Raw genomic sequence first — 115343 nt, 5'->3', positions numbered from 1 at the left:
CGATGGTGACGCTGTCACCGAGGTCGCTCAGCTCACGCCGCGGATCCACCGGTGCCAGCACGGTCGGCTCGGCACCCCGAAGTGCATCGGTCCAGCTCCTGATCGACGTGGCTGCGTCCTGCCCGGCGAGCCAGGCCAGATAGGAACGGTACGGACGCACCCTCGGCAGGACGGCGGTGTCCCCGTTCGTCGCGTAGAGGGTCAGCAGATCTGCAAGCAGCAGCGGCATGGACCAGCCGTCGAGCAAGATGTGGTGGTTGGTGACGACGAGCACGGATTCGGTCGTGGTCAGCCGTACCAGCACGAAGCGAATCAACGGCGGCGTAGCGACGTCGAAGCGGGTGGTTCGCTCCTGCGTCGACAACGTTGCCAGGGCGTCGTCGCGCTGCGCCGGATCGAGATCGGAAAGATCGGCCTCACGCCACGGCACGGCGACCGGGTCGAGGACAAGTTGCACCGGCGTGCCACTGTCGGTTGTGACGAAAGCTGTTCGCAGTGTTGGATACCGGTCGAGCACACCCTGTGCCGCAGACCGCAATCGCGGTGCGTCGACCGTGCCGCTCAGCTGGAGTGCAGCTTGGATCGAGTAGGCATCGACCGAGGTTGCGGCGAGCATCGCGTGGAACAACAACCCCGACTGCAGTGGTGCCAACGGCCACACGTCGACGACGCCCTCGTAGCGGGCTTCGAATCGTTCGAGATCGGCCTGGTCCACCGCGACGAGAGGTACGTCCGACGGAGTCAGACCGCCCGCGCCGGGCGTCCGGCAGTGGTGTGCCACACCGCGTAGCGCTTCGATCCACAATTCAGCGAGACGCTCGACGTCGTTGTGCGACAGCAGCTTCGATGCGTAGGTGAAGGTGGCGGACAGCACGGTGCCCGACGGGGAGTCGGACACGCTTGCGTCGATGTCGATCGTTTTGCCTGCAGGCATGTCCGAGTCGCCGTGAGCTTCGGCGGCGCCGAGCACATCCGTCGGCGTCCATGGCGCAGCGGTGCTGTCCGTCGATTTCGTCTGCGACACGTGGGGCAGAAAGTTGAAACTGACTTGCCCATCGGGCAATTGGGCCAGCTCGGTCGCCGTGTCGGTATTGCAGTAGCGCAGCAGACCGTAGCCGAGGCCCTTGTCGGGGACTGCAAGCAACGTTTCCTTGACCACCTTGATGGCCCGGCCAACCGCGAGTCCGCCGCGCAGCGCATCGTCGACATCGACGGTCGACAGATCGAAGGCAACGGGAAAAGCTGTCGTGCAGGGTCCTACGGTCCGTGCGAGGTCTGCGCCGGGCACTACCTGCTCTTCACGACCATGGCCTTCGAGCTGAATCAGCGCCGATCGCTCGTGCACCCCGCGTTCTGCACGCCACGCCGCCAACGCGATTGCCAGCGCAGCGAGCAGACCGTCGTTGACGCCCCCACCGAAAATTGTGGGTGCCACCTTCAGCACGGCGTCGGTGATGTCTGCGGGAGCCGCGACCTCGAGCCGTGCGACGGCAGCGGCGACGTCGATGCTCTGGTCGAAGCTGCGAGGTCCGAGGAGCGGATCCGGTACCGCGAGTGCCGAACGCCACCAGGCCGATTCCGCGACGCGAGCAGGTGTCAGCGCGTCGTCGGCCAGGGCGTGGGCCCACCGTCGCATCGACGTTGGTACGGGCTCGAGGGTCGGTCGGCGGCGTGCTGCCACGTGTTCGGCGGCAACAGCCAAGTCCGGCAGCACAATTCGCCACGACACACCATCGATGATCAAGTCGTGCGCAACAATGGCGAGCTGGCCGGATCGGTCGGTACCGCCGTCGAACCAGACGAACTGGACCATCGGCCCCGATGTCGGATCGAGTCGGTCTGCGGCAGCACGGATTTCGGCCGAAGCGACTTCGGTCGAAACAGCCTGCGTCGCCTGTACCCGGGTGACGAGTCCAGCCACAGCGATGGTTCCAGGTGCGGCGGTCTGCAGTCCCCAGCCACGAGCATCGTCTCGAACCAACACCGACCGGAACATGTCGTGCCGGTCGACGACAGCGGCCAATATCGTCGTCAGATCCGCGGACGTGATGCCGAGCGGCAACTCGACCACGACGGATTGGCTGTAAGGCGACAGATCGTCCCCGGCCACGAGTGCTGCAGCGCTCGGCGGCAATGGCAGCCACCCGATGCCACCACCGGAAAGCTCCTCGAGGACGAGGACATCGGACGACTCGGGTCGGGTTGCAACCTCGATCAATCCGGCAACCGTCTTGTGTTCGAACACGTCTTTCGGTGTGAAGTGCAGTCCGCGAGCCTTGGCGCGCGACACCAATTGGATGGAGACGATCGAATCGCCGCCGAGGGCGAAGAAGGAGTCGTCGAGGCCGACCTTGTCGACCCCGAGCACATCCGCGAACACCTCTGCGAGGAGTTGCTCGACATCGCTCTCGGCAGCGCGATATTCGACTTCACTTGCGAATACAGGCGCAGGCAACGCTTTTCGGTCCACCTTGCCGTTCGCCGTCAGCGGTAGCGTCGCCAACGGCACCACGATGTCGGGAACCATGTACGCAGGCAGGAACGTCGCCGCAGCGGACAGCACCGAATCCTGGTCGAGCACACTGTCTGCCGCCGCGACCGCGTAGGCGACGAGGCTTTGTCGGCCGCCACTGTCGGAGTGGGCGACAACCACAGCCTGCGCTATGGATTCGTCGGCGAGCAGTGTCCGTTCGATCTCGCCGAGTTCGATCCGCTGACCACGAATCTTGACCTGAAAGTCGCTGCGCCCCAGGTACTCCAGATTCCCGTCCGAGTTCTGCCGCACCAGGTCGCCCGTGCGATACAGGCGCGAGCCCGCCGTTGCGAGATCCTCCCCTGCCGTGGCAAACGGATTGGCGACGAATCGTTCGGAGGTCAAGGCCGGCCTGCCCTGATATCCACGGGCAAGTTGGGGTCCACCCAAATAGAGCTCGCCGACCACACCGGCAGGAACCGGCCGAAGTCGGCGATCCAGGACGAGTCCGACGACACCGGGTATCGGCATGCCGATCGTGATCGGTGCACCGACCGCGATCGGTGCACTTCGCACCGCCAGAATGGTGGCTTCGGTCGGTCCGTAGCCGTTGAAGAACGAGCGCCCCGGTGCCCATCTGGCTACCAGATCCGGGCCGAACGTGTCACCGACTGCGACGACCGCCATGAGGTCGTCCAGTCCGTCGGGTGACACCGTCGCCAGGGCGCCGGGAGTGATGAGCAGATGGGTCACCGCTTCGGTCGCGAGCAGTTCCGCCAGTTCGTCGCCGCCGAACGCCGTCGAAGGAGCGATCACCAACGCCGCACCGGAGGTGAACGCCAGCAGAAGTTCCAGTACCGAGACGTCGAAGGTCGGTGCGCAGACGTGCAGTACCCGCGACGCCGACGTGACGCCGTAGTGCGCAAGTTCGGCCGACACCAATCCGGCAAGTCCGGTATGGGTGACAACCACACCCTTCGGCCTGCCGGTCGATCCGGAAGTGAAGATCACGTAGGCGGGGTCGTCGACCCGCGCCGGACGCAGTCGCTCCCGATTGGACACCGGATGGCCGGGCGCTGCGGCGATGCGGGCTGCGTCCGACTCGTCGTCGAGGGTTATCCACACCGCGGCGCCGGGCAGGTAGTTCCGGTGCGCGGCGACGGTGATGCCTAGTTCGATCGAGGAATCCTGCAGAAGGAACTGGACCCGAGACTGCGGCGCGTGTGGATCGACAGGGACGAACGCTGCACCGGACTTCGCAATTGCCCACACCGCAACGACGTACTCCACCGATCGCGTCAGACCGACCGCGACGAGGTCGCCTGGTCCGACGCCGTGTTCGATGAGGACGCGGGCGAGTCGAGACGAGCGGTCGTCGATATCGCCGTAAGTGAAGATTCGGCCGTCGAAAACGACGGCGATGTTGCCGTGTGACGATTCGACAGCCGTCGTCAGTAGCTGCGGAAGTGTCTTCACACCGCGACCGGTGCGACTGCGAACTCTGTCCCGCGCGCCCTTGGGGGGCCGTTGAGCGCGCCGCGAATCTCCGTTGCTCATAACCTACTTCTTCTCAGTGTCGCGAACCCGCACACCTGATCCGCGCCGGTCAGCAGACACCCCCGCCTACTGCCCGACCAAGATCAGCCGCGCTCCGGTCACGACCGAACAGGGCACCGAGTATGGCAGCCTCGTGTGCGAGTTACCACACGAGGCCGACCGGCAGCCGGTACGTCACAGCACACTCGACGAGCATGCGATCTGCGCGGCGCGGTGTCAGCCGAACAGAGGATCTCACAAGATGCTGGTCACACGACCATTGGAAGGAAACGCGACATGCCACGTCCTCTCGAAGGGGTCCGAATTCTCGCGATCGAACAGTTCGGCGCAGGACCGTTCGGGTCGTTGCATCTCGCTGATCTCGGTGCGGAAGTAATCAAGATCGAAGACCCGAAGACCGGCGGTGACGTGTCGAGAACAGTGCCGCCCTATGTCGTCGACGGCGACTCGCTCTATTTCGAGAGCTTCAACCGAAACAAGAAGTCGATCGCACTCGATCTGGCCGTACCGGCAGGCAGGGCCGTCTTCTCGGACCTCGTTGTCGGTGCCGACGCCATCTACTCCAATCTCAGGGGCGACGTGCCTGCCGCCCTCGGCCTGCGCTACGCCGATGTTGCCCACCTCAATCCAGCTATCGTCTGCTGTTCGCTGTCGGGTTTCGGGATGAGCGGACCACGGATGCGTGAGCCCGGATACGACTACATCGTGCAAGGTATGGCCGGCTGGATGGACGTGACGGGCGAACCGGACGGACCGCCGACGAAGTCCGGTCTCTCACTCGTCGATTTCTCGACGGGCTACGTCGCTGCGTTGGCCTTGACGTCGGGTCTGCTTGCTGCCCGGCGCGACGGTGTCGGCATGGACTGTGACGTCAGCCTTTTCGATACGGCGATCAGCATGCTGAGCTACCTCGGCGTCTGGCACCTCAACGAGGGCTACCAACCGCAACGCATCAGCCGTTCGGCACATCCGTCGCTCGTCCCGTTCGGCACGTTCGAAGCCGCCGACGGCTGGCTCGTCATCGCGTGTCCGAAGGACAAATTCTGGCACCGCCTCGCGGGGGCACTCGGTCGTCCGGACCTGGCAGCCGATGACAGGTTCCGAACCTTCGCCGATCGCCATAGGAATGCGAACGAACTCAGCACGATCATCGACTCGATCTTGCGGACCCGACAGCGCGCGGATTGGCTGACCTTGTTACGGGATGCAGGTGTACCCGTCGGCGAGGTCAATTCGGTCGAACAGGCGCTGGCGGATCCGCAGACCGTTGCACGCGGAATGATCGTCGAGACAGAGCATCCAACATTCGGAACGATGTCAACCATCGCGTCGCCGGTACGAGTCGGTTCGACGCCACCCGATGTGCGCCGGGCACCGTTCCTCGGCGAGCACACCGAGGCTTTGCTCACCGAGTTGCTGAACTACGACCGGAACCGGATCGACGAAGCTGCGCGTGGCGGTGCCTTCGGTGCCGTGTCGACGGCTTGAGGTCGGGTGGCAGACTCGGCGTTCGTGCCGGATGACACTGCGTCGACCATCAAGCGGTCTCAGCCGATCAGCGCGGGCATAGTCACAGCGCTCGTCGGGTTCACCAGTTCGTTCGCCGTGGTCCTCGCGGGTCTGCGGTCGGTCGGTGCGACGCCCGCTCAGGCGGCGTCCGGCCTCTTCGCGATGTCGCTGGTGATGGCCGTGGGAATCGTGTTCCTCGCGTACCGCTACCGAATGCCGATCACACTCGCGTGGTCGACTCCGGGCGCGGCGCTGCTCGCAGGCACGGGCGTTGTCGCGGGCGGTTGGCCTGCCGCAATCGGTGCGTTCGTCGTCACCGGTCTTGCCATCGTGGCGACCGGAATCTGGTCCAAGCTCGGTTCCTTGATCGCGTCCATTCCGGTGTCGTTGGCACAGGCGATGCTTGCCGGGGTGATCCTGCCGCTGTGTGTCGAACCGGTGACCGCGTTCGCCGACAATCCTGCTGTCATCGCACCCGTCGTTGTGGTTTGGCTGCTGATTACGCGTTTCTCTCCCCGCTGGGCCGTTCCTGCGGCGTTCGGCGCCGCCGCAGTCGTGATCGGCATAAGCATCATCACCGGCGATTCCGACGTCGACACGTCACGCCTCGGGCCCTCGATCGTCCTCACGACACCGCAGTGGACGTGGCAGGCGACGATCGGTATCGCGCTGCCGCTCTACATCGTCACCATGGCGTCGCAGAACATTCCTGGCAGCGCTGTGCTGGCCTCCTACGGCTATACGGTTCCGTGGCGGTCGTCGATGGCGGTCACCGGCATCGGCACTGCCGTCACCGCGCCTGCCGGTGTGCACGCTGTCAATCTTGCGGCCATCAGCGCAGCACTCGCGGCGGCACCTGCCGCACACCCCGATCCGAAGAAGCGGTGGATTGCCGCCGTTTCGGCCGGTCTGACCTACTTCGTCCTCGGACTAGGGTCCGCGGCGCTCGTCACGATGGTCGGCGCAGCGCCGACCGGAATCGTGGAAACCGTCGCCGGCCTTGCCCTGCTCGGCGTGCTCGCGTCCTCGTTGGCGGCATGTCTGCGCGACGAGCGAGGCCGCGAAGCCGCTGCCGTCACCTTCGTGATCGCCGCGTCGGGCGTCACCATCGCTGGTATCGGCTCGGCGTTCTGGGCACTGGTGATGGGGTTGATCACGCGGGCCACCCTGCTGACGAGGTCGTAAACGTCGACCCGATTCAGGCGTCCCCGCGGGGACGTGTCGGGCCGGTTTCGACGTCCCCGCGGGGACGTTTCGGCGATCAGTTTCTGTCGGTGGGTCGCGGTAGGTTTGTCGAACATCAGTTCTATCGAAACGGGGAGATTCGATGAACACCACAGCACAACCACCGATCTGATGGCGACAGCGGCTTAGGTGGACGAGCTAGTCATCGGTCGACACCTTTCGGCGCTCCCGATGGCATGAACCCGAACAGATAGCCGGCAATGCGCCGCATCTGAATTTCCTCGGCGCCCTCGGTGATGCGGTATCGGCGATGATGCCGATAGATGTGCTCGAACGGTTTGTGACGGGAGTAGCCGAGTCCGCCGTGAATCTGCATGGCGCGGTCGGCCGCCTCGCAGCACAACCGATTCGACCAGAAATTGCACATCGACACCTGCGCCGACTGCGAGAACGGTCCATCACGATCCATCAGCCATGCCGTTTTGTGGATGAGGGTGCGCAGCATCTCGCATTGGGTTCGGAGCTCGACGATCGGGAACTGGATCGCCTGGTTGGCGGCCAGGGGTTTGCCGAAAGGCTTGCGCTGCTTCGCGTATTCGATCGACCGATCGATGCAGTACTCGGCCGCTCCGAGACTGGATGCAGCTTGACGAATGCGGTTCTCGTTGAAGAAGTGCTGCACGACCGCAAGTCCACGTCCCTCGCCGCCGAAGATCGCCTCGTGCGGCACCCGCACGTCCGTGAGGGAGACCCGAGCATGGTCGGTCGGCATGTTGAACGTCCACAGGTATTCCTCGACCACGAAGCCGGACGTCGTCATCGGAACCAGAAAGGCCGTAATTCCGACCGCATCGCCCGGTCGGCCGCTCGTTCGCGCGAAGACGAGGTCTGCGGCGGCGACGTGCACGCCCGTATTCCAGGTCTTCTCGCCGTTGATGATCCACTCGTCACCGTCGCGAACTGCGTTGGTCTCCATGTGTGTCGCATCGGAACCGTGTTCGGGTTCGGTGATGCCGAACGCGAAACCGGCAGTGCCGGAGGCCAATCGGTCGATCCACTCGGACTTCTGCTGCGGGGACCCGTATTCGAGCATCAGCATCAATCCGACGTTGTTGCCCACGATTGCATGCTCGTTCTGCAGGTCGCAGTGCAACCCGAGTCCACGCCGGGCGAGATGCTCACGGATGACCGCCATGTCGAGGTTCGTTCCGTCTCTGCCGCCGAACTCGGCCGGGAACGGATAGCGGAGGTGTCCGGCGGCATCGGCGCGCCTGCGAGCTTCCGCGAGCAACGCCTCCCACTCGACTGTCGGCAAACCACCTCGCTCCCAGTCGGTTCGGGCATCTTCGCGGCGATGGTCGAAGAAGCGTATGTTGTCGTCGGATTGTTCGAGGGGAACGATCTCGCGCTCGATGAAGTCGTCCAGTTCGGCGAGATAGGCGACGAGGTCGCTCGGCAGGTCGAGGTCCATGTCCGATGTGCTCCGATCAGGGTTTGGTGAGCATCAACAGATCCCACTCGATTTCCGGCACACGTCGACCACTCGCGGCCATCACGATGTCGCGGACGGTACCGTCGAGATGTGCCGCGGCCTGACTGGCCAATCCGACGCCCCACCACAACGTGCACAACACCTTCCACCAATGAAATCGATCGGAATCGAAGAGCCCGCCGACGGATTCGTAGCCGGCGACGAAATCGAGCGATCTGCGAAACCACCGATTTCGCGGGTGTCCTCCCGAAAACGCCACATCCGCAAGGCTGCCCACGCAGCGTCGCGCATTGGGTCCCCCAGCAACGCGCGCCTTCCCAATCGAGAACGGCTCGAAGACCGTCGGGCCCGACAATGAGGTTGCCGTTGCGAATGTCGTTGTGAACAACCGTCCGGCGTGGTGGTGGTCCGGGGAGGTTCCGCTCGAGCCAACGCAGGGCGAAAGCGAACACAGGCCTGTCGGCGAGCAGCAGGTCGACGGCCGAATCGAGTTCGGCCAGTGCGGCCGAGGCAGGATCGGCGTCTTCGTCGCCGGGAAGAAAGCCTGCGACCGCTGGATCGATACAGTGCAGCCGACCCATCGCGACGCCGAGTTGCTCCGCGATCCGGTTGCCGATTCCCTCGGCTTCGACGAGCCGCAGCACGCGGCGCGGGACAGTCTCGCCATCGACGCGTTCGGACAGTAGGAACGACGCTCCGACGTAGGTCGGGTCTGTGCAGACCGCGTGGATTCGGGGCACCGGGACACCGTTGTCGCGCGCAAGTTCTCGGATCCCGGCTTCCGCTGTGATGGGAACCAGCTCGATGTTCGTCGGCACGATCGTAGCGACCAGCCGGAGGTGCTCACCTGCTGTGACCGCATCCAGAACGACGTTGCGCCTGCGCGCGCCCGCTGAGACCGGAACGAGGTTCGACACCGTCCACGTCCCACCGAACTGGTCTCCGAGGAAACGTTCGATACCTGCGACGGTGTCGTGAGCTGCCTCGGTCCCGCTCTGGCTCACTCGCCCTCCCACCCGTCGTAACCAGGCTTGGCGATGGCCAGATCGGCTCTCGCTACGTCGACCAACGCGTGCCAGGCGTCGCGTTCGAGGTCGCCGTCGGTATTGCCTCTGAGCAGCACACCGAGCTCTACGGCAAGTTCGGCTGCCGAGCCGTCGTGACCGAGGAGTGCGCCGTAACGAGTTCGCGCCTGCTGATCGGCATCGGGTGAAAGCCGTTGTTCGCGTTCGAGAATCCGAACGACGTTTGCCGCGACCCTGGCGCGATGCTGCAGCGAACTGGGCAGCGCAGGCAGGAGGACGTCGTCGAGGAGGTCGGCCAGTGTTGTCAGCAATTCTGCCGAGTCCGGTCGGTATTGCACTCTCACCTCCAGGGTCGCCTCACACGTTAACCGGTTTCCACCCCTATTGGCGTCAGGTCAACATTGGCCGGCGGAACGAGCTTGCGGAGCGTGCCGTCGAACGCGGTGACATACAGCGCCCAGCCGTCACCATCCGCCGCGATGCGCACCGAAGTCGGGCCGTCGGGTGGAATCCGAATCGGGCTCGGCTTCGTCAGCCCTGTGACAATGCTGCACGACTCCCCCGTGGCGAGATCGACTTGATACACCGCGCCTGCCAAGTGGTCGGCTACGAACAGCTTGCCGTCGGCAGTTGCCTGCATATCGTCGGGCAGCGCTATCAAATTCGGAATGGTCGACACCACCGTGGACGTGTCCGGTGCGTCGAAAGGTATTCGGATGATCGTCGAAGTGACGTCACCGGTGTAGAACGAGTTTCCGTCCGGGGAGAGCGCAAGGCCGTTGGAACGCTGAACTTTCGACCACGACGGTGTGACGGCACCGGTTGCGGGTCGGTAGCGTGTGATGCCGGTTGGTGGACCGAAAATATCGAGTCGCGAGATGAGCAGATCGCCATCCGGCAGAAGAAGTAGACCATTGGGGCCGAACAACCCTTCGAGCAGGACAGTAAGCTCACCGGTGCTCAGATCGAGACGTTGCAAGGTGCCGTCGGCAACTGTCCGGGTCGGATCGTCGCCAGTGACGAAATACAGCAGATCGCCGATCAAACGGATCCCTGCGGGCTTGTCGAGCCCACGCAACAGTGTTGAGACCTGTCGCTCCGAATTCACGTGATAGATCTCGCCGTTGTCGGCGCCGGTGAGATAGAAGCCGCCCTTGCCGTCGGATTCCAGGTTCTCGATCCAACCCAGACCCGACGCCAGGGTCGTGGCTTCCCAACCGGCCGCACACGACGTCGGAACCGCATTCGCGACAGTCGGTCCACCTGCGGCGAGACACGTCGCGGCCACCGCAGCGAGTACCGCGGTTACCTTGGATGCACCAACCCGCGACCTCGTGTTTCGAAATCGAATCATCTCCCCGATTGCCATGACACGCAACACTACTGGAGCGGGGTTAGATCGCCGCCGTGTGTCAGCTCTTGCCGTCGACGAAGCCGGTGAAGCCGTATTTGTCGTGCGGACCGATCACGCCGACCTCGAAGAGACCGGTCCCGATGTGGGTCTGCCCGCCCTCGAGTAGTTCGAACCGCGCCAGGTGGTCGACCGGACAGAACATCCGCAATGCGGGGTCTATCTCGGAGACTGTCTTGCGGAGCCCTTGGACGACGAGATCGCCCTGCCACATGCCGTGTCGCCAGTCTGCGTCCAGTCCGTAGCCGGTGCCGATTCCGATGTAGTTGGCGAGCAACAGGTCACATCGCACGGTGATCGGCTCCCCCACCGGTGGCACGAACTTCAGCACGGCGCCGGTCACATCCCTTGTTCCAGTGGCGAACTCGAGTTCGTGCTCCGGACGGCCGAGCCATTCGGGCTCTCGATCCGGCCAGACCCGGGTGGCGTCTTCGACGATTCGTCTGCCCCGCTCGTCCTCCTGCACGAAGGTGAACACCGAGTAGTCGTCGAATGCCATCACGGAGTAGATCCAGAAGAAATTCTGCACGCCGTCGACAGCGCGCCGTCCTGCCGGTTCGGGTTCACCGACCGGTCGCACACCCCACGACCGGTCCCGGTTGCCGCGCCAGGTCTCGGGCGATACCGCCAACCTGTCGTCGCCGATCGTCAATTCTCCTGTCCACGTCCCTGTCTGGACGAAACGCGCGGTGTCGAAGGTGACGCGCTCGAGTTGGCGGCGAAAGTGCCGCGGCTCTTCGAACGCGGGAACGTCGGCGTCGAAGGTCAAGTCGAAGGCGATGTCTGCGGCGGTACCCGCTTCGAGCACGACCCGAAGTCGTTGCAAGCCTTCGAGAACCTCGATTCGGAGCGGACCGACCGTTGTGTCGGACCGATCTGCACCGAGGGCTTTCGAAGCTCGGAAGACGATGTGATCGTCACCGCGCCGGAGTACCGCAAACCCGTCGACGACGCCGAGATTGGGGTACTGCCCGAACCCGACGATGAGAAACAGCTCTCCCCCGACGGGATAGCAGTTGAAATAGTAGCGGTCGTAGAAGTTCCGGTCGGAGGTTGCCACCTGTCGAATCGGTTGCGCTACTTGATGTATCGGGAAGTCGTCCATCGGCGACAGCATCAGGCGATACCCGTCCAGTAGGTTCCAGCGAGCATCTTTTCCAGCGTCGCGTGGTGCAGGATCATCTCGTCCGGATTGTCGGGCACGACGGCTTGGCCGAAATGAATGGCTCGGCTCTGCACACGGAACATGATCGTTGCCTGCCGCACCGCGGCGAAGAAGACATAGAAGTCCAGGTCGTGGGGTGTGTGTCCGGACAGTTCGCGGTACGTGCGAGCAACGTCGTCACGCCGAAGGAAACGTGGCAGTCCCGGCATACCTGCGAGCGTTGTCAGATCTTCGAAGAATCGGTGCAGGAAAATCAGCCATCCGAGATCGAGTTCGCGGGGGCCGAACGATGCCATTTCCCAATCCAGTACGGCGACAGGCTCGAAGTTCCGGTACATGACGTTCCCGATTCGCGCGTCGCCCCACGAGAAGACGGTAGGCGAGGCGTCGGTCGGGCAGGTGCGGGACAGTTCGTCGAGACACCGCTCGATCAGCGGTGAGCGGGGTCCGGTTGTGGTCGCCCATTCGTAGTAAGTGCGTTGTGCGGCAATGTGATCACGCATGGCTGTTTCGGCGACCGACGGCGGTGATCCGAGGAAGTCGAAGTGCGACAGGTCGATTGCATGCAGATCCGCAAGCACGCCGACGGTGTTGCGTTGCAGCCGTGCACGTTCGTCGTCGGTTGCTTCGGTGACCCAGGACCCGAAGTTGTACGGCATCACGTCCGGTGGAACCAGACCTTCGATCCGCTGCATGACGAAGAACGGTCCGCCCAACGCTGCTGGATCGGACTCCGACCAATACGTGGCCGGAACCGGCACCGACGAATTGTCGGCGACGGCGCGCATCGTTCGAAACTGGGCAGCCATGTCGTAGGCCGGAAAGATCGGCATCGTCGTTTCACCAGGAGCGACCCGCGCAACCAATGGATGGAGCTGCCGCTCGCCGTCCTCGAGCCAGGTGGCGTCGAAGACGATCGTTTCGCTCGACATGCCGTTGGCAGCTGGGATGACCACATTGTCGACCATCGGATCCGCAGCCGTGCCGAGGCGATCCGTGAGCCAGTCCTGCAGTTCGCTTCGGAGCAGGCCGACCTCACGTATCGAGGAGGTCGGCCGGGCGAGCTCGGCCTGATGTTCTGCCTCTGTCTGCTCCAACGCCATCTGTAACACGTTACAGAAATGCCTGCGGTTCCGATACCGTGAATCAGCGCCCCGACTCGCCTACGCTGCCCTCATGGACAAGCAGGTGGCCGGTCGGCTGGCGGACGAGCAACTCGATGCGTGGCAGCGTGGGACGACCTACGCCGAACTGGCGTATGCCGACGACAATTCGTCGACGACGACTCGAGAGCTGGTCGCCGACAGCGTCACCTATGCGATCACGTCGACGGTGTACCGCGAGCAGGGTCAACAGGCCTACACGATGTCGGTTCGTGTCACGGTCGCAGGCAAGAAGTCCCTCTTCGGATCAGCGGTTTCACGCCATGGACGGATGTTTCCTGATGGCAGGTTCGCCCCGGGCGCATGATCATGGCCCCGATTGGGTACCGCTCTCTACGCGACCCGGCGCTGCCGCTGGAACGCAAACTTGCATAGGAGAGTGGAATGGCTCGACACAGGGCTCGATCGACCGCGGCAATCATCGTCGGCGGAGGACTTGTCACCGCTGCTGCCGCCTTGGCAATCCCGACGACCGCTGCGGCCGCTCCGACCGGATGTCAGTCAGCCGGGGCAGGCTTGGTCACGAACAGCTCGAATGTCTCCGGTTGTTCTGCGACGGCCGTGCCAGGTAGCGCCGCGGCCGCATACGGCACCGATGGCGTGGCGACCTCGGCTGCCGGATCGTCAGGACTGGCCCTCGCAATCGCAACCGCAGGCGGTACCGCATCCGCACTTGCGCAGAACCTGTCCGGCCCCGCAGCGATCGCGATGGGTCCGGGCGCCGAGGTCACAGCCCTCGGAGTTCGGCCCGGCCTTTCGCTCGGTATCGCAGGTCCAGGCGCCAAGGTCGCCATCAACGGCGTAACCGGGCCGACCTGTACCGGCGGCCCCGGCGTCGCCGCCGACTTCCAGACTCTGCAGAGTTGCCTGTCGCTCCAGTAGCGTCACCTCGCCTGGCCGACGGTCTTCACCGGCGGCGTCACGAAAACGTGCTTCATCCGAAGTCGCGGTTGGCACAATAGCTTTCCGCCTGCTCGGAGCCATTCGCCGACCACGCGTGGAGCGTCGCGCGCGGGGTTGTAGACGTCTTCCTGCACCGAGAACAGGCCGTCGCCCGCGTACGTCATCCGGGAAACGTTGATAAAGCCGAACTCGACGCCCGGCTCGGTCGGGTGGTCGAGCACGTTGTCGATTCCGACGACGATGGCGCCGTTTTCCTCGTCGTACGCCTCCCACGCGTGTGTGAGTCGCATCTGAGGGAACGGTGCCATCACGTCGACGATCCAGGACCGAACGGCTTCCCGGCCGTGCAGGATGCCGTATGCGTGCTCGATGTATTCGACGTCGACGGTGAACAGATCCGCGAACGGGCGCCAATCCCCCGATGCGGAACATCGATCGACGCGCGCACCGTAGTGGTGGAGTGCGTCACTCAACTCGGCTCGGCTGAATCGGCCCACTGTTCTGCCCTCCGCACTTTCGACGTAGAGAACAATTAGAACACGTGTCAGTTTACGGGTAGGTCGAACCGCAGCGGGTCCATGTTCTGGCGCTTCACCACAGACATCGGTGTGTATCTGATTCCGAAGTTTCGCAGTGTCGACGCGACCGGATTGTCGATCTGCTCGATGCGGCTCAGGCGACGCGAATTCGCGACGAGGGTCCGGGTCCGCTCTCGACGGGCGTCCTCGTAGCGTCGCAGCGCGAGCGTCGGGTCGGCCGTGGCAGCAAGGCAGTGCGCCAGCACGTAGCCGTCTTCGATCGCCGAACCCGCACCTTGGGCAAGACTGGTCAGCATGGGATGGGCCGCGTCGCCGACCAGCGTCACCGGCCCCTCGCCCCAGGTGTCGACGAAACTCCGGTCCTGCGCAGGCACCGCCACCACCGCCGAGTCGGGCGTCGCGGCAATCACGTCGGTGACCTCGCTTGCCCAACCGTCGTATGCAGCAAGTACGTCGGCGGTGCTGCCCTGCCACGACCTGGAGCCGACGATCCCCAGATTCTTGGTACCCCACCAGTAGGCGTTGCCGCCACCTATGTCGATCAACCCGAAGCGCTGGCCGCGCCCCCAATAGTGACCGGCGTAGCCAGTCGTCAGGTGTTCGTGTTCGAAGGGGATCGTGGCCAGCCAGCAGACGTAGCCGTACTCGTTGATCGCCTCGCCACCTGCACGTTGCGCTCGGACGACCGAACGAATGCCGTCAGCGCCGATGAGCACATCCGCGCTCGCCGTACGGCCGTCCGCACAGGTGACGCTCACGCCGTCGACGGTGACGTCGTAGCGTTCGACCGCCGCGCCGAAGGTGATCGCGACATCGCCTGCCGCCGCCCGCAGAACGGCGATCAGCTCGTTGCGGTGCAGATTGACGAACGGAGCGCCGAGCTCGGTCACTATGTCCCGGATCGGCAACTGCCGCATAAGCTTTCCCTTGTCGGTACGCAGCTCGAACTGCTCGAGCACCTGCCCGACCGAACCATCTGCCAGGTCGATCCCGAGCGCTGCCAGCACCGCGACTGCGTTCGGGCCGAGCCCTAACCCGGTGCCCGTCGTCCGCAATTGTGGTGCGGCTTCGAGTATCTCGACGCCTATCCCTCGTTCGCGCAGTGCAATCGCGGTCGTCAGACCGCCGATACCGGCGCCGATCACAATGGCCTTCATCCGCCCGCCTTCTCTGTTTCGATCGGGGTTTCGATGCTCTGGTGTCTGCCCTCGCGCCATGGCAGAAAGACAAGCACTGCAATTGCTCCGACCCCGGTCACTGCTGTAGCCGTCCACGAGGTGGCGCCCATGCCGTCGAGAAAGGCCTCGCGGACCGCGGTGTACGCGCGCGCCTGCAGTTCTGGCACGGGTATTCGCGCCGCGACTTCGAGACCACCGAACACCGACGAGATCGCCAGGTCCGCAGCATCTTTCGGCAGTGCGGTGCCGTCGAGTTGCGGCCTGATCGCACCCGAATACACCGAGGAGAGCATCGAACCCAACACCGCGACACCCAACGCCCCACCGACCTCACGAGTGGTGTCGTTGACCGCCGCGCCGACCCCCATGTCTTCCTCGGCAAGGTTGGACATCAGCAGTTCGGTCGCAGGACCCTGAACGAACGCGAGGCCTGCACCCATGACGATCGTCGCCGGGAGGATCACGGTTGGATATGCGGTGAGCTCGTCGGCGCTGCTGGCGACGGCGAAGCCGACACACATGAAGCCCAGACCGAGCGCGACGGGAAGTGCAGTCCCGATTCTGCGGCCGATCGTCATGGCAATCGGAGCAGCCAGCGCGATACCGACTGCGTACGGCAGCGCGCGAACACCGGTCTCCAACGTCGAATAGCCACGGATGGCCTGGAAGTACACCGTGAAGAAGAAGATGAAGCCGAACAGGGAGAAGAAGCCGACCGAGATGGCCGCCGCCGGAACCCAGAATCGCCGGATTCGGAACAAGCGGACATCGAGGAGCGGATCCACTGTCCGCAACTGCCGAACGACGAACGCCAGCAGACCGATCGTGGCTGCGAGAGCTGCGACAGCGGTCTGCCACGACGCCCAGCCATGACGCGGTGCCTCGATGATCGCCCACACCAGCAACGAAACGCCGGCGATCGACAACAACAGCCCAGGCACATCGAGCCGATGCGGCACAGCAACTTTGACTTCGGGGACCCACAGCCAGGTGCCTAGAAGGGCGATGAGGGCAACAGGAACGTTCACCCAGAACACCGAATGCCAACTGAAATGGGCGAGTAACCACCCGCTGACGACCGGGCCGCCCACGATTGCGATGCCTGCGACACCCGCCCAGATACCGACCGCGATCGAACGCTGGCGTGGTTCGGTGAAGATTGCCACGACCAACGCCAGCGTCGCCGGAAAGACCGCCGCCGCAAAGACACCCATCACTGCGCGAGCGCTGACGAGTTCACCGAGCGTGTCCGTGTTGGCTGCAAGTGCCGACCCGGCACCGAACCCGACGATGCCGATGTAGAGCACGAGGCGGCGACCGTAACGATCGCCGAGGTTGCCTGCCGCGAGCAGGAATCCGGCGAAGGTCAGCGTGTAGGCATCGACCGACCATTGCAGTCCGCTGACACCGGTACGCAATTCCCGCCCGAGTGTGGGTAACGCGATGTTGATGATCGTGTTGTCGATGACGACCAGCAACTCGGCGAGGCACAGGACGACGAGAGCTGCAATCGCTCGGCCCCGAGTCAGCGGCAGCGAATTCCTAGTCGACGGCGGCAAAATGCTTCTCGCCGGCCGAGATTCCCGCTGCCATCACGAAGTCGAGCACCCGATCCGGCAGCACCCGCGACGCGATGGTCGACGCCCACGAATCGATGCCGACCCGATAGCGAGCCTTCGGACGATTGGCTGTGAGCGCATGCTCGATCGCCTTTGCCACATCGGCGGGCTTGGTCCGGCTCGCGTTTGCACGTTCTTCGTTTGCGGTGACGAAGCTGGTGAAGCGGTTGCGGTACAGATCCGCAACGTCGGGCTTCGCCTCGCCGAGGATTCGGTCGGCAGTGTCGGAGAGTTTGCCCCAAATCGGTGTCAGGATCGCACCAGGCTCGATCAGCGACACGCTGACGGCGAGCGGGGCCAGTTCGCGGCGCAGCGAGTCCGACACACCTTCCTTGCCGAACTGCGATGCGGCATAGGCGCCCAGAAACGGTGCTGCGAGCCGGCCGACCCCCGAGCTGACGTTGACGATCCGACCAGCGAGCTTGCCAGACGGGTCCGCCGGGAACGCGCGGAGCAACGGCAGGAACTGTCGCGTCATAGCAACGGTTCCGACGAGATTCACTTCGAGCTCGGCTCGAAAGTCCTCGATGGACACACACTCGAGTGGCGCCGATACACAGATGCCGGCGTTGTTGACCACTCCGACCAGGCCACCCGGATCGATCTCTGCTGCGATGCGGTCGTGTGCGCGCCGAATCGACTCTGCCGACGTCACGTCGAGCAGAAGCGGACGAAGTTCGGATCCTGGAAACTCGTGCTGCAGCTCCGCTGCGCTTTCCTCACGCCTGACGCCTGCATAGACGACAAAACCGGAGCGGGCCAGCGCGAGTGCGGTCTCTCGACCGAGCCCCGACGACGCCCCGGTCACTACTACCGCGCCACGATCTTCAGACATTCGATTGCCTCTTCTCTTTGCTACGCCAGGTCTTGGCTGCACTGTTCGGGCTGATCCGGTGTGGTCGAGCGCGCCGAGTAGGGTCCGCACACAATCGTCGGCCAGCCGATCGGCACGGTCCTCGGACACCGCTTTGTCGATGTAGGTGAAGTTCAGATGCAGCGTGTCGTGGCTGGTATTGACCGTCACGACAAAGAATCCACTGATCGAGACTCCCGCGATGAACTGGGCACCCGACAGCGTCCACGGGCCGATCCGGTCCGCGAAATCGTAACGTCCGATGTTGGAGATGCAGACGTTTCCTGGACCACGACTGTCGACCAACGCGACAGTTCGCTCGCTCGCACCGACCGACTTCGGCGCAACAAGTTTCAGGGTTGCAATCAAGGCGAGGTGTTGTCGAAACCGTTTGCGGCGGTTGAGTTCTCGGTTGACCCCACCTGCGGTGGCCCAGAAGTCGACGTCGCTGCCGACGTCGACGTAGGTCGGTACGGTTGCCACGTACGCGCCGGCAGCGTCAGCAGGCACCGGCGGCTCGAGTTCGCCGCGGAAGTCGATCGGCGAACCGATGCACACCTTGCCGCCGTCCTGTGCCACGATGCGACCCACCGCCGCCGCCACCGCCGCGCTCAGGGCGCCGTGAACGGTGACGCCCTCGCTACGGCATCGATCGAGCAGGACGGCGACCTGCTCGGCGGTAAGCGATCGCCGGGTCAGGCGGGTGATCCGCTCCTGAGCAGGCACCGGGACTTCCGGTTGCAGGCGGTTCGCGCGGGCCGCTGCAGCGACAGCCTGGTCGACGACGCCTGCGCCGACAACGCGCGCAAACCCTGGTGCACCAACGAACTTTCGAGGCAACATCCCCTCGGGAGAGGGCAACGCGGGTCGTGGCCGCGCAACCGACTCTACTGTCCGGTCGTCGTCAGCGCCGAGCAGAGCCGCCAACTCGACAACGCGCTGCAGCAGGGCCAAAGCTGTTGTGCCGTCGGCGATGATGTGCGAAATTGTCAACACCAGGTCGTGCGATTCGTCTGCGGAGCCACGCTCTCCCGACACGACATCGACTATTCGAGCCAGCGGCCCCGTCCGCCAGTTCACCGACGTCGCCAGTTCGAACCGGTCGACCTCACGTTCCCATGCGGCGGTATCGGACCCGTCGACGCGACGAATCGGCAGGCGCCCCTCGGTCGCTGCGACGAACTCCGGGTCGCTGCCGTCGTCGGCGGCCGCGATTGCAACGCGCAACAAGGGATGTTCCAGAACGAGGGCCGCTGCCGCGTCGGCCAACAGTCCCGGAGCCATCGCACCGCTGACCTGAACGCGCGCAATCACATTGAGAGGCGAGATCTGATCACACACCCAATACCAACGTTCGACGGGGCTCAGTGGTCGACGGATCTCGCTGTTCGGTGCTGTACTGCCAGTGGCGGTCATCGGCTTCCCTTTTCTGTGGCGGCCAGCCCGCTGTCGGATCGATCGAGAATGCTGTCCAACTCGGCAGCGACTGCCGTGACGTGCGGCTGCGACAACATCGTGAGGTGATCGCCGGGAATGTCGACGATCTCCAATCCACGTGCTGCCCAACGATCCCAGCCGTTCGTCGGACTTGCGAACATACTTCCCACGCGGCGATGCGCGCGTCCGACGTCGGGTGGCAACTCGTCGCGCGCCCGCAGCAGGACGATGTCGCATTCGAGTGGTTCGAGACGATAGTGCAGCGTCGCTTGATAATTGGCGTGGAAGATGGCGTACAGGCGTCGGATCAGTTGTGGCGAACTGTCTTCGGGGACGATTCCCAAATCGATCGAGCGGGTCAGGATCGAGTCGAACAGGCCCTCGGCACTATCGGCGCTGACGGACTTGTCGAGGGACGGGTCGAGCTCGGACTCGACCGCTGCAGCACCCTGGCTGTACCAGAGCAACTCTGCGAAGAACCAGGCAATCAGGTCACGTTCGTCGATTGCAGGCCGCGGTCCGTCGTCGAGTGAGATCGTATCGAGGAGAACGACCTGGGAAATCTCGTCGGCAGACAGCTGTCGCGCGATCTCGAGTGCGACATACCCTCCGAACGACCAACCCGCGACGTGGTACGGACCATGTGGTTGGACGCGTCGCATCGCCGCGATGTAGGACGCCGCGATGTCTGGCATGGCAGTCAAAGGCTGCGAACCAGGCTCCGAACCTGCCGCCTGCAACGCATAGACGGGCCGGTCGGCGTCCAGGTGCTTCGCCAACTCGACATAACAGATCACGTTGCCGCCGATCGGATGCACAAGGAAGAGCGGCGGGCCCGTGCCGGATTGCCGAAGTGGTACAACAGGATCGAACGCACGATTCGTGCCGCCGGCTCGAACGAGCTGCGCCAGCTCGGCAGCCGTCGGTGCCGCGACGAACGCCTCGAGTGGAATCTCGACTCCCCATCGGCGAGTGATGGTCATCGCCACCCGCATAGCCCCGATCGACGTACCGCCTGCGGCGAAGAAGTCTGCGTCAGGTCCCAGTTCGGCCAACCCGGCGAATTCGGCCATGATCTCGGCGATGGCGCGTTCGTACTCGTCCGCCGGTGCGCCTTCGGCTGTGGATACGTCGGATCCTCCTTGCGTCGTTGCGGTTTCGCGTGCGAGGACGCGGAGTGCGGCATCGTCGCGCTTTCCGCTCGGAGTCATGGGAAGCTCGCCGACAACGTGGTAGCGGGTCGGCACCATCGCCGAAGGGAGTTGCCGACGCAGTTCTGCCTGGATGGCCGCCGTATCGAGGGAGACCGCACCGTCGACACGATCGCGAACTACGAACGCCTCCAGCGTCGAATCGGCACCGCCGAGGCTGGTGGCGATCACGGCGACCCGTGCCGACCCGGATGCCGCAGCGAGGGCGATCTCGACTTCAGCACACTCGACTCGGTTGCCACGCACCTTCACCTGGCTGTCCGTTCGACCGAGCCAGACGACGTCGCCGGACGCGACGGCGACGCCGACGTCACCGGTCCGGTATCGGACTCGGCCGCCCAGATCGGCAACGAAGCGTTCGGCCGTGAGCCCCGGCATAGCCTCGTAGCCTTGGGCGACAACCGATCCGCCGAGATAGATCTCGCCGCGGGTGCCCTGCGGGACCGGCCGGAGCCGGGAGTCGAGCAAGGTGACGGTCGCACCGCTGATCGCGCTACCGATCGGCGGTAGCGTTGGGAACGAGTCCGGACCACCGGTCATCGAATGCCGCAGCGCCACATGTGTTTCCGTCGGACCGTACTGATTCTCGACCACCAGCCCCGGATTGGCTGCACACAAGGCACGGATCTCCGGTGTCATTCGCAACTGCTCGCCGGACGAGACGAGCGAGGTCAACGTCGTCGGGTACTCCCCCGTCACCTGCGCTGCCTCGGCGACTCCCTGCAGAGCGACGTACGGCAGGTAGACCCGCTCGACACCGGACCGCACGATGGCGCGGACCAGCGCAACGGGGTCCTTGCGTTCGGCTTCCTCGACCAGATACAGCGTCGCGCCTACGGCCAAGGTCGCGAAGATCTCCTGGAACGACACGTCGAAGCTGATCGGAGCGAATTGCATTGTCGAACAACCGAAGCGAGGCCCGGCGTGCCGCTGCCATTCGATCAGATTCGCGAGCCCCCGATGCGGCATGACGACGCCCTTCGGTGCTCCCGTCGAGCCGGACGTGAACAACACGTAGGCCGCAAGGTCGGGGTGCAGCGCTGGAAGTGGCGTGGCATCGACGTGCTCGGTGTCGAACAGCGCCGCTGGGTCGACGAGGTCGATGCCGCCAAGGTCGGGCACGTCGTCAGCATCCGGGGCAACGATCACGACACGCGGTCGGCAGCGCTCGAGCATGGCCACACGACGGTGGTGCGGGTAGTCGATGTCGATCGGCACGACAGCAGCGCCCGCTTTCAGCACGCCGATCACAACAGCGATCAACTCGATTGACCGGGGCATGGAGACGGCGACACGTGCGCCTACGGGGAGCCCACGCGCGATCAGCGTGCACGCGACAGTGTCTGCTGCCCGGCCCAATTGCCGATAGGTCCACTCCATTGTGGTGCTGCGAAGTGCGATCGCATCGGGAGCAAGGCTCGCCGCTGCATCGACCAGGTCGACGACCGTCGCCGCGCGCAGTGTCGTGAGATCGACGTCGCTTTCGGGTGTTCGGACGATCGTCGTCAATGCGCCGACGAACGTGCGAGCGAACTCTTCACGTTGCGTCGAGGTCAGCGAACCCTCTCTCGCGCTTACCCGTACGGCTATCTCGTCGCTGCGTGGATCGATCGCCGCCGTCACCAGCAGCGTGAAGTTCGTTTCCTCCCGAGCGTCGAATTCGATGAGCTCGACATCGGCGCTGCTGAACAGGTCGTCGAACAGGTGATAGTTGACGAAGTTGAACGCAGTGTCGAAAGCCGGACCCCCGTTGTCCGCGATGACCGAACGCAACGGATACCGCCGGTGCGGATGACTCGCTCGCTCTCGTCGAACCACTTGTGAAATGGCCTCCAGCCAGGTATTGCGCGTCCCGTCGAGTCGCATCGCGATCGTGTTGAGGAACAGCCCCGCAGAGGTCTCTGCACCCGCGCGGCCAGGGCGCGCGTGGGAAACGAGCCCCGTCGTGACGTCGTCTGTCCCCGACATCGCCTTCAGCGTCAGGAGGTGGGCGGTGAGCAGCACGTTCTTCAGCGGGACGCGTTGCGCCACTGCAAACGCTCGGAGACTGCGTCCGAGCCAATCGGGAAGCGTCGCAACCGTATCCCGCACAATGTCGCGCTGCGTGGGCTCGTACGCCCGCGTCGACTCGATCGTTGTCGCAGTCGCGCCTGCGAGTGCATCGATCCAGTATTGCCGCGACGCCGGATCGTCCTGCGCCAGCCGTTCGGACCGAACGTAGGAGGCCAGATCGGTCGTCGAATGGGGTTGCCGGTCCACCGGCGGATGATCGTATCCGGCCCGAGACAGATAGTCCTGCAACAGTTCCCGAACGATATTCGCAACGCTCCAGCCGTCGAGGATGGCGTGATGGAAGCTGAAGACGAGGTCGACCCACGAGTCGCCGGGAAAGACGCGGAGCTGGTACAGCGGTGCCACGTCGAGTTGATAGTCGAAGGTCCGCCGTTCGTCGACGTAGTCCGAAAGGTCATTGCCCTCGTGTGCAATGGACAGCGCGCTCGGGACCTCCCTGCGCACAACCTGGACCGGCAGCGACAGCCCTGTTATCGCGAACGCTGATCGCAACGCGGGGTGCCTGCGCACGAGTTCGTCGAATGCGGCGCGAAACTGCTGCTCGTTCCAGACCATCCCGAGTCGATAACGAAAAACATCCTTGTACAGCGTGGAGTTGGCACGTTCGAGGCTGTGGAACAGCATGCCCAACTGCAGCGATGTGGCGGGAAAGGCATCCTCGGCGTCGCTGACACCGGCGCGATCGATCATCGGAACAAGCTCGAACGGAGTTGTCACCGAGTTTTCGGCGCCACCGGACCCGATTCTGGATTCGATGCTCGCGGCCAACTCGGCGATCGTCGGCCGCGCGAAGAAATCGTCGATATCGAAGGCAAGACCACGACGCTCGGCCGCCGTACGCAAGGTCAATGCCAGGATGGAATCGCCGCCGACAGTGAAGAAGTCGTCGTGTCTGCCCGGCGTCGCGGTGCCGAGTACATCCGCCCACGCTGCTGCTAAAGCCACCTCGACGTCGGTGCGTGGCAGCTCGGATTCACCGAGAGCACGCTCGGGTCGCGGCAGGCCACGACGGTCGAGCTTCCCGCTCGGCGTCAGCGGAAGCGTCTGCAGCGCAACGAACTCCGACGGCACCATAAACGCAGGCAGCCGATCCGCGAGGTGGGACGCAATGGAATCGCCGGTGACAGTCACGTCGTCGCGAACGAAGTAGGCGATCAGATGCGTGGGCCTTCCGGGCGCCTGCTCGTCGACGACGACGCCTGCACGTACACCTGGGCACTGCACGAGGTGATTCTCGATTTCACCGAGCGTGACGCGGTTGCCACGCACCTTCACCTGGTCGTCGCGGCGGCCGAGGTACTCGAGATTGCCGTCGGCGAGGCGGCGCACGATGTCGCCGGTGCGATATCGACGCCCGCCCACGACCGCAGCGTCGACGACGAACGACTCCGCTGTCTGGCTCGGGTCACCGTAGTAACCGCGGCCGACGCCGACTCCGGCGATGTTCAGTTCGCCTGGCACGCCGAGTGGACTGCGCCGCCCGGCGGCATCGAGCACGAGCAACGCGATGTTGTCGATCGGCCTGCCGATAGGAACCCGATCTATCCGGTCGTCGCCGCCCGGGATGTCGAAGTACGACACGTCCACGGTCGCCTCGGTCGGACCGTAGAGGTTGACCAGGCGAGTAGCTGGCGTGCTCGCGAAGAGCTGCCGAAATCGTGTTGCCAGTGCGGGTGTCAGCGCTTCGCCGCTGCAGAACACCAATCGCAAAGAACGAACCGATGCCAAGGCTGCCGGCTGCATTGTCAGTTGATCGAGGAATGGTCCGAGCATCGACGGAACGAAGTGCGCGACTGTGACTCCATCCCGTGCGATCGACTCGATGATCCGGCGAGGGTCACGTTCGGCGCCTGCAGGCAGAACCGTCAGCGACGCGCCTGCGAACGACCACCAGAACAGTTCCCACACCGACACATCGAAGGTCGCGGGTGTCTTCTGCAGCACAACGTCCGTGGCGGTGAGTGGATATCGACGCTGCATCCAGGCGAGCCGGTTGACGACGGAGCGATGCTCGATCATCACGCCCTTCGGCACCCCGGTGGAACCGGACGTGTAGATGACATAGGCGAGGTCGGTCGGTCTCGTTGTCGACATCTCCGGTCGGCTGATGGTCGGCTGCGCTGTGGCTGGTAGTGCCGTGATGCCGAGGTCGGCGAGCATGGCGGTGAAGCTGTCCTCCGCCACGGCAATCCGCGCGCGCGTCGCTGCGAGGATCGTGCGTACACGCGCCTCCGGGTACTCGGGATCGACCGGAACGTACGCGCCGCCTGCTGCGACGATCGCATGGACGGCAACGACGAGGTCGACCGATCGCGGCAACAGCACCGGCACACACTCTTCCGGTCGCAGCCCGTGCTCGCGCAGCGCTCCGGCAAGCGCCCACACCCGGACTCCGAAGTCCGCGTACGACATCGAACTATCGACCGCTACGACAGCGCGCTGGTCCGGAACCCTTGCCGCCGCGGCAGCGACGACGCCGTCGATGGTCGCGTACTCGTCGAACGCGACAAGCGCCGGACCTTCTGCCGCGGCGATGTCCGCACGATCACGGGCGGACAGGATCTCGAGGTCACCGACACCGACGTTCGGCGCAGCGAGACCTCCCTCGATCAGCGCGAAAACCTGCCGCATAGCCGTGGCGAAGGGATAGTCGTCGTCGAACACGTCGTCGGCGTAGAACACGTCGACGTCCAACGACCCGTCGCGTGCGTAGTCGCGAACCACGATGTTGACAGCGTCCAGGGAGTACCCCGATGAGAGCAGAGCCGAGTCCGTACCAAGAAACGCCGTTTGCTCGGTGTCGGGTATCGGAACATAGGAATAGGTGACATCGAAGAGGTTCTGCGTCTCGGACCGCTCCTCACGCAACGCGGTCTGCAATGCGCCGAACGAAAAGCGCTGCCGCGCTTGCAGATCCCACACCGCGGACCCGACACTGTCGGCGACCTCACCCAACGTTGCAGTCTCGTCGACGTCGACACGCAACGGCAGAATGTTGACCAGGTCGCCGACGGTCAGCAACTCGACCGGCGTTCGCCTGTTCAGCAGCGGCACTCCGAGCACGATGTCGCCGTCTCGATGCACCCGTCGTAGGTACGCCGCGATCGCGGCAACCGTGTACGCGAAGATCGATCGCCCGGTCTCACGGATACGTTGTGCGGCAGCGTGATCGATATGAATCGTGCGCTGGCTGCGGTGGTGGGTCCGCACGGAGGCCTTGCGGGGGAACAGCGCAGGCGAGACATCGCGAAACTGCTCGAGCAGATGCGCGCGATCCGCAGTCCAGTCCGGGGAATTTCGATAGCGCTGGTCTTCGTCGACGATGTCGAGGTAGCTCGGTGCCGGCAAGTTGTCGGGCGAATCACCGCGCTCGGCAGCGAGGTAGTCCGCACACAGCTGTGCGAGCGTGAGGTTCATCCCCCAGCCGTCGCCGACCGCGTGGTGGAAGCGGCAGTAGACGATGAACGAATCGGTGCCGTCGAGCAGGATGGCGCTCTGCGCGAGCGGACCGTTCAGCGGCATCACCTCGTCGGTACGTTCGCGCATCCATGCCAGGCTCGCAGCTGTCGGATCGGTGGCAGTACCGAAGTCGACAACCTCTGCGGGGGCGATCTCGGAATCCACGTACTGGACGACGTCACGATCGCGGAACTCGAAACGTAGCCGGAGCGCATCGTTTCGGAGATAGCCGCGCCGAATCGATCCTCGAATCCGGTCGATGTTCACCTGGCCGGACAGTCGGACGTAGCCAGCCGCTTGTACCAATGGCAATTCGGGATAACGCGAACCGACGGCGATCACGTCGCGCTGGTAGTCGGTCAGCGGCCAATACGAACGGCGTGACGCCGTGGGTACGACGTCGTCGGTTCGGACCTCGGTGCGGTCCACTGCCTCGGTGAGCGGTTCCTCGGCGCGGACATCGCCGATGCCGTCGATCAGAGCGAACAGGTCGTCGTCGGCAGCGTCGCCGAATCGTGCTGGCGCACTGTTCGGTGCAAGCTTGTGAACCAACGCCGCCAGCTTCTCGGAGAGTTTCACCGCGTCCGGCTGGTCTGGTTCGACGCCGTCGCAACTGTCGGCGAGAGCCTCGATCTGCGCGAGGATCTCGTCGACCGGATCTACTGCCGCAGGAGCGATCTCGCGACAGATATGGCCTGCAAGAGCGATCGGCGTCGCGTAGTCGAATACGACGGTTGTCGCCAGCGCCAGGCCCGTTGCCGTCTTGAGTTGGTTGCGGAACTCGACTGCACCGAGCGAATCGAACCCGAGATCCTTGAAGGGCTGGTCAGGGCCGATAGCATCGGGACTGTTGTGCCCGAGCACCGCAGCGGCAACACTGCGCACGAGCGAGAGTACGGTCTGCTGCTGTTCGGTTGCAGTCAGGCCACCGAGACGTTGCGCAAGTCCGGTCGAGCCTGCGTTCGTTGCGGTGCCTGCCGCGCGCCTACCGGTCCGAACCAAGCCACGGAACACCGCAGGCAGGTCCTGGCCTCCCGAACGAATTGCGGCAGTGTCGATTCGCGCAGGCAGCGCAAGCGGTCGACCGAGGGTCACGGCCGCGTCGAACAATGCCAGGCCCTCCTGCGAGGACATTGCGACGAAACCGCCACGACTGAGCCGCGCGCGATCGCGCTCGTCCAGATGTCCGGTCATGCCCGTTGCCTGTGCCCACCATCCCCACGCCAGCGAGGTCGCCGCGAGACCGCTGTGCAGACGGTGGTGCGAAAGCGCGTCGAGGAATACGTTCGCCGCGGCGTAGTTGGCCTGCCCCGGAGATCCGAATGTTCCTGCTGCGGAGGAAAACTGAACAAAAAGCGCGAGATCGGCGCTCCGCGTCGCCTCATGGAGGTGCCACGCCGAAACGATCTTGGATCTGAGAACCGAATCGAGTTGCTCCGGCGTCATCGCGGCGAACAAAGCGTCGTCGAGGATGCCCGCCGCATGGATGACCGCCGTGAGCGGATGTTCCGACGGTATCGTCCGCAGCACGGCGTCCAGCGAATCTCGTTCGGCAGCATCACATGCCACGATCTGCACCGTTGCGCCGAGTTCGGCCAGTTCGGCTTCGAGTTCTGCTGCACCGGCGGCCGCGCGGCCACTGCGGCTCAGAAGAACCAGGTGTCGCACGCCGTATGCAGTGACGAGGTGGCGCGCGAAGAGGGCGCCGAGCACACCGGTACCACCGGTGATCAGTGCGGTGCCGTCCTTGTCGACGGGGGTCGGCAGCGTGAGGACAAGCTTGCCGGTGTGTTTGGCCTGGCTCAGGTGCCGCAACGCTTCCGGTGCCCGGCGGACGTCGAACACCGTAACCGGTAGCGGCTGTAGGACACCGGCGTCGAAGAGCTCGACGAGTTCGGTGAGCATCTGCTGGATGCGATCAGGTCCGGCTTCGAACAGGTCGAAGGCACGGTATCGCACGCCTGGATACTGTGCGGCGATCGTGTCGGCATCGCGAATATCCGTCTTGCCCATCTCCATGAACCGTCCGCCCCGCGGCAGCAGGCGAAGCGATGCGTCCACGAAATCCTCTGCGAGCGAATCGAGTACCACGTCGACACCGGCACCATCGGTCGCGTCGAGGAACTTTTTCTCGAAGTCGAGGGTCCGCGAATTGCCGAGGTGTGTGTCGTCGAAGCCGAGCTCGACGAGCAAGCGGCGCTTCGGTGTACTGCAGGTTGCGAAAACTTCGACGCCCCAGTGTCGAGCCAACTGAATCGTCGCCATTCCGACGCCGCCTGTCGCGGCGTGCAGGAGCAATCGTTCACCCCGCTGGATTCCTGCAAGGTCGGTGAGTCCGTAATACGCGGTCATGAACACAGCTGATGTCGCTGCGGCCTGCTCGTAGGTCCACCCCTGCGGCATCCTCGCGACGAAACGGGCATCCGTAATGGCTTTCGGGCGGATTCCTTCGAAGATGCCCATCACGCGATCGCCTGGCGAAAGACTGGTGACGTCCGGCGCGACCTCGATGACAACCCCCGCGCCCTCGCCGCCGATCCCGGCACGTGGGTCGGCGTACAGCCCGAGCGCAATCATGATGTCGCGGAAATTGACTCCGGTCGCACGGATCGATACGCGGACCTCACCCGCCTCGAGCGCTCGTTCGCTTTCGGGCGACGGCACAACGGCAAGGTTGGCTCTGTCGAGCGTGCCGAGCCCAAGTGTCTGCAGCCGCCAGTCGCCCGATCCGGCCAGCTCTGCACCGGTGACCGTATCCAGCTGACCGCGCACCAATCGTGGCGCCGATGCAACACCTCGCCGGATTGCCAGTTGGGGTTCGTCTCCGGCGAGTGCTGTTGCAACAGCGGTGTCGAGCTGCGACCAGTCCTCGACGTCGACGAGGAGGATCCGACGCGGATTCTCGGTCTGCGCGGTCCGCAACAGACCCCACACCGGCGCGTGGACAAGGTCGAGGACGTCCTCGGCACCGCCGGCAGCGATCGCTCTGCTGGTGACGACGACGAGTCGTCCTTTCCGAAAACGCTCGTCGGTCAACCACTCCTGGACCTGAGCGAGAACCAATGGCAGCCTGGCTCGAATCTCGTCGGTGAGGTCGGTGCCTGCTGCCTGTGGCGCGATGCACCGCAGCACAGCCGATGCACTCGACCTGACCTCGCCTTCGACCGGCCATTCGACCCAGTCCTGTTTCGCAGGAGTGTCTTTGGGCTCGGCGACGCTGAACCAATCGAGTCCGAACAATGCGCCCTCGACGTCGTCGTTGGCTGAGGTCAGCTGGTCCCGCGAGATCGCACGCAGGGTCAACGAATCCACCGAGCAGACAACGCCGCCGGCGACATCGGTCATCGTGACGGAGGCTCGGTCGTCTGAGATCGCTGTGATGTGTACCCGCAGAACCGAAGCGCCGGTTGCTCGTAGCGACACGCCTTCCCAGGCGAACGGCAGTCGAATCGAACCGGAACCTGCATCGGATGCCGACAGACTCACCGCCATAGCGTGCAGTGCCGCGTCGAGCAAGGCGGGGTGCAGACCGAAACGGTTTGCGTCGCCTGCCTTTTCCGGCAACTCGACCTCCGCGAACATGTCGTCGCCACGTCGCCATGCCGCGCGAAGACCTTGGAACGCCGGACCGTACTGGTAGCCGTGGTCGGCGAGTGCGTCGTAGCTGCCCACGATGTCGGATCGCTCGGCACCTGCCGGAGGCCATTTGGCAAGGCCCGTCGAACGCAATGGCTCTTCGGCTGCCAGAACGCCGTCAGCGTTGCGTGTCCACGCAGATTCGCCCTCGAGCGAATCGCTCTTGACGGGACGAGAATAGACGCGGACGGTGCGGTCGGCGGAATCGTCGACCGACCCGACGACAACCTGAAGTTCCACCGCCCCGCGGTCGGGAACCACAAGCGGCGCTTGCAGTATCAGTTCTTCGATGCGCGGAGTGCCGACACGATCGCCGACATAGAGCGCAAGCTCGGCCATCGCGGCACCCGGCAGCAGGACGACGCCGTGCACGGCGTGATCGGCGAGCCACGCATGGGTCGCGAGCGACAGTCGGCCGGTGAAGACGACTCCGTCGGACTCGGGCTGTGCCACCATGGCGCCGAGCAGAGGATGGTCGGCGTCGGCAAGGCCGAGACTCGCGACATCGCCGGTCCCCGATCCTGATGCAGACATCCAAAATCGTTTGCGTGCAAAGGAATAGGTAGGTAGTTGAATCCGACGACCACCGAAGTCGGTGAGATAGGTAGCCAAGTCGGGGGCGAGTCCGCAGACCTGGGCTTGGGCCACCGACGTCAGGAATCGGCGTAGACCGCCGTCGTCGCGTCGCAACGTCCCGACCACGACGGCGCTCTCCCCCGCACCGAGTGCGTCCAGGTTCTCCTCGATACCGACTGTCAGCACGGGATGCGGGCTCACTTCGACGAAGGAGCCGTAGCCGAGCTCGCGAGCGACGCGGATCGTGTCGTCGAAATGTACTGTGCGGCGGAGATTTTCGTACCAGTAGTCGGAGTCGAGCACACTGCCGTCGACCGCAGCACCTGTGACTGTCGAGATGAAGGTGATGCTGCACGATCGGGGCTTCAGGCCAGTGATGGCGGACGTGATCGGACCGTGCAGCGAGTCGACCTGTGCCGAGTGCGAGGCGTAGTCGACCGGTATCTTCCGCGCGCGGATCTCCCGCTCCTCGCACCGCTCGAGGAGTTCAGCGATCGCCGCGGCCTCTCCTGACACGACGGTTGTGTTGGGCCCGTTGACTGCGGCGATCCCGATTCGGCCGTGCCACTCGGCAACAAGTCCGGTCGTCTCCTCCGGCGGGAGTGGGACCGACACCATTCCCCCTGTGCCGGCGATGCCGACCAACGCGCGGCTGCGCAAGGTCACGATTCGAGCTGCCGCGCGGAGCGTCAGCGCACCAGCAATGTGGGCCGCGGCGATTTCACCCTGGGAGTGCCCGATGACAGCATCCGGCCGGACGCCGACCGACTCCCACAGCTTCGCGAGCGACACCATCATCGCGAACAGCGCAGGCTGGACGACGTCTACTCGGTCGAGGTCGGGTGCGCCTGATGCGCCTCGGAGGACATCGGTCAACGACCAGTCGACGAACTCGCCGAATACCTGCTCGCACTCCTCGATTGCGGCTGCGAAGACCGGCGAAGTGTCGAGAAGTTCGGTTCCCATTCCTGCCCATTGCGAGCCCTGTCCTGGAAAGACGAACACCGTTCCCCCGACGGCGGTCGCTCGGCCTTGGACGAGGGCGGTGGAGGGTTCTCCCGCAGCAAGGGCGGTGAGGCCGAGCCGCAGTTCCCGCAGACCACGGCCGATCACCGCTGCTCGGTGCGCGAACGCGGGTCGGGTCGTCGTCAGCGAATACGCGATATCGACGGGGTCGAGGTGAGGATGGCGGTCGATGTGGGTCAGTAGTCGAGTTGCCTGCTCCGGCAGCGAGTCTGCGGACTTCGCGGACAGCAGGAACGGCACGATGGGATCGTCCGTTCGCACGTGATCAGTAGCGGCGGCGGCCTGTGCAGGCGCCTGTTCGACGATGACGTGGGCATTCGTACCGCTGATGCCGAAGGACGAAATTCCGGCTCGGCGCGGCGACCGGGCTCCTGTCGCCGACACGGGCCAGTCAGTTGGGGCGGTGACGACTTCGACTGTGCCGGAGGACCAATCGACCTCGGGTGACAACGCATCGACGTGCAGCGTCGGCGGGACCGTCCCGTGCCGCATCGCCTCGACCATCTTGATGATGCCTGCAACGCCGGCCGCTGCCTGGGAGTGGCCGATGTTCGACTTCATGGACCCGAGCAGCAGCGGTGCGTCCGCTTTTCGTGCGGCGCCGTAGGTTGCGAGGAGCGCGGTCACTTCGATCGGATCGCCCAGCCTGGTTCCGGTGCCGTGTGCCTCCACGACGTCGACGTCGGCCGCTGTGAGTTTCGCGTCGGCGAGCGCATCGCGAATGACACGTTGCTGCGCCGGTCCGTTGGGAGCCGATAGCCCGTTGGATGCTCCGTCCTGCCCGATCGCCGAGCCCCGAAGGATCGCGACGACAGGGTGGCCGAGCCTGGTGGCGTCGGACAACCGCTCCAGAACGAGAACTCCGACACCCTCGGCCACACCGAATCCGTCCGCACTCCGGGAGAACGGCTTGCACTGTCCATCGGGTGAAAGCGCCTGCAGGCGTGAGAAACTGACGAAGATGCTCGGCGAGCACACCACCGTTGCGCCGCCCGCGAGTGCGAGCGAACAGTCGCCCGAGCGTAATGCCTGCGCCGCAAGGTGCACTGCGACGAGCGACGACGAGCACGCGGTGTCGACCGTCACCGCAGGTCCCTCCAGCCCGAGCGCATAGGCTACGCGGCCCGACGCCACACTGACGGTGGTTCCGGTCGCAAGCTGGGCCGCGAACCCGTCGCGCTCGGAATAGATCCGCGGTCCGTACTCCTGCCCGACTATGCCGGTGTAGACACCGGTTTTGCTGCCGTGCAACGACGTCGGGTCGATACCAGCGCGTTCGATCGCTTCCCACGATGTTTCCAGAAGGAGTCGCTGCTGAGGATCCATCGCGAGCGCTTCGCGTGGACTGATGCCGAAGAAGGATGCGTCGAATTCGGCGACGCCGTCGAGAAATCCGCCGCGACGGGTAATCGACGATCCTGCGCTACCGAACTCGGATTCGGTGAGTGCCGCTAGATCCCAGCCCCTATCGACGGGGAATTCCGCTGTCGCACTTCGCCCCTCCGACACGAAGCTCCACAGTTCGTCGGGTGAGGTGATTCCGCCTGGAAACCGACAGCCCATGGCGACGATCGCGATCGGCTCCGATTGCGCGGCTTCGATCTGCTCGAGCTTGCGCCGGGTGTCGTGCAACTCGGCCGCGGCCTTCTCGAGATAGGAACGTAGCTTGGCGTCGGAAGCCATCAGTCATCCTTCGGGTTCGATGCGGCGTCGGAGATAGGCGTTTCGCGACACTGCGACCACCCCTGGCAACTGTTAGACGACAGCGTCTCACAAATTGGACGTTCGTTGCGACTACCCATTCCGCGGTCGGTACCGACGCAGATCGTCATCGGAATCGAGGGAGAGGAGTTCAGCGCGCGACTGTATTCCTGTGCCCGACACGAAACACAGAGTGCCACGTTTGGTACCGACGGGCACGCTAATGCGGCGCTTCGTGGACTCGACCTGTTGCGAACTGCTCGTGAGGCGACGGATGATTGTCCGCGTCAGTCCCGCCGCGCAGCAAGGACGTGTGTTATGGCCGTATCGGGCAAACGAATCACGGCCCTCGCCGCCGCTGCCGTACTGGCCGCGACCGTGACGGCATGCAGCGACGACGTCGACCCGTCGTCGGACACCCTCGATATTCCCAGCGAAATCCTTGCCATCATGGACGGTCCGCGGTACTCCGACGCCACGTGGAGTCTGCTCGTCACCGATGTAGCGACAGGCGAAACGTTCTACGACCTCAATGCTGATCGTCTGTCGCTCACCGGCAGTACCCGAAAGCTGTTCTCGGTCGGGTTGGCACTCGACACACTCGGCTCCGATCATCGAGAACAAACACCCGTCTATCGCACCGGCGACGTCGATCCGGCGGGTTCGCTCGACGGTGACCTCGTGTTGGTCGGCAGCGGCGATCTCACTTTCGGCGGTCGGCGGATCGATGCAAACACGGTGCAGTACACGGACTTCGACCACAACGACGCCAACGCGCTCGGATCGGCAATCCTGACCCCGCAAGATCCCCTCTACGCGCTCGACGACCTCGCGCGTCAGGTCGCGGCGAGTGGCATCAAGACGGTGACGGGCGATGTCGTCGTCGACGATCGTCTGTTCGAGCCGTACCGGGTGCCGAACGGCAACTTGCTCATCACTCCGATGGTCGTCAACGAGAACATGGTCGATGTCACGGCGACGCCGACCGAGCCGGGTCGCCGAGCGGCGTTCGAGTATCGACCGAGGACGGGGGCCTTCACTGTCGACAGCACCGTCGATACAGGTAGTGCGGGATCGGCCGCCGATGTCGACCTTTCGGGCGGCGGGCTGATCGAGTGTGTCGGCACGCCAGGATGTGCGGGCACGGTGACGGGAACGTTGCCCGTCGGCTACGACGCGCCGCTGACCCACAGCGGTTCGTTCGTCGGCACCTTCCGGGTCGACGATCCGTCGTCGTTCGCCCGGATCGCGTTCATCGAGGCGCTGCAGCGCAACGGGGTGGCGGTGACCGCTCCCGCTGTCGGCGTCAACCCTTCGGGTTTGCTCGGCGCTGCTCCCTATCCCGACGAAACACGCGTCGCGGCCTACGATTCCGCGCCGCTAGGTCAGCAGGCGAATCTTGTATTGAAGGTGAGCCTGAACCTCGGCGCGAATCTGTGCCTCAGCCTGTTCGGACTCGACAGTGGTGCTCGCACGATCGATACCGCATTGGCAGCGGAGCGCAAGACCTTGATGGACAAGTTCGGGATTGCCGGTGCCGACTTCGATTTCCCGACCAACGGCAGCGGCACGCCCGACAGTCAGGCGACGCCGAGGGCGCTGGTACAACTCCTCGACAAGATGGCCGACAGCCCCGTCTCGTCGACCTTCCGAGCGGCGTTGCCTGTGCTCGGCGAGAACGGGTCCCTCGCGACGAGTGGCACCACGTTGCCAGGAAAGGGTCACGTTTCGGCGAAACCGGGAACGACGATCATGGCGGGCGAGGACGGCAAGACGCTCGAGTTGAAGGCTCAGAATCTGGCCGGCTACATCGAGACGAAGAGCGGACGGACGCTCGCGTACGCGTTGATGCTCAACGACGCGGGACCGGTAACGGACATCGCGGCCGACGTCGGCGCTGTATTCGAAGACGAGGCTCGGATCTCGAGCATCATCTACGAGAAATTCTGAGAAAGGCGACTCCGTCGCTCGTGAGTCTTTTCGGAGGGCGGACCCTCCGAAAAGACTCACGAGGCGCGTAGCGCCCTATCTGTTCGTGCACGAACTATTCGTGTATGCTCTAGTTCATGGCCACCGCAGACGTCGATCCACTCGCCCTCGAACGGCAGGTCTGCTTCGCGCTTGCGGTTGCGAACAGATCCGTCCTCGGCGTTTACCGACCGTTGCTCGAACCGTTGGGGCTGACGCATCCGCAGTACCTCGTCATGTTGGCGCTGTGGGGCCGCTCCCCCATGTCCGTTCGCGAAATCGGCGAGGCGATACAACTCGATTCGCCGACGCTGTCGCCGCTGCTGAAACGGCTCGAAGCTGCCGACCTGATCACCCGCAGGCGCAGCGAGACCGACGAACGCACGCTCGTCGTCGAACTGACAACTGCGGGCGCCGAGCTTCGTACCGAAGCGCTCGATATTCCGCCCGCTGTCGTCGCCCGACTCGGTGTCACGCTCACCGATCTCGCGGAGCTACACAACGTACTCACCCGCGTCAACGCCGCCGCTCGACGCGCTGAAAGTGCCACCACGCGAGAGAATTCGAGGAGCTGACGATGTCCGACACCCGCCCGAACCCGATGCAATGGATCGGCTACGCCTTCGGCCGACGTCTCCCGGCGACAATGCAGGACTGGGTTGCGAACGACCTCACCGGCGACCACGCGTTCCGTCGCCACCTCATCAGAGGCATGGTGCCGTTCGTTCCGATCTTCGTGCTGTTCACGCTGTTGCCGGGACCCGCGTGGCTGCGCGGAGCGACACTATTGCTCGGTTTGCTGCTGGCACTGTTCTACTGCGCTGCGTACATGGGGCAGAACCGCGCCCGACGGTTGCACGTTCACGGTCTACCGACCGACCTGATCAGCCCGCGCAATCGGGCAAAGCGTGCCGAGGAGCGCGCGGCCTACGAAGCAACGTATCGAGCGGCCTGAGTCGAGCTACAGCTCGGGAACAAGCTCCTCGTCGTGGCGAAACACCAACTGACCGGTGTCGAGGGCAATCGACCACCGTTTCGTGCGCGCCCAATCGCGACCGTAGTGATCGTGTGCCGTGAGTACCTCGCCGAAATCGTCGACTATCACACCCGAGACGAATTCAGCCGTCTGCGGGTGCGCGTCGCCGTCGTCGTGGGATGTCGTCGTCCGCACCCGGGACCCGACGGTCAGATGAAAGTTGGCGAGCTGCTGATCGGAGTGCGCTGAGCGGTCCAAGATCGAGTCGTTCATCGCGCTCCCTAGGTAGGCCGGCATTTCGGCTCGTTTACCCGAACCTACTCGCCGGTAAACCTGCCGAGAACGATCAATCTTCGATGACGAACTTCGCAAGGTTCGGGTTGTGCAACGCAGAAAGCCACACCACACCGTCGCGCTCGGCGACTGCGGTCACGAAACCGAAGTCGGGGTGCTTCGTCTCGCAATCGTGTACCAAAGTGCCGGTCAGGTCGTACGCCTGCACCCAGACGACATCGGCCGGCTGCGGCTGCAGGCCCTCGGGAATCAGCATCAGCGCACGTCGGAGCCACGGATTGCGCGGCAGCAGGAAGTCGAGGACCGGTTGCCGCGGTGCTGGTAGCGAAACCCACAGCAAGCCGTCGCTACCGATGCTGATGTTGTCGGGAAAACCTGGCAGTCCGTCGACGAAGTAGTCCCACTTTCCGGCGCGAGGTCCGGTCAGCCAGTACCGACTGATTCGGTACGACAGGGTCTCCGCGACCAGAACGAACGATTCGTCGGGAGCCAGCGCCACACCGTTGGCGAAGGCGAGGTCGTCACGCAGCACCGTCACCGCGTTGTCGGACGGATTCAATCGATAGAACCCACCCCGCGTGACGTGCGCGACGGCGTCTTCGCGATATCCGTCGACACTGGCGCTCGGCGAGGACGACGAAAAGTAGGTCGTCCCATCGGCAAGAACCACTGCATTGCTGCAGAAGTGCAGATGTTCCCCAGCAATGTCGCCGACTACAACCGCTGTGTCACCGGACGCCGGATCGAACCTGACAAGGCCGAGGTCGTGATCGCAGATCAGGAACGTTCCGTCGGGCAACTGCTCGATCCCGAGCGGACGACCACCGGTATTGCCGAGTACTCGGAACCGCCCGTCCTCGAGTCGGACGACGTCGCCGTTGGCAAGACCGGTGACAACCTGCCCCGCCGCTGTGATGAGCACATCCTCGCCACCGCCCGGAGCGGGTAGTTCGACGATGGTCAGGTCAGGCGCTACGACGCGGCCGCGCGACCGCGTCGCCGATGGTGTCCAGCGCTGGATTTGTGCCATTTGTATCGACGCTCTCTGCTCGGTCCTGCTTCCGCGGCAAGCATATGTAACGGATCGACGAGTCCACTCCACTGTTGATCGGAATCGACACACCGACAAAGGAGACGTCATGACGATCGACAACGCGCCCTCGACACCGAAAGTTCTCGAAAACACCGATCTGGCACGCAAGGTCGAGACTGCCGGCAACCTGATCGCCCGCTTCGGGTTGATCGTGACCTTGTTCTGGATCGGCGCCATGAAGTTCACAGTGGCCGAAGCGATGGGTATCGAACCGCTGGTTCAGGAAAGTCCTTTGCTCGCATGGCTACTCGACATCGTCGAGCTGCGGACGCTGTCGAATACGTTCGGCGTCATAGAGATCGTGACTGCCGTCCTGCTCGGCCTCGGCCTGGTTCGACCGATCTTCGGCGTGATCGGTGGCCTGCTCGCGATTGGAACCTTCCTGATCACCCTCTCGTTCCTGTTCACGTCGACGACCTACGAGCACACGATCCCGTTCTTCTCCCCCGGTGGCTCGTTCATCGTGAAAGATATTGTGCTGCTTGGCGTATCAGTAGCAATCTTTGCCCAATCGTGGTCGCGGTTGCTGGCTGCACGCGTGCGGTAGCCACCCTGCGTCGTCGAATTTCGCGCCCAAGGGTGGCCGGATCACCCCCACACGGTGCCTACTTCGATCGCGCGACTGCAGCGAGGATTGGCTGCAGAGGCCGCACCTGCGGCGATGAAGGAGATTCGCATCGTGCCTACCGACGAACCTGCAGACTTCGTTTCACACCTACGCGCTCAGGTCGCGACGTACGGGGACTCCCGCGAGTACGTCTACAGCAGGCAGGTCGGTCGGGAACTGGTCGAAGAGACGCACACATACGCTGAAATCGATCGGAACGCGCGCGCATTCGCGGTCTGGTTGGGGACCCAGCCGACCGCGAAGCATCCCGTCCTCCTTCTCTACATCGACGGCATCGACTTTCTCGTCGCATATCTCGGCTGCCTCTACGCTGGCGTCGTTGCGGTGCCGGCTCCCGTCCCGCACGATGCTCGCGCGATGGCTCGTGTCGGTGCCATGTTCGCCGACGCCGATATCCGTCTCGTTCTCACGACATCCGTTGTGGCAGGCCCGCTGTCGAGCTGGACGGAACAATCGGGTCTCGACGTCGCGATAATCGCGACGGATGTGACGGAAATGCCTGATCCGGATTTGTGGGTGATGCCGCCGATCGCCGGCGATTCACTCGCGTTCCTGCAGTACACATCCGGTTCGACAAGCGAGCCGAAGGGCGTCATGGTGACGCACGCAAACCTGCTGCACAACTGCGAATCGATGCGCATCGCGAACGGCGGCGACGACTCGCTGGTCGGGGTCGGGTGGCTGCCGCACTTCCACGACATGGGCCTCATCGGCATGCTGCTCATGCCTATGTACATGGGCGGAAACCTTGTCTTCATGTCGCCGATGGCGTTTCTCAAGCGACCGGTCCGCTGGTTGCAGCTGATCGACCGGTATCGCGCGAATATGACTATCGCACCGAACTTCGCGTACGACCTGATCGCCCGCCGAATCACCGACGATCAACTCGCCGGCCTGGATCTCTCGTCGCTACGTGTTGTCCTCAATGGTGCCGAGCCGATTCGACCCCGCACTCTCGAAGCTGTCATCGACAAGCTCGGTCCTTACGGATTCCGCGCCGACGCGTTCTTCACCGCGTACGGCATGGCCGAGATGACGCTTCTCGCCACTGCAAGCACCGTCGGGACCGCCCCCGTCCAGCTCGACGTCGATCCACTTGCGTTGGAGCGCAACCAACTTGCGCCGATGTCCGGTGGTACCAGACTCGTCAGCAGCGGCAAGGCGATCGGCTGTGACATTCGGATGGTCGACCCGAACACCTGCGCAGAAGTAGCCGACGGTCAGGTCGGAGAGATCTGGATCCGCGGCGGCAGTGTCGCGGCAGGATATTGGAATCGTCCCGCAGAAACCGCCGAGAAGTTCGGCGCAACTATCGACGGCGCAGGCCCGTTCCTGCGGACCGGAGACCTTGGCGTACGGCACGAAGGCGAAATATTCGTCACCGGGCGGTTGAAAGATCTGCTGATCGTCAACGGCCGCAACCTCTATCCACAGGACATCGAAGAAGCGGTTCGCGAAATGCACCCTGCCTTGCAGGGCGCCGCCGGTGTCGTTCTCGCGATCGACACCGGCAGGCACGAGCGTCTGGTCGTGATTCACGAGGTCAAGACCGCGCTCGTCGATATTGTGTACCAGGACCTCGCAAAACAGCTCAAGCTGGCCGTTGCGCGGACCTTCGACGTGCCGGCTCCCAGCATCGTCCTTGTCGATCGCCACGGTGTGCACCGCACCACGAGCGGCAAAGTACAACGCAAGTCGATGCACGCGTCGTTCCTGTCCGATCTGGTCGATTCGGTCCTGTACGAGGACATCGATCCGGTCGTCGCGTCGCTGCGGGACAACACCTTTCAGTCCGCCGTCGCTTGATCGTCACCAGCCCTTCTGCTCGAGGAGTACTCATGATGGATACCGATATGCGCACGATCGAACCGATCGTCGACTGGCTCGTCGAAAGAGTGGCATTCTATGTTGAGCTGCCGGCGCGGGAGATCGATCCCGATGTCCCACTCGCCGAGCTAGGGATCGAATCGGTGGTAGCGGTGAGCCTGTGCGGAGAGATCGAAGACCGGTGGGAGCTCGACCTCGACCCCACCGTCGTCTTCGACTATCCGACCATCGCTGACATGGCGTCGTTCATTGCCGAAGAGGACGCAGCCCAGCACCAGAAGGTCTGATGACCGATATCGCCATCGTCGGGATAGATTGCCGATTTCCGCAGGCTCCCAACGTGAACGCACTGTGGGATCTGCTGTTGGCGGGTGGTGACGGAATCGCCACGGTACCTTCGCAACGCTGGCGGGCACGCGACTTCTACGACGACGCCGGCGCGCCAGGCACCGTCAACAACGACACCGGCGGATTTATCGCCGACGCCGACGCATTCGATCTGGAGTTCTTCGGGATAGCGCCGCGCGAGGCACAGGCTATGGATCCGCAGCAGCGATTGCTCCTTCAGACGGCATGGCGCGCTTTCGAAGACGCGACGCTCGACCCGAAGTCGCAGGCGGGTTCGAACACCGGCGTGTATGTCGGGGTGATGGCCAACGAGTGGAACCTGCAGATGAGCGACCTCGCTCGGATCACGCCCCAACTCGGCAGCGGCAACGGCTACTTCATGACAGCCAACCGTGTTTCCTACGCGCTGGATCTGAAGGGACCCAGCATCGCAGTCGACACGGCCTGCTCGTCGTCGCTCGTCTCGATCCATCTCGCGTGTTCGGCTCTACGGGCAGGCGAATGCGACCAAGCTTTGGCCGGCGGGGTCAACGTCGTGATCACTCCCGCGCTCAACGTCTTCTACAACCAAGCCGGACTCTCGGCGCCCGACGGCCGCTGTAAACCGTTCAGCGGCAACGCCGACGGGATCGGACGCGGCGAGGGGGTCGCCCTGCTCGTTCTTCGTCGGCTCGACGACGCCATCGCCGACGGTTTGCCGATCCACGCCGTGATCAAGGCGAGCGCGATCAACAACGACGGCCGCAGCAACGGCATCACAGCGCCGAGTCGGTGGGCTCAGCAGACCGTCATAGGCGAGGCCTACCGACGGGCCGGCGTCGATCCAGCCCGGATCGCGTTTGTGGAAGCACACGGAACAGGAACCGTCCTCGGCGACATGATCGAGGTCAAAGCGCTCGGAAACTTCCATGCGACAACACGTTCGGAGCCGTGCGGACTCGGCTCGATCAAAGGCAATCTCGGGCACACCGAGGGCGCCGCGGGTGTCGCAGGCGTGATCAAGGCAGCGTTGGCCGTGCAGCACAGAATGGTTCCGCCGAGTCGCTTCGCAGCGGAGGAGAATCCGCGACTGCGGTTGGCGAGCAACGGTCTTCGCATCGTCGACGAGCCCATGCCGTTACCGGAGGGTGAGGTTTTCGGAGCGGTCAGCAGCTTCGGGCTCGGCGGAACCAATGCTCACCTCGTCCTTGCGAGTCCCCCGGCGGTCCCGGACACCCAACCCGGATCTACTTTCGGCGTCGTCACGTTGTCGTCGAACGACCGAGAAGGATTGCACCGTAATGCGATCGACCTGGCGGCCGACTTCGAAGGCGCAGACGCAGCCGGCCTCGGACAACTCTGCTGGTCTACGAACCTGGTCAAATCCTCGGGTCGGCACCGGCTGGCATTCGTCGCCACCGATCGTGCGGAGGCCGTCGCGGCATTGCGTGCTGTCGATCGACTCGACGACTCGATCGCTGTCGCGCAGCGCGTGAAAGTGGGGTGGGTCTACACCGGACAGGGCTCGCAGTATCCGGGCATGGCACGCCGACTAGCCGAGCGGCACAGTGTATTCCGCTGCGCTCTGACCGAAGTCGACCAACACATGTCACCTCATCTCGGTCGTTCGCTACTCGAGCTACTGGCCCACGCGGGTCACGACATCGACCGGACCGAGTTTGCCCAGCCCGCCATCTTTGCCGTGGAATACGCCCTCACTCGCGCACTGTCCGAGCTGGGAATCGAACCTGCTTGGCTGCTCGGGCACAGCATCGGTGAGTACGCGGTTGCAACCCGTGCCGGCGTGCTCGAACTCGATGACGCGTGCCGACTCGTTGCGGCCCGAGGGCGGCTGATGCAACAACTCCCCCTGACCGGTTCGATGCTCGCAGTTCGGGCAAGTCGCGAGGAAGTCGACGCCTTTCTTGCCGACGAGCCGACCGTGGCGTGCGCAGCGGTCAACGGTCCCGGCGATGTCGTGCTGTCCGGCGAATCGGCGGCGGTGCGCAGACTCGCCGTCGCGTTGGCGGCCACAGGTCACAGATCGCGAGCACTCACCGTGTCTCATGCCTTTCATTCGCCTCTGATGGAACCGATGCAGGCCGAGTTCAATGCAATTGCCTCCGGGTGTGCGTTCGATCTGCCGCGCATTCCGGTGTACTCGACGCTCCGGGGTCGAATGCTGGTTCCGGACGAACCGATGGACGCCGGGTACTGGACCGAGCACATCCGCGAACCCGTGTTGTTCGTCGATGCCGTCGCCGCTGCGGTGGCCACCGCACCGACCCACCTGCTCGAGGTCGGGCCGAAGCGTGTGCTGCTACCTATGATTCGACGATCCTTTCCGGATAGTGCTGCTGCGCAACTCGTTCCGTGTCCCGGACCTGGCGCCGATGGGACCGAGCTCGCCGCCACCGTCGCTGCGTTGTACCGCGACGGGCTCGATCCCCACTGGGATGCACTCTACGACGCGCCCTCACGGGTACGAACGAGGTTGAGCGGCTACAACTTCGCGACGTCGAACCGGTTCTGGATGCAGACCGACTACTCGGAACAGCGCATGGCTACCGAGCCCGAACCATCGGCACACCAGGTCAGCCTCACCACCGACTCCCGTACCGACATCGAGGAATCCACCATGGACCAGCTCATCGCACTCTTCCGCGAGCAAACCGCGGTGCTGGCCGCTGCTGCCCAGAACCGTAGTGTCGCTACAGATTCCGAGGCGACCCAGCACATCCCGCGACCGCAGGTCCAGCGCGACGAGATCGCGACCGCGGTCCGCACGGCGGCAGCCCGAGTCAGCGGGTTCCCGGTTGCGTCGCTGATCACGGACAAACCGCTGATCGAGGAACTCGGCTTCGATTCGATCATGGTGACCGACCTGCTCGGCGGGTTGCGACGGACCTTCCCAGGATTGGGTTTCGAGCCCGGCTGGCTGACACCGGGCCGGTCCCTCGACGATGTGATCGCCTACGTCTCCGACCAACTCGACGGATCGTCCCGGCACGAGGTCTCAGCGCCAGCGCCAGTCGTCGCACCGCCGGCCCGAACCGTGGCGCCGGAGTCGGCGATCGGTGAGTTCGCCGAGGTGAAAGCACTCGCCGACAGATTGACGATGGGCGAGGCGATCGGCGTCAGCAATCCGTACTTTCTGATCAACGACGGTGTCACCCGCGATACCTCCGTGATCGGTGGGGAGACGGTGATCAACTTCTCCAGCTACAACTACATCGGGATGTCCGGCCACCCTGTCGTCGTCGCTGCGGTGCAGGACGCGGTTGTGCGTTACGGCAGCTCGGTATCGGCGAGTCGGCTGCTCTCCGGCGACAAGCCCGTCCACCGCGAGTTGGAGGAAGCACTGTCGGGGCTACTCGGTACCGAGGACGCGATCACACTCGTCGGTGGCCATTCCACCAACGTCACTGTGATCGGTCATCTCGTCGGCGAGGACGATCTCGTCGTACACGACGCGCTCGCGCACGACAGCATTCTGCAGGGCTGCAAACTCTCCGGAGCGACTCGTCGGCCGTTCCCGCACAACGACGTCGCCGCGCTCGACGCTATGTTGACCGAACTTCGCTCCCGCTATCGCCGTGTGCTGATCCTCATCGAGGGCATCTACAGCCAGGACGGCGATATTCCGGATCTGCCGTCGTTCGTCGCTCTCAAGAAGAAGCATCAGGCGATGCTGATGATCGACGAGGCACACAGCATCGGCGTCCTCGGCCCGACCGGCGGGGGAATCGGTGAGCACTTCGCAATCGATCGATCCGACGTCGAGTTGTGGTCGGGAACATTGTCGAAGGCACTCGCCGGATGCGGCGGATACGTCTGCGGCAGTGCCGAACTCGTGCGGTTTCTCAAGTACACGACGCCCGGCTTCGTCTACAGCGTCGGCATGACGCCGATGAACGCGGCAGCGTCGCTCGCGGCGATTCGGCAACTTCGTGAAGAACCCGAGGTGCTCACCGTGCTTCGACAGAACTCGCAGCTCTTTCTCCGCCTTGCGAAGGAAGCGGGTATCGATACGGGCGACACCCTCGACACTCCCGTCATCCCGTGCATCGTCGGAGATTCGCTGAAGACACTGCGGTTGTCGAACCGGCTGTTGGAGCGAGGCATCAACGTCAACCCGATCCTCTATCCCGCTGTCCCCGAGGACCTGGCGAGACTACGCTTCTTCGTGACGTCGTGCCATACCGAAGAACAGATCACCTACACCGTTGCGACGTTGGCCGAGGAACTCGCTGCTCTGTGATTGGCCGGAATCGCGACGGACTAGCTTGGAGCTGCATGCCGACGATGTAGGTAGGAGTGTCACTCATGGTCAGTCCGGGCGAATACCAGCAGCAATACCAGGCGAGTGTGGACGACCCGGAGCGGTTCTGGCTCGACGCGGCAGCGGCAATCGATTGGGACTCGCCACCCTCACGCGCACTCGACGATTCCACGGCTCCGATCTATCGCTGGTTCCCCGATGCGACGCTGAACACGTGCGCCAATGCACTCGACCGGCACGTCGCCACCGGGCGCGGTGACCAGGCCGCGCTGATCTACGACTCGGCGATGCTCGGCAAGCAGCGCACCTACACCTATTCGGAACTGCTGGAACAGGTCGCGCTGTTCGCGGGAGTACTTGCAGCACATGGGGTCTCGAAAGGCGATCGGGTGATCGTCTACCTGCCCATGATCCCCGAAGCTGCGATCGCCATGCTCGCCTGCGCACGTCTCGGTGCGGTGCATTCCGTGGTGTTCGGCGGCTTCGCAGCCAAAGAACTCGCGGCCAGGATCGAGGACGCCGAGCCGAAACTGATCGTCACCGCGTCGGGTGGACTCGAGCCCGGTCGGACAGTCGCGTATCTGCCGATCGTCGCGAAGGCGCTCGAGCTCGCGCAAACAGATTCGGCCACAACCGTTCTGGTGAAGCAGCGGGAATCGATACCTGGGTCCGCGGCGGACTACACCGACCCGGCGATAGCGTGGATCGACTGGGACGAAGCACTCGCCGTAGCCGAACCCGCTGTGCCGGTATCGGTTTCGGCCACCGACCCGCTCTACATTCTCTACACGTCGGGCACCACCGGCAAACCGAAGGGCGTGGTCCGCGACAACGGCGGCCATGCTGTCGCGCTGACCTGGTCGATGTGCAACATCTACGACATCGGACCAGGTCAGGTCATGTGGACCGCATCCGATGTCGGCTGGGTGGTCGGGCACTCCTACATCGTCTACGCACCGCTGCTCGTGGGTGCAACGACGGTGCTCTACGAGGGCAAGCCGGTCGGGACACCCGACGCGGGCGCCTTCTGGCGAGTGGTCAGCGAGCACAAGGTGCGTGCACTCTTCACCGCACCGACTGCGTTGCGCGCGATTCGCAAAGTCGACCCGGAGGCGAAAGAGCTCGCGAAATACGATGTTTCGTCGCTGCAAACGTTGTTCGTCGCGGGTGAGCGACTCGATCCGAGTACCTACGAATGGGCGTCGACCGCGTTGGCCGTGCCTGTCGTCGACCATTGGTGGCAGACCGAGACCGGCTGGCCGATCTGCGCGAATCTTCGCGGCCTCGAACCTATGCCGATCAAGCCGGGGTCGCCCACCGTGCCGGTGCCCGGCTATCAGCTCGACGTACTGGGCGACACCGGATCCTCCGTCGGCGCCAACGCCGAGGGCAACATCGTGTTGGCACTACCGCTTCCACCAGGCACGCTCGTCGGTCTGTGGCGCGACGACGACCGTTTCGTCCGGTCGTACCTGTCGACGTACGACGGCTACTACCTCACCGGCGACTCCGGCTACACCGACGACGACGGCTACGTCTATGTGCTCGGGCGCAGCGACGACGTCATCAACGTTGCCGGGCATCGCCTCTCGACCGGTGGCATGGAAGCTGTGCTTGCGGGCCATCCGGCCATAGCCGAGTGCGCTGTCATCGGCATTCACGACGACATCAAAGGGCAGCGGCCCAGCGGCTACGTTGTGCTCAAGGCCGGCGTCGACATCGAGCCGGACACGCTGCGGGCGGAGTTGGTACAGCGAGTTCGTGACGAGATCGGTGCGGTTGCGACCTTCCGGGACGTCACGGTCGTCACGGCACTGCCGAAGACCCGCTCAGGCAAGATTCTACGAAAGACGATGCGTCAGATCGTCGGCGGCGAGGACTACACGGTGCCGTCGACGATCGAAGATCCAGCCGTCCTCGACGTTCTCGAGCAGACGATAGGGCCTTCGGCCTAACCCCAGCTTGCGTCGGGGAGCATCGCGGGGCAGACGCCGCCCGGGATGGTGGCTAGTTCGAAGTGCCACCACTCGTTCTCGTACATCCGGCACAGACCCCAGCGATTGCCGTTCGCCTGCAACCACTGCGCGCCCGAGATCGGTCCGACGTCGATAGCGTCTCCCGCAACGTGCGAGGACTCGTTCGGCGGCAGCACCCAGCGGCGCGCATTGTCAGGGCCGCCGTAGGTATTGATCCCGTTGATCCAGAGTTGTTCCTGCTCTTCGTACGTGCGGTAACCCGACGTGATCGACAGCGGGACTCCGACGTTGTGTGCTTCGGTTTCGGCGAGTGTGTATGCCAACGCGAGCGCCGGATTCAGTCCGCCGGTACCCAACGCGGATTCCGTGCTGCCCAGCGGAACCGCGGAACCGGTCGCGGGGGCGAGCAATGATGCCGACAGCACCGCCGCGCTGGCGATCAACGTGCTGACTGCTCCAGCACGGACGCGTAGCGTCGCCCTGTTCTGCTTCGACCCCGTTCGGTCCGACATGCCCACTCGCTCTCCGCAGGGCGCCGTTCGCCTCCCGCTCGAACAACGACCTTACCGTCGCGAACGAGTTCGATCGATGTAGGCACGGCGGCGCGCGCATAGTGGACCATAAGTGCGTGTCAACCAACACCGTCCTCAGTGTCGCGCTCGTGCTGATCGTCGCGTCCGCAATTTTCGTGTCGCTGCGGATCAGACGTGTGGTCACCACCCCGGCCGAGCGGGCGGTGCACGCGGCGTTGTCGACGGCTTCGCTTGCCGCTCGCGCGCTGCGGGGCGGTCTCACAGAGGAATCGGCCGAGCAGGCGGCACCGCACCTGCACGCACTGATCGGGTGCGCTGCAGTCGGGATCGCCGACACGGACGGCAGGGTGCTGGCATGGACCGGGCCACACACCGAACTTGCGGGACCGTTCGAGGCAGCCGCACGCCAGGCCGTCGACGGTGGCCGCCGCGTCCTCGTGTCCGACACCAGTGGCTCGGACGCTCAGGTGCTTGTCATCGTCGCGCAGCCGCTGATCGTCGAGGATTCGGGCACCGCAGGAGTGCTCGGTGTCGTGACGACGTCCAAACCGGGCCCTGGTCTGCTCGGGGCGGTGGCCGAGGTCGCGAGATACGTCTCCGGGCAGCTCGAGCTTGCCGAACTGGACGCGTCGAGGGCTCGTCTCGACCGTGCGGAAGTGCTGGCACTCCGGGCGCAGATCAGCCCACATTTCATTTACAACGCGCTCAACACGATCGCGTCGTTCGTCCGGACGGATCCGGAACGTGCGCGTGAGTTGGTGCTCGAGTTCGCCGACTTCACCCGCTACTCGTTCAGGTCGGCGGGAGAATTCACGGTGCTGTCCGAGGAACTGCACAACATCGACCGCTACCTGACCCTGGAGCGAGCCAGATTCGGCGACTCTCTACAGGTCAAATTGCAGGTTGCCCCCGAGGTCCTCAACGTCGTCCTGCCGTTTCTGGCATTGCAGCCCCTGGTCGAGAATGCGGTCCGTCACGGTCTCGCGCCCAACGTTGCGGGTGGCACGATCACCATCGTCGCCGCCGACGAAGGTACGGACTGCGTGATCACGATCGAGGACGACGGCGTCGGCATGGATCCCGACCTGCTTCGGTTCGGTGCGCTCGACGCCGTCGAACGGAGTGGTGGGGGTGCGACGATCGAGGTCGCTCATGTCGGGCTCGCGAACGTCGACGACCGACTTCGGGCGGCATTCGGCAACGACTACGGCCTTGTAGTCGAGACGGCGCCGGGCTCGGGAACGAAAGTCTTCGTTCGAGTTCCGAAATTTCGGCCGGGTATCGAGGTATGAACGTGGCAAGGTTGATGCACTGTGTCAGATAACCCATCGCGGTCCGATGGTTCGCCGCCAACCGGCGATCGCCTCGTCGTGCTCGCCGTCGACGACGAACGACCCGCACTGGACGAGCTGTGTTACCTGCTCGACGGGCAGGACAGCATCGAGCGGGTCCATGCCGCGCGGGACGCGACGACGGCGTTGCGGGTGTTGCGCGCCCACTCGATCGACGCCGTCTTCCTCGACATCAACATGCCTGGGCTAGACGGTCTGGAGCTGGCGGGAATCTTCACAGAATTCGCGGCTCCCCCTGCAGTCGTGTTCGTCACCGCACACGACGATCGGGCTGTCGCCGCGTTCGACCTCGGCGCCGTCGACTATCTCCTGAAGCCGATCCGGGTTGCGCGATTGACCGAATCGGTGCAGCGGATCGTCGCGCAGAGGTCGCGTCCGGCTCAGGAACCGACTCGCGCGACGGAGAACACCGAGTCGATTCCCGTCGAACTCGGGGGGATGACGACAATCGTGCCGCGGTCATCGATCGGCTGGGTCGAGGCGGAAGGCGACTACACCCGCCTGCACTCCGCCAAAGGTAGTCATATCGTGCGTATTCCGATCTCGTCGCTCGAGACCCGTTGGGCCGACGCCGGATTCGTCAGGGTGCACCGCTCCTACCTTGTATCGCTCCCCCTGGTCACCGGCATTCGGAGCCAAGGGACCGGCTACGTCGTCGTCGTTCGTGCGAACGGCTCGTCACCCGAAGCGCAGTTGCCCGTAAGCCGAAGGCACGTCAAGGAACTCAAGGATCGACTGATCAGGGACCCGATGCAGAAGTGGTCGGGCCGATGAGCAGCCCGACTGGCCGCGAGCCCCGGCAGCGGGTTGTCCTGGCGGATCGGCGTGGGGCTCGTATGGTCCGGACCCGCGTCGAGGTGCAGGAACAGACTGCGATCGGTGACGCTCTCGTTCGCGGACTCGTCAGGGCGCAGCTGGGCCTGGCAATCAGACTTGCGCTGGTCGTCGTCTGCACACTCGGTCTGATTCCGTTGCTTGGCGCGGCTTTTCCTGCAATGGCGACCACGTCGATCGCAGGTATCCGGGTGACGTGGCTCGCGCTCGGTGTGGTCGCATATCCGCTGCTGTGGGTTATCGGCCACCGCTACGTCCGCCTCGCAGAGCGCAACGAGCAGGATTTCGCCGACCTGGTCGAGGATTGACGTGGCGACCCAAGCTCCCGTGCTCACCGCCGTCGCACTGCTCTTCGCTGCCGTCGCTACGGTGGCGATCGGGGTGTACGGCGTCCGACTTGCCCGCACCACCTCGGACTTCCTCGTCGCGTCGCGCAGTGTCGGTCCGAAGTGGAACGCCGCTGCCATCTCCGGTGAATATCTCTCCGCAGCATCGTTTCTCGGCGTCGCGGGCCTGATCGCAAAGTACGGCGCCGACGCGATGTGGTATCCGGTCGGCTTCACAGCGGGCTATCTCGGGCTGCTGCTCTTCGTGGCCGCGCCACTGCGACGCTCGGGCGCCTACACGGTCCCTGACTTCGCACAGTTTCGGCTCGGCTCGGAAAAGATTCGACGCCTTGCCATGATCGTCGTTGTCATCGTCTGCATCCTGTACCTGGTCCCCCAATTCCAGGGTGCGGGTTTGACATTGAACATTCTGCTCGGTGTGCCGAGCTGGCTCGGCGCCGCAGCGGTGTGCGCGATCGTGATCGCCAACGTTGCCGGCGGCGGCATGCGGTCGATCACGTTCGTGCAGGCATTCCAGTTCTGGCTCAAGCTCACTGCGATCGCCATACCGGCGTTGGTGCTGTGCGTCCACTTTCTCGACGACCGACGGGACCTGGGTTCGCCCGCGCCGCCGATTCTGAGCCAGGAGACGACGGTCGACATCACGACGGATGTCGTTGTCGTCGTGAGCGAAGCGGAACGCGCAGCGGTCGACGGCGTGCTGGACGGCAGGACGACGAGCGGCCCGATCACCCTGCTCCCCGGCGAGCACGAACTGAGTGCTGGTTCCACGTTGACGCTCGCGGCGGGCGCGACCGTGCCGGTCGTCGCCGGTGCACCGACCAACGGAGCGGACTGGCTACGTCCTGGCGGCGGCTTCGGCGGTCCGCACGCACTCTTCCAGGTCTACTCCCTCATTCTTGCGACCTTTCTCGGCACCATGGGCTTGCCGCACGTGCTCGTCAGGTTCTATACCAACCCTGACGGTAAGGCAGCCAGGACAACCGCTTTGGCGGTCATCGCGCTGCTCGGCGTGTTCTACGTGTTTCCGACACTGCTCGGCGTGTTCGCCCGGCTCTACGTGCCGCAGCTACTGATAACGGGAACGTCGGACGCCGCCGTGTTGCTGCTCCCGGGGTCTGTCCTCGTTGGTTTGCCGGGCCAGTTGCTCGGCGCTCTAGTCGCTGCCGGTGCACTCGCGGCGTTTCTCTCCACCTCGTCGGGTCTACTCGTCAGCGTTGCGGGTGTTTTGAGCACCGACGTCCTTCGCGGCCGGATCAGGGACTTCCGCATCGCGGCGATACTTGCAGGCGGCGTGCCGCTGGCGCTCTCGCTTGCCGTTGCGTCGCTTGATCTTTCGCGGACCGTCGGCCTCGTTTTCGCCGTTGCCGCGTCGACGCTGTGTCCTCTGTTGGTGCTCGGCATCTGGTGGCGGCGGCTTACGACTGCCGGGGCCGCAGCTGGGTTGATCGTAGGCGGTGTGACTGCGGTCGGGGCTGCAACGGCGTCTGCACTCGGCGGAGCGCCCGAAGAAATGTGGGGCGGCTGGCTGGCCGCCGTACTCGGATCACCTGCCGCAGTGAGTGTTCCGCTCGCGTTCGCATCGATGGTCGTCGTGAGCCTGTGCACGCCACGTCGGCTGCCCGCCGATGTGAACAGGATTTTCACACGTATGCATGCGCCGGAACGACTCGGCATGGGGATCGATCGTCTGCACGATCTCCGTGACTGAGCTTGCGCAATGCCCAGGCGGTAGGCATCGACTAGGCTATGCACGCGTTGGAGAGCAGGAGTTCCATGACAGACCACATCGATCGCTCGCCACCGGCCGAGTCTGCACCCCCCGAAGCGGTGCTGCGTTACTCGTGCGAAAACGGACCCGAGCAGACACTGGCGCTTTCCCCCCACGATCCACCCGTTGTGATCGGACGCTCGCCCGACGCCACAGTCGCACTGGTGACCGATGCCCAGGCGTCGCGGTTGCATGCGGTGATCGAGTGGATCGGCACGCAATGGACCATCTCCGACAACGGCATGTCGACGAACGGCACGTTCGTCAACGGAACACGCCTCACGGGCCGCAAGCGCCTCGATCCGGGCGACCGCATCTTCGTCGGGAACTCGACCTTGACGTTCTACGTGAGCCGGCAGCACGAGCCCTCGGACGCGGCATCGTCGGAGGGCTTGCCGACCCGGGTCGGCGGCCAGGCGGCACCGACCCTCACCCGAGCGCAACTGTCGGTGGTCTTCGCCCTGTGCAAGCCCTACAAGGACAACCCGAAGTTCGCCAACCCAGCGTCGAATCAGCAGATCGCGGACCAACTCGGCATCGGCGTAGAGACCGTCAAACGGCACCTGCAGGCAGCGTTCGCGATCTTCGGCCTCGGCGACCTGCCGCAGAACCAGAAACGCGCAACGTTGGTGCGACGGGTGCTCGACGGTGGGCTGATAGAGCTGTAGGCGGCTTCGCCGCTCGTGAGTCTTTTCGGTGGTCAGGACCACCGAAAGGACTCACGAGGCCGAAGGCCCTCACTGCCGTTCGTCGCACGAAATCGACCGCTCGTCGCACAGATCGACACCCTGGCGAGTGTCCTCCTTTATGCCCTACTGCTGTGACCTCCATCTCACTAGCGTCTGACACATCAGACCTAGACCGAGGAGTGCTCCATGGCCACCATCCCTCTCAGCGCGAACGGACCGGACCAAGTCCGGATAGCCTCCGCTGCGGAGTTCACCGCAATGCAGGCAAGTCCTGAATTTCAGGACCTGCGGAAGCGATTGCGCAACTTCGTCTTTCCGATGACAGCCTTTTTCTTGATCTGGTACGTCGTGTACGTACTGCTCGCCGCGTACGCGCACGACTTCATGGCGACCAAGCTCTTCGGCAACATCAATGTCGGCCTGGTCCTCGGTCTTGCTCAATTCGTCACCACGTTCGCCATCACGGGCATCTACGTTCGCTTCGCCAACAAACAGCTCGATCCGCGCGCCGCGGCCATCCGCGCCGAACTCGAAGGACCCCGGTCATGAGCATTCTTGCCGCACCAGCGGAGACGGTAGGTAGTCCGCTCGCCAACATGGCCATCTTCGCGGCTTTCGTGACTGTCACGATGGTCGTCGTCATCCGCGCCGGACGTAACAACAAGACCGCATCCGACTTCTACACCGGCGGACGCGGATTCTCCGGGCCGCAGAACGGCGTTGCGATCGCAGGTGACTACCTCTCGGCCGCAAGCTTCCTCGGAATCGCCGGCGCCATCGCCGTTTACGGCTACGACGGCTTCCTGTACTCGATCGGCTTTCTCGTCGCCTGGCTCGTAGCTTTGCTGCTCGTTGCCGAAATGCTCAGGAACACCGGCAAATTCACCATGGCCGACGTGCTGAGCTTCAGGCTCAAGCAGGGACCGGTGCGGACCGCCGCAGCACTGTCGACACTCACCGTCTCACTGTTCTACTTGCTCGCGCAGATGGCAGGCGCAGGCGGTCTCGTTGCACTGCTGCTCGACATCTCCGACCGCACAGGGCAATCCATCGTCATCGCCGTCGTCGGAATCTTGATGATCGTCTACGTCTTGGTCGGTGGCATGAAGGGCACCACCTGGGTGCAGATCATCAAGGCTGTTCTGCTCATTGCAGGCGCCGCATTTATGACCGTCCTCGTGTTCGCGAAATTCGGTTTCAACCTGTCGGAGATCCTCGGATCGGCACAGGAGAAGGTGTCCGGATCGGCCGCCGAAGCTGTTGCTGCGCGTGACGTTCTCGCTCCCGGTGCCCAGTACGGCGGAAGCGAGATGTCGAAGTTGAACTTCCTGTCACTCGGCCTCGCGCTCGTGCTCGGTACAGCGGGTCTCCCCCACGTTCTGATGCGCTTCTACACGGTCCCGACAGCGAAGGAAGCTCGTCGTTCGGTCGTGTGGGCAATCGCGCTCATCGGTGCGTTCTACCTGTTCACACTGGTTCTCGGCTACGGCGCAGCCGCAATCGTCGGACCCGACCGCATCCTCGCCGCTGCCGGTGGCCAGAACTCCGCGGCTCCTCTGCTCGCCTTCGAACTCGGCGGCGTGATCCTGCTCGGCATCATCTCGGCGGTCGCATTCGCAACCATTCTTGCCGTCGTTGCCGGCCTGACCATCACTGCGTCGGCGTCGTTCGCCCACGACATCTATGCAAGTGTCATCCGCAAGGGTGAGGCCACCAACGACGAGCAGGTCAGGGTATCTCGCATCACTGCTGTCGTAATCGGTGTTCTCGCAATCGGTCTCGGCATCCTGGCAAACGGACAGAACATCGCGTTCCTGGTCGCCCTCGCATTCGCCGTCGCAGCAGCAGCCAACCTGCCGACGATCCTGTACTCGCTGTTCTGGAAGCGCTTCAACACCCGCGGTGCGCTGTGGAGCATGTACGGCGGCCTGATCTCGACCATCGTGCTCATCGTGTTCTCCCCCGCGGTGTCCGGCAACAAAACCGCGATGATCCCGGGCTCCGACTTCGACTACTTCCCACTGTCGAACCCCGGAATCGTCTCCATCCCACTCGCATTCATCCTCGGCATCGTCGGGACGTTGACGTCGAGCACGAAGGAGAGCGAAGCGAAGCAGGCCGAGATGGAGGTCCGCTCCATCACCGGTGTCGGCGCCGAAAAGGCCACCGCACACTGACCTCGGCACCACCCCAACCTACTTGCAACGTCTACCTGAGAGATTGACAGCTATGACCTCGAGCCTCGAAACCGAACCGGTCTCCTATCCCCCAGCGGAGGAGTTCGCAGCCACTGCGAACGCAGGGTCCGAACTGCAGGAGGCAGCCGATGCCGACCGGCTTGCCTTCTGGGCGACGCAAGCCAACCGCTTGCACTGGCACGAGCAGTGGACCGAAGTACTGGATTGGAAGGGTGCTGACTCCGACTACATCGCGAAGTGGTTTGTCGGCGGCAAGCTGAACGTCGCCTACAACTGCGTCGACCGCCACGTCATCGACGGTTACGGCGACCAGGTAGCGATTCACTGGGAAGGCGAGCCCGGCGACTCTCGGGAGCTCACCTACGCACAGCTTCTAGCCGAAGTGAGCAGGGCTGCAAACTATTTCACCGAAATCGGGCTTACCGCCGGCGATCGGGTCGCGATCTACATGCCGATGATTCCCGAGGCCATCGTCACGATGCTGGCGTGCGCTCGACTCGGTTTGATCCATTCGGTTGTGTTCGCAGGCTTCTCCTCGAGCGCGCTGCGGCAGCGGGTCGACGACGCCGAGGCTCGGTTGGTCGTGACAACGGACGGTCAGTGGCGTCGCGGCAAGCCGGCGCCACTGAAAGCAGCCGTCGACGAGGCGCTGGCGAAGGGTGAGCATTCCGTCGAACACGTCCTCGTCGTTCGGCGCACCGAAAGCGAAGTCGTGTGGACCGAGAATCGTGATGTCTGGTGGCACGACACGGTCGCGAACGCGTCCGATCAGCACGAGGCCCAGCCGTTCGACTCCGAGCACCCACTCTTCGTGCTCTACACATCGGGCACGACCGGTAAACCGAAGGGCATCGTTCACACTTCGGGTGGCTACCTGACCCAGACGTCGTACACCCACCACTACGTCTTCGACCACAAGCCGGGCAAAGACGTCTACTGGTGCACCGCCGACATCGGCTGGGTCACCGGCCACAGCTACATCGTCTACGGACCACTGTCCAACCGCGTCACCCAGGTCGTCTACGAGGGCACGCCCAACTCCCCCGACGAGCACCGACACTGGAACATCGTCGAAAAGTACGGCGTGTCAATCTATTACACGGCACCGACGCTGGTTCGCACGTTTATGAAGTGGGGTCGCCAGATCCCGCAGGCGCACGACCTCTCCTCGATCCGCCTGCTCGGCTCGGTCGGCGAACCCATCAACCCGGAAGCGTGGCGCTGGTACCGCGAGGTGATCGGCGGCAACAAAGCACCCATCGTCGACACCTGGTGGCAGACCGAAACCGGCGCGATCATGATGTCGCCACTGCCGGGAGTGACTTCGACCAAGCCGGGCGCAGCGATGGGTCCGTTGCCGGGGATCTCGGCGAAGGTCGTCGACGAGAACGGTGTGGAAGTCGTTCTCGGTGAGACGGAAGCAAACGGCTACCTCGTCCTCGACGAACCGTGGCCAGCCATGCTTCGCGGCATCTGGGGTGACACCGAACGCTACAAGTCCACCTACTGGGACCGTTACGCCGAGCAGGGCTGGTACTTCGCAGGCGACGGCGCCAGGATCGACGTCGACGGTGCCTACTGGATCCTCGGCCGCGTCGACGACGTGATGAACGTATCCGGACATCGCATCTCGACGGCCGAAGTCGAGTCGGCACTCGTCGGACACCACAGCGTTGCGGAAGCCGCTGTCGTCGGAGCGACCGACGCGACCACCGGGCAGAGCATCGTCGCGTTCGTCATCCTCAAGGCAAGCAGCGAAGCCAACGACGAGCTGACGAGCGAACTGGTTGCGCACGTCGCTCGCGACATCGGACCGATCGCGAAGCCGAAGGCAATTCATATCGTGCCGGAACTGCCCAAGACTCGAAGCGGCAAAATCATGCGACGGCTACTCCGCGACATCGCCGAAGGCCGCGACCTGGGCGACACCTCGACGCTCGTGGACCCGTCGGTATTCGAATCGATTCGCGAGAAGTCCGCGAACTGATCGCATGACGTGCCGCCGCCGAACGGGCCGATGAGGGACCGTTCGGCGGCGGGCAGGCGCTAGCGCGCCGCTGCGACCCGCGCTCGGTGCAGCAAAGCGATTGCGGCGGTGGTGATCACCAGCAACACCACCATCGTGACGATCACCCAACCGAAGGCATCCGCGTAGGCATCGGGATGCCCGAACCTGCCTGCCGCTGCGTCTTGCGCTGCGACGGGGTCGGCAATGGAGCGACCGATCAGCCAGGCGAGCAATGCCGAATAGCCTGCTACGACGATCGCCTCGCTACCGATTCGAACGAAATTCAGTACACCAGCGGCTGTTCCGCTGCTGTCGGCAGGAACCGCGGCGAGCGCCTCGCTGTCGACGAGACCCACCGGCAACCCGAAGCCGAAGCCGAGCAACACCATCGGCAGAATCAGCCAACCGAGCGGGATCGTCGGTGTCAGCGCAAGCATGCCGACACTGCCGAGGATCAGCGAGGCAAGCGCAGCGTAGATGATCGACATCGACGTTGCCCCCGTGGTTCGAACGAGTCGGGCTGCGAGCAGTGGTCCGATCAGCACCGGGATCGTCATCGGCAACATCACCAGACCCGCTGTGCCTGCGGACAAGTCCGCAATCCCACTCAGCGCCACCGGCAGATAGGTCAGCAGCGTCACGAAGCCGATGGCACCCGAAACGGGGACGAGGCACAGAGCCAGGAAATGCGGGTTGCGAAGCAGACCGAAGTCGACGACCTTGCGGCCGGGCTCTCGACGATGCCGAATATGCGGCAGCACAACGGTTCCGACAAGTGCAACCAGCAAAACGAGAGCGTGCGCGACGAACACACCACGCCAGTCGATCCACGAAATCAACGCGCCGGACAGGGTCGGTCCTACGGCAAGTCCGAGACCGACCACGGTCCCGAAGATCGCGAACGCCCTGCCACGTGCTGCGCCATCGAACGCGTTCGACAACAGGGCCGATCCGCCCGTGAGTACTGCGGCACCACCGACGCCCGCGACGGCACGTGCGATATCGAGGACAACCAGCGACGGCGTCGCGGCGCTGGCCAGACCGGCTGCCAGCGAGAGTGCGATGCCGAGCCGGAAGGTCGCGCGATAGCCGATTCGGTCCGAAAGCACTCCCCAGGCCAGGGTCGACAGGGCGAACGAAACGTTGAAGCCGTTGACAACCCACTGCAGCAAGCCGGGTGCGGACCCGAGATCGTCTGCGATACGTGGCAACGCTATTGCGGTTCCGGAGATGCCCATCGGCAGGACGAATACGGCGAGCAGCACGACCGGGAGAAACAGTCGAGATGGTGCGGTCGCTGTGCTGCGAGCTACGTGGTCTGTCGGCAATGTCAGTTGATCGGTCACTCGCTACCCCTTACTGGCCCCCGAGGGAGGTACGATGTTCTTGGTACCTGACCAGTGGAACAGAGAAAGAGGTACGATGCAACTCGTACCTAATGGGGTGATCGAACGTGCCGGATCAGCTGGGGCATCCAGACCGCGACGAGATGGAGTTGGGCAAAGTTCTTGCCGCGCTTGCGGACCCGCACCGCCGAAAGGTGGTGACCGACTTTCTTGCCGGGCCGGACGACGCCGAACGGACCTGCACGTCGTTCAACCTTCCTGTATCCAAATCGACACTGACGCACCACTTTCGGATCCTCCGCGAAGCGGGACTCGTACTGGACGCCGACTACGGAAATCGGCGCGGCATCACACTGCGCCGCGCCGACCTCGATGAGCGATTTCCGGGACTGATGGCTTTGCTCGAAAATGAAGCCCGGCATTTCGCCGAGTAGGCACTTATCGCTGAGGCCACCTCGCGTTTTGTGCGGGTAGGTGCCTTGTCGACGAGTTGGGTCGAAGATGTTGTAGTGCAGCACTTTTGCTTCGAAACCTGTCGGTGGGTGGCGCTACGATTAGCACATGCTTTCGAACCCGACACCGCAAGCCACCACCCGGGTGGAAGCGGCGATGCGGGTCTACGAAGCCGGAATCCAAGCCCTCCGCGACGCCGGGTTCGACGAACTGTCGAAGAACCCCGACTGCATCGACCTCGTCCACCGCTTCGAAACCGGGTCACGCACCACCAGCGGTTTCCAGACCACCCTTATCGCCAAAATGCAGGAACAATGGATCCCCGGCGAACTCGGCGACTACCGCCTCGCCGACGTTCTCGCCGACACCCTGCGCATCTACCCCAGCGAAGCCAAAGCCCGCCGCCGCATCGCCGAAGACCTCGGACCCCGCACCGGATTCTCCGGCGCACCCCTGGACCCGATCTACCCGAACACCGCCACCGCCCACCGCGACGGGGCGATCGACCGTGCCCACATCACCGTGATCCGCGAATTCTTCGCCCAGGTGCCCAGCTACATCGACGCCGAGACCCGCGAGCAGGCCGAAGCGAAACTGGCCGAGCAAGCCCGGATCCTGCGGCCCGATCAACTTCGCCGCGCCGCCAACCGGATCCTGGCCTACCTCAATCCCGACGGCAACGCACCAGAGGTGGACCGCGACCGCAAACGGACTTTCATCCTCGGCAAACAAGGCACCGACCTGATGACCAAAGGCAGTTTCTGCGTCGACCCCGAACTGCGGTCCTACCTCGAGGCGCTGTTCGCGAAATACGCGAAACCCGGGGTCGGAAATCCGCACGACGCCGACTCGACGGTCGATGCCGAACCCGCCGACGAGGTCGCGCACCGTGACGAACGATCGGTCGGGCAACGTCAACACGACGGGTTGACAATGGTGCTCCGCGACGCTCTCGCCTCCGGCACCCTCGGCCAGCACCGCGGACTCCCGGTCACCGTGGTCGCGACCATGACCGTCAAAGAACTCGACGAGGCATCCGGACAAGCCATCACCGGCGGCGGATCGTTACTTCCGATCCGAGATGTCGTCAGGATGGCGGCTCATGCGCATCATTACCTCGCGTTGTTCGACGATGATGGCCGCCCCATCTACCTCGGCAGATCCAAACGGATCGCTCAAGGTGATCAACGCCTGGTCCGCTACGCCCGGGACAAAGGCTGCACCTTCCCAGGATGTTGGCGACCAGCCAATTGCTGTCAGTGTCATCATTGCCGGGAATGGGTGGCCGAACTCGGGCTCACCGATGTGGATCAGCTTGCGCTGGTGTGTGATTCGCATCATCGGTTAGCCGGGGTCAAAGACACCGACTGGCACACCATCGTCGCCGGCGCCGACCACAAATATCCTGGCCGGATTCTGTGGGTCCCGCCGAAACATGTCGACCCGACCCGAAAACCGAGGATCAATCACTACTTCCATCCCCACGAATACTGGGATCTCGACTGACAGATCGATACGCAGGTCGTATGCGACTGCCCGTTCGCGAGGTCGGGCAGTTACCGACCCGCGCCGGCGCGGTTCGACAGAAACGGCAGCACGATCTCGGCAAGCCCCGCCGGATCGTCGAGCTGTGGGCAATGCCCGGATTTCGGCATCACCACCAATTCGCTGTTCGGAATCAACGCGTGCAGCATACGACTCGACGCGACTGGGATGATCACGTCCTTCGCACCGTGGACGATCAGGGTCGGACACTCGATCGTCATGCCCGAGTATCCCGTTCGGGTTTCACGGGCGACCGCAATCGCGCCGTTCGCGAGTCCGGCGAGGGCACGCGAATCAGGTACCGACTCGACCCAACGTGCGATCACGGCTGGATCCGCTGCGGAAGGCTCGCTGTACAGCAATCGCTTGAAGACGAGTTCGACCGAGTACTCGAGGGGTCGGCGCGGGACCCGAGCTCCCGCCAGCAGCAGGCTCGGCAATCTCGGCGCACGTCGCCGACGGACATAACGCGCTACCCAGTGATCGGCCAGGATCGGCTCGTCGACGGTGATCACCGCCTCGACACGGTTCGGACGCCGAGCGGCGGCACGCACCGAGACACACGCACCCAGCGAGTTTCCCATCAGCACCAGTGGCCGATCGGACTCTTCGAGCAGTGCGTCTATGAACGAATCCAACTGCGGCAGAATCGGTCCAGCTGCTCGACGATCGGCCTTGCCGAATCCCGGCAGGTCCACAGCGATTGCCGCTCGGCCTGCGTTGTCGAACAGCGCAAGCAGCGCTCGCCAGGTATCCGCACTGTCGGCGTAACCATGCAGCAGAACGACAGGCGTGCCGTCCCCCTGCACGGAGAGAACCCGGGTATGCACGCCGCCGTGGCACACCCGGGTTTCCGTGATCATCTACTCAGGAGTCCCTTCGCGATGTGGGTCACCTGAATTTCGTTGCTGCCCGCATAGATCATGAGCGACTTCGCATCTCGGGCCAATTGCTCGACGCGGTACTCGGTCATGTAGCCGTTGCCGCCGAACAGCTGGACCGCCTCCATCGCCACCTCGGTCGCTGCTTCCGAGCTGTACAGCTTCATCGCGGACGCCTCGGCCAGCGACGGCATCTTGCCTGCCTTCAACCCTTCGACGGCCTGGAACACCATGTTCTGCACATTGATTCGCGCTACTTCCATCTTCGCCAGCTTGAGCTGGATGAGTTGGAAGTTGCCGATCTCCTGACCCCACAGCGTTCGACTCTTCGCATAGTCGACCGACAGCCGGTGACATTCGTTGATGATGCCGAGCGCCAACACGGCTACACCGACCCGTTCTGCGGTGAAACTCGAACGCGCGCTTTCGCGTCCGTCGCCGCCCGTGTGTTCCTCGGTCTCCCCGAGCAGGCGATCCTTGCCGAGGCGGACATTGGAGAAGAACAGCTCACCGGTCGGCGAGGAGTGCATACCCATCTTCTTGAACGGCTTACCTTGTGTGAAGCCCTCCATGCCCGAATCGAGCACAAACGTCAACACCTTGCGGTTCCGTTTGTCGGCGTTGTCACCCTCGTCGAGCTTGGCGTACACGACGACCGTGTCGGCAAACGGGCCGTTGGTGATGAAGGTCTTCTGACCGTTGAGAATGTAGTCGTCGCCGTCACGCTTGACGTAGGTCTTCATACCTCCGAACGCGTCCGAACCCGAGTCGGGTTCGGTGATCGCCCACGCTGCAACCTTTTCCAGCGTCAGGATGTCGGTAAGCCACCGCTCCTTCTGAGCGAGGGTGCCTCGCGACATGATCGTTGCGGCGCCGAGGCCGAGGCTCACGCCCACCGCCGCAACCATTCCTAGGCTCACGCCTGCGAGTTCGCTCACGACGACGAGTCCCATGGAGGCCTGGGCGGCCATGTCACCTGCACCCGACTTGGATTTTTTCTCCGGCTTGGGTTCCCCGGCAGCGATAGCCGCTTCCTTGGCGCGTTCCTTCTCCAACAACGTCTTGGCGGCCTCGGCTGCCATGACGTCGATGCCGAACTCGCTGAACAATTTTCGCAGGATCGCGTACGGCGGCAGGTCACCGTGCTCGAGTGCATCGATGTTGGGGCGGATCTCTTTATCGATGAATTCGCGAACTGCGTCGCGCATCATCAGGTCGGTATCGGACCATTCGATCATGCGTACTCCTTTGTACGAGAAATGAATTGCTCAGTTCGGCAGGCGGTCGGCGATATCGTCGATCAGCCACGGGCCTTCGGTCTCGATCGTCGAGACGTCGGTCCAGCCCTGCAGAGTCGAGATGGCGCCACCCTGCACGGCGAATACCTGACCCGTCAGCGGGCACTTTTCCGTTGCCAGGTAGGCAACGACCGGAGAGATGTTGGCCGGGCTGAAGTAGTCGAACTCGCCTTCCTCGACCTCGGCAGAGAAGATCGCGCCCATACCAGGCGTCGCTTCGGTGAGGCGGGTGCGAGCGATAGGCGCGATTGCGTTCACCCGCACGCCGTAGCGCTCCAACTCGTCGGCGGCAACGAGTGTGAGCGCTGCGATGCCTGCCTTGGCTGCGCCGTAGTTCGTCTGCCCCGGTTGGGGAACCGTGACCCCCGACGCCGACGCGGTGTTGATCACCGCGGCGTTGGGTCGATTGCCCAACTTGGACTGCGCCTTCCAGTACACTGCGGCGTGATGCAGCACCGCCGCATGGCCTTTCAGGTGAACCGCGAGCACCGCGTCCCACTGCGACTCCTCCATCGATGCGATGAAGTTGTCGCGCAGTATGCCCGCGTTGTTCACGACGACGTCCAACTGCCCGAAATCGTCGATCGCCTGCTGTACCAGCGCCTGCGCACCGGCCCAGGTTGCGACGTTGTCCGTATTGGCAACAGCTCTTCCGCCCGCGGCGACAATCTCGTCGACTACCTGCTGTGCAGGTCCGGCGTCGGTTCCCTCGCCCGAGTTGCTACCCCCGAGATCGTTGACGACAACCGATGCGCCTTCCCGTGCGAACAGCAACGCGTGTTCGCGGCCGATACCGCGTCCGGCACCCGTGATGACGGCCACCCGCCCATCCAATGCACCCATAAGAAATCCTTCTCGAAAAGTGCGGGCGACAAGTCGCCTCGTGAGTCTTTTCGGAGGTCAGGGCCTCCGAAAAGACGCACGAGGCGCGGAGCGCCCTAGTTGTCGTTTGTTATGACGGCAAGGCCGTCGGTGATGACGAGGTCGTCGCCGCGAGCGGTTTCGAACGCGTAAGTGGTGGAGCCGTTCTCGGTGCCGACCTGCCAGATTCGCGTCTCCAGGTCGTCGCCTGGGATGACCATCTTCGAGAAGCGCACCGCAAACCGTTCGAGCCGATTCACATCCGAGCCACCGACCTCGGTCAACACGGCCCACGAGGTGAACGCCATCGTGCACAGTCCGTGCCCGATGATGCCGGGGAGGCCGGAATCGCGGGCGACCTCGGCATCCAGATGAATCGGCATCGGATCCCCTGCGGCGGGCGCGTACCGGAACGTCTGATCCTCGTCGAAGTGCTGCGTCACCTTGGCGACAGGAGCCTGATCGCGCAGCGTTGGATCGAACTTGTGGCTCGGACTCAGCTGACCGATCTTCTTGCCCGCGTTGAAACCTCGCACGAAACAGGTGACGTACTGCTCGTTGACCAGTTCGCCGTCCTCGGTCCGGCATTCGAGCAAGATCGTTGCCCGGGTGCCGTTGTCGAGTCCTTCGTAGCCGGTCATCTTGCCGCGTGAGACCAGCTTGTCGCCCGGCTTCGTTGCCCGGTGGAAATGAAAGTCTTGCTCGCCGTGCACGATGCGCGGGATCAGCTCGACCGGCATCACATCGACCGCAGGTACGAGAAGGGACTCGAACACCGGAACGATGTTGAAGACCGGTGATGCCACCTCGCCGTCGAGGTGGGCTGCGATCGGATCGTTCGTCGCTTTCGCGTATTCGATCAGCCGTTCCCTGGTGACCTCGAAACTGTCCTCGTCACTCCACACGTCCAACCCGGCGTCGTCGAACTGCAGTACTTCGTCCATACCTGTTCTCCCGTGCTCGAATTCGGGTCAGGCCGACGCAGCTGCGAGTGCGTCCAACTGCTCGAGCGTCTTGTCGAGCTGCTTGAGACCGTCCTTCTCGACCGCTTTGCCGAGCGCGCCCTTGATGAGTGCACCTTCGAAGTCACCCGATACCGCGAACTTGGTGCCGTCGCCGTCCGGCTCGATCGTGAAGGAGAACTGCGTCTTGACCCCTGCCATGCCGACGCCGGCGAGGACGAGCGAGTTCGGGGCGTCGACCGATTCGACGGTCCAATCGATCTTGTTCGCCATTCCGAGCATCATGATCTTGGCGGTGAGCTTGGCGCCTTCGGTGAGGGTCGCCGGTGGCTCTTCGATCCAGCGTTCGTGAATGGTGAACCACTTGTCCCAGGTTCCGGGATCCGACACCGTCGCCCACACTGCTGCGGGGCCGGCTGTCAGGTTCTTGGTTGCTTCGATGTGTCCCATGGTTTTCTCCTCGTTGAGTGTGGCGGGTCGAATGTTGTTGCGGAGGTGGGTAGTAGCGGTTCAGCGCTCGGCACGCTGGTAGGCGGTGACAACAGCCGCGCCGCCGAGGCCGATGTTGTGCTGCAGAGCGGCGGTGACATTCTCGACCTGGCGCTTGTCTGCGGTACCGCGCAGTTGCCAGGTCAGTTCGGCGCATTGCGCCAAGCCTGTTGCGCCGAGCGGATGGCCCTTCGAGATGAGCCCGCCCGACGGGTTGACGACCCAGCGTCCGCCGTAGGTGGTGTCGTCGTTGTCGAGCAACTTGCCCGCTTCGCCCTCACCGCAGAGGCCCAGCGCCTCGTAGAGCAGCAGTTCGTTGGCGGAGAAGCAGTCGTGCAACTCGATCACCTGGAAGTCGTCGGCTCCGAGACCGGACTGCTCGTACACCGACCGTGCCGCTTGCACGTTCATGTCGTAGCCGATGATGTTCTTCGCTGTGCCGTCGAAGGACGACTCGAAGTCGGTGGTCATTGCCTGGCCGACGATTTCGACGGCTTGCCCGGCGAGGCCGTGTTTGTCGACGAACGCCTCCGACGCCAGGATCGCGGCACCCGATCCGTCCGAAGTCGGCGAGCACTGCAACTTGGTGATCCCCGACGGTGGGTAGATCATCTTGGCGTCTTTGATCTGGTCGAGGGTGTACGCGTCCTGGAACTGGGCGTACGGATTGTTGACCGAATGCTTGTGGTTCTTGTAGCCGATCTTCGCGAAGTGTTCCGCGGTGGTGCCGTAGGTGTCCATGTGTTCTTTGCCTGCCGCGCCGAACAGCCAGGACGCGGGCGGGAACACGACCTCCGAAATCTCAGCCATCTTGTTGAAGTGGATGGCCATCGGCTGCTCGCGGTCCTCGAAGGTGACGCCGAGCGAGCCTGGGTTCATCTTCTCGAAGCCGAGCGCGATCGTGCAGTCGGCCAACCCACCTTTGACGGCGCGCGCCGCCAGGTAGAGCGCCGTCGACCCCGTCGAACAGTTGTTGTTGACGTTGACCACCGGAATGCCGGTCATCCCGAGTTCGTAGATCGCGCGCTGCCCCGATGTCGACTCGCCGTAGACATATCCGACATATGCCTCTTGAACTTCGCGGTAGTCGATGCCTGCATCCGCCAGCGCTTTGGTACCGGACTCGCGCGCCATGTCCGGGTAGTCCCAGTCCTTGCTGCCCGGTTTCTCGAACTTCGTCATACCGACGCCGATGACGTACACCTTGTTGTTGGCCATACTTACAAACATACAGGCGTGTATGTAATGAGGCAAGCGAACGTTCAGCGCAACTCGCCGACCGTCACCGAGCCCGGTTGCCCGCCCAGCTTTCGAGTTCGGGCGCTGCGATTCGACGAAGGTTGGCGCTTGCCCGGTCCCACCTGCGTCGTGCGCGGTCGGGGTCGGCATCGACGTAGCTCGAAATCAGGATCCCCCGCAGCGCGTCCATCGCCGTATAGAGGAAGTCGCGCATCGGTTTGAGGACAGGAGCGGGCATGGCCTCTGCGAGCAGCGTCATCATCGAATTGACGACTACCGGTTCGAACTTCGCCACCTCGCGACCCAGCTGCGGATCCGTACGTCCAGCGACCCACAGTTCAACCGTGGCAATGAATATCGGACCGGAATGAATGTCCCACAGCAGGTCGAACATCGCGCCGAGCGGATCCGGATTCGCCTGCACGCTGCCGATGTCGCGGATCACCGCGTCGGTCCGCTTCGCCGCAAGGTGCCTGATGGCCGCCACGACGAGATCGGTCTTGGAACCGAAGTGATGTACCTGAGCGCCGCGGGTCACGCCTGCCTTCTCCGCGACACGTGGAGTAGTAGTGCCGACGTAGCCGTATTCGACGAGGCATTCGATCGTCGCGTCGAGCAGTCGAGTACGCATCTCACTGCTGCGTTGCTCCTGCGTACGACGCGCCGGCGGGGTCGTTCTGGCGGCGGGAGGCACCGATCGAGAGTATCAGCCGCTATTACATTCGCGCCTGCATGTAAAGCTGAGGCGCGCCTGTTGCGAATTTTCTTGTCGCACAGATCACACGTCGAGTGGAAAAAACTAAGTGGAGTCCGAAACTCCAGTTATGCTAAATTAGTAACCGGAGAATGGTCCTCCGATTGTGAGCTCGAGGAAGTGCCACGATGATTCTTACCGACACCCAGTGGGCAGTCGCAGATCATCGTGTTCGCATGCCCGCGGACGTATTCAGCGGTATCCGCAGCGGCAACGGCGCTGTGGCGCAACTGGTTCGCTTCGCCGCAGTCGGTGGTTTGAGCAACATCCTGTACTTCGCCGCCTTCATCGCCTTTCGCAACCAAGGCCCACAGGTTGCCAACGTTCTCGGAGCAATCGCGAGCACCATGCTTGCCAACGAGCTGCATCGCCGCCTCACCTTCCAGGCCGCCGGTCGCGTCAGTTGGTTTGCAGCTCAGTGGGAGGGCGGCGGCCTCGCCGCGATCGGCTTGGCTTTCAGCGCATCGGCACTTGCCTTCATCAGCTTTGCGTTCCCCGGAACCAGCAGCATGGCCTCGGCATTGCTGGTCATCGCCGTCAGTGCCGCAGTAGGCGGAGCGCGTTTCCTCGCGCTGCGCGGCTGGGTGTTCTGACCCGACCTCGTTACCCTGGTCCCAATCAGGACCGGGCTATCGCATCTCGCGCCGATTCTGTACGTTACTTCCGGTAACACTCATTTCGCGACGCAACGAGGGGTTCCGAAACCATGCGCACTGTCGTTCGCCGAAAGTCCTTGATCATCGCCGCCTGCGCGGTCGCCTCGTGTGCGCTCGTCGGCTGCGGCTCGGACGATTCCGCCGAGGAACATCCAGCGGGCCATACCAGTGATCACACGACCTCGGCTGCGGCAGCCCCGAGCGCCTCTGCCCAGGAACCCGCACAGCTCGTCTTCGCCGTCGTAGACGGACGAAAGACGTCCGGACCCGACACGGTCGAAGTTCAGCGCGGTGCTGTCGTCGTCCTGCAGGTCACCTCCGACAAAGCCGACGAGCTGCATCTGCACGGCTACGACCAGACCGCCGAACTACAGCCAGGCGTTCCAGGAAAGCTCGAGTTCAAAGCCGACATCCCCGGCACGTTCGAGGTCGAACTGCATTCCACCGACGCCGTCCTGACGCAGGTGCGAGTCGCGGGGTGATTCTCGCGCACGGTGTCGGCGGTCGGTCGGACCTGCCGGTCCCACTGTGGCTCGCGTTGTACGCCGGTGCCTTCGCGGTACTGGTGTCGTTCGTCGCACTGACCGTCCTGTGGAAGACACCACGCTTGCGAGGCGCTGCGGCAGGACGACCACTTCCTACCGCACTCACGCGATTCACGGACGCTCGCTCGACCAGAATCACCCTCCAACTACTGGCACTCGCCGCGTTGCTGACGCTGATCGCGGTGGCCTGGTTCGGTCCGGACAGCTCGGCCGACAACCCGGCCCCGACGTGGTTCTACGTCTGGTTCTGGGTCGGTCTCGTTGCGTTGTCGCTGGTGTTCGGCCCGGTGTACCGGGTGGCGAATCCGCTGCGGCTCATCACATCCGTCGTTCGTGGCATCGTCGGCACCCGGGTGCCGACGGCCGATCCTGCCGCACTTCGACGGCTCGAGTACCGCCCTGCCGTCGTCGGCCTCTTCGCATTTCTGTGGCTCGAGCTCGTCTACCCGCTCTCGGACTCCCCACGGGCCGTCGCAGGATTCGTCGTCGTGTACAGCCTCGCGCAGGTCGTCGGCGGAGTCCGGTTCGGCCTCGGCTGGTTCGAACGCGGCGACGCCTTCGAGGTCTACTTCACGCTCGTCTCGCGGCTCTCCCCCATCGGCCGCCGCAACGACGGCCGAATCGGTGTCCGCAATCCACTCGACGGGCTGCTCGTCGGACCCTCCGACCGTGGACTCACAGCTGTCGTCCTACTCGCGCTCGGGTCGACCACTTTCGACGGCGTCACCCGACTGCCGTTCTGGTCCGATCTGCGCCGTGATCTCTCCCGCCTCCAAGCGGTCGGTGTCGGCACCGTCGGGCTGCTGCTGACGGTCGCCGTCGTCGCCATCGCCTACGTCGGCACAATCTGGCTGACGCGTCCGTATCTGAAGAAGTCGGTCGACGGACGAACCCAGGAACCGTATGCGGCGTTTGTGCACTCGCTTGTTCCCATCATGGTGGGATACACGGTGGCGCACTACTTTTCGTTCGCCGTGTTCCAAGGTCAGGCCGGCTGGCTGCTACTCGACGGCGGCGGCCGCATCGACTACACGGTCGTCTCGACCGACGTGATCGCGGTGGTCCAGATCGCTGCAATCGTGGGCGGTCACGTACTCGGCGTGGCGTCGGCGCATGATCGTGCAGTGTCGATATTGCGAACCGGATACACCAAGGTCGGGCAGTTCCCGATGTTGGCGCTGATGGTCGCCTACACAGTCGTCGGCATCCAGCTGGTCTCGGGAGTGTGATTCGATGATGCTCGCGAACGAGATGGTTCGTATGCACGCGGGCGGCTGGGACGAGATGCTCGCGATACTGGGTCCATTGCTGATCGTCGTTGCGCTGATCGCCGTCGCCCGCCGCGCCCGACCCCCGGAAGACGACGAAGACGACACCGACCTCGACGACTCCCCCAACTTTTAGTCGTCCATATGTCTACGATGTCAACATGGTGTCCCATCCAGCGGTCCGATCGACCTATCGCCACGGTGACCTGCGCCGGGCGCTGGTGACCGCAGGTCTCGACCTTGCTCGCGAAGGTGGACCGGATGCCGTCGTGCTCAGAGAAGCCACGCGACGAGCAGGGGTCTCGCCGAACGCCGCCTACCGCCACTTCGCCGATCACCGAGCACTCCTTGCCGCCGTGAGTGCGGCGGCGATGGCGGAACTGGCCAACGCGATCGAGAGCGACCTGTCGCTGGTAGGGAGCGACCTCGACGCAGCGACAAGAGCCAGAGCGCAACTCGGCGCGGTCGGCTCCGGCTATCTCGCCTATGCCCAGGCGGAACCGGGACTGTTCCGGACCGCCTTCTCGGTACCGGACGACATGAGCACCAAAGACAGCACCGACGCGGCTGGTCCACGTGGCCGGACGCCGTTCGAACTCCTGTCGGACGCCCTGGACGAATTGGTCACCGCTGGCGTGCTCCCGCACGAGCGTCGTTCCGGCGCAGAGTATCTCGCCTGGTCCGCCGTGCACGGCCTTGCCATGTTGCTGATCGACGGGCCACTTCGCGGACTCGATCTTCCCGACCGCAACGAGGTGACGTGGCGCCTGCTCGCCATGGTCGACAAAGGTCTGTGAGGACCTGACCCATACCGCAGTACTAGGGGTGTGGTCCGGGGTGCCGTACCGACGTAGTAGTCCGATTTCGTCCCCGGGCGGGATGTCGGAACGACCGGCGGACCCTAGCGTTTTCAGCTATGACCACAACGGCAGGGACGACAACTGCTGCACCACAACAGGTTCGCCCCACGCGATCGGCGCGCCGACTGGTCGAGGAGGTCCGCAGCTGGCATCGCCCGTTGCTGTCGATGGTCGTCGCAATGGTTGCGCTTGTGGTCGTGAGTGCGATCGGCATGGCCGTCGACGACCGAATGCTCCTCGGTGAATCCGTGTGGCTGAAACCGCTGAAGTTCGGTTTCGCGTTCGCCCTGTACGGCACAACGCTGGCCTGGCTGCTCACGTTGCCGCACAAAGGAAATCGCTGGACCCGATGGATGGGCACCGTGTTCGCGGTGACGGGTTTCGTCGATGTCGGGTTCATCGCGGTCCAGGCGGCGCGTGGCACGTTCAGCCACTTCAATTCCGCAGACGACCCGGTCAACGCGATCGGTCAGATCGTCTTCACCTCCGGAGTGCCCGGCCTGTTTCTCGCCAACCTGGTGATCGCCGGGATCCTGGCGTGGCAGAAGGTGGCAGACCTACCGCTGACCCGCGCCATTCATGCCGGCCTCGCACTTGCCGTCGCCGGTATGGCACTTGCCTATGGCATGGGCAGCAACGGGATACAGACCCACGACGATGCCGCAGGGCAGCCCGTCGAGCTGCAGGCCGGGCATACGGTCGGCGCTCCGGACGGGGGACCGGGGATGCCGGTCACACACTGGAGTACCACCGACGGCGACCTGCGAGTGCCACACTTCGTCGGGTTGCACGGCATTCAGTTCATGCTGGTGTTCGCAGTCATCCTGGGAGCACTCGCCGCCCGCTGCGCGTGGCTACGATCCGAACGAACGCGCGCCCAACTCGTCGGCGTCGTCGCCCTCGGTTATGCCGCGATGCTCTCCACCCTCACGTGGCAAGCGTTTCGCGAACAGCCGCTGATCCATCCGGATGGACGCACACTCACCGCGTTCGCCGTGATCACGGTCGCCACTGCCGCCGGCATCGCTGCCGTCTACCTGGTTGCACGCCGGCGGGTCAGCGCAGCCGCTCCGCCTCACGCGTGAGGTAGACGAGCTCTTTGCAGAGGGAGACGAGTTCGGACTTCTCCGCACCTTCGTCGACGGCGGTTGCAACGTCTTCGGCCGCGCAGCGTGCCGCGAACCAGCGGTCGGCGAGTTCGGTCGTCTCCTGCGCGGACAGGACGACAGCGTCTTCCGGTATCGACGTCCCCTTGACGGCGCTGCGGTGTTCGTAAGCGCGCTGCCTGCACGATTGCCTGCAGTAGCGGCGGCGCCTGCCGGATTCGGACTCGGCAACCTCGCGACCGCACCAGAGACATGATTGTGGACGGCGCGACGACATAGCCCGAGCGTAACTGGAGACGTTGTGCGCTCTCGGGATGCCTCGCCGGTAGGATAGAGGGGTTGCAACCATTTCGTGGGAACCAATCGTCCTGCGAATGCGTTGTACATCGTGTTCGAGCGAGGATGGCTTCATTCCCTGACAGCCATCGCAAGCCGCCGAAAGCAGCGAACGAGAGGACCGCACCATGGCAGATCGCGTACTCCGAGGCAGTCGACTCGGAGCGGTGAGCTACGAGACCGATCGCGACCACGACCTTGCGCCTCGGCGCGTGGCGCGTTACCGCACCGACAACGGCGAAGAGTTCGACGTCCCCTTCGCCGACGATGCAGAGATTCCGGGAACGTGGCTCTGCCGCAACGGACTCGAGGGCAGCCTGCTAGAAGGCACAGCTCCCGAGGCGAAGAAGGTCAAGCCTCCGCGCACCCACTGGGACATGCTGCTCGAGCGTCGTTCGGTCGACGAACTCGAGGAACTCCTCAAGGAGCGAATGGACCTGCTCAAGGCCAAGCGCCGCGGAGTAAACTCTTAACAAGTAGAGCGCTACAAACGAAGCGGGCGACCGAGGGGTCGCCCGCTTCGTTGTGTTCGCCTCCTCGGCCCGCGCCGCTCGATCAGGCGGCTGCCGAACTCTTCTTCCGGGTGGTCAGCGCCTTCAGCTTCTGAATGCGGTTCTTGAATCCCCACGCGGTGACCTTCAGCAGCGCCTCCCGAACGATGTTGCCGCTCATCTTCGATTCGCCGATCTCACGTTCGGTGAACGTGATCGGCACCTCGACGACGACAGCGCCCTTCTGGATCAGCCGCCACGCGAGATCGACCTGGAAGCAGTAGCCGTGTGATTCGACTGTGTCGAGGTCGAGGGCTTCCAGAATCTCGCGGCGGTACGCACGGTAGCCGCCGGTGATGTCCTTGATCTTCACGCCGAGTGCGAGCCGCGAGTACACGTTGCCACCACGGGACAGAAATTCCCGACGCTTCGGCCAGTTGACGACGGTTCCGCCCGGCACGTAGCGCGAGCCGATGACCAGGTCGGCGCCTGCATCCACCTGGTGCAGCAGTCGGTGCAGCTGTTCCGGTGCGTGGCTGCCGTCTGCGTCCATCTCGACGAGGACCTGGTAGTCACGCTCGAGGCCCCAGCGGAATCCTGCGATGTAGGCAGCGCCGAGACCGTTCTTCTCGGTCCTGTGCATCACGCTGATCTTGCCCTCGGAAGCCGCAGCCAGTTCGTCGGCGACCGCGCCGGTGCCGTCCGGGCTGCCGTCGTCGACGACCAGGACATGGGTTGCGGGCAACGCGGCGTGCAGGCGACCGATGATTATCGGGAGGTTTTCCCGCTCGTCATAGGTCGGGATGATCACCAAAGTCTTTGCGCTGACCTGACCCAAATTCCCCGCTGCCATCGAGTTCCTCCCCGCCGGAATCCCCGGCGTGTCTGTTCGGCCGGCTGCTGCCGGTGTAACTATCTCACCGGCTGCTGCCTGCGAGAATTTCCCTGTCGTTCCCTGTGCACCGCGGGTCCGTCGGAACCCGACGATCATGGCCACTATCGCACCGAGTCCGAGCACAATCTCCGGAATCGGTCCGAGTCGAGTTGCAAGCGTAGTACCGGTCCGCAGTGGGACTTGCTCCAGCAGCGTCGCCGGGACGAACAGGTCCGATTCCCGGCTCACCGAGCCGTCCGGCGCGATGATCGCGCTGACCCCGCTCGTCGCCGCAACCACAACTGCTCGACCGTGTTCGACCGCCCGGACCCGCGACATCGCGAGTTGCTGATACGTCATTTCGCTGTCGCCGAAGGTCGCATTGTTCGTCGGCACGGCAAGCAACTGTGCGCCGGCTCGAACGGAGTCTTTGAGCGCCCTGTCGAATGCGACCTCGTAGCAGGTCGCGACGCCGATCCTCAGGCCGGCTGCTGTCACGGTGCCGTCGCCGTGACCGGGGACGAAGTAGCCCGCGCTGTCGGCATAGGACGAGAACAATCGGAAGAACCCGCGCCACGGCAGATATTCGCCGAACGGCTGAATGATGCGCTTGTCGTGCCGCGAACCCGGACCACTTTCGGCCGTCCACGCGATCACCGAATTCGTCGTCGTGCGGTCGTCGTTGGTCAGCACCGCACCGACCAGAATCGGCGCACCGACAGCCGCGGCCGCAGCGGTGATCTCACCGGAGGCGTCGGAATTGCGATACGGATCGATGTCGGACGAGTTTTCCGGCCAGATGACGACGTCGGGTTTCGGTGCACGTCCGGCACGGACGTCGTCCGCGAGGCGCATCGTCTCGGCAACGTGATTGTCGAGAACCTTGCGCCGCTGTGCGTTGAACTCGAGGCCGAGGCGCGGGACGCTACCTTGAATTGCGGCCACCGTGACGTGACGGTCGCCGGATGCCATACCCGGCAGGAACGGCCACACGACGCCGGCGACGATCGGTGCGAGAGCAAACGCTGCGACTCCGCCGAGAATCGCCGCCCGGTCGCGTTCGACGCCGGCCCTGACGACCGTAGCAAGCGCGCTTCCGCACAGAGCAACAGCGAAACTGAGCAGCGGCGCGCCGCCCAGATTCGCGATCGGGAGCAGAATGCCGTCGGCTTGCCCGAATGCAAGCCTGCCCCAGGGGAATCCGCCGAACGGCCAACTCGACCGCACCCATTCGCTGAGCGACCACGCCATCGCGATCCAGACCGTCGCATAGGGCAAGTCGGCGACGATCCGAGTCACGACGCCGAACAGCCCGACGTACAGGGCGCACACACCGGCCAGCGCCAACCACGGCAGCGGGCCGACATAGATGCCGATCCATGGCAGCAGCGGAACGAAGAAGCCGAGACCGGCGATAGCGCCGTAGCCGAAACCGCCACGCTTCGACGTCCCGCTGGTGAGCACGAGCACGAGCACCGCGACGCCGACGGGAGCGAGGAACCACAGTGGACGCGGCGGGAAGCTGGCGAACAGCAGCAGGCCCGCGACAACGGACCCGAGCAGGTTTCGCAGGACAGCAGACCTCTCGCTTGTAGATCTAACGCTCATAGATGTCGACTCCACGGTGGACGGTGCGCAGGCACACGGGTGCGGGAGTCCCCGGGTCGAGCCGCGGCAGTGCGGGAACTCGCGATCTCGGGTCGGTGGACCAGCGGGCGACCGTGTCGGTCGGGGAAGCGACGACGAGTTCGCCTGCATCCCAGATCGCGAACGAGGCCGGCGCACCCGGAACGAGGGTCCCTGCGACGCCGTCTCGGACTCCCCCGGCTCGCCAGGCACCGCGGGTGGCCGCGGAGAATGCCGCCCGGGGTGAGATGCCGCTGCCAGGCGTCCGGTGATGGACCGCGGCCTGCAGCGCTTGCCACGGCGACAGCGCGGTCACCGGCGCATCCGATCCGATCGCGAGGGAAACACCTCGAGCCGCCATCGACGCGAACGGGTTCAGCCCGCGCGCTCGCTCGACGCCGAGACGTGTCGCATACATTCCGGTGTCGCCACCCCACGCGGCGTCGAAACCTGGCTGCACGCTGGCGATCACACCCCAGTCGCCGAGTTTCGACGCCTGCTCCGGCGTGATCATCTCGACGTGCTCGAGCCGGTGACCACACGCGGCCACCGCCGGACCGCCCAATTCGGCGACGACCCGTTCGAACCCCTCGACGACCGCGGTCATTGCCGCATCGCCGATCACGTGGAAGCCGGCCTGCACCCGCGCCTTGGTGCACGCCGTGACGTGTGCCGCGATCTGGTCGGTATCGAGATAGGCGTTGCCGGAACCGGCCGCAGGATCGTCGAGGTAGGGTTCGTGCAGCCAGGCTGTCCGCGAACCGATGGCTCCGTCGACGAACAGGTCCCCCGCCAAGCCGTGGGCACCGGTTTCCGCGAGCAGCGCCTGTGCCTGCTCGGATGTCTCGACCGCTTCACCCCAGTAGGCACGGACCTCGACGCCGTGGTCGAGGGCAAGCAATTCGCGCAGGTCGTCGCGACCGCCGATGTGGGGTCCGGCGCATTCGTGCACTGCAACGATGCCGAGTGCCGCTGCCGCATCGAGCGCGGCAGTGCGGGCGCGTGCTCGTTGTGACGTCGTCAAGGCCGTCAACGCCGTCATACGGGCTCGATGATGGGCGTCGGTCCGCAGCACACCCGATCGCGCGAATCCGACAGCGGTCTCGAGTCCCGGCGTCGCTGCCAGCAACGCGGACGAGCAGACCGCGGAATGTACGTCGACGCGAGAGAGGTAGACCAGCCGATTGGGCGCGGCCTCGTCGATCTCGCGCACGGTGGGAGGCCGTTGCTCCGGCCAACCCGACTCGTCCCAGCCGTGTCCCCACACCATCGCCTCGTGATCGGCCGCGGCGAAAGCGCGGACCCGATCGAGGCAGTCGGTGAGAGATCGCGCGTCGGAGAGGTCGAGGCTGATCAGCTTGAGTCCAAGCGCGGTGGTGTGGACGTGCGCGTCGACGAAGCCGGGGGCAACGAAAGCGCCGTCGAGGTCGATGATCTCCGCATCCGGATGCAGTGCGCGCGCTGGTTGGTCGGCTCCGACCCAGACCACAACACCGTCCGACACTGCGATCGAAGTCGCGTCCGGAGAACTCGGACTGTAAATGCGACCGCCGACCAACAATTGGGTACCCACGGGAAACCAGTCTGCCTGCTGCCGCGATCAGCTCCGGCGTCGGTAGCCTATGTCCTTGCCCACTTCGATTCGGCTGCTGCACCGTCGTCGCATCCGAGGTGGCGAGAGGAGCTGCACACGATGCGACCGCTGGCCGCTGCCGACCCGAGCCGAATCGGCGACTATCGACTCCTCGGAGTCCTCGGTTCCGGTGGCATGGGAACGGTTTACCTCGGCCGCAACTCGCGCGGCCGCACTCTTGCGGTGAAGGTCGTCCGCCCGGAGTTGTCGCACGATCCGAGTTTCCGGATGCGGTTCCAGCGCGAGGTGACCGCCGCGCGGCGCGTTGCAGGTCCGTACACCGCGCCCGTGCTCGACGCCGACGTGAATGCCGAACGACCATGGCTTGCAACGGGTTACGTCGCGGGACTGTCGCTCAACGAGGCTGTCGAACTGTACGGTCCGCTGCCGGAACGGTCGCTGCACGTCCTCGCCGACGGACTCGCTCGCGCCCTGATCACGGTCCACGACGCAGGCATCGTGCACCGAGACCTCAAGCCGTCGAACGTATTGCTGACTTCCGAGGGTCCGAAGGTGATCGACTTCGGTATCGCGCGTGCGGCAGAGGACAGCGTGTTGACGACCACCGGCGAGGTGATCGGTTCACCGAACTTCATGTGTCCCGAGCAGGTGACGGGCGGCGCAACGCTCGGTCCCGCAGGCGACGTGTTCTCACTCGGCGGCGTGCTCGTCTACGCCGCGACCGGCCACGGTCCGTTCGGCGAGGGGTCGGTCGTTGCGATGCTGTGGCGTGTCGTCCAGGAGGATCCCGACCTCACCGGCGTGCCTTCCTCGTTGCTTCCGATCATCTCGGCGTGCCTGGACAAAGAGCCCGCGCGACGTCCGACGCCTCGGCAGCTGCTCGATCAGCTCGCGAACTTCGGGAGAACCGACACGGTCGGCTGGTTGCCGAGGCCTGTCCTGGAACACATCAGCAGCCGTGCGGTGGCACTACTCGAACTCGAGGACTCCCACGACGACAACATCGAACAGCCCACCCAGCAGTGGCGGCCCGACGAGCGACAGGCGACCGCGCAGCAGCCTGTGCCTGTCGCGGCCCCGAAGCCGCGTCGCGCTCGACGTGCCGTCGGCGGGTTCGTCGCTGTGGTGGTGCTGTTGGCGCTGTTCGCCGGCGTCATGGTGCTGACACTCACCCTGATGGATCGTCGCAACGACCCTGCGAACGACGCGAGCACAAGTTCAGGCACGACCGCGGTGGAGACCACCGAACCGACGACCAGCAGCGAACCGACGACGACAACTCCGGCCGCCGCCGCGCTACCGGACGCTTATGTCGGCACGTGGACCGGCTCTGCCAACGACGGACCGATTCCCTTCGAGATCGTCGTCTCGTTGACGGAGGGGACGGTCGGGGACGAGGTTGCGACGTCGTCCAACACCGGCGGCTTGACGCGCACGAAGTGCGAGCGGATAGACACGCTGATCGAGGTCACCAGCGCTACCGACATCAGCTTGCGATCGCGCCTCGCGCCAGGGACCAACTCGGGCTGCATGGACGATGGAACCGTCTCGACGTTGCAGTTGCTGCCCGACGGTTCGATGCGCTACAGCACGACCGGCGTGCTCGGCCAGATCACCGGCACGCTGCGCAAGCAGTAGGTCCTCAGTAGCGCTGCTCGTCGATATAGATCGTCTCGTCGACCTGCCTCGAGGTCACGGCAGGTTGCGGCTCGGCAAGGAAGTCGGGCTCGTACCACTGCTCGACGACTTCGCCGTCGACGACGACCGCGCCACCCGAGGCTGCGGCGGCCGATGCGGCGGCAGCGACAGCCGCGAACCTCCGCGCAGTGATAGCGACGACGACGGGTCGCAGCATCGCTCGCGTCGGCGGTGCCAGCAACAGCAGACCGAGTACGGACGTGACCAGTCCAGGCACGAACATCAGCGCGGCACCGAGTGCGACGAGAGCACCGTCGGCCATCGCGCCGCCCGGTGATCCCTCACCCCGAGATGCCCGCCGGAAACCGTCCATGACGCGGCGACCCTGGGCGCGGACAACGACGATTCCGATCGCCGACCCCGCGATGAGCAGCAGCACGGTCCACAGCGGACCGACGAAATGCGCGACCGTGGCGATTGCAGCAATCTCGGCTACGACGTAGAGAACGAACAACAACACCGGCATGGCTTCACCTTTCTCCGGATCTACCTTTTTCCGGATCTACACAGTCAACGTTCGGGGTGCCGATTTTTCTCCCGCGTCGGTCCGATAACAATGCGAAACCTCAAGTTGACATTGAGACCGTCCGCTCGTGATGATCTTCACAAGGCGTCACATCAGCAACATCAGTATCTCGATCAGGAGCGTGCATGAACCGTCGGTCCCGCGTCGTCCGAACGACGTCCGCGCTGTTCGTATCGATGGCAGCAGCAGTCGTGTTCACCGGAACCGCAGCTGCCGCGCCAACTCCCGAGGTCGCCGCCATCCCGACCATCGCAGCGTCGGTTCTCGAAGCAAGTCCGATCGAACTGCAGCAGGCCGCAGCGACCATGGGACCCGACGCCGTCCAGGCCGTCGCGAACCTGCTCGGCGTCATCGAGATCCCCGACCTCGGCATCACGACCCCACAGCCGTTCATCTACCCGGCACCGACACTCGGCTGCGGCATCGCGGGGGCACCGGCAACGGTGACCGTCGCCAGCGCACAGGGTGGACCCAACTTCCCGATCCCGCCGTGGATCAACAAGGGCGAACTGCGATTCCAGGCAATTCCCGGTTTCGTCGACATACCGAAGACGTCGAATCTGAGCGTTGCGTGGATCAACCTGTCGACCTTCAAGGGCGGAATCGTCACCCTCGACGACAACCTCGCGGGTATCCCCACCCTGTCGAAGACCGTCCCGACCGGCAGCGGACCCGTCCTGGCAGCCATGTTCGGTGGCGTGAGCTACGCATCCGGCGCGAACTGCTTTGCACTCCCGACAGTCGGCAGCTTCACCGCATAAACTTTGCCCGCGAGCTTACGAGCCGAGCCGACCAGGTCCGATTCGTAGGCACCTCCGGTGCCCGTGCGCGGTTGCGGGGTCAATGGACCCTGCAACCGCGCACAGGCGCTTTTCACTCCCCTCGCCCCGCTCGAGCGTCACGCTCCTGGCCGCACCAACCCCGTCTCGTAGGCGAGCACGACAGCCTGAACCCGATCGCGCAGACCGAGTTTCGTAAGCACGCGTCCGACGTGCGTCTTGACGGTCGCCTCCGACAGAAACAGCTGCTCGGCGATCTCGGCGTTCGATCGCCCGCCCGCCAACTGCTCGAGCACCTCGCGCTCCCTGCCGGTCAGGACGTCGAACACACTCACATCACGCGTAGGTGCAGGCGCCTCACCGATGAAGCGACTCAGCAGTCTTTTCGTTACCTTCGGTGACACGACGGCGTCGCCGGCTGCCACGTTTCGGATCGCCGCGATCAGTTCCTCCGGCGGCGTGTCTTTCAGCAGAAAACCGCTCGCACCTGCCCGCAGCGCGCCGAGTGCATGTTCGTCGAGGTCGAAGGTCGTCATCACCAAAACCCGGCTGGCACCGCCCGATTCGACGATTCTCTCGGTTGCCGTGACACCGTCCACAACGGGCATCCGAACGTCCATCAACACCACATCCGGTGCGAGCAAACGAGTTTGGGTGATCGCGGCGGCCCCGTTGGCCGCTTCCCCGACGACCGTGATGTCCTCGTGAGCGTTGAGGACCATCTTCAGTCCCATTCGCATCAACTCTTGATCGTCGACGATGAGCACAGTAATCGGCACGTGCCCAATCTAGTCGTCGATCTGCAGCGGCAGCGTTGCGCGGACCCGCCAGCCGCCATCGGGGCGCTGACCCGCGACAAGGGTGCCGCTCAAGACCGCGACACGTTCCCGCATGCCAACCATGCCGTTACCGCCGCCACCTGTGAAACGTGGTGCGATGAAACCGTTGTCGGTGATCTCGATCAACACGTCGTCGGCTCGGCGCTCCACCCGTACCCACGCTTTGGCGTCGGGCCCGGCGTGCCGCAGCACGTTGGTGAGCGACTCCTGCACGATGCGATGAACGCCGAGGCTGATCCGCGGCTCGATGTCGTCGAGTTGGCCGGTCTGTTCCAGTTCGACTGCGAGTCCCGCACGCCGCATCATCTCCGCGACCTTGGCGACACCGGCCGAGCCATGTTGTGGAAGTTGTTCCGGCGTCTCGTCGGTGCGCAACAAATCCACTGTGCGACGAAGTTCGCCGAGGGCCTGTCGACCGGTGGCGGCGATGTTGGTCAGTGCGGTCTCTGCGGCGTGCGGGTCGGTTTTCAGGGCATACGACGCTCCGTCCGCCTGGACGATCATCACACTCACCGCGTGCGCGACGACGTCGTGCAGTTCCCGCGCGATGCGCGTGCGCTCGGCGATGACAGCCTCGTGAGCACTGCGTTCGCGGTCGTAGTCGGCGACCGCCAGGCGCGCAGCCACTTCGTCGTCGTAGGCGCGTCTGGCACCGGTGAACTCGGCGGTGATCCAGCACAGCGCATAGAAGAGGCTGACGAAGGCAGCCGTGACCACTCTCTCCTGCTCGATCAGGTACAGCGACAGCGAGGAGTCGACGATCAACGCCGCCAAGTAGATGGCCGCGTCTTTGCGACCGACATAGGCAGCCAACGTGTACAGCGATATGCCGAGTCCGAGCAGGCTGATGTGTCCCGCCTCGGTGTCGTCGATCGCGGTGGTGAGTGCGGTGTTCGCGAACGAGATAGATACGAGGATCCACGAAATCAAGACCGGATAGCGACGACGAAATGCCACCGGAACGCAGATCAGCACGGCGAAGGCGACGAAGACCAGCGGATTGTTCGACTGACTGGCCGGAATCATGTCTGCCAAGAACAGCGCGAAAGCCAACATCGAATCGGCAACCATCGGCTTCCCGCGGAGCCACAGACTGAACCTGCGCATGGGCACAAGCGTAGGTCGCGGCCCGCTCTAAGCTGACGATCACCGACCGAAAGGCACCATTTGTGAGCGCGACCGATTGGATGGCGTTGCTTGCGGCTGCCACCGCGGCGGGATGGGTGGACGCCGTTGTCGGCGGCGGTGGGCTGATCGTGCTACCTGTCCTGCTTCTCGTTGCGCCCACGCTCACACCTGCGCAGGCACTCGGCACGAACAAGTTGACGGCCATCGCCGGAACCAGTGCTGCGGTCGCCACGTTCGCCCGTAAGGTTCCGATGCAGTGGCGACTGATGGTTCCGGCAGGAGTGCTGGCCGCGGTGACGTCGGCTGTCGGTGCCGCGACCGTGTCACTGATCGACAAAGACCTGTTCGTTCCGATCATCATCGTTGTGCTGGTTGCCGTCGCAGTGTTCGTCACGGCACGGCCGAAGCTCGGTATGACGATGGCGACCCACCGACCGACGCAGTTGAAAGTCGCGCTGGTCGTCGGCATCGGCGCCGGATTGATCGGCTTCTACGACGGCCTGCTCGGCCCAGGTACGGGCACGTTTCTGATCATCGTGTTCGCGACGCTCCTCGGGACCGAATTCGTGCGCAGCGCGGCGATGGCCAAGGTGATCAACACCGGATCCAATCTCGGCGCTCTGATCTTCTTCGCCGCTACCGGCAATGTGTTGTGGGCGTTGGGATTGGCCATGGCAGCCTGCAACATCGTCGGCGCGATCTTCGGCTCGCGAATGGCACTGAGCAAAGGGTCGGGATTCGTCAGGATCGTGCTGCTCGTCGTCGTCGTCGCAATGGTTGCCCGGTTGGGTTGGCAGCAATTCGGCTAGGCCGTGTCTCGCATTCTTCGAGACTCGGCCTAGGTTCAATGGTCGCTACGCAAGCTTCGCGACTAGCGTGGTCGGCGTGAGACAAGTCGACGACGAGTTCCGCGCACTCCCCCTTCGCTCACTGGCCGACGCCGCGCTCGCCGCGGCACGGGCAGCCGGTGCCAGCCATGCCGACGTTCGGGTCCACCGGTTGGTCACACAGTCGATTCGGCTACGCGACGGCAAGGTACAAGCCGTCTCGGATTCCTCTGTCCTCGGTCTGGCGGTCCGCGTAATCGTCGACGGCACCTGGGGTTTCGCGTCGAACGCCGAACTGTCGCCCGATATCGCCGCACAGACAGCACGCCGAGCGGCACACGTCGCGACGACACTGCGCAGGCTCAATCGCGAAAACGTCGAGCTGGCACCGGAACCGGTGTACGACGAGGTGGTCTGGGTATCGCCGTACGAGGTCGACCCGTTCAACGTGCCGACAGCTGACAAGGTCGGGTTGCTGGCCGAATACAGCGGCAGACTCGCGGCGTCGGACGGTGTCGATCACACGACGGCAAGCGTTCTGCAAGTCAAAGAGCAAACGTTCTATGCGGATTCGGCCGGGTCGTCGATCACCCAGCAGCGGGTCAGGCTGCACCCACAGATCGAAGCGACGACAGTCGACCAGTCTGCAGGTGTCTTCGAGACGATGCGCACACTCGCCCCGCCCGTCGGCCGCGGCTGGGAGTACCTCAGCGACACACCGACATGGGACTGGTCGAGCGAACTTGCGCAGATCCCGGAGTGGCTGGCCGAGAAAGTCAAGGCGCCCAGCGTCGAATCGGGACCTACGGATCTGGTGATCGAACCGTCCAACCTGTGGCTCACCATCCACGAATCCATCGGCCACGCAACTGAATACGACCGTGCGATCGGCTACGAGGCTGCTTATGCCGGCACCTCGTTCGCGACCCCGGACAAGCTCGGCACCTTGAAGTACGGCACGCCGATCATGAACGTCACCGCCGATCGAACCGAGGAACACGGTCTCGCATCGATCGGGTTCGACGACGACGGCGTCGCCGGGCAACGCTGGGATCTCGTCCGCGACGGCATTCTGGTGGGCTATCAACTCGATCGGGTCTTCGCACCGCGGCTCGGCCTCGAACGATCCAACGGGTGCTCCTATGCCGACTCCCCACACCACGTTCCGATCCAGCGGATGGCGAACGTGTCGCTGCAGCCAGATCCGAACGTCGACACGACGACCGACGACCTGATCTCACGGGTGCAGAACGGCATCTACATCGTCGGCGACAAGTCGTGGTCGATCGATATGCAGCGCTACAACTTTCAATTCACAGGTCAGCGCTTCTTCCGGATTCGTAACGGCCGGTTGGACGGTCAGTTGCGCGACGTCGCATATCAGGCAACGACGACGGACTTCTGGGGTTCGATGGAGGCCGTCGGCGGACCGTCGACGTGGCGCCTCGGCGGTGCATTCAACTGCGGCAAAGCGCAACCAGGACAGGTCGCTGCGGTGAGTCACGGCTGCCCGTCGGTTCTGCTGCGCGGCATCAACATTCTCAACACCCGATCGGAGGCAGGACAGTGATCCCGGCACAGGAGGTTGTGGATCGCGCACTCGCGCACTCGCGCGCCGACGATGCGATTGTCATCGTCACGGATCAGAGCGAAGCAGCCCTGCGGTGGGCAGGCAATTCGATGACGACGAACGGGGTGTCGTCGTCACGTACCTGGACTGTCGTATCCATCGTTCGCGACGGCGCCGACACACAGGTCGGCAGTGTGACGTCGAGCAGTATCGATCCTGCCGACATAGCCGACGTCGTCCGTGCCAGCGAGGACGCTGCCCGTGGTGCAGCACCCGCCGACGACGCGATGCCGCTGCTCGGTGCAGTGTCGTCGCAGGATTGGGAATCGGGACCCGGCAACACCGATGTCGGCGTCTTTGCCGGTCTCACAGACGATCTCGCGCGCGGCTTCGACGGCCCCGATCGGCTCTACGGATTCGCACACCACACCGTCGACAGCACCTGGCTCGGCACCTCGACAGGTGTTCGACGCAGGCACGTCGCCCCGACCGGGTCGGTCGAGATCAACGGCAAGCGCGATCCCGACGCGAGCGCCTGGGTAGGTGCGGGCACCCTCGATTTCGCCGACGTGGATATTCCCGCGATGCTGGCCGAGTTGTCGACACGCCTCGATTGGGCAGGTAGACGGGTGGATCTTCCTGCGGGACGGTACGAAACGCTGCTGCCGCCATCGACCGTTGCGGACCTGATGATCTACCTGATGTGGACGATGGAAGGCCGCGGCGCGCAAGAGGGTCACACGGCGTTGTCCAAACCTGGCGGCACTCGTATCGGTGAAAAGTTGACCGAGTTGCCGCTGACGCTTTTCTCCGATCCTGCCGCGCCTGGACTGGAGACGACGCCGTTCGTCGTCGCCGGATCGTCGAGCGAGTCCGTATCGGTGTTCGACAACGGCATCGACGTCGACCGCGTCGACTGGGTGCGCGACGGCGTCGTCAACGCACTCGCCTACCCGCGTTCGGCGGCACAGGAATTCGACGCGACGTTCGCGGTCCCCGGTGAGAATCTGCTGCTCACAGGCGGATCGGCGGCGAGCATCGACGACATGGTCGCCCGCACCGAGCGTGGCCTGCTGCTGACCACGCTCTGGTATATCCGCGAGGTCGATCCCGCGACGTTGCTGCTCACCGGGCTCACCCGCGACGGCGTCTACCTCGTCGAGGACGGCGCAGTCACCGGCGCCGTCAACAACTTCCGGTTCAACGAGAGCCCGATCGATCTGCTTCGGCGGGTCAGCGAGGCCGGCGCGACGCAGCCGACACTCCCCCGCGAATGGAAAGACTGGTTCACCCGAACTGCGATGCCGCCGTTGCGGATACCGGACTTTCACATGTCTTCCGTCAGCCAGGCAACGTAGCCGCAGTGAACGGACCCAGTTCTGCGAACGTCAGGACCGTGTCGTCCTCGTAGTGCGGTCCGATGATCTGGACGCCGACTGGGAGTCCGTCGCTGGCGAGGCCCACAGGCGCACTCGCTGCGGGCAAGCCTGCGTAGGTGGCTGCGGCCGTCCAGAAGAAGAGTTCGTGGTACGGCCGAACACCGCGGTCGGTTGTCACGGTGCGGTCCCCGAACGACCGGGTTTCGTGGGGGAAAGCCGAGGCAATGCTGCTGGGGCACAGGAAGACATCGATCGTCTCGAAGTAGCGCGCCCACGCCGCTCTTACGGTCAGCCTGCGGTTCTCCGCCACGACGAAGTCGCGGTGCGACACACCGCCCTCGCCATCGAGGCAAAAGAACTCCTCGACCTGAAAGCCGAAGTCCTCGAACAGCTGTGCCGGGTCGATCCCGCTCGGCCAGCCTTCGACGACCTGGCAACCGAGTGTGCGTAGCGTATCGACGGTCTCCGTCAGCCTCGCGGTGATCTCGCCGGATACCGGTGCGGTCGGATCGTCGAGGACGTAGCCGACGCGAAAGTCTTGCAGGCGGCGGTGCCGCGGGGCAGGCAGGTGCCACGAGTACGCATGTGCTTCAGAGTTTTCGGGGCCGGCGGTGACCGAAAGTGCGAGCCGCAGATCGCGAGCCGATCGCGCCAGCGGACCGACAGCAGGCAGGTGCATCATGCCGACTGGAACGTCGGCCGGTCCGGGCGGTGCCATGCCGGTCGAGGGGACCGTCTCCGAGGTCGGACGAAGTCCGAACACTCCGCAGAAAGATGCGGGGTTCCTGATCGAGCCGCTGAGGTCGGTTCCGAACTCCAGGAACGACATTCGCGCCACCAATGCCGCAGCCGCGCCTCCACTCGATCCGCCCGGCGTGCGATCGGGCGCCAAGGGATTGTTGGTCACGCCGTACAGCGGGTTGGCACTTTGCAAGTCGGACAACATAAACGACAGGTTGGTCTTGCCGACGATGATCGCGCCTGCTGCCTTCAGCCGAGTGACGACAGTCGAATCCCGTTCGGTGACAATGCCTTCGAACGCCGGATTCCCCCAGGTGGTCGCCATACCCGCGACGTCGAAACTTTCCTTGACCGTCATCGGTACGCCGTGCAGAGGTCCGAGGATGTCACCGCGCGCCGTTGCTGCATCGGCCGCGTCGGCCTCGCTCAGTGCCGATTCGGCGCGAGATGCGATCACAGCATTGATGCCGGGATCGACAGCGGAGATGCGGTCGAGTAGTTGGGTCGTGATGTCCCGAGACGACGCCTCCTTGCGACGGATGAGGTCGGCGATGTCGGTGGCGTCGAAGCTGAGTATGTCGGTCATGACTCGATGTCTACCGGTTGACACTGTGTCAGGGTCAAGGGTCTCGCGCACGCGGACCCGCACTATCGTCGTCCGCATGGCCCGATCAGCAGATGTGCGCGAGGTACGCGACGGCGTGTTCCATGTGGCGGGCGCCGACGTCAACTGGATCTTGCTTCGCGAAGGGTCCGACGTGACCTTGATCGATGCCGGCTATCCCGGCTACGTCGACGCCGTCGAATCGTCGATTCGATCGATCGGTTCGCGACCAGAGGACGTGCGCGCAATCTTGTTGACCCACGCCCACATCGACCACATGGGCACGGTCAATCACTTTCACGACCGGTACGCGACACCGGCGTATCTGACGCCAACCGAAACGGCGCACGCACATCGCGATTACCTGGAGCAGGCCGGTGAACTCGATGTCGCGAAGAACATTTGGCGACCGGGTGTGCTCGCTTGGTCCTTGCGCATCACCCGCGCAGGTGCGACGCAGAAGATGTCGATTCCGCATGCCGAGCCGTTCCCGAATGCGGGCGCTTTGGATCTACCCGGAGCACCTGTCCCGATCGAGACGGCGGGCCACACATCCGGTCACTGCGCGTATCACCTACCGAACGTCGGTGCTGTGATCACCGGCGACGGCCTTGTCACCGGCCACTCGATCTCACGAATCTCCGGCCCGCAGTTGCTGCCCGCGATGTTCGAACACACCGCAGGCGGCTCGCGGCTGGGTCTGCATCCTCTGGAGTCGCTGGCTGCAGACGTCATCCTGCCGGGCCACGGTGCGCCCCACGAGGGCTCGATCGCCGAGGCGGTTGCCGTGGCGCGCGAACGGCAGGCTTGGTAGGCGGGCTCAGGCCTCGGTGACTGCGATTCCGATGGTGCCATCCTTGCCGCGGCGCAGAAGACTGGCTTTCATCGTCAGGAAGCCCATGATTCCGTACTTCTTCTGAATGACCGACCGCGCATGTTCGGTTGCCTTCGAGTCGAGCAATACCGCATGGCCCTTGACGACCGTGTCGCCCTTCAGCTTTCCGCGGATGTCGCAGGCTTGAATCGTGACGTCCGCGTTCCGCTTGATGCGCTTGACCTTCCACGAATCGGTCACCGTCCAGATCAGCAACTGCTTGCCGTCGAGAGCCGCCCACAGCGGAGTGGCGACGGGTGTGCCGTCTTTCCGGAAAGTCGTCAAGGATACGTATTGGGCTTTGCCGACCTCGTCGAACTCGTTGCTCATGCGGACCACCCTAGGCGGTGTGTAGAGAATCCGCCGAGGGCGGTCGAGGAGTTGGCGCGGCGCCGCGAGGAGGCTAACAACCTGTCGGTACCTCATGCCACTCTCTGCGGTGTCACGTTCTGCACAACATTCTGGGGGGAAGCAGATGACTATTACAGTCGACCGTTCGGCAGCCGATCACACACTGACCGTCGCCGAGCAGTGCAAGCAGGATCTCGGTGATCCGGCCTTGTGGATCGAGCGCGGATCGATGCGAAATTCGTTGGCGCTGTGCATCATCGATGCGATCCAATCGACGAGATCACAGTACAGCTCCGTCGCGAAGATCGTCGAACGCTACGCCGCGTACCGGGCGGGGCTCGGATCGGATGCACTGGCGGACAACGCAACCGACCTCATTCGGTCCTTCGACGATCTCGGCGGTCCAGCCGAGTGGGCAGACGCGATCGGCAACATGCGGCCGGTCTCGACCGTGCCGGGGGCACCGCTGAAAGCTGCAGCGATACTGCAAGCAGCAAAAGTGTTCACAACCAACAACATCGAGACGGCCGAACAACTACGCGACGTCGTCGATCTGGGCCCGATTCGCGAGCAGTGGACCGCGATCCCAGGCCAGAAGTCGGGACTCACGTGGAGCTACCTGACGATGCTGACCGATGTCGCTCTCGAGACGCCCGACCAGCTGGTGGTGCGTTACCTCGGCCGGGCGACGGCCACGATCAAGCTCGCACCCGCCGACGCCGCCGCCATCCTGCGGGACGTCGCCGAGCGATGTGGCTACGACTCCGATCGACTTGCCTACACCATCTGGCGTTTCGAATCCGGAAGACCTGTCGTGCAACAGGTTCAGGAGGAGTAGTACCTACCTACTCGCCCTCGAGTTCGCCTTCGGTTTCGAGGTACACCTGGCGCAGGCCATCGAGCGTGGCCTGTTCCGGGTTCTCCCACATCTCGCGCTGCGCCGCCTCGAGTAGCCGCTCCGCGATTCCGTGCAACGCCCACGGGTTGGATTGCTCCATGAACTTGCGGTTCTGTTCGTCGAACACGTAACTCTCGGCCAGCTTCTCGTACATCCAGTCTGCGACGACATTGGTTGTCGCGTCGTACCCGAAGAGGTAGTCCACCGTGGCGGCCATCTCGAACGCGCCCTTGTAGCCGTGGCGCCGCATGGCGTCGAGCCACTTCGGATTGACGACACGAGCGCGGAACACGCGGTTCGTCTCCTCGGACAGCGTCCGAGTGCGGACCGCATCGGGTCGAGTGCTGTCGCCGATGTAGGCCTCCGGATCCTTACCGGTCAACGCGCGGACGGTCGCGACCATGCCGCCGTGGTACTGGAAGTAGTCGTCGGAGTCGGCGATGTCGTGCTCGCGGGTGTCGGTGTTCTTGGCAGCAACGGCAATACGGCGATAGGCGGTCCGCATGTCGTCGGCTGCCGGCGCACCGTCGAGACCGCGGCCGTAGGCGTAGCCACCCCACGTGGTGTACACGGCAGCGAGGTCGGCATCGGTTCGCCAGCTCTTCGAATCGATCAGCTGCAGTAAACCTGCGCCGTAGGTCCCTGGCTTGGAACCGAATATGCGTGTGGTGGCACGTCTGTCGTCACCGTGCTCCGCGAGCGCCTCGAGCGTGTGCGCTCGGACGTAGTTCTGCTCCGCAGGCTCGTCCAGTGCCGCAACCAGTTGAACCGCGTCATCGAGAAGGGCAAGAACATGCGGGAAAGCATCACGGAAGAAGCCGCTGATGCGGACCGTCACGTCGATACGTGGGCGTCCCAATTCCTCGAGGGAGATCGCTTCCAACGAGATCACACGCCGCGACGCGTCGTCCCAAACCGGCCGGACACCGAGCAGCGCGAACACTTCGGCGATGTCGTCGCCGGAGGTGCGCATCGCACTGGTGCCCCACACCGACAGCCCGACCGACTTCGGAAACTCGCTGTGATCGGTGAGATAACGCTGCACAAGCGACTCGGCCATTGCTTGACCGGTCTCCCAGGCCAACTTGGACGGCACGGCCTTCGGGTCGACGGAGTAGAAGTTGCGACCGGTCGGCAGAACGTTGATCAGACCACGCAACGGCGACCCACTCGGGCCGGCAGGGATGAAGCCGCCGTCGAGTGCGTGCAGGATCCACTCGAGTTCGCGGTCGGTCTGCCGCAGCCGCGGGACGACCTCGGTCGCAGCGAAGCGCAGAATCGCTGCAACGGTCGCATCGTCGGTGAGCGAATCCGCCGCGTCCGCGTTCCAGTCGGCTTTCTGCAGCGCTGCCACCAAACCGCGCGCCTGCTCCTCCACCGCGTCGACCCGACCGCGATTCTCGTCGCCCTTCTCGCTGAGACCCAACGCTTCGCGAAGACCAGGAACGCTCTGTTCGCCACCCCACATCTGGCGGGCCCGCAGCATCGCCAGAACGAGGTCGACCTCGGCTTCACCACGCGGCGCTTCGCCGAGAATGTGCAGACCGTCGCGGATCTGGACATCCTTGATCTCGCACAACCAACCGTCGACGTGCAGCAGCATGTCGTCGAACGTGTCCTCGTCGGGACGTTCGGCCAAGCCGAGGTCGTGGTCCATTTTCGCGGCGCGCATCAGCGTCCAGATCTGCTGCCGGACCGCGGGAAGTTTCGCGGGATCCAGCGCCGACACGTTCTGATGCTCGTCGAGCAGTTGTTCGAGGCGTGCGATATCGCCGTAGCTTTCGGCACGCGCCATCGGTGGAATCAGATGATCGACCAGAGTCGCGTGCGCACGGCGCTTTGCCTGCGTGCCCTCGCCGGGATCGTTGACGAGGAAAGGGTAGATCAGCGGAAGATCACCGAGCGCGGCGTCGGTGCCACACGACGCGGACATTCCCATGGTCTTGCCGGGGAGCCATTCCAGGTTGCCGTGCTTGCCGAGGTGTACGAGGGCGTCGGCGCCGAAGGACTCTCGAATCCAGCAGTAGGCGGCCAAGTAATGGTGGCTCGGCGGCAGATCGGGATCGTGGTAGATGGCGACCGGGTTCTCACCGAAACCACGTGGCGGCTGCACCATGATGACTATCTTGCCGAATTCCATTGCTGCGATGACGATCTCGCCTGCGGGGTCGGCCGTGCGGTCGACATACAGCTCGCCCGGCGCTGCTCCCCAATGCTCTTCGACACCAGCACGGAGATCCTCGGGCAGTGTCTCGAACCAACGCCCATAGCTCGCTGCGGAGATCCGAATCGGATTGCCTTCGAGTTGCCCTGCGGTGAGCCAGTCGGGATCTTGGCCGCCGGCCGCAATCAACGCATGGACGAGTGCGTCACCGTCCTGGGCCGCGAGGCCGGGAATCGTGTCTTCGGGCCCCAAATCGTATCCAGCGGTAGCCATTTCAGCGAGCAGCCGCACAGCGCTTGCTGGTGTGTCGAGTCCGACGGCGTTGCCGATGCGCGCATGCTTCGTCGGATACGCCGAGAACATCAGCGCGATGCGTCGCTCCCCCGCCGGAATGTGCCGCAGTCGCGCGTGGCGAACGGCGATGCCCGCGACTCGCGCAGCGCGCTCCGGATCGGGGACGTAGGTGGACAGACCGTCGGCGTCGAACTCCTTGAACGAGAACGGAACCGTGATGATGCGTCCGTCGAATTCCGGAACGGCGACCTGGGTCGCGACATCGAGCGGCGACAATCCGTCGTCGTTGGCCGCCCACGCCTCACGACGACTCGTCAGGCACAACCCCTGCAGTATCGGCACATCCAGATCTGCGAGCTCGCCGATGTCCCACGCCTCGTCGTCGCCTCCCGCCGACGCTGTGGACGGTTTGGTGCCGCCGGCAGCGAGAACCGTGACGATCAGCGCATCGGCCTGGCGAAGTGTGTGCAGCAGTTCGGGTTCGGCGGTCCGCAGCGACGCGCAGTAGATCGGCAACGCGCGACCACCTGCGGTTTCGATTGCGGCGCAGAGCGCTTCGATATAGGCCGTGTTGCCTGCCAACTGCTGAGCGCGGTAGTAGAGCACCGCGATCACGGGTCCGGCCACGGCCGCCTCGGTCCGCTCGAGCAAACCCCAACTCGGAGTGTGCACCGGCGGGGTGAACCCGTGCCCGGTGAGCAGCACGGTGTCGGAGAGGAAGTGAAACAGCTGAGCAAGGTTGTCCGGCCCGCCCGCGGCGAGATAGTTGTGCGCTTGCGCCGCGACACCGCCGGGAACGGTCGAGCACTCCATCAGTTCGGCGTCGGGTGCGTTCTCACCACCGAGCGCGACGACGGGAATGCCGCTCGCGAGCAGCGCGTCGAGGCCGTCTTCCCACATCCGTTTGCCACCGAGGATTCGGACGACGACGAGGTCGGCACCGTCGAGGAGCGCCGGCAGATCGTCGACGAGCAAGCGGGCGGGATTTGCCCAGCGATAGTCGGCGCCGCTCGCACGTGCACAGAGCAGGTCGGTATCCGAGGTCGAGAGCAGCAGAATCACGGGTCAGCCTTTCCTCGGGGTTGCGCGCCCCGTCGGGTAGTCGCTCGCCGACCGAAGATCTGGCTTTCAGCGCAGACGTGGACCGTCTGGCCGAGTCACAGTGGCGCGACCGCACCGGAATCTCACCGGTTTCCTCGTCTGCCGCCGAGCACTCGGATCCTACGGCACTGCACCGTACGCTGGATTCGTGTCTCGATCCCGGCCCGACGCCTGCCCCGGTGCCCTGCAGGTACACCACGCTGCCGACGGTGCCCTTGCACGTGTCCGGCTGCCCGGCGGACTGCTCACGCCCGATCAGTTGACCACTCTCGCCGACGCCGCCATCGACCTCGGCAACGGCGACATCGAACTCACAGTGCGCGGAAACGTGCAGCTACGCGCCGTATCGGACCCCGCTGCACTCGCGGACCGACTAGCCGAGGCAGGTCTGCTGCCGTCCGCGACACACGAACGTGTTCGCAACATCGTCGCCTCGCCGCTGTCCGGTCGCATCAGCGGACTCGTCGATGTCCGTGAGCACGTTCTCGGACTCGACGCCGCCATCCGCGCCGACGCCGTGCTCGCCGAACTTCCCGGCCGCGTCCTGCTGTCGATAGACGACGGTCGCGGCGACGTCAGTGGACTCGGCGCTGACATCGGTCTACACGCCGTCTCGGACCGCGAGTTCGCGCTCGTGCTTGCTGGCGCAGACACCGGTGCACGCGTATCGATCGACGACGGTGTCGACTACGCGATCCGAGCCGCACTTGCATTCGTCGACCACCGCAGCGACGAGTGGCGGCTGGCGGAACTCGAAGGCGGCGTCGGCACACTCCTCGACAGCCTCGGCCTCGTCGGCGACGCCGACCCGCTCACCTTCGAGCCGCCCGAACTGCCGCCGATCGGTTGGCTCCCCCAGGACGACGGCCTCGTCAGCCTCGGCGCCGGCGTGCGGCTCGGCATTCTGCCTGCCCGAACCGCTCAGTTTCTCGCCGCGATCGAACGCCCGATCATCGTGACGCCGTGGCGGTCGATCATCATCGCGGACCTCGACGAATGGGCAGCGGAACAGGTGGTGCGCGTCCTCGCGCCGAAAGGACTGATCTTCGACAGCGAATCGCCCTGGTTGCGGATCAGCGCGTGCACCGGCAAACCCGGTTGCGACAAGTCACGTGCCGACGTCCGAGCGGACGTGACAGACGCTGTCGAGAACGACGAACTGCCTACTGCCGGACGTCAGCACTGGGTCGGTTGCGACCGAAAATGTGGACGTCCACGCGGCGACGTGACCGACGTCGTCGCTACCGACGCGGGGTATGTCGTCGACTGACTTAGCTCTGTATCTATCGTTGCCTCATGCTCGACTACATCCGCGACGGCGCCGAGATCTACCGCCGATCGTTCGCAACCATCCGCGCCGAAGCCGATCTGACCGCGCTTCCTGCCGATGTGTCGCAGGTCGTCGTGCGCATGATTCACGCCTGCGGCCAGGTCGATCTGACCGAGGACATCGCCTTCACACCCAACGTCGTCAGGGTCGCTCGCGCTGCATTACACGCCGGAGCACCCATTCTGTGTGACACCCGAATGGTCGCCGCGGGAGTGACCCGCCGCCGCTTGCCCGCCGACAACGACGTGGTCTGCACCCTGCCCGATCCGCGGGTGGCTGTCCTCGCCGAAGCGCTCCAGACAACCCGCTCGGCCGCGGCCCTCGAGCTGTGGCGTGACCGCCTCGAAGGTGCGGTCGTCGCGATCGGCAACGCCCCGACCGCGCTGTTCCATCTGCTCGACCTGGTGGAGCACGGTGGTCCGCGACCTGCGGCGGTGGTCGGTGGACCTGTCGGCTTCATCGGCGCCGTCGAATCCAAGGACGCTCTCGTCGAACAGGCGGCCGCTCTCGGAATCGAATACCTGGTTGTCCGCGGCCGGCGCGGGGGCAGCGCGATCACGGCGGCGGCACTGAACGGTATCGCGAGCGAAATCGAGTGACCGACAAGACCTTCGGCAAACTATGGGGCGTCGGTCTCGGACCAGGCGATCCCGAGTTGGTGACCGTCAAGGCCGCGAAGGTGATCGCCGCGGCCGACGTCGTCGCGTTTCACAGCGCAGCCCACGGGCGAAGCATCTCCCGCGCCATCGCGGAGCCGTACCTGCGGGGAGACCAGATCGAGGAGCACCTCGTCTATCCGGTCACGACGGAGACGACGGATCACCCCGGCGGCTACCAGGGGGCTATCGACGAGTTCTACGCTGCATCCGCGGAACGTCTTGCCGCACATCTCGAAGCGGGGCGCAGCGTCGCGCTGCTCGCCGAAGGCGATCCGCTGTTCTACAGCTCCTACATGCACATGCACAAACGGCTGGTCGAACGGTTCGAGGCCGAGATCGTTCCCGGCGTCACGTCGGTCAGTGCCGCCGCAGCCGCTCTGGGAACACCGCTGTGCGAAGGCGACGAGGTGCTGACCATCTTGCCGGGGACATTGCCGGAAGCCGAACTCGCGCGCCGACTCGCCGACACCGATGCAGCCGCGATCATGAAGCTCGGCCGAACCTATCCCACCGTGCGACAGGCACTCTCGGATTCGGGTCGACTCGACGAGGCACGTTATGTCGAACGGGCAAGCACAGGTAGGCAGCGCGTCCTCGGCGCAGCGGACGTGGTCGACGACGACGTGCCCTACTTCTCGATCGTCCTCGTTCCAGGTGCTGGCAATGCTCGCACCCCGGCGCCGCAGCCGGACGTGACCGGTGAGGTCGTCGTCGTCGGCCTCGGGCCCGGCGCGCGGGAATGGACCACTCCGGAGGTCCGCACCGAACTCGAACGGGCGACCGATCTCGTCGGCTACGGACCCTATCTGGATCGCGTCGCGCATCGCTTGGGTCAGCGTCGCCACGCTAGCGACAACCGTGTCGAGTCGGAGCGTGCTGCAATGGCTTTGGATCTAGCCAAACGTGGGGCGCGGGTGTGTGTGGTGTCCTCGGGCGACCCTGGCGTATTTGCCATGGCGGCCGCGGTGCTCGAAGTCGCGACCGAAGAGCAATGGCGCGGGGTGCCGGTTCGTGTACTACCGGGAATGACCGCCGCCAACGCTGTTGCCAGCCGGGTCGGCGCACCGCTCGGCCACGATTACGCCGTCATCTCGCTCTCGGACCGATTGAAGCCATGGGACGTTGTCGCCAAACGTATTTCGGCTGCCGCCGCCTCGGACATGGCGATCGCCGTCTACAACCCGGCGTCGCGGTCGCGGACCTGGCAGGTGGGTGCGATGCGAGATCTCCTGCTCGAGTATCGATCTCCGGACACCCCGGTGATCATCGGGCGCGATGTCGCCGGACCTACCGAGAGTGTGCGGGTGGTACAGCTCGCCGAACTCGATCCAGCCGACGTGGACATGCGGACGCTGCTGATCATCGGATCGTCGACGACAACGATTCACCACACCGACGACACCACAAGGGTTTTCACCTCCAGGCGGTATCCGGAACAATGACTGGATCGGTCAGCCGCGCGGCTCGGGTCACCGCATCCATCGGCATCGCCGCGGTCGTCGGTGCGAACGTCTGGATCCGGCTCGCGGCGGCCGGCCGGATCCGCACACCCGCCGAGGCGCCGACGACGGCGGTTGCGATCGTGCTCGGCGCACAGGTCCGCGACGGCCAACCGATGTCGTTTCTCGCCGGCCGTCTCGACACCGCTGTGCAGCTGTTTCACGAAGGTCGCGTCGGTGTGGTGCTGGTATCGGGCGACGGCAACGGCAGCTCCGGCGACGAGATCGCCGCGATGACCGAATACCTTGTCGGCAAAGGTATTCCACACGAGCGCATCGTCGGCGATCCGCTCGGTCTACGCACCTACGACACGTGCGCACGAGCCGTGCACACCTTCGGTATCGAGCGGGCACTCGTCGTCTCGCAGGCTTTTCACGTGCCTCGAATCGTCGCACTGAGCCGTCGGGTTGGACTGGACGCTGTTGGTGTCAACAGCGAATGCAATTGTCGTGCAACGTCATTGGCGCGCAATCGCGGTAGGGAATGGCTGCTCGCCAGACCGCGGGCGGTGGTGGATATTCTCCTGCGGCACGGACCGACGGTGGTCTCCGAGCCGGACGACGCCATCGAAAAGGCCCTTGCAGCTCTAGGCTGACGCGCTGCCTCGCACGACTCGGAGCCAACTCACCACGCCATCGACAGTGTCGACAACAGAGGCGCCGACGCCGAGGACGGGCCGATCGACCACGATTGCCGGCAAACCACGCATTCGGGCGGCGGCAAGTTTCGCGACGGTCTGATCGCCGCCGCTGTTCTTCGTGACAAGCACGTCGATGCCATGACTATCGAGCAGCGCTAGCTCGTGCTCCACAGTGAAAGGTCCACGCTCGAGCAGCAATTCGTGCCTCGGGGGCAGCGCCCGATTCGGTGGATCGATCGCCCGGATCAGGAACCACGCTCCTACCCCGGCAAAGACATCGACGTCCTGCCGCCCGATCGTCAGAAAGACACGATCGCCGAACTCCGGAATCACCGTCGCCGCAGCAGCCATCGATTCGACAGGAGTCCAGCGGTCACCGGGCTCTGGTTGCCACGGTGGCCGTCGAAGGACTAGATAAGGCAATCCGAGTGCGGTGGCAGCGTCGATCGCGTTGTTGGTCATCCGTGCCGCGAACGGGTGGGTGGCTACGACGAGGGCATCGATCAGGTTCTCGTGCAACCAGTCTCGCAAACCTTCGGCACCGCCGAAACCACCGACCCGCACCTCACCGGCTGGTAGCCGGGGAGTGCGCAGCCGACCGGCGAGGGAGGAAACGACATCGATTCCTGGCTCGCCGGTCAACAGTTCGGCGAGACGACGCGCTTCACCCGACCCGCCGAGCAGCAGAACTTTCACCCAGTGCTCATGGCTGACCCGTGAGGTACTGGTATCCCGCATCGAGCAGCGGCTGACCGCCGGTGTTGACTGCACCGACCACCGCGCCGATAGCCGCTCCGATCAGTACGCCGGGGATGCAGCCGACGACGATCCCGATGATGCAGCCCGTCACGAGGCCGATGCCTGCGCCGATTGCAGCGGCAACACCGATACCGAAGGACGCGCGATTGAGCTCGTACAGAAAGCGATCCTGAGCGCTGACATCCTGCAGAATCGCTGCGCTCGCCGGGCTCACCGATGGCGTCAGAGTCAAACTGCGACCCGCCGCATCGATGGCGGGAGCAACCGACACCTGTTGGCCCGCAACGTCGAACACCAAGGGAATCTCGGTGACGAGCGCGCCGGCGTCGTTGGTCAGACTGACGGCAGTTCCCGCCCTCGTCAGCGTGAATGCGCCTGCATCGACGATTGTCGTCACGGCCTGGCCCGATACTTCCGTGCGATAGCCGACGCCGCCGTCGCTGTTCTCGAACCCCGGGGGTGCGGGTGCGGCGTGCGCGGTGCCTGCTGTGATGCCGACCGCGGCAATGGCCATGACTGCAATGGTTGTGAGCTTTCCGACCTTCATTCGGTGTTCTCCCCTGTTCTACTGGACTTGTGCCCAGCTCCCACTGAAACCTTAGCGTCGCTCATCGTCAGGTGCCATGGCTTACTGTGCCCCCAAAATCAACTGCGCGACGGGGAGTTGGGGTCGCCAGGTGGTGAATCTGCCGAGCGGTTCCCCACGATGAACCTGCAAGCGCCGCAACGTTCCACCGAACTTCGAAGACCACTCGACCAGCAACGCTTCCGACTCGGCGGTCACCGCGTTGGCGACGAGGCGCCCGCCGGGGGCGAGTCGGTCCCAGCAGGCTTCCAACAGGCTAGGCACAGTGACTCCCCCGCCGACGAAGATGGCGTCGGGCGCAGGTGCATCCCCGAATGCCGCCGGTGCTGCGCCACGAACCGACACACCGGGGACGCCGAGTGCACGAGCGTTGTCTTCGATGGTCGAGACCCGTGCCGCGACGTGCTCGAATGCGATGGCACGACACAACGAACTGGTCCTGCACCACTCGATCGCGATGCTTCCGGAGCCTGCTCCGACATCCCAGAGCAGCTCGCCGGGCGCCGGTGCCAGGGCACTCAGCGTCAGCGCCCGAACCTCCTGTTTGGTCAGCTGGCCGTCACCGCCGAAGGCATCGTCAGGCAAGCCTGGGATACGGGTGAGCCTGCGACCAGCGACCTCGGCGACACACGTCACCGCGACGACGTTCAACGCAGCGCCGGCGGGATACGTCCACGTCTGCGCCACACCGTCGACCCGTCTCTCCGCAGGTCCACCCAGCTGCTCGAGAACGCTCACGGTCGACGCTCCGAACCCGTTGGTGCACAACAACTCGACGATCTCCCCGGGAGTCTGCGCGCCACGACTGAGCACGACGATGCGACCGGTGTCGTACAGCGCGGGCAGCAACGTCTCGACCGGGCGATCGACAAGACTCACCACCGCTGTGTCGGCTACAGCCCAGCCCAACCGCGCACAGGCGAGCGACACCGACGACGCCTGCGGTAGCACCTCGAGACGGTCGGCCCCGAGCAACCGCGCGAGTGTCACCCCGATGCCGTGGAACATCGGATCACCGCTGGCCAGAACGCAGATCCTTTGCTGCGCATACCGATCGAACAATCCTGGCAGCGCAGGTACGAGCGGTGTCGGCCACGCCACCCGCTCCGCTGAACCGACGTCGACGAGGTCGAGTTGCCGTCGCGAACCCAGCAGCACGTCGCATTCGGCAAGCTCTCGTAGTGCTCGACGCGAGAGCCCGTCGACACCGTCGGCGCCGATCCCGACAACGACAACCCGTTCGGTCACCTCGGCAACCGTCGCCAGACGGCTCGTGGCACGAACCGCGTCGCAAAGTACATCGGCCGCAATGCCTTCGGCACCCAGACCACGTTCGACCGCTTCGACAACCCCGCGATCACGCCCTCTGCCACATCGGGCGGAGTACTCGAAAACGGCGCGGGCGACATACCTTCGGTCATTCGTCCGATCACGAAGCCCGATCGGATCAGCAGCAGATGAACACCGCTGCCTACCAACGCATCCGCGAGACCCGACGCGAATCCGTCGAGTCCGGCCTTCGCCGAGCCGTAGACGTAATTGGCGCGCCGGACTCGGAAGCCGGCGAAGGAGCTGAACACGACGAGATGCCCATCACGTTGTGCTCGAAGGATTTTCGCGAGATGGGTCAGGACGCTCACCTGTGCGACGAAGTCGGTGTGGACCACCTCGACGGCATGCGTCGCGTCCGTGCTGGCGCGATCCTGATCACCGAGAATGCCGAATGCGAGAATTGCGACGCCGATTCGACCGTGGTCGGCGACGATCGCATCCAGTATCGGACCGTGGTCTGCCACCGCGTCGGCGTCGAATTCGACGACATGCACCGCACTCGCACCCCGATCGAGCAGACGCTGCCGTTCGGCATCGAGTTCGGTACTGCGTCGGGCGGCGAGTACGACGGTCCGACCGGCCACGAGTCGATCGGCAATTTCGAGTCCGATCTCGCTGCGCCCGCCGAGCAGCACAACCGAACCCTGCGCGAGAGTCTTCGATCCGAAAGCCATGGCAGTCAGTTTCCTCGATTACCGTCGTGGCATGCCGACCACCCCCTCCGACGCCGTCACCGTCCTGACCGAGACCGCACTCGCCTTCGTACGCGAGCGTCATCTCGCAACCCTCACGACTTTGCGCGCGGACGGCACCCCGCACGTCGTCGCCGTCGGGTTCACCTGGGACCCGGAAGCAGGCAAGGCGCGCGTCATCACCAGCGGCGGATCGCAGAAGGCGCTCAATGCCGGCCGAGGTGCCTACGGGGCGGTGTCGCAGGTGGATGGTGGCCGGTGGCTGACCTTGGAAGGTCCAGCCGTTGTCCTCACCGATCCCGACGCGGTCGCCGATGCGGTAGCTCGATATGCGGTGCGTTATCGCCAACCACGGGTCAATCCAGCCCGCGTCGTCGTCGAGATAGACGTGCGACGGGTCCTCGGATCGTCCCTACTGCGCTGACAGGGCCCTTCAGGCCTCTGGCCCGAGAGCAGCAACAGCCTGCGCCACGGTCGCGTACAGGCCCAGTGCCTTGTCCAAACCGGTCAGCGACAACGGGCGACTGGTGGCTGGGCCATCGGCGACAACTGCGAACGCCGCCGAATCACCGATCCGCTGACGTGCTTCCACGAGAATCGTCATTCCGGCCGACGCCAGGAACTCGACATCGGACAAATCGATGATCAACCCGGCCGAAGTACTGCTCACTGCCTCGCGCACAGCGGTCTGCAGTACGGGCGCCGTCGCCATGTCGATCGTGCCGCTCACCGCAAGGATGGTCAGCCCGCCGTTGACGGACAGTTCGGTGTTCATCGTGTCGGGAGCCGATGCCGCGGACTCCGACGCGTGCGTTGTCATGCGGTCAATCTTGCCCTATCGCATTGCCGACCACACAACTCGCGGCCGCACCTTTCACCGACGTACGCCGTCGTTATCGCGCTGACGTGCGGCGTTCGGCTGATGCTTCGACACTGGATGACCCGTCAACACGGTCGACATTCGCACAGTTGTTCCAGCATCGGATCGTTCGATCGTGACCTCGTCGGTCAACGCCCGCATCATCGGCAGGCCCCGACCGCGGTATCCCGGATCGGCTGCCTGCTCTTTCCAGGTACCGGTATCGCTGACGGTGAACCGCAGCTCGTCGACGGTTGCAACGGCGGTCACCGTGACGCGACCCGGCTCGACATTGCGGAAGGCGTGCTCGACGCTGTTGGAAAAGGCCTCGTTGACAGCGAGAATGCTGTCGACGACAACTTGCTCGGGCACGCCACACGAGTCCATCCACGTGCGTAACCGGGCCCGAAGGACGCCGAGTTGTGTGCCTTCGGCCGGTACCTCGATGAGCATCGGCAACGGCGGCTGCCGATAAATCACCATGGCGACATCGTCGTCGTAACCCTCGCTCGGTTGCAACAGCGCAAGGACGGCATCGGCTACGTCGTCAGGAGCTCGTCGACTCAATTCGAGCAGCACCTCGCCGACCTTGTCGATACCGATGTCGATGGATTCGGTGCGCCGCTCGACCAGTCCATCGGTATAAACCACAAGCGTCGAACCGGTCGGCAACTGCACCGTCGTCTCGGGACGAGGCGAGCAGTCGAAGCTTGCGAGCGGCAGTGCTCGTCCGCCCTCGAGTCGCTCACCCGATACGTCCGGAGCGGCGAGCAGTGCAGGCATGTGTCCGGCACTGCTGTAGGTGAACGAACCGCGGATCGGATCGATGATTCCTGCGCATACGGTCGTGCACTCCGCGCCGGGGATGCGACCGGCGACATCGTCGAGTTCGTCGAGCAGTTGCCCGGGTCCGGCACCTCGCAGCATCAACGCGTTCGCCGCGCTGCGCAGTTGACCCATCACAGCCGCCGCGGCCAGACCTCGACCGACACAGTCACCGACGATGACACCGAACCGCTCGCCAGGGAGCACAACGACGTCGTACCAGTCGCCGCCGATCTCCAGCGGTGGCGTCGCAGGCTCGTAGCGAACCGCGAAACCGGGTGGCAGCGCGATCGGGCCCAACATCGCGCGTTGCAGCGTCAACGACGTTTCGCGGGCGATGTCGTAGGAGCGCGCGCGCTGCAATGCCAGGCTCAAGTGGCCGGCCATCATCGTCACCAAGGCTCGATCGATCGCCGTGGAGCGTTGCGGTGCAACATATTCCAACCACAAGGCCGCGTCGGCCGCGCCGCTGATCGCCGCCGAGATGCTGTGTGCGGTGTCGGGCAGATCCGCATCTGGTACCGAAACCGCTGTGAGCGCAGGTTGCAGGCGCGCACGTTCCAGAATGTCGCGCTCGGCGGCATCGAGATCGGACCAATTCACGCTCTCCCCCGTCGCCGAGTAGACAGCAGGATCGGAAAACCGATCGGTCCACACGACAGCGAGGCCACGCCGCGCACCCACACCGTCACGACATTCGCGAATTCCGATCGTCAGCACATCGGCAACACTGGTCGCGGGGGCGATCGCCGTCGCGAGCCGGATCGCAGCCTGCTCTCGATCAGCGGCATGCCGTTCGACGGTGATATCGCGGATCGTCCCGACGAAGATCGATCCGGCACCGTCGACGCCCTCGAGTGGGCTGGTCGTGATGGCCAACCACACCTTGCGTCCGTCGCTGTGTGTGATCGGCACCGACAGCCTGGTGCCGTTGCGAAGGGCATCGATGGTGAAGTTCGGCTCGAAGTCGCCGTCCGATCCCGCGCTGCGCGAGAGCCACGGATACGGCCACGGGTACGGCAGGTGGTCGGAGTCGTACCCGGTCATCGCAGCGAACGCCGAGTTGACCTCGACGATGCTGCCCGCCTCGTCGGTGACGAAAAAGCCGTCCTGCAGCGAATCGATCACTGCACGGCGAAACTCGTCCCGGTCGGCGAGCTTGTTCGCGCGGGCGCGCTGCTGCTCGAACCGTCGGGTGCCTTCCAGAAAGCCACGCGTTGCAACATCGAGTGCGGTCAACGTCTGCAACAGAAAACGGAGGGCAACTTCGGCAAGATCGGTCGGCGGCTTCGTCGGCGCCTGCTCCAACTCGCTCACGATCCGAAAATGGTTCTCGGTGACATCGAGCAGGCTGACATCGTCGACGAGTGCATGCCTACCGAGTTCGTGCCCCACAACGAGACTTGCCTCGGTCCGTAGGCGCAGATGCTCGATCAGCGCGGACCGATACTCACCCCTGAAGACATCGACCGCGCTCACGACACTGTCCCGCGATGGCGCGCGGCGAGAACGAAGGCATCGTCGGAGGCCCTGGCGTGGCTGTCGACGATAGCGGCGACGATCTCGTCGGCTCGGTGCGAAAGGTCGACGCTCGCAACGAAGTCGCCGACGATTCCGTCACTTGCCAGCACCAGAAGGTCACCTGGGCGCATGGTGACAGCGTAGGACTGCACGGTCGGGAGCCGGTAGCCGACTATTCCCCCGATCAGCGGCGCCGTCGCGCGAACCTCGAGCCCGCCGGGCGCAACACCGATCACAACAGCGGCCACGTTTCCGACACCGAGCCAGTCCACTCGGGAGTCGGCAAAGTTGATCGACGCCAAAGAGATTGCGGCGCCTCGCGTTGCGGTGAGAGCACGGTGGCTGAGCAACATGAGCACGTCGAGTGGCTCGGCCGAATTCTCGGTCAGTACCGACGCTGCGATGTCTGCGGCAAGCGCCGCGGCCTCTCCATGGCCGAGACCATCGATCACACCGAACACCGCGCTACCGTCACCTGCATCGAGGACGACCCCGCGATCGCCGAACGCAGCTTCACCTGGCAGCGCCCGGCCGGCCATCGCCCACTCGACGGGACCGACCTTTCCGCTCGAACGGACCGTGTGCGCGACCTCAGATTCCCGTGTCACGCGGCGCCCACTTCCACATCTCGATCACGGTGCCATGACCCAACGTCGAATGCACCTCGAGACGGTCCATCAGGCGACGCGCACCGGGTAAGCCGAGACCGAGTCCACGGCCGGTCGAGTATCCGTCCTCCAAAGCCCTTGCTATATCGGCGATTCCAGGACCGTTGTCTGCGGCCTCGATGATCAGGGCGGTGCGATTCTCGCGACTGGAGATCGTCAGCCGAATCTCGCCACGGCCGGCATAGCTCGTGATGTTTCGCGCGACCTCGGAAATGGCCGTGGCTATCATCGTCACGTCGGTCAACGAGAACCCGAGTCCGGTCGCCAGATCGTGGCCTGCCTGACGAGCGGTGACGATGTCGTCGGGAGTGTCGACCGCTACGACGCGGTCAGCGGCCACCGTGGTGTCCCCTCGTACTGCAACGGCTCGCGAGCTGATTGTCCAGCAGCGCGAGACCCTCCTCCAGATCCAGCGACGTCTGCATATCGTCGAACGTCAGGCCGAGCTGGACCATCGCGAACGCGACCTCCGGCTGCAGACCGACGATCACGGTGTCGGCGCCGCGCAGGCGAGTCATGTGCGCAATAGTTCGCAAGGCTCGCGCAGCGAACGAATCCATCACGTCGATCGCGGTCACGTCGACGATGATGCCCTGCGACCTGAAACGACTGACCCGCTCCATCAGATCGTCCTGCAACCGCTCCGCATCTGCGTCGCTCAGAGCCGCCTGAACGGTCGCGATCAGGTAGGTGCCCTGCTTGAGAATCGGTACCGGCATTGCCGAACGCGCCTAACGGCTAACGCACATCGCGCACGGAATCTCCGGCACGACTCACTTCGTATCCGAGCAACCGCTCGGCCTCTTCGATGCCACCCTGCAGGTCGCCGACAGCATTCATCTTCGACAGGTCGAGACCGATGGTGACCAGCGTCAGCGCGATCTCCGACGACAACCCCGTGATGATGACGTTGGCGCCCATCAGACCCGACGCATCGACGGTCTGCACGAGGTGATTGGCGACCGTGACGTCGATCGTCGGTACACCGGTGATGTCGATGACGACGACCTTCGCGCGGTTGGCACGGATCGCACGCAACAACTGCTCCGTGAGCTGCCGCGCTCGCTGACCGTCCAGCACACCGATGATCGGGAGAATCAGCAACTGCTCGCGCACCTGCAGCACCGGTGTCGACAGTTCGCGAATAGCCTCCTGCTGCTGCCGGATGATGCGTTCGCGTTCCTGAACGAAGCTGACGCCGACCGTGTTGGCGATGCGGTTCGCAGCAGGCTCGTACGCATCGAGCACCCGATTGAGCAGTGTGAAGTCCGATTGGTACTTCTCGAACAGGGAGCGGGCGAGCACGTCGCGCAGCAGCAGCACGATGCCGAGCACCTCGTCGGTCTCGACGCCGCGCGGGATGATGCGTTCGGATAGGTCGCGCGCATACGCCTGCAGCGCCTCGACGCTGCCGGTCTCGAGCACCTCGACGTAGTTGTCGTACACCGACGTCGCTTCGGAGAAGAGTTCCTCCGGCGTCATGGCGGTCAACAACTCGGCCGCAGTGATCCGCCGAGCCCACTCTTCGCGAAGGATGGTTCGATTCTGCCGAAGGTGCTCGACCAGTTGCGGTAACAGCGCCTCGCTCGACACAGCGGTGTCGATCGACCCAGCAGCGGACATCGGACCTCCCAGATAGCTGAACAAGCTGCGGTGAGCCTAGTCGACGCTGGTCAGGCCATGCGGCTGATTGTTCATCGATTCGCACCCGTCGGCCGTGACGACGACGATGTCTTCGATCCGCGCTCCCCACTTGCCCTTGAAGTAGATGCCGGGCTCGATGCTGAATGCCATGCCCGGTTCGAGGACGAGGGTGTTGCCGGCGACGATGTAGGGATCCTCGTGAACCGACAGCCCGATACCGTGGCCGGTGCGGTGGATGAAGGCGTCCGCCAATCCCGCTTCGGCGAGGACGTTGCGTGCAGCAGCATCAACGGCCTCGGCAGTAACTCCGGGACGAACCGCGGCGATCGCGGCTGCCTGCGCCCGCGCCAGCACCGCAATTCGTGTCGACGCGTCATCGCCCGGGTCGCCGATCGAGTAGGTCCGGGTCGAATCGGAGTTGTAGCCGGGTTCCACAGGACCGCCGATATCGATGACGACCACGTCGCCCGCCTCGAGGCGACGATCGGATACCTCGTGGTGCGGATCTGCGCCGTTCGGTCCGGAGCCGACGATGACGAACTCCGCCTCGGTGTGGCCTTCGGCCACGATCGCAGCTTCGATATCCGCAGCGACTTCGGCTTCGGTCCGCCCCGCGACAAGCCACTCGGACATCCGCGCGTGCACGCGATCGATGGCGGCACCGGCCCGGCGCAGCGCCTCGATCTCGTCGGCGTCCTTGATCATTCGCAGTTGCCGCACCACCGCGGTGGCCAGTACCGGTGTCGTTCCGAAGGTCGAGGCGAGTGGGAGCAGATGCAACGCGGGCATCGCGTCGGTGACCGCGGTCGCGGGCTTGGGTGGCAACACCGAACCTGCGAGCAGATACGGGTCGTCACCGTCCACCCAGTCCAGCACCTCGAGACCGAGGTCGGCTGTCGCAGATCCGCCCAGTGCGGCCAATTCCATCTTCGGCACGACGATCCGCGCACCGGACCCGTCCGCGGGTACGACGAGACAGGTCAGCCGCTCGAAGGACTCCGCACGCGAACCGAGCAGGTACTGCAGGTCGGGACCGGGGGTGATCAACAGGCCGTCGAGTCCCGCTGCCGCGCTCAGTTCGGCCGCGCGGGCAAGTCGTGCGGCATAGACGGCACTCGGAAAACGTGCGGAATTCGTCATGGCGACAACATTAGTCACCATGCGCCGCGCCATCACGTCGCCTCGGTTGGCAGGATGGCGGTCATGAGTGGACGACTGATGTTGCTGGATGGCGCGAGCATGTGGTTTCGGGCGTTTCACGGTGTCCCCGACTCGATAGTCGGACCCGACGGTCGACCTGTGAACGCCCTGCGCGGCTTCACCGACATGGTCGCGCAGTTGATCACGCGGCAAGCTCCGACGCGGCTGGTCGTGTGTCTGGACTTCGACTGGCGTCCGCAGTTCCGTGTCGACGCCATACCGACCTACAAGACGCACCGACTCGCACCCGACGGCGCCGCGACCAACACCGAGGAAGTGCCGGACCTGCTCGGCCCGCAGGTCGCGATGATTCACGAAGTGCTCGAAGCCGCAGGCATCGCAACCGCGGGCGCAGTCGGATTCGAAGCCGACGATGTACTGGGAACGCTTGCGACGCAGGAGAAGACGGACGACGTCGTCGTCGTCAGCGGCGACCGAGACCTGCTGCAACTCGCGAGCGACGAACCGAACTCGGTCAGGGTGCTCTACATCGGCCGCGGACTCGCGAAGGCCGAACTGTTCGGTCCCGCCGAGGTTGCCGCGAAGTACGGCGTACCTGTCGAAAACGCAGGCGACGCCTACGCCGATCTCGCGACCTTGCGCGGCGACAGTTCGGACGGCCTGCCCGGCGTCGCAGGCATCGGCGAGAAGACGGCCTCGACCCTGATGCTGCGGTTCGGCACGATCGCCAACCTGCGCGCCGCCATCGACGACCCGGACTCCGACATCGCCCGCGGCGTCAGGGCGAAACTTGCAGCCGCTACCGACTACCTCGACGCGGCGACCATGGTCGTCCGGGTTGCCCGAGATGCCGAGATCGTCGCGTCAGGTCCTGACCTGCTGCCGCGCGAACCGGCCGATCCCGCGAAATTGGACGAACTCGCCGTTCGCTACGGCGCGGAAAGCTCGGTCGGCCGACTCGTCGCCGCGATGCGGAACCGCTAGCAAACACAGAGCCGCCGACACGATGTGTCGGCGGCTCCTGTGTCCGGTGAAAGTGGCTGACCCCTACTTCGGTCGGCCGACCTCGTACTCACCGTCGTCGTTGGTGAACGTCACGGTGACCTTCTTGTCTTCGCCGTCGACACTCACGTCGCATTCGAAGGTCGCGTCTTTCTCGACCTTCTGATCCGCAGGGCAGGAGACGTTCTCGACGTTCTCGGCACCGTAGTTCTCGGTCAGAATCTTCTTGACGCCTTCTTGTGCGGCGTTCTGATCGAGCGAGGAAGATCCGAGCAGCAGTACCGCAGCAACGATAGCGCCGATGACGACGACCGCCAGGATGCCGAGACCGATGAACAACGGCGTCTTCGACTTCGTGCCGGACGCCGTGGGTGCGCCGGGAGTTCCCCACTGGTTGCCTGCAGGCTGCTGCTGGCCACCCCATGCCGGCTGCCCTGGCTGCTGGCCGCCCCACTGATTACCCGCAGGCTGCGCTGGTGCGCCCCACTGTGGTTGCCCGGGCTGGGCGCCCTGGCCCCACTGGGCGCCGCCCTGTTGTCCGGCGCCCTGACCCCCGCCCTGACCCCATTGGGGCTGGCCTGCGTCGGCGCCCTGCTGTCCCCACTGACCACCGGTGGGCGCCTGCTGGGTCGGCGCCGCGCCCCATGCGGGCTGACCGGGCTGCTGCGCCGGCGGCTGCTGCTGACCGGGCCACTGCTGACCCGGCTGCTGAGGCTGGCCCTGCGGGCCGCCCCACCCTTGACCCGGATTCTGCTGACCACCGGACGGGGTATTGAAGACTCGTGTGGCGTCGGCGGGACCGCCTTCACCTTCGGGAGTGCTCGGCTGCTGTTCGCCGCCGGGACCCCATCGTTCGTCCGGACCGCCAGGCCCATATGGTCCGCTCATCTCTTCGCCTCCACTCGCATCGCACTGTCGTAAACACGGTAGCTCCCCACCCGGCACCGGAGTCGGATAGCGAAGGGAATCAAATCACAATCGACGCCGCTATGCGGCGTCCACGGCTACGACACCACGGCGAATAGCCCGTACTGCCTTCGCCGCAGCTCCACGAATCTGTGCATCCTCGGCAGTGTTGTGCAGCTGATCGAGCAAGTCGATCACCTGCCTGCACCACCGTACGAAATCGCCTGCAGACAACGGCTTCCCTCTGTCTCCGGCAGCGATCAGGGCGTCGACCAGTGGCTCACCACGGGCCCAATTGTAGATTGCGGCGACGAAACCGAGATCGGGGTCTCGGGTCAGCGGCAGTTTGTGGCGGACTTCGTCCGAGCGCAACTCGCCCCACACCCGAAGTGTTCCGGTGAGTGCATGACGGACAGCGCTGGTCGGACCCGTCACCATCGGGTAGCCACCTTCTTGCCTCGACTCGAATACCACGCTCGACGCGACCGCCGCGAGCTCCTCAGGGGCGAGGCCGGACCACAGTCCCTGACGCAGACATTCGGAAACCAAAAGGTCGCTCTCCGAATAGATTCGACCCAGGCGCCGCCCGTCCTCGGTCACCGCACCGGCCGCGATGTAGCCCCGCTCGCCGAGGAGGGCGAGTATTCGATCGAACGTCCGAGCAAGCGAATTCGTTGTCGCAGAGACCTTTTGACGCATCGTCTCGGTCTCGCGGGCAAGCCTGCTGTACCGCTCCCCCACCCGGGCCAGCTGATCCCGATTGGGCCAGGTGTGGCACGGGTGCGAACGCAGCGCGCGCCGCAACGTCGCAAGCTCCCTGTCGTCCGCTGCAGGCGAATTGTTCTTACGCCGCCGACCGCTCGGCGCGGTGATTCCGGTGCTGCGCAGCGCCGACGCCAGGTCCTTCCGCGCACGCGCGGTCCGGTGATCCACATGTTTGGGCAGGCGCATCCTGCCGAGTGCTTCAGCGGGCGAGGGGAAGTCGGCCGCCGAGATCCGGCCCGCCCATTTGTCCTCGGTGAGCACGAGAGGACGTGGGTCACCGGTATCGCCGTCGGACTCGAGGACGACGGCCAGACCCGAACGACGCCCAGCGGGTATCGCGATCACGTCGCCACGTCGCAACACCGTCAGCGCGGCGACCGCCGCACCCCGAGTGTCGGTTCTGCCCTGCTGCGCCAACAGTCGTTCCCGCGCGCGAATACGTTCTCGCAGTTGCGCGTACTCGAGATATTCGCTGCCGTCACCGCCGAGTTCTTCTCGGAGTTGCTTCAGATCGCGGACGTTTCGATCGATCCCCCGCACCGCGCCGACCACGGACTTGTCGGCCTGGAACTGCGCGAAAGACCGCTCGAGCAGCGCCCGGGAGTCGTCGGCACCCATGCGGTCGATCAGGTTGATCGTCATGTTGTAGCCGGGGCGAAACGAACTCCGCAGCGGATAGGTACGTGTCGATGCGAGACCCGCAACTTCGGTCGCGTCGAGGTCGGGATGCCAGAGCACGACCGCGTGCCCCTCGACGTCGATGCCGCGTCTGCCCGCACGGCCGGTGAGCTGGGTGTATTCGCCAGGAGTCAGGTCGGCGTGGGTTTCGCCATTGTATTTGACCAGCCGCTCGAGGACGACGGTTCTTGCGGGCATGTTGATGCCGAGCGCCAGCGTTTCGGTCGCGAAAACGGCGCGCACCAGACCCTTGACGAACAACTCTTCGACCGTGTGCCGGAAAGCGGGCAACATACCAGCGTGATGGGCGGCGAGGCCGCGTTCGAGGGCGTCGCGCCACTCCCAGTAGCCGAGTACATCCAGATCGGCTTTCGGCAGTTCGGCCGTGTGCTTGGCAATGACGGACGAGATCTCCTCGACCTGTTCCGGCGTCGTCAGCTCCAACCGGGAACGCAGACACTGGTTCAACGCCGCATCGCACCCGGCTCTACTGAAGATGAAGGTGATCGCAGGCAGCAGACCTTCGTCGTCCAGCTTGGCGATCACGTCGGGACGTGAGACCGGTCTGAAGTTCTGCCGCGGATTCGAGCGGCCGCGGCCACCGGAACGACCCGACTGCTCCCAGGACCCGCTGCGTTCGAGTGCCCGCTTCTGCTTGAGATGGCGAACGAGTTCCTGATCGACGACAACCCCGGCGTTCGGGCGCCCAGCCTGGGCTTTGGTGTCGAAGAGATCGAACATCCGCTTGCCGACGAGAATGTGCTGCCACAGCGGGATCGGGCGGGTCTCGTCGACCACGATCGTCGTGTTGCCTCGCACGGTCTCCATCCAGGCGCCGAACTCCTCGGCGTTGCTGACCGTCGCAGACAAGCTGACCAGGCGAACGTCCTCCGGCAGGTGCAGAATCACCTCTTCCCACACGGCGCCACGGAACCGATCGGCAAGGAAGTGGACCTCGTCCATGACAACGAACGCGAGACCGCGCAGCGCCGTCGACGAGGCGTAGAGCATGTTGCGCAGCACTTCGGTCGTCATCACGACAACAGGCGCATCCGGGTTGATGCTCTGGTCGCCGGTCAGCAGCCCGACCGACCCACGCCCGTAGCGCGCGGTCAGATCCGCGAACTTCTGGTTACTCAACGCCTTGATCGGTGTCGTATAGAAGCACTTGGTTCCGGCCGCGAGTGCGAGATGCACCGCGAATTCACCGACCACGGTTTTACCCGCACCCGTCGGCGCGCACACGAGCACGCCGTGGCCGTTTTCCAGTGCGACGCAGGACTGCACCTGGAACGGGTCGAGCGGAAAACTCAGCTCGGCCGCAAAAGCCTCTAATTGGGGTCCGCGGGTGTCGATGCTCACCTCAGATGGTGTCCGAATAATCCGAGCGGTGTTCGGCATCGGCGACGGGGTCCGGACTCGGCAGCGGAGACGCCTCGTCGTCGTCGAGGTCGCGCCAGTTCGCGGCGCCGTCGCGACGGGCCTTACGCCTGTCGTGGATGCGGCCGATCTGAATGGCGACCTCGAGCAGCAGCGTCAACGCGAGAGCGAGGGCCAGCATCGAGAACGGATCCTGGCCAGGCGTCGCGATCGCGGCGAAGAGGAACATCGTGAAGATCAAACCGCGTCGCCATGCCTTGAGACGTGTGTAGGGCAGCACACCGACGAAGTTCAGCCCGACGATCAGCAACGGTATCTCGAAGCTGACGCCGAAGATGATCAGCAGATTGATGATGAAGCCGAAGTACTGGTCGCCACTGAGCGCCGTCACCTGGACGTTGTCGCCGATCGTCAACAGGAAACCCAAAGCCTGCGAAACCACGACGTAGGCGAGAACAGCGCCTGCAACGAAGAGCACGGCTCCGCAGGTCACGAACGAGACCGCGTAGCGTCGTTCTTTCGCATAGAGACCCGGGGTGATGAAAGCCCAGATCTGGTACAGCCAGATCGGGCAGGCAAGCACGATTCCAGCGGTCAGACCGACCTTGAACCGCAGCATGAACTGCTCGAACGGACCTGTCGCAAGAAGCCGGCAGGCGCCGTCGACGCTCAGGTCCGCGCGTGACTCCGACGGCAGCGAACAGTACGGACCGCGAAGCAGCTCACCGAGACTTTCCAGCCCGATAATCGAATGCGAGTACCAGTAGAAGCCGAAGATGCTGGTGAGGATGACCGCTGCGATGGATACAAGCAGTCGGGTGCGCAGTTCGTAGAGGTGATCGACCAGCGACATCGTGCCGTCGGGATTGGTTCTACGTTTACTGCGTCTCGGGTCGAACGGGATGCGCAAGTTCGCCTGTCTCCTGCTCAGCGCTCAGCACGGGGCAGCCAACTCACCCCGACCGTTGCGGTATCGGGCGGACTAAGCCGATCTGGGATCCGAACGCTCCGACGCGGTGTACTGCTGCGGCGGTGCGACAGGGGGAAGCTCGGTCGGCGCTGGAGCAGGGGTGGGATCTGCCTGCGCGGACTGATCCTTGCTCTCGCTCTGCATTTCCTTGACTTCGCTCTTGAAGATCCGCAGAGACCTACCAAGACCACGCGCGGCGTCGGGCAACCGCTTCGAGCCGAACAGGATCACGACCACAATCGCAACGATCACCCAGTGCCATGCGGAAAGGCCGCCGGTCATGTCTACCTCCGAAAGTCGTGTGGATTCGATGCTACCGGACCGACGAGGACCCAGCGGTGACCGAACCTGGGAGTTTGCCACCCGTTCAGGTGGCACCAGTGTCATCGGACCGGCGCCGACTTCCCTGACGCCTTCAACGTCTTCAACAATTCCGCGCCCGACCAGTGCCGTCTGCCACCGTTTTCGGCGACTTTGATCAACTCGGTCAACCGCGCGTTCACGGGCGCGGTTCTGCCGACCTGCTCGCCGAGCCGGACGACCTCGCCGCAGATGTAGTCGATTTCCGACTTCCGTCCGAGTTCGAGATCGTCGAGCATCGAGGTCCGCGCCAAAGGGTCTATTTCCAGGACGGATTGCGCCACGCCCTTGAAAAGGAAGTTCGACACTCCGAGCAGCCGAGCCATGAGGGCAGGCGGTACCGAGGTCAGCCGAGCCGGTCGGATGCCTGCCGCCTTGAGGATGGCAAGCGCCTCCAGCTGTGCCATACCGATGCATTTGCGGTACTTCCGTTGTGACAGTTCCTCTTTCAGCGGCACTCCGGACAGTGCGTTGATCGGATTGTTCAGGTTGAGCAGCAGTTTCGCCCACATGACGCGGGTGAGGTCGGCCTCCCTGAGCAGCGGCAAACCGGCATTGCGGAAGGTCGATGCGAACCGATCGAGCGCCGGATGGTCGCTGACGATGATTTCGCCTTCTGTGCCCTGGTGGAATCGGCCTTCACCACGGTGGGAAACGTTGTACATCACCATCGAGGACAACACGATGCACTCGGGCAGATGCTCGCGCAGCACGTCGGCATTACGGACGCCGTTCTGCAGCGAGATCACCACAGTGCCCGGCCTGACCAGCGACGCGAGTGACCGACCAGCTTCGTCCGTCGATCCGGCCTTCACCGAGACGAGGATCAGATCGGCGCGCGAGGCGCGGTTCGGTGCTGTGTCGAACCGAAGTTGAGCAGGGCGGACCTCGATATCGGCGCCGTGCAGGTCGGTCAGATGCAGCCCATGGGTCGCGACTTCTTCGACTATCGCCGGACGACCGACGAGAGAGACCTTCGCGCGCGCACCAGCGAGCCTGCCCCCGACGTAACAGCCGATATTGCCTGCACCGAAAACGCAGATCTCGAAATCGTTTGCCATCAGACCGCCTCGAGGTCACCGTAAGCGGCGAGTGCGGCGCCTGCCCGTTCGCGCAGCGACGCGACGAGCGCGGGTGGATCGAGGACCGTGATTCCGGAACCGAATCCGAGAACCATTCGGGCCATCCAATCGAGCGTGGCAAATCTCATCGTCGCCTCGATGCTCCCGTCGTCGTTGAGTGCAAGTTGATTCATCGGATAGTGGTCGAGCACCCACACCGAATCGCTCGCGATCTGCAACCGTGCCAAGGGAAGAGCCGGATCGTCGCTGAACAATTCGAGCGCGGACTGTTCTGCCATCGCGGCTGCCGGCGGTCGGGCCTGCTCGTCGAGTTCGTTCGCCTCGTCGATCCTGTCGAAGCGAAACAGCCTGACCCCCTCAGCATGTCGGCACCACGCCTGCAGATAGCTGTGATTGTCGACCAGCACGATACGAATCGGATCGACGACACGCTCGGAGATCGCATCGCGGCTGGCCGAGTAGTACACCAGCCGCAGCGCATGGCTGTGGTTGAGCGCGGAACGCACGGTGGCTACAGCTGGATGTTCAGGCAGTCGGACGCCACGCTCCTCGCTCGTCGACTCCGGGTCGCTGTCGGCATCGTCGCTGTGCCGGGCAACCGCTGCGGCTCCGGCGGCCGATTCGATCTTTGCCATCGCACCCTGGGCGGCGGTCGGGTCGACCATTCCAGGCATCTCCACGATCGATCGCAGTGCGACGAGCAACGCGGTCGCCTCCGTCGACGTGAGTCGCAACGGTCGATCGATACCGGCCGAGAAGGTGACCTCGATACTTTCTTCGGAGAACGACAGGTCGATCAGGTCGCCGGGACCGTAACCGGGCAGACCACACATCCACAGCTGATTCAGATCGTCCATCAACTGCTTGGTTGTCACACCGAGCTCGACAGCCGCTTCCGCCGCGCTGATTCCGGGATTGGCGATGAAATACGGAACCATGTTGAGCAGCCGAGCAAGCCGCACCGACAAACGGGCGCTCATCGGCGAGCCTCCGTGTGTGCGACACCGGCAACCGCACGCAGCCGCTCGACGACGTCGTCGCGTAGTTCGGTGGGGGCGATCACCAGTGCGTCCGCACCGTGGCCGGTGATCAGCCGCGCGACCCAGTCCCACGTCCGCACCGGAATTTCGAGAACACTTCCCGACCGTGCACCGATTCGGCGGTCTTCGATTTCCCGGCCGAGGCGTCGAAGTTCGTGAGCACGACCGTCTGCTACCCAGACGGTCGCCGTGCCCGCGACTCCGGCGATACCGGTGACGCGATCGACGATGTCACGCAGATCGACGTCGTCGGGTTTGTTCACCGCGTCGACGGGTCCGTATGCGGCAACGTCGTCGCCGATCCTGGACAGCCGGAAGGTACGCACGGCGTCGCGATCCAGATCGTGTCCGACGAGGTACCACCGCCCGCTGTGGGTGACGACACCCCACGGTTCGACATTGCGCCTGCGGAAGGGTTCGTTCGCGGCGCTTCGATGCTCGAAGCGCACGGCACGACCTGAATCGATCGCGGCGAGCAGCTTGCCGAGGGCAGGTTCGGAACCACGGGTGCGCGCTGGGACGGGCGTGACGGCAGCGGCAGCGGAGTCCTGATCGACCTGCACACCCGCTGCACGGAGTTTGAGCATCGCGCTCTGCGCTGCTGCCGCCAACTCGGGTGATTCCCACAGCTGCACTGCGACGGCGACCGCTGTCGCCTCCTCACTCGTGAGGTCGATCTCGGGCAGTTCGTAGGCGGCGCGGCTGATGCGGTAGCCCTCGACAGTCGAGAACCGCGACGAGGCACCCGTTTCGAGGGGCACTCCGAGATCGCGAAGTTCGTTCTTGTCGCGCTCGAACATGCGACTGAACGCTTCGTAACTTGCCGAATCGTCGTATCCGGCAACGCTGTCCCTGATTCGTTCCGCTGTTAGGTACTGCCTGGTCGAGAGCAGCGCGATGACAAGATTCATCAACCGCTCGACCTTGGAAATCGCCACCACGACAGGCTAGCGTCCTCTGGCCTACATACTCGCGATGAGCCGCTCGACCCGCTCGTCGACCGATCGGAACGGGTCTTTGCACAGCACGGTGCGCTGCGCTTGGTCGTTGAGCTTGAGGTGCACCCAGTCGACGGTGAAGTCGCGACCGGCCTCCTGAGCGGCGGTGATGAAATCACCACGCAGCTTCGCGCGTGTCGTCTGCGGCGGTGTGTTGACCGCGTCGTCGACCTGATCGTCTTCGGTGACCCGCTTCGCCAGACCTTTACGCTGCAGGAGGTCGAAGACGCCGCGGCCACGCTTGATGTCGTGGTAGGCGAGGTCGAGCTGCGCAATCTTGGGATCGGACAACTCCATGCTGTAGCGATCCTGGTAGCGCTGAAACAGCTTTCGCTTGATCACCCAGTCGACTTCGGTATCGACCTTCGCAAAATCCTGCGCCTCGACGGCGTCGAGGGTCCGCTCCCACAGGTCCATGACCTGGTCGATCTGCGGGTCGGCGTCGCGCGTACGGACGTGCTCGACCGCGCGGGCGAAGTACTCGCGCTGAATATCGAGCGCACTCGCCTGACGGCCGCCCGCGAGCCGTACCGGTCGCCGACCTGTCAGGTCGTGGCTGACCTCGCGGATCGCGCGAATCGGGTTGTCGAGAGCGAAGTCTCGGAAGGACACGCCTGCCTCGATCATCTCGAGCACCAGCGCTGCGGTACCGACCTTGAGCATCGTCGTCGTCTCGGACATGTTCGAGTCGCCGACTATGACGTGCAGGCGGCGATACTTTTCCGCGTCGGCGTG

At 64.3% G+C, this 115343-nt stretch carries 92 protein-coding genes and 1 pseudogene (2 of these 93 running past the window's edge); 42 read left to right on the top strand and 51 right to left on the bottom strand.

Annotated elements, in window-relative coordinates; translation table 11 throughout:
* Positions 1 to 4030 carry the 5' portion of a non-ribosomal peptide synthase/polyketide synthase gene (locus tag JGU71_RS02380; protein WP_199701589.1) on the bottom strand. 17183 nt of this gene lie to the left of the window's left edge, so 4030 of the gene's 21213 nt are visible here — the first part of the coding sequence; it begins with the start codon at positions 4028 to 4030; its stop codon lies off the left edge, out of view.
* Positions 4031 to 4306: 276 nt separating this feature from the next.
* On the opposite strand from JGU71_RS02380, the gene JGU71_RS02375 reads away from it, so the two are divergent.
* Both JGU71_RS02375 and JGU71_RS02370 read left to right on the top strand, forming a co-directional pair.
* Positions 4307 to 5518 carry a CaiB/BaiF CoA transferase family protein gene (locus tag JGU71_RS02375; RefSeq protein WP_199701585.1) on the top strand — a complete coding sequence of 404 codons (1212 nt, stop codon included), beginning with the start codon at positions 4307 to 4309 and terminating at the stop codon, positions 5516 to 5518.
* Between the two features lie 24 nt (positions 5519 to 5542).
* The gene (locus JGU71_RS02370) at positions 5543 to 6724 is read left to right on the top strand and encodes a benzoate/H(+) symporter BenE family transporter (RefSeq protein WP_199701583.1); all 1182 of its coding nucleotides are present in this window, start codon (positions 5543 to 5545) and stop codon (positions 6722 to 6724) included.
* Positions 6725 to 6926: 202 nt separating this feature from the next.
* On the opposite strand, the gene JGU71_RS02365 is transcribed toward JGU71_RS02370, so the two are convergent.
* From JGU71_RS02365 to JGU71_RS02340, 6 genes and pseudogenes are all read right to left on the bottom strand, one after another.
* On the bottom strand, positions 6927 to 8195 hold the full coding sequence (locus tag JGU71_RS02365) for an acyl-CoA dehydrogenase family protein (RefSeq protein ID WP_199701579.1): 1269 nt from the start codon (positions 8193 to 8195) through the stop codon (positions 6927 to 6929).
* A 16-nt stretch (positions 8196 to 8211) separates the two neighbouring features.
* Positions 8212 to 9220, bottom strand: a pseudogene (locus JGU71_RS02360) (phosphotransferase family protein).
* Positions 9217 to 9579: a DUF6285 domain-containing protein gene (locus JGU71_RS02355; RefSeq protein ID WP_199701578.1), complete on the bottom strand. Its 363-nt coding sequence runs from the start codon at positions 9577 to 9579 to the stop codon at positions 9217 to 9219. The pseudogene JGU71_RS02360 and the gene JGU71_RS02355 overlap by 4 nt, the downstream one beginning before the upstream one ends.
* 26 nt (positions 9580 to 9605) lie before the next feature.
* Positions 9606 to 10610, bottom strand: coding sequence for an SMP-30/gluconolactonase/LRE family protein (locus tag JGU71_RS02350; RefSeq protein WP_233528571.1), 1005 nt, complete (start codon positions 10608 to 10610; stop codon positions 9606 to 9608).
* A 43-nt stretch (positions 10611 to 10653) separates the two neighbouring features.
* On the bottom strand, positions 10654 to 11769 hold the full coding sequence (locus JGU71_RS02345; protein WP_199701577.1) for an Rv3169 family protein: 1116 nt from the start codon (positions 11767 to 11769) through the stop codon (positions 10654 to 10656).
* Positions 11769 to 12920 carry a phosphotransferase family protein gene (locus tag JGU71_RS02340; protein ID WP_199701576.1) on the bottom strand — a complete coding sequence of 384 codons (1152 nt, stop codon included), beginning with the start codon at positions 12918 to 12920 and terminating at the stop codon, positions 11769 to 11771. The genes JGU71_RS02345 and JGU71_RS02340 overlap by 1 nt, the downstream gene beginning before the upstream one ends.
* Positions 12921 to 12993: 73 nt before the next feature.
* On the opposite strand from JGU71_RS02340, the gene JGU71_RS02335 reads away from it, so the two are divergent.
* Positions 12994 to 13287 (top strand): hypothetical protein, encoded by a 294-nt coding sequence (locus tag JGU71_RS02335; protein ID WP_199701574.1) that lies wholly within the window; start codon positions 12994 to 12996, stop codon positions 13285 to 13287.
* A gap of 77 nt (positions 13288 to 13364) precedes the next feature.
* On the top strand, positions 13365 to 13862 hold the full coding sequence (locus tag JGU71_RS02330; RefSeq protein WP_199701573.1) for a DUF6764 family protein: 498 nt from the start codon (positions 13365 to 13367) through the stop codon (positions 13860 to 13862).
* Positions 13863 to 13864: 2 nt separating this feature from the next.
* Here JGU71_RS02330 and JGU71_RS02325 read toward each other — a convergent pair whose 3' ends face one another.
* The 5 genes from JGU71_RS02325 to JGU71_RS30670 are packed head-to-tail and all read right to left on the bottom strand — an operon-like array spanning position 13865 to position 33173.
* Entirely contained in the window at positions 13865 to 14380 is a 516-nt protein-coding gene (locus tag JGU71_RS02325; RefSeq protein WP_199701572.1) for a nuclear transport factor 2 family protein, read from the bottom strand.
* 47 nt (positions 14381 to 14427) lie between these two features.
* Entirely contained in the window at positions 14428 to 15579 is a 1152-nt protein-coding gene (locus JGU71_RS02320; protein WP_233528570.1) for an FAD-dependent monooxygenase, read from the bottom strand.
* Entirely contained in the window at positions 15576 to 17159 is a 1584-nt protein-coding gene (locus tag JGU71_RS02315) for an MFS transporter (RefSeq protein WP_233528569.1), read from the bottom strand. The genes JGU71_RS02320 and JGU71_RS02315 overlap by 4 nt, the downstream gene beginning before the upstream one ends.
* A complete protein-coding gene (locus JGU71_RS29635; RefSeq protein WP_233528568.1) occupies positions 17143 to 19488 on the bottom strand; it encodes an SDR family NAD(P)-dependent oxidoreductase in 2346 nt (781 codons plus the stop codon). Before JGU71_RS29635 ends, JGU71_RS02315 begins: the two co-directional genes overlap by 17 nt.
* The gene (locus JGU71_RS30670; RefSeq protein WP_199701567.1) at positions 19485 to 33173 is read right to left on the bottom strand and encodes a non-ribosomal peptide synthetase/type I polyketide synthase; all 13689 of its coding nucleotides are present in this window, start codon (positions 33171 to 33173) and stop codon (positions 19485 to 19487) included. The genes JGU71_RS29635 and JGU71_RS30670 overlap by 4 nt, the downstream gene beginning before the upstream one ends.
* A gap of 336 nt (positions 33174 to 33509) precedes the next feature.
* Between JGU71_RS30670 and JGU71_RS02300 the strand changes: the two genes are divergently transcribed.
* The 3 genes from JGU71_RS02300 (at position 33510) to JGU71_RS02290 (ending at position 36114) form a co-directional block, all read left to right on the top strand.
* Positions 33510 to 35141 (top strand): D-alanyl-D-alanine carboxypeptidase/D-alanyl-D-alanine-endopeptidase, encoded by a 1632-nt coding sequence (locus tag JGU71_RS02300; protein ID WP_199701565.1) that lies wholly within the window; start codon positions 33510 to 33512, stop codon positions 35139 to 35141.
* Between the two features lie 116 nt (positions 35142 to 35257).
* Entirely contained in the window at positions 35258 to 35734 is a 477-nt protein-coding gene (locus JGU71_RS02295; RefSeq protein ID WP_199701563.1) for a MarR family winged helix-turn-helix transcriptional regulator, read from the top strand.
* A 2-nt stretch (positions 35735 to 35736) separates the two neighbouring features.
* Positions 35737 to 36114, top strand: coding sequence for a DUF5313 family protein (locus JGU71_RS02290; protein WP_199701561.1), 378 nt, complete (start codon positions 35737 to 35739; stop codon positions 36112 to 36114).
* 6 nt (positions 36115 to 36120) lie between these two features.
* On the opposite strand, the gene JGU71_RS02285 is transcribed toward JGU71_RS02290, so the two are convergent.
* Both JGU71_RS02285 and JGU71_RS02280 read right to left on the bottom strand, forming a co-directional pair.
* Positions 36121 to 36408 (bottom strand): hypothetical protein, encoded by a 288-nt coding sequence (locus tag JGU71_RS02285; RefSeq protein ID WP_199701559.1) that lies wholly within the window; start codon positions 36406 to 36408, stop codon positions 36121 to 36123.
* Between the two features lie 73 nt (positions 36409 to 36481).
* Positions 36482 to 37459, bottom strand: a complete 978-nt coding sequence (locus tag JGU71_RS02280) for an SMP-30/gluconolactonase/LRE family protein (protein WP_199701557.1) — start codon at positions 37457 to 37459, stop codon at positions 36482 to 36484.
* A gap of 109 nt (positions 37460 to 37568) precedes the next feature.
* Between JGU71_RS02280 and JGU71_RS02275 the strand changes: the two genes are divergently transcribed.
* The 5 genes from JGU71_RS02275 to JGU71_RS02255 all read left to right on the top strand — a co-directional run bounded on the left by JGU71_RS02275 (position 37569) and on the right by JGU71_RS02255 (position 46541).
* Complete coding sequence (locus JGU71_RS02275) at positions 37569 to 38069, top strand: DUF417 family protein (RefSeq protein WP_199701555.1); 501 nt, start codon at positions 37569 to 37571, stop codon at positions 38067 to 38069.
* A gap of 54 nt (positions 38070 to 38123) precedes the next feature.
* Positions 38124 to 39956 (top strand): fatty acyl-AMP ligase, encoded by a 1833-nt coding sequence (locus JGU71_RS02270; protein ID WP_307829460.1) that lies wholly within the window; start codon positions 38124 to 38126, stop codon positions 39954 to 39956.
* A 32-nt stretch (positions 39957 to 39988) separates the two neighbouring features.
* The gene (locus JGU71_RS02265; RefSeq protein WP_199701554.1) at positions 39989 to 40264 is read left to right on the top strand and encodes an acyl carrier protein; all 276 of its coding nucleotides are present in this window, start codon (positions 39989 to 39991) and stop codon (positions 40262 to 40264) included.
* Positions 40264 to 44565 (top strand): type I polyketide synthase, encoded by a 4302-nt coding sequence (locus tag JGU71_RS02260; protein WP_199701553.1) that lies wholly within the window; start codon positions 40264 to 40266, stop codon positions 44563 to 44565. Before JGU71_RS02265 ends, JGU71_RS02260 begins: the two co-directional genes overlap by 1 nt.
* Positions 44566 to 44630: 65 nt before the next feature.
* A complete protein-coding gene (locus JGU71_RS02255) occupies positions 44631 to 46541 on the top strand; it encodes a propionyl-CoA synthetase (RefSeq protein WP_199701550.1) in 1911 nt (636 codons plus the stop codon).
* Here JGU71_RS02255 and JGU71_RS02250 read toward each other — a convergent pair.
* Positions 46538 to 47074 (bottom strand): M15 family metallopeptidase, encoded by a 537-nt coding sequence (locus tag JGU71_RS02250; RefSeq protein ID WP_199701549.1) that lies wholly within the window; start codon positions 47072 to 47074, stop codon positions 46538 to 46540. The genes JGU71_RS02255 and JGU71_RS02250 overlap by 4 nt on opposite strands.
* 116 nt (positions 47075 to 47190) lie before the next feature.
* Here JGU71_RS02250 and JGU71_RS02245 point away from each other — a divergent pair, with 116 nt between their 5' ends.
* The 8 genes from JGU71_RS02245 (at position 47191) to acs (ending at position 56273) form a co-directional block, all read left to right on the top strand.
* Positions 47191 to 48387: a sensor histidine kinase gene (locus JGU71_RS02245; RefSeq protein ID WP_199701547.1), complete on the top strand. Its 1197-nt coding sequence runs from the start codon at positions 47191 to 47193 to the stop codon at positions 48385 to 48387.
* A gap of 21 nt (positions 48388 to 48408) precedes the next feature.
* Positions 48409 to 49221 (top strand): LytR/AlgR family response regulator transcription factor, encoded by an 813-nt coding sequence (locus tag JGU71_RS02240; RefSeq protein WP_307829459.1) that lies wholly within the window; start codon positions 48409 to 48411, stop codon positions 49219 to 49221.
* On the top strand, positions 49218 to 49589 hold the full coding sequence (locus JGU71_RS02235) for a DUF485 domain-containing protein (RefSeq protein ID WP_199701545.1): 372 nt from the start codon (positions 49218 to 49220) through the stop codon (positions 49587 to 49589). Before JGU71_RS02240 ends, JGU71_RS02235 begins: the two co-directional genes overlap by 4 nt.
* 1 nt (position 49590) lies before the next feature.
* On the top strand, positions 49591 to 51339 hold the full coding sequence (locus JGU71_RS02230) for a sodium/solute symporter (RefSeq protein ID WP_199701543.1): 1749 nt from the start codon (positions 49591 to 49593) through the stop codon (positions 51337 to 51339).
* Between the two features lie 65 nt (positions 51340 to 51404).
* Complete coding sequence (locus JGU71_RS02225; protein ID WP_199701541.1) at positions 51405 to 52067, top strand: FHA domain-containing protein; 663 nt, start codon at positions 51405 to 51407, stop codon at positions 52065 to 52067.
* A gap of 207 nt (positions 52068 to 52274) precedes the next feature.
* A complete protein-coding gene (locus JGU71_RS02220) occupies positions 52275 to 52637 on the top strand; it encodes a DUF485 domain-containing protein (RefSeq protein ID WP_199701533.1) in 363 nt (120 codons plus the stop codon).
* A complete protein-coding gene (locus JGU71_RS02215) occupies positions 52634 to 54265 on the top strand; it encodes a monocarboxylic acid transporter (protein ID WP_199701531.1) in 1632 nt (543 codons plus the stop codon). The genes JGU71_RS02220 and JGU71_RS02215 overlap by 4 nt, the downstream gene beginning before the upstream one ends.
* A 52-nt stretch (positions 54266 to 54317) precedes the next feature.
* Entirely contained in the window at positions 54318 to 56273 is a 1956-nt protein-coding gene (acs, locus tag JGU71_RS02210) for an acetate--CoA ligase (protein ID WP_199701529.1), read from the top strand.
* A gap of 59 nt (positions 56274 to 56332) precedes the next feature.
* Here acs and JGU71_RS02205 read toward each other — a convergent pair whose 3' ends face one another.
* Entirely contained in the window at positions 56333 to 57640 is a 1308-nt protein-coding gene (locus JGU71_RS02205) for an MFS transporter (protein ID WP_307829458.1), read from the bottom strand.
* Between the two features lie 107 nt (positions 57641 to 57747).
* On the opposite strand from JGU71_RS02205, the gene JGU71_RS02200 reads away from it, so the two are divergent.
* Positions 57748 to 58074, top strand: coding sequence for an ArsR/SmtB family transcription factor (locus tag JGU71_RS02200; protein WP_307829457.1), 327 nt, complete (start codon positions 57748 to 57750; stop codon positions 58072 to 58074).
* 127 nt (positions 58075 to 58201) lie between these two features.
* Positions 58202 to 59599, top strand: coding sequence for an HNH endonuclease signature motif containing protein (locus JGU71_RS02195; protein WP_199701527.1), 1398 nt, complete (start codon positions 58202 to 58204; stop codon positions 59597 to 59599).
* A gap of 50 nt (positions 59600 to 59649) precedes the next feature.
* Here the strand turns inward: JGU71_RS02195 and JGU71_RS02190 are convergent, their stop codons facing one another.
* From JGU71_RS02190 to JGU71_RS02160, 7 genes are all read right to left on the bottom strand, one after another.
* Positions 59650 to 60501 carry an alpha/beta fold hydrolase gene (locus tag JGU71_RS02190; RefSeq protein WP_199701520.1) on the bottom strand — a complete coding sequence of 284 codons (852 nt, stop codon included), beginning with the start codon at positions 60499 to 60501 and terminating at the stop codon, positions 59650 to 59652.
* Positions 60498 to 61757: an acyl-CoA dehydrogenase family protein gene (locus JGU71_RS02185; protein WP_199701519.1), complete on the bottom strand. Its 1260-nt coding sequence runs from the start codon at positions 61755 to 61757 to the stop codon at positions 60498 to 60500. Before JGU71_RS02185 ends, JGU71_RS02190 begins: the two co-directional genes overlap by 4 nt.
* A 30-nt stretch (positions 61758 to 61787) precedes the next feature.
* Positions 61788 to 62660: an SDR family oxidoreductase gene (locus JGU71_RS02180; protein WP_199701518.1), complete on the bottom strand. Its 873-nt coding sequence runs from the start codon at positions 62658 to 62660 to the stop codon at positions 61788 to 61790.
* Positions 62661 to 62755: 95 nt separating this feature from the next.
* Positions 62756 to 63622 carry a MaoC/PaaZ C-terminal domain-containing protein gene (locus JGU71_RS02175; RefSeq protein WP_199701517.1) on the bottom strand — a complete coding sequence of 289 codons (867 nt, stop codon included), beginning with the start codon at positions 63620 to 63622 and terminating at the stop codon, positions 62756 to 62758.
* A gap of 27 nt (positions 63623 to 63649) precedes the next feature.
* Entirely contained in the window at positions 63650 to 64090 is a 441-nt protein-coding gene (locus JGU71_RS02170; RefSeq protein WP_199701515.1) for a type II toxin-antitoxin system Rv0910 family toxin, read from the bottom strand.
* Between the two features lie 60 nt (positions 64091 to 64150).
* On the bottom strand, positions 64151 to 65347 hold the full coding sequence (locus JGU71_RS02165; RefSeq protein ID WP_199701514.1) for a lipid-transfer protein: 1197 nt from the start codon (positions 65345 to 65347) through the stop codon (positions 64151 to 64153).
* Between the two features lie 64 nt (positions 65348 to 65411).
* The gene (locus JGU71_RS02160) at positions 65412 to 65999 is read right to left on the bottom strand and encodes a TetR/AcrR family transcriptional regulator (protein WP_199702807.1); all 588 of its coding nucleotides are present in this window, start codon (positions 65997 to 65999) and stop codon (positions 65412 to 65414) included.
* A gap of 299 nt (positions 66000 to 66298) precedes the next feature.
* Between JGU71_RS02160 and JGU71_RS02155 the strand changes: the two genes are divergently transcribed.
* From JGU71_RS02155 to JGU71_RS02130, 6 genes are all read left to right on the top strand, one after another.
* Positions 66299 to 66715: a GtrA family protein gene (locus JGU71_RS02155; RefSeq protein ID WP_199702805.1), complete on the top strand. Its 417-nt coding sequence runs from the start codon at positions 66299 to 66301 to the stop codon at positions 66713 to 66715.
* A 113-nt stretch (positions 66716 to 66828) separates the two neighbouring features.
* A complete protein-coding gene (locus tag JGU71_RS02150; protein WP_199701512.1) occupies positions 66829 to 67260 on the top strand; it encodes a cupredoxin domain-containing protein in 432 nt (143 codons plus the stop codon).
* Complete coding sequence (locus JGU71_RS02145) at positions 67257 to 68552, top strand: hypothetical protein (RefSeq protein ID WP_199701510.1); 1296 nt, start codon at positions 67257 to 67259, stop codon at positions 68550 to 68552. Before JGU71_RS02150 ends, JGU71_RS02145 begins: the two co-directional genes overlap by 4 nt.
* Positions 68553 to 68556: 4 nt before the next feature.
* Positions 68557 to 68727, top strand: coding sequence for a hypothetical protein (locus JGU71_RS02140; RefSeq protein ID WP_199702879.1), 171 nt, complete (start codon positions 68557 to 68559; stop codon positions 68725 to 68727).
* Positions 68728 to 68752: 25 nt separating this feature from the next.
* A complete protein-coding gene (locus JGU71_RS02135; protein ID WP_199701509.1) occupies positions 68753 to 69388 on the top strand; it encodes a TetR/AcrR family transcriptional regulator in 636 nt (211 codons plus the stop codon).
* Between the two features lie 119 nt (positions 69389 to 69507).
* Positions 69508 to 70536 carry a hypothetical protein gene (locus JGU71_RS02130; protein WP_199701508.1) on the top strand — a complete coding sequence of 343 codons (1029 nt, stop codon included), beginning with the start codon at positions 69508 to 69510 and terminating at the stop codon, positions 70534 to 70536.
* On the opposite strand, the gene JGU71_RS02125 is transcribed toward JGU71_RS02130, so the two are convergent.
* Positions 70508 to 70834 (bottom strand): hypothetical protein, encoded by a 327-nt coding sequence (locus JGU71_RS02125; RefSeq protein WP_199701506.1) that lies wholly within the window; start codon positions 70832 to 70834, stop codon positions 70508 to 70510. The two genes, JGU71_RS02130 and JGU71_RS02125, sit on opposite strands and share 29 nt — an antisense overlap.
* Positions 70835 to 71021: 187 nt before the next feature.
* Between JGU71_RS02125 and JGU71_RS02120 the strand changes: the two genes are divergently transcribed.
* Positions 71022 to 71366, top strand: coding sequence for an RNA polymerase-binding protein RbpA (locus JGU71_RS02120; RefSeq protein ID WP_199701505.1), 345 nt, complete (start codon positions 71022 to 71024; stop codon positions 71364 to 71366).
* Positions 71367 to 71448: 82 nt separating this feature from the next.
* Here the strand turns inward: JGU71_RS02120 and lnt are convergent, their stop codons facing one another.
* Both lnt and JGU71_RS02110 read right to left on the bottom strand, forming a co-directional pair.
* Positions 71449 to 73866: an apolipoprotein N-acyltransferase gene (gene lnt / locus JGU71_RS02115; protein ID WP_199701503.1), complete on the bottom strand. Its 2418-nt coding sequence runs from the start codon at positions 73864 to 73866 to the stop codon at positions 71449 to 71451.
* Complete coding sequence (locus JGU71_RS02110; RefSeq protein ID WP_199701501.1) at positions 73856 to 75457, bottom strand: amidohydrolase; 1602 nt, start codon at positions 75455 to 75457, stop codon at positions 73856 to 73858. Before JGU71_RS02110 ends, lnt begins: the two co-directional genes overlap by 11 nt.
* Positions 75458 to 75577: 120 nt before the next feature.
* Here JGU71_RS02110 and JGU71_RS02105 point away from each other — a divergent pair, with 120 nt between their 5' ends.
* The gene (locus JGU71_RS02105; RefSeq protein WP_199701499.1) at positions 75578 to 77116 is read left to right on the top strand and encodes a serine/threonine-protein kinase; all 1539 of its coding nucleotides are present in this window, start codon (positions 75578 to 75580) and stop codon (positions 77114 to 77116) included.
* A gap of 4 nt (positions 77117 to 77120) precedes the next feature.
* Here JGU71_RS02105 and JGU71_RS02100 read toward each other — a convergent pair whose 3' ends face one another.
* Entirely contained in the window at positions 77121 to 77642 is a 522-nt protein-coding gene (locus JGU71_RS02100; protein WP_199701497.1) for an FxsA family protein, read from the bottom strand.
* Between the two features lie 185 nt (positions 77643 to 77827).
* Between JGU71_RS02100 and JGU71_RS02095 the strand changes: the two genes are divergently transcribed.
* On the top strand, positions 77828 to 78463 hold the full coding sequence (locus JGU71_RS02095; RefSeq protein WP_199701495.1) for a hypothetical protein: 636 nt from the start codon (positions 77828 to 77830) through the stop codon (positions 78461 to 78463).
* 137 nt (positions 78464 to 78600) lie between these two features.
* Here the strand turns inward: JGU71_RS02095 and JGU71_RS02090 are convergent, their stop codons facing one another.
* Positions 78601 to 79260 (bottom strand): response regulator, encoded by a 660-nt coding sequence (locus JGU71_RS02090; RefSeq protein ID WP_199701493.1) that lies wholly within the window; start codon positions 79258 to 79260, stop codon positions 78601 to 78603.
* Between the two features lie 9 nt (positions 79261 to 79269).
* Positions 79270 to 80427, bottom strand: coding sequence for a sensor histidine kinase (locus JGU71_RS02085; RefSeq protein ID WP_199701491.1), 1158 nt, complete (start codon positions 80425 to 80427; stop codon positions 79270 to 79272).
* A gap of 80 nt (positions 80428 to 80507) precedes the next feature.
* Between JGU71_RS02085 and JGU71_RS02080 the strand changes: the two genes are divergently transcribed.
* From JGU71_RS02080 to JGU71_RS02070, 3 genes are all read left to right on the top strand, one after another.
* Positions 80508 to 81257, top strand: a complete 750-nt coding sequence (locus tag JGU71_RS02080) for a TSUP family transporter (protein WP_233528706.1) — start codon at positions 80508 to 80510, stop codon at positions 81255 to 81257.
* Between the two features lie 67 nt (positions 81258 to 81324).
* Positions 81325 to 82845, top strand: coding sequence for a TldD/PmbA family protein (locus tag JGU71_RS02075; protein ID WP_199701482.1), 1521 nt, complete (start codon positions 81325 to 81327; stop codon positions 82843 to 82845).
* A complete protein-coding gene (locus tag JGU71_RS02070) occupies positions 82842 to 84203 on the top strand; it encodes a metallopeptidase TldD-related protein (RefSeq protein WP_199701480.1) in 1362 nt (453 codons plus the stop codon). Before JGU71_RS02075 ends, JGU71_RS02070 begins: the two co-directional genes overlap by 4 nt.
* On the opposite strand, the gene JGU71_RS02065 is transcribed toward JGU71_RS02070, so the two are convergent.
* Positions 84187 to 85551, bottom strand: coding sequence for an amidase family protein (locus tag JGU71_RS02065; RefSeq protein ID WP_199701478.1), 1365 nt, complete (start codon positions 85549 to 85551; stop codon positions 84187 to 84189). The genes JGU71_RS02070 and JGU71_RS02065 overlap by 17 nt on opposite strands.
* 76 nt (positions 85552 to 85627) lie before the next feature.
* Between JGU71_RS02065 and JGU71_RS02060 the strand changes: the two genes are divergently transcribed.
* Positions 85628 to 86383, top strand: a complete 756-nt coding sequence (locus JGU71_RS02060) for an MBL fold metallo-hydrolase (protein WP_199701476.1) — start codon at positions 85628 to 85630, stop codon at positions 86381 to 86383.
* A gap of 6 nt (positions 86384 to 86389) precedes the next feature.
* Here JGU71_RS02060 and JGU71_RS02055 read toward each other — a convergent pair whose 3' ends face one another.
* Positions 86390 to 86773, bottom strand: a complete 384-nt coding sequence (locus JGU71_RS02055; protein WP_199701473.1) for a PPOX class F420-dependent oxidoreductase — start codon at positions 86771 to 86773, stop codon at positions 86390 to 86392.
* A 145-nt stretch (positions 86774 to 86918) separates the two neighbouring features.
* Here JGU71_RS02055 and JGU71_RS02050 point away from each other — a divergent pair, with 145 nt between their 5' ends.
* Positions 86919 to 87632, top strand: a complete 714-nt coding sequence (locus JGU71_RS02050) for a DUF8548 family protein (RefSeq protein ID WP_199701471.1) — start codon at positions 86919 to 86921, stop codon at positions 87630 to 87632.
* Positions 87633 to 87639: 7 nt separating this feature from the next.
* Here JGU71_RS02050 and JGU71_RS02045 read toward each other — a convergent pair whose 3' ends face one another.
* Positions 87640 to 91212 carry a cobaltochelatase subunit CobN gene (locus JGU71_RS02045; RefSeq protein ID WP_199701469.1) on the bottom strand — a complete coding sequence of 1191 codons (3573 nt, stop codon included), beginning with the start codon at positions 91210 to 91212 and terminating at the stop codon, positions 87640 to 87642.
* Positions 91213 to 91399: 187 nt separating this feature from the next.
* Between JGU71_RS02045 and cobG the strand changes: the two genes are divergently transcribed.
* The 4 genes from cobG to JGU71_RS02025 are packed head-to-tail and all read left to right on the top strand — an operon-like array spanning position 91400 to position 95335.
* Positions 91400 to 92521 (top strand): precorrin-3B synthase, encoded by a 1122-nt coding sequence (gene cobG, locus JGU71_RS02040; protein WP_199701467.1) that lies wholly within the window; start codon positions 91400 to 91402, stop codon positions 92519 to 92521.
* A 26-nt stretch (positions 92522 to 92547) separates the two neighbouring features.
* Entirely contained in the window at positions 92548 to 93180 is a 633-nt protein-coding gene (locus tag JGU71_RS02035; RefSeq protein WP_199701465.1) for a precorrin-8X methylmutase, read from the top strand.
* Positions 93177 to 94682: a precorrin-2 C(20)-methyltransferase gene (locus JGU71_RS02030; protein ID WP_199701463.1), complete on the top strand. Its 1506-nt coding sequence runs from the start codon at positions 93177 to 93179 to the stop codon at positions 94680 to 94682. The genes JGU71_RS02035 and JGU71_RS02030 overlap by 4 nt, the downstream gene beginning before the upstream one ends.
* The gene (locus JGU71_RS02025; RefSeq protein ID WP_199701462.1) at positions 94679 to 95335 is read left to right on the top strand and encodes a SanA/YdcF family protein; all 657 of its coding nucleotides are present in this window, start codon (positions 94679 to 94681) and stop codon (positions 95333 to 95335) included. The genes JGU71_RS02030 and JGU71_RS02025 overlap by 4 nt, the downstream gene beginning before the upstream one ends.
* On the opposite strand, the gene JGU71_RS02020 is transcribed toward JGU71_RS02025, so the two are convergent.
* The 4 genes from JGU71_RS02020 to dprE2 form a co-directional block, all read right to left on the bottom strand.
* Complete coding sequence (locus JGU71_RS02020; protein ID WP_199701460.1) at positions 95327 to 96118, bottom strand: cobalt-precorrin-6A reductase; 792 nt, start codon at positions 96116 to 96118, stop codon at positions 95327 to 95329. The two genes, JGU71_RS02025 and JGU71_RS02020, sit on opposite strands and share 9 nt — an antisense overlap.
* Complete coding sequence (locus JGU71_RS02015; RefSeq protein WP_199701458.1) at positions 96084 to 96686, bottom strand: DUF8020 domain-containing protein; 603 nt, start codon at positions 96684 to 96686, stop codon at positions 96084 to 96086. The genes JGU71_RS02020 and JGU71_RS02015 overlap by 35 nt, the downstream gene beginning before the upstream one ends.
* A gap of 81 nt (positions 96687 to 96767) precedes the next feature.
* Positions 96768 to 97973, bottom strand: coding sequence for a precorrin-6y C5,15-methyltransferase (decarboxylating) subunit CbiE (gene cbiE, locus JGU71_RS02010; RefSeq protein ID WP_199701457.1), 1206 nt, complete (start codon positions 97971 to 97973; stop codon positions 96768 to 96770).
* Complete coding sequence (gene dprE2 / locus JGU71_RS02005; protein ID WP_199701456.1) at positions 97970 to 98731, bottom strand: decaprenylphospho-beta-D-erythro-pentofuranosid-2-ulose 2-reductase; 762 nt, start codon at positions 98729 to 98731, stop codon at positions 97970 to 97972. The genes cbiE and dprE2 overlap by 4 nt, the downstream gene beginning before the upstream one ends.
* Before the next feature lie 31 nt (positions 98732 to 98762).
* On the opposite strand from dprE2, the gene JGU71_RS02000 reads away from it, so the two are divergent.
* The gene (locus tag JGU71_RS02000) at positions 98763 to 99173 is read left to right on the top strand and encodes a PPOX class F420-dependent oxidoreductase (RefSeq protein WP_199701451.1); all 411 of its coding nucleotides are present in this window, start codon (positions 98763 to 98765) and stop codon (positions 99171 to 99173) included.
* Positions 99174 to 99182: 9 nt separating this feature from the next.
* Here the strand turns inward: JGU71_RS02000 and JGU71_RS01995 are convergent, their stop codons facing one another.
* The 7 genes from JGU71_RS01995 to JGU71_RS01965 are packed head-to-tail and all read right to left on the bottom strand — an operon-like array spanning position 99183 to position 105406.
* Positions 99183 to 99569 (bottom strand): STAS domain-containing protein, encoded by a 387-nt coding sequence (locus JGU71_RS01995; protein WP_233528567.1) that lies wholly within the window; start codon positions 99567 to 99569, stop codon positions 99183 to 99185.
* A 54-nt stretch (positions 99570 to 99623) separates the two neighbouring features.
* The gene (locus tag JGU71_RS01990) at positions 99624 to 101912 is read right to left on the bottom strand and encodes a SpoIIE family protein phosphatase (protein ID WP_199701449.1); all 2289 of its coding nucleotides are present in this window, start codon (positions 101910 to 101912) and stop codon (positions 99624 to 99626) included.
* Positions 101909 to 102562 carry a SpoIIE family protein phosphatase gene (locus JGU71_RS01985; RefSeq protein ID WP_307829456.1) on the bottom strand — a complete coding sequence of 218 codons (654 nt, stop codon included), beginning with the start codon at positions 102560 to 102562 and terminating at the stop codon, positions 101909 to 101911. Before JGU71_RS01985 ends, JGU71_RS01990 begins: the two co-directional genes overlap by 4 nt.
* Complete coding sequence (locus JGU71_RS01980; protein ID WP_199701448.1) at positions 102546 to 102962, bottom strand: ATP-binding protein; 417 nt, start codon at positions 102960 to 102962, stop codon at positions 102546 to 102548. The genes JGU71_RS01985 and JGU71_RS01980 overlap by 17 nt, the downstream gene beginning before the upstream one ends.
* Positions 102952 to 103341 (bottom strand): STAS domain-containing protein, encoded by a 390-nt coding sequence (locus JGU71_RS01975; protein ID WP_199701446.1) that lies wholly within the window; start codon positions 103339 to 103341, stop codon positions 102952 to 102954. The genes JGU71_RS01980 and JGU71_RS01975 overlap by 11 nt, the downstream gene beginning before the upstream one ends.
* A 19-nt stretch (positions 103342 to 103360) precedes the next feature.
* Positions 103361 to 104245, bottom strand: coding sequence for an STAS domain-containing protein (locus JGU71_RS01970; protein WP_199701444.1), 885 nt, complete (start codon positions 104243 to 104245; stop codon positions 103361 to 103363).
* Between the two features lie 36 nt (positions 104246 to 104281).
* Positions 104282 to 105406: a M24 family metallopeptidase gene (locus tag JGU71_RS01965; protein ID WP_199701442.1), complete on the bottom strand. Its 1125-nt coding sequence runs from the start codon at positions 105404 to 105406 to the stop codon at positions 104282 to 104284.
* 63 nt (positions 105407 to 105469) lie between these two features.
* Here JGU71_RS01965 and JGU71_RS01960 point away from each other — a divergent pair, with 63 nt between their 5' ends.
* Positions 105470 to 106411 (top strand): 5'-3' exonuclease, encoded by a 942-nt coding sequence (locus JGU71_RS01960; RefSeq protein WP_199701441.1) that lies wholly within the window; start codon positions 105470 to 105472, stop codon positions 106409 to 106411.
* Positions 106412 to 106474: 63 nt separating this feature from the next.
* Here JGU71_RS01960 and JGU71_RS01955 read toward each other — a convergent pair whose 3' ends face one another.
* The 8 genes from JGU71_RS01955 to pafA all read right to left on the bottom strand — a co-directional run.
* Positions 106475 to 107317, bottom strand: a complete 843-nt coding sequence (locus JGU71_RS01955; RefSeq protein WP_199701440.1) for a DUF4333 domain-containing protein — start codon at positions 107315 to 107317, stop codon at positions 106475 to 106477.
* Between the two features lie 99 nt (positions 107318 to 107416).
* Positions 107417 to 110179 carry a DEAD/DEAH box helicase gene (locus tag JGU71_RS01950; protein ID WP_199701439.1) on the bottom strand — a complete coding sequence of 921 codons (2763 nt, stop codon included), beginning with the start codon at positions 110177 to 110179 and terminating at the stop codon, positions 107417 to 107419.
* The gene (gene tatC / locus JGU71_RS01945) at positions 110142 to 111068 is read right to left on the bottom strand and encodes a twin-arginine translocase subunit TatC (protein ID WP_199701438.1); all 927 of its coding nucleotides are present in this window, start codon (positions 111066 to 111068) and stop codon (positions 110142 to 110144) included. The genes JGU71_RS01950 and tatC overlap by 38 nt, the downstream gene beginning before the upstream one ends.
* 72 nt (positions 111069 to 111140) lie before the next feature.
* On the bottom strand, positions 111141 to 111410 hold the full coding sequence (tatA, locus tag JGU71_RS01940) for a Sec-independent protein translocase subunit TatA (protein ID WP_199701432.1): 270 nt from the start codon (positions 111408 to 111410) through the stop codon (positions 111141 to 111143).
* A 101-nt stretch (positions 111411 to 111511) separates the two neighbouring features.
* Positions 111512 to 112549, bottom strand: a complete 1038-nt coding sequence (locus tag JGU71_RS01935; RefSeq protein WP_199701430.1) for a 2-dehydropantoate 2-reductase — start codon at positions 112547 to 112549, stop codon at positions 111512 to 111514.
* Positions 112549 to 113550, bottom strand: a complete 1002-nt coding sequence (locus JGU71_RS01930) for a helix-turn-helix transcriptional regulator (protein ID WP_199701428.1) — start codon at positions 113548 to 113550, stop codon at positions 112549 to 112551. Before JGU71_RS01930 ends, JGU71_RS01935 begins: the two co-directional genes overlap by 1 nt.
* Entirely contained in the window at positions 113547 to 114548 is a 1002-nt protein-coding gene (locus JGU71_RS01925; RefSeq protein ID WP_199701426.1) for a helix-turn-helix transcriptional regulator, read from the bottom strand. Before JGU71_RS01925 ends, JGU71_RS01930 begins: the two co-directional genes overlap by 4 nt.
* 24 nt (positions 114549 to 114572) lie before the next feature.
* Positions 114573 to 115343, bottom strand: partial view of a Pup--protein ligase gene (gene pafA, locus JGU71_RS01920; protein ID WP_199701424.1) — the 3' portion only. Its footprint extends 588 nt past the window's final position; the window shows 771 of its 1359 coding nt (coding positions 589-1359); its start codon lies beyond the right edge, outside the window; the stop codon is at positions 114573 to 114575.

The organism is Antrihabitans stalagmiti, from assembly GCF_016482825.1.
Lineage (GTDB): Bacteria > Actinomycetota > Actinomycetes > Mycobacteriales > Mycobacteriaceae > Antrihabitans > Antrihabitans stalagmiti.
The sequence above is the reverse complement of the archived record's forward strand: the minus strand, read 5'-3'. Positions and strand labels throughout refer to the sequence as shown.

Excerpts from the sequence above, each read along its gene's own strand:
- JGU71_RS01955 (WP_199701440.1), bottom strand. The coding sequence starts at position 107,317 with ATGAGCGGACCATATGGGCCTGGCGGTCCGGACGAACGATGGGGTCCC.
- JGU71_RS02195 (WP_199701527.1), top strand. The coding sequence starts at position 58,202 with ATGCTTTCGAACCCGACACCGCAAGCCACCACCCGGGTGGAAGCGGCG.
- JGU71_RS02280 (WP_199701557.1), bottom strand. The coding sequence starts at position 37,459 with ATGGCACAAATCCAGCGCTGGACACCATCGGCGACGCGGTCGCGCGGC.
- tatA (WP_199701432.1), bottom strand. The coding sequence starts at position 111,410 with ATGACCGGCGGCCTTTCCGCATGGCACTGGGTGATCGTTGCGATTGTG.
- JGU71_RS02120 (WP_199701505.1), top strand. The coding sequence starts at position 71,022 with ATGGCAGATCGCGTACTCCGAGGCAGTCGACTCGGAGCGGTGAGCTAC.
- JGU71_RS02060 (WP_199701476.1), top strand. The coding sequence starts at position 85,628 with ATGGCCCGATCAGCAGATGTGCGCGAGGTACGCGACGGCGTGTTCCAT.
- JGU71_RS02340 (WP_199701576.1), bottom strand. The coding sequence starts at position 12,920 with ATGGCGTTGGAGCAGACAGAGGCAGAACATCAGGCCGAGCTCGCCCGG.
- JGU71_RS02135 (WP_199701509.1), top strand. The coding sequence starts at position 68,753 with ATGGTGTCCCATCCAGCGGTCCGATCGACCTATCGCCACGGTGACCTG.
- JGU71_RS02265 (WP_199701554.1), top strand. The coding sequence starts at position 39,989 with ATGATGGATACCGATATGCGCACGATCGAACCGATCGTCGACTGGCTC.
- JGU71_RS02190 (WP_199701520.1), bottom strand. The coding sequence starts at position 60,501 with ATGATCACGGAAACCCGGGTGTGCCACGGCGGCGTGCATACCCGGGTT.
- JGU71_RS30670 (WP_199701567.1), bottom strand. The coding sequence starts at position 33,173 with ATGGCTTCCGACGCCAAGCTACGTTCCTATCTCGAGAAGGCCGCGGCC.
- JGU71_RS02105 (WP_199701499.1), top strand. The coding sequence starts at position 75,578 with ATGCGACCGCTGGCCGCTGCCGACCCGAGCCGAATCGGCGACTATCGA.
- JGU71_RS02020 (WP_199701460.1), bottom strand. The coding sequence starts at position 96,118 with ATGCGGGATACCAGTACCTCACGGGTCAGCCATGAGCACTGGGTGAAA.
- JGU71_RS02330 (WP_199701573.1), top strand. The coding sequence starts at position 13,365 with ATGGCTCGACACAGGGCTCGATCGACCGCGGCAATCATCGTCGGCGGA.
- JGU71_RS29635 (WP_233528568.1), bottom strand. The coding sequence starts at position 19,488 with ATGACCGCCACTGGCAGTACAGCACCGAACAGCGAGATCCGTCGACCA.
- JGU71_RS02140 (WP_199702879.1), top strand. The coding sequence starts at position 68,557 with ATGATGCTCGCGAACGAGATGGTTCGTATGCACGCGGGCGGCTGGGAC.
- JGU71_RS02225 (WP_199701541.1), top strand. The coding sequence starts at position 51,405 with ATGACAGACCACATCGATCGCTCGCCACCGGCCGAGTCTGCACCCCCC.
- JGU71_RS01935 (WP_199701430.1), bottom strand. The coding sequence starts at position 112,549 with ATGGCAAACGATTTCGAGATCTGCGTTTTCGGTGCAGGCAATATCGGC.
- JGU71_RS02375 (WP_199701585.1), top strand. The coding sequence starts at position 4,307 with ATGCCACGTCCTCTCGAAGGGGTCCGAATTCTCGCGATCGAACAGTTC.
- JGU71_RS02350 (WP_233528571.1), bottom strand. The coding sequence starts at position 10,610 with ATGGCAATCGGGGAGATGATTCGATTTCGAAACACGAGGTCGCGGGTT.
- JGU71_RS02170 (WP_199701515.1), bottom strand. The coding sequence starts at position 64,090 with ATGGGACACATCGAAGCAACCAAGAACCTGACAGCCGGCCCCGCAGCA.
- JGU71_RS01950 (WP_199701439.1), bottom strand. The coding sequence starts at position 110,179 with ATGCCGAACACCGCTCGGATTATTCGGACACCATCTGAGGTGAGCATC.
- JGU71_RS02255 (WP_199701550.1), top strand. The coding sequence starts at position 44,631 with ATGGTCAGTCCGGGCGAATACCAGCAGCAATACCAGGCGAGTGTGGAC.
- JGU71_RS02275 (WP_199701555.1), top strand. The coding sequence starts at position 37,569 with ATGACGATCGACAACGCGCCCTCGACACCGAAAGTTCTCGAAAACACC.
- JGU71_RS02025 (WP_199701462.1), top strand. The coding sequence starts at position 94,679 with ATGACTGGATCGGTCAGCCGCGCGGCTCGGGTCACCGCATCCATCGGC.
- JGU71_RS02055 (WP_199701473.1), bottom strand. The coding sequence starts at position 86,773 with ATGAGCAACGAGTTCGACGAGGTCGGCAAAGCCCAATACGTATCCTTG.
- JGU71_RS02160 (WP_199702807.1), bottom strand. The coding sequence starts at position 65,999 with ATGCGTACTCGACTGCTCGACGCGACGATCGAATGCCTCGTCGAATAC.
- JGU71_RS02175 (WP_199701517.1), bottom strand. The coding sequence starts at position 63,622 with ATGGACGAAGTACTGCAGTTCGACGACGCCGGGTTGGACGTGTGGAGT.
- JGU71_RS02295 (WP_199701563.1), top strand. The coding sequence starts at position 35,258 with ATGGCCACCGCAGACGTCGATCCACTCGCCCTCGAACGGCAGGTCTGC.
- JGU71_RS02300 (WP_199701565.1), top strand. The coding sequence starts at position 33,510 with ATGGCCGTATCGGGCAAACGAATCACGGCCCTCGCCGCCGCTGCCGTA.
- JGU71_RS02080 (WP_233528706.1), top strand. The coding sequence starts at position 80,508 with ATGGCGTTGCTTGCGGCTGCCACCGCGGCGGGATGGGTGGACGCCGTT.
- JGU71_RS02065 (WP_199701478.1), bottom strand. The coding sequence starts at position 85,551 with ATGACCGACATACTCAGCTTCGACGCCACCGACATCGCCGACCTCATC.
- dprE2 (WP_199701456.1), bottom strand. The coding sequence starts at position 98,731 with ATGGCTTTCGGATCGAAGACTCTCGCGCAGGGTTCGGTTGTGCTGCTC.
- JGU71_RS02220 (WP_199701533.1), top strand. The coding sequence starts at position 52,275 with ATGGCCACCATCCCTCTCAGCGCGAACGGACCGGACCAAGTCCGGATA.
- JGU71_RS02335 (WP_199701574.1), top strand. The coding sequence starts at position 12,994 with ATGGACAAGCAGGTGGCCGGTCGGCTGGCGGACGAGCAACTCGATGCG.
- JGU71_RS02235 (WP_199701545.1), top strand. The coding sequence starts at position 49,218 with ATGAGCAGCCCGACTGGCCGCGAGCCCCGGCAGCGGGTTGTCCTGGCG.
- JGU71_RS02000 (WP_199701451.1), top strand. The coding sequence starts at position 98,763 with ATGCCGACCACCCCCTCCGACGCCGTCACCGTCCTGACCGAGACCGCA.
- JGU71_RS01960 (WP_199701441.1), top strand. The coding sequence starts at position 105,470 with ATGAGTGGACGACTGATGTTGCTGGATGGCGCGAGCATGTGGTTTCGG.
- JGU71_RS01965 (WP_199701442.1), bottom strand. The coding sequence starts at position 105,406 with ATGACGAATTCCGCACGTTTTCCGAGTGCCGTCTATGCCGCACGACTT.
- JGU71_RS02290 (WP_199701561.1), top strand. The coding sequence starts at position 35,737 with ATGTCCGACACCCGCCCGAACCCGATGCAATGGATCGGCTACGCCTTC.
- lnt (WP_199701503.1), bottom strand. The coding sequence starts at position 73,866 with ATGAGCGTTAGATCTACAAGCGAGAGGTCTGCTGTCCTGCGAAACCTG.
- JGU71_RS01930 (WP_199701428.1), bottom strand. The coding sequence starts at position 113,550 with ATGAGCGCCCGTTTGTCGGTGCGGCTTGCTCGGCTGCTCAACATGGTT.
- JGU71_RS02250 (WP_199701549.1), bottom strand. The coding sequence starts at position 47,074 with ATGTCGGACCGAACGGGGTCGAAGCAGAACAGGGCGACGCTACGCGTC.
- acs (WP_199701529.1), top strand. The coding sequence starts at position 54,318 with ATGACCTCGAGCCTCGAAACCGAACCGGTCTCCTATCCCCCAGCGGAG.
- JGU71_RS02095 (WP_199701495.1), top strand. The coding sequence starts at position 77,828 with ATGAACCGTCGGTCCCGCGTCGTCCGAACGACGTCCGCGCTGTTCGTA.
- JGU71_RS01970 (WP_199701444.1), bottom strand. The coding sequence starts at position 104,245 with ATGTCCGCTGCTGGGTCGATCGACACCGCTGTGTCGAGCGAGGCGCTG.
- JGU71_RS02365 (WP_199701579.1), bottom strand. The coding sequence starts at position 8,195 with ATGGACCTCGACCTGCCGAGCGACCTCGTCGCCTATCTCGCCGAACTG.
- JGU71_RS02215 (WP_199701531.1), top strand. The coding sequence starts at position 52,634 with ATGAGCATTCTTGCCGCACCAGCGGAGACGGTAGGTAGTCCGCTCGCC.
- JGU71_RS02100 (WP_199701497.1), bottom strand. The coding sequence starts at position 77,642 with ATGCCGGTGTTGTTGTTCGTTCTCTACGTCGTAGCCGAGATTGCTGCA.
- JGU71_RS01975 (WP_199701446.1), bottom strand. The coding sequence starts at position 103,341 with ATGCCGGTACCGATTCTCAAGCAGGGCACCTACCTGATCGCGACCGTT.
- JGU71_RS02015 (WP_199701458.1), bottom strand. The coding sequence starts at position 96,686 with ATGAAGGTCGGAAAGCTCACAACCATTGCAGTCATGGCCATTGCCGCG.
- JGU71_RS02165 (WP_199701514.1), bottom strand. The coding sequence starts at position 65,347 with ATGGCCAACAACAAGGTGTACGTCATCGGCGTCGGTATGACGAAGTTC.
- JGU71_RS02285 (WP_199701559.1), bottom strand. The coding sequence starts at position 36,408 with ATGAACGACTCGATCTTGGACCGCTCAGCGCACTCCGATCAGCAGCTC.
- JGU71_RS02320 (WP_233528570.1), bottom strand. The coding sequence starts at position 15,579 with ATGAAGGCCATTGTGATCGGCGCCGGTATCGGCGGTCTGACGACCGCG.
- JGU71_RS02150 (WP_199701512.1), top strand. The coding sequence starts at position 66,829 with ATGCGCACTGTCGTTCGCCGAAAGTCCTTGATCATCGCCGCCTGCGCG.
- JGU71_RS02085 (WP_199701491.1), bottom strand. The coding sequence starts at position 80,427 with ATGCGCAGGTTCAGTCTGTGGCTCCGCGGGAAGCCGATGGTTGCCGAT.
- JGU71_RS02125 (WP_199701506.1), bottom strand. The coding sequence starts at position 70,834 with ATGTCGTCGCGCCGTCCACAATCATGTCTCTGGTGCGGTCGCGAGGTT.
- JGU71_RS02035 (WP_199701465.1), top strand. The coding sequence starts at position 92,548 with ATGCTCGACTACATCCGCGACGGCGCCGAGATCTACCGCCGATCGTTC.
- JGU71_RS02155 (WP_199702805.1), top strand. The coding sequence starts at position 66,299 with ATGCCCGCGGACGTATTCAGCGGTATCCGCAGCGGCAACGGCGCTGTG.
- JGU71_RS02050 (WP_199701471.1), top strand. The coding sequence starts at position 86,919 with ATGACTATTACAGTCGACCGTTCGGCAGCCGATCACACACTGACCGTC.
- JGU71_RS01995 (WP_233528567.1), bottom strand. The coding sequence starts at position 99,569 with ATGACAACGCACGCGTCGGAGTCCGCGGCATCGGCTCCCGACACGATG.
- JGU71_RS02130 (WP_199701508.1), top strand. The coding sequence starts at position 69,508 with ATGACCACAACGGCAGGGACGACAACTGCTGCACCACAACAGGTTCGC.
- JGU71_RS02260 (WP_199701553.1), top strand. The coding sequence starts at position 40,264 with ATGACCGATATCGCCATCGTCGGGATAGATTGCCGATTTCCGCAGGCT.
- JGU71_RS02180 (WP_199701518.1), bottom strand. The coding sequence starts at position 62,660 with ATGGGTGCATTGGATGGGCGGGTGGCCGTCATCACGGGTGCCGGACGC.
- JGU71_RS02185 (WP_199701519.1), bottom strand. The coding sequence starts at position 61,757 with ATGATCGAATGGTCCGATACCGACCTGATGATGCGCGACGCAGTTCGC.
- JGU71_RS02345 (WP_199701577.1), bottom strand. The coding sequence starts at position 11,769 with ATGCTGTCGCCGATGGACGACTTCCCGATACATCAAGTAGCGCAACCG.